The organism is Mesorhizobium argentiipisi (SeqCode), assembly GCF_037179585.1.
GTDB lineage: Bacteria > Pseudomonadota > Alphaproteobacteria > Rhizobiales > Rhizobiaceae > Mesorhizobium > Mesorhizobium argentiipisi.
This window is the reverse complement of the sequence record NZ_JAPYKO010000009.1, coordinates 110556-198494: the sequence shown is the minus strand read 5'-3', so window position 1 is coordinate 198494 and position 87939 is coordinate 110556. Positions and strand designations below refer to the sequence as shown.

Sequence of the window (87939 nt, the reverse complement as noted above, 5' to 3'; positions counted from 1 at the left end):
TCAGGCCCGGTCAATAACGTCACATGGCTCATGCTGTGCTGCTAACTACGCTCGTAAGGACGACCTTAAGAGCGCAGCCTCGCTACCATGCCATGCTCGCGCAAGGCGGCCCTCGCCGGAGGCGTACATCTCAATAAGATTACCTTCCCGTGTAGCCACGGGAAGGCCGCTGGGTCTAGATTGAGCGGCGGCGCTTTTCAGCAGCGGAAGGGTGGTTACTTGCTCGGAGGTGCCGAAGCAGGCATGGGTGGATCACGGCTCTCCAGCTTTGAACTAAAGGTGACGGCTAACTCTGCCCATGCTTGGTTGGAGGCCTAAGAAGTTCCGAAGCCTCGACTTGAAGCACTTCTGCAAGCTGCTCGATGATCCTAGACTAGCATAATATTTGCCCTTCTCGATTTGACTGAGATAGCTCCTGCTGACGTTTGCCTCATACGCAAGGTCATCCTGAGACAGCCCCTTTGCATGCCTCAATCGTCGCAAGTTAGCAGCCAACACGTCCCGCAAATCCATGCGGGAAGCGAACCCAGTGCTCAAAATATACACCTCGATATACTGAACAAAATGCCGCCGTTCGCTTCGGCAAGAAGGCTTTGAAGATGCCAACCAAGGGGTCAATCGGAGGAGTAATTGGATTGGCCGCAACCGGTCAGGGAGGCGGGTTGAATGGCGCTCTGGCGGCAAGCGGCATCGCAAAGCAGACGCCTGACCAAAGGGCGGTAATTGAAGCGGTCATGTTCGCGCTCTGGGCGCAGGGGCATCAAGCACGACCAACAGAGACTAAGACTTTCCTGGCCTTATTCAGCAGGGTAGCCGCCTTGATGGTCGAGGTCCTTGTATTGCCTAGAACGCTGCTCCAGTCTTTGCCTGGAGTCGTGGTGGCGGCGGCGTTTGTCCTTGCGGCGTCCTATGCCTCCAATTGGTCCCTGACTTTCCAATCGCAATCGGGTTTGTTTCTCATCGCCATTTTGGTTTTGTTTAAGGATCAGATCCTCAGACGAGTACGCGAATTTCAACGACATTGGGGATGCAATCTCACTTGGCGGGCTAACCCAACGATACATTGACGGTCACTTCTCAGCCGGTCCCGTTACGGTCTTCGACGATCCCGACGAATTGAAGTTGCATTTGGCCACCTCCCGTCCACTGGGGCCAGGACAGCATCTATAAGAAGTTGAGGCTTTCCAGCATATCGTGGCTCTCCAGATTGATGATTGGCGCTCTCTAATGGCTGCGATTGACGGTTTTTGGAGAGAATTTCCAGCAAATGAGCTCTACTGGCAAAGTCTGAGGAAAACCGCCCTCGACGCGGAGCTATGAACGGCACCGCCTCGGAGGCCGGCAGCCCTCTCCGAAAATCTACCTTCTTTCGCTACGATCCGGTAGGAAACAATCTACAGAAATATCAATGCGTAATCCGACAGAAAATGTCGTCGGATAGCGAAGGACGAAAGATTTGCTGCCAGCGCAAGCGAATGAGATAGGCGGCCTATCAAGGATCGGGTTCCGCTATGGATTGGCTTACCAGCACTGGTGACTTGTTGAAGATCGTCGTGGGCGCAGGCCTTGGCTCCGCGTTTGTCCAGGCGAGTACCGCATATCTGACTGAGCGCTGGACAAGGAAAACAAAAGCCGACTTCCTCGCACTTCGCATCGCTGTGATGCTGGAGACTTTCACTGACCAGTGCGCGCAATTGGTATACGACAACGAATACGCAGAGGAATTCCCTGACGAGCCCTTACCCAATTGGAGCATCACACTCCCGACTTTTGAACCTTGGCCGGACGACATCGACGGGTGGAGATCGCTCGACCAGAACCTCGTTGGCCGTTGCCTAAATTTTCGCAGTGAGCGTGATCGCCAGCAAAGGGTGCTCCGTGATGCTATTGAGTATGTCGAAGACGATGCCGAAAAGCACGTTGCGATCGTCGCTGCAGATATTGGTCTGGCAGCGTGGGGGCTCGCGGAGGCATTAAGGACAGAGCATGGGCTTTTAGCCAGCCAACCCAACCCGGACGCTGCAGAGAGATTGGAGCGTCGCGCAAAATGGGCACAAGATCAGTTCGCAGAGGATCGTGCCCGACAAGAAAAGCTGCTTGGCTGACAAGGCCGTCTTCCCGACTTCTCAACGATCACAAGCGACGCTACGGTCGCTCTTCGCCATTCGACGCCCAGCGTGAAAACTTCAATTGGTCTGCGGGGGGGCAGTATGTCGGGCACCCAGAAGTCGAAAAACCATCATTGGTGGCCTGTGGGGCTGCAAAGTCACTGGGCCAACTATGCCGGTGATGTGTCATGGATCGAACCGAGTGGGAACATAATTTCGAAGCGCACCGCAAACCGGAAGATCGGCTTTAAGATACATGGGCATACGATCCTGCGGGGAAGTGCTTGGGAAAGCAGCTTCGAAGCCGAGTTTGACATCGACAACGAAGTTCACAAAATAATCGCAGCCCTGAAAGCACTTAGACCGTTCGGGTGGACACCCAGGGAATTCTTTTCGCTCATAAAGCTTCGTTTCAAGAAGAATACCACCTTGCGCGATAGGTGTAAGTACTACCATCTAGATGAAACGCTCCATCGGAACCTCCTCCTCCTGATGCACTCGCTGCTTATCCGGAGCCCGGCAAATCGCTCGCGATATGAGAGCTATTCAAGGTTCGTCGGCCGCCCACCCGACGAGGAAGTAGGTAAACTCAACATGATGCAGCGCTACGCGCTTGCAAAGAAATTGTGTCAAACCGGATTAATTTCGAACCAATACTTTGTGCTTCTGCATTCACCTTGGGATCGTTTTATTTTTGGAGATGGCAGTCTGGATTGGATGACCAACGGGCTGGCTGGGAACAGGATTAGCGGGAGAACACTTATCCCGCTGACGCCGCACCTGTGCGTCTATTTCTGCACGCCAATGTCAATGCGGCCAACGCCGAATTGCGCATCATTGCTGGCGGCGCCTTGGATGGTCGACTGGATAAATGATATCACGCAAGTTTATTCGAAGGACAAGTTATTTTTCCTCGGGAAGGCGCCGAAACTGACGGAGGCCTTCAGACAAGCGCAATTTTTGGAGCACAAGAAAAAGAGTGACGACCTGATTGAGATGCTGGACGAAATTGCTGGCTTCGGTAGGGAAACGAGATTTTTCGCGCCTGGCTCCATAGTGCGGCGCCGGCAGTAAACAGTGCTAGCTAGCTGTTCGTCCAATATAGGCGAGTCTGGCAAGATGGGGAGGGATATAAGACGACTCCCACCTATCCGAATGCACATCCATTAACCTCCTCCCGGCTGAGGTATGCATTCGTTTAAACGGCAACTAAATCAGACGTTTAATCACTTGAACTGCGTTCGATTGAACCTATCTTTCTGGCAGTTCTTTGATGTGATTTCCCGACACTGATTACGCGGCAAAATCGCACGACAATCGACAGGAGAATTCCATGGTCCCAATTCTTGGTATTGTGCCGGTGCCTGCAATATCGCAGCGCTCCGTGCTTGTCTGAAAAATGGTTGTTCGGGCGGGCACGGCCCGCATCGAAACCGATGAACTCAGCACTCAATTCTTGACCGCATCCCTGGTGGCCCAACGCTATTCCGTCAGCCTGATGACGCTATGGCGTTGGCTTCGCACCAGTGACTTTCCGAAGCCGCTGTACATAGGCAGAAACCGCTACTGGAGTTTATCCGAGCTTACGGCTTGGGAAGCGTCCCGGCCTCGCGGGAAGTCACTGCTATGAGATCGTCCGTTCGAACTGCGGCTCATCACACCGCTTCCCAGCGGGCAGCAATCGAGCGAGCCCAAGCGCGCTACTCAGACTATCTAGACTTCGGCGGAAATGTTGAAGCAGCGTTGCGCGATCGGTTTCTTAGTTTTGGCCACGCCCCTTCCCCGGAGCATTGGGCCGGTCTTCGCGCAATAATCGAGACGATTGAAGCAATGGCACTTGGGGTTGCGCCTCCAAAGTACTTTCTGTCAGCGCTTCCCACGGGCATGGGCAAGACGACGACTTTAATTGAGGCAACGAAAGAGCTCATTCGAATTGGTCGACGAACGGGCAATCCGGCTGGCATTATCATTTTGACGAATACGCTCGATCAAATCCCGGTGTTGGTAAATGAGATGGGGCTCGCGGACCATCAGTTCGCCGTGCGGGTAGGGAAAAACCGTGAAGAACTTAATGGTTTGGGGGTCGGCGAGGACGCCTATCCGGGAGAAAGACGGCATGAACGCGCACAAGTCTTGTTCACAACCCAGCAGAAGCTTCTTTCTCTGAGAAGCAAGGGTCTCGCTTTCAAGCACATGCGAGGGTTCTATTTCCAAGGGCACCCTCGATCTGTGCGCGTTTGGGATGAAGCCATATTCCCGGCTTGCCAGATTGTGTTGTCGTCGGATGACATCGACCGATTGAAGTCTCCCCTCGCCAAAGCCGGCTACAAGCAGCAAAGAGATGCCCTTGAGGCATTTGTTGCTAAGATGAAAGGCAGTTCGGTCGGCGACGAAATCGCTATTCCAGATTTCAATCTTCCGAACCCAAATGACGACGCAGCGCCATACGACGACAAGGATATGTGGATTGTCGATCAGTTGACGCGCATGTCCGAAGCAACGGCACACCTGAGGCATGACGCCAGCGCTGGCGCGGTCGCACTTCATTACGAGGAAATTTTGCCCAACGACTTTCCGCCACTGCTCGTCTTAGACGCAAGCGGCTCTCTTAGACTTAGTTATAACATGTGGAACCAAGGCCGCCACAACCTGACCATGCTTCCATCTCCGGGCAAAACCTACAGCAATTTGACGATCCGTCATTGGCGTCATGCCGCCGGGAAAACCGCCTACGTTCGCAATGAGACACGATCCCGGTTGGCGGCCGGGGTTGCCGAGGCCGTTGCCGAAGCAGACCCAGCCGCACCGATCCTGATAGTCGTTCGAAAGCCCGCGAAGCCTTACCAGAACATGGAACAGGCAATTCGCAAGGCAGTTGAGAAACGTTTCGACAATGAGAACCGTAAGCCGCCGGCACTAGAGTTCCTGACATGGGGCCGGCACCTAGCCGTCAACGACTACTCCCACGTCAAGCACGTGATTGTGGCAGGACTTTTGCGTTACACGTCATCTCAGGCCGAGGCCATGGCACGCGCTTCGGGTGGCCTGAGCCCCACGCAGCATCTAACCGAATTGGAGATTGACGCATTCCACAGAAGTGAGATCGCACACCATCTTTTCCAGGCGGCCGGACGCGGAGCCATTCGCAAAGCTGTAGACGGTGATGTGCCGATTGGATGTCGACTGGATGTGATCTTTGCGACCAAAGGAAACGGAGCATCGGTCTCAGTCGATGAAGATATATTGCAGAAGGCCTTCCCTGGGGCTCAAATCGTTGACTGGCGTCCGTTGCCCGTCGAGCTGAGCATCAATGAGGCAGCCCTTGTCCGCATTCTGCGGAACATTGCTGAAAAGAGACCTCAGGGTAAAGGCGTGAAGATCAAAGAGCTTGCTGTCGCTGTGGGAATTGCACCTGTCAACGTCTGGCAAGCGCTGGAGCGTCCTCACGTTAAGGCAGCGCTAACTCGGGAGGGAATTTTGCTCGACCGACGGCAAGGCAGACCTATGTCGGTCCGGCGTGCTGAGTCTGCTCGACTGGACCACGAACAACCGAGCGTCCGGCATTCCAAAAACGTTAACGGAAGGCGCCAAATTCGGCGGGCCGCCTAGTCCACTTATTATGGCGTCATGTATAGGCTCTTAACATGAAATCGTAGCAAGTTGCCGACACCGCTCGCGATACTTTCTGGGAGGCGCTGGCCCATACGCCCTGGGGCCCCACTGACCGTCGTGAGCCTCTTCGGCCGCCCGGGGGAAACCTCCCCCGGTTAGGGGTGGCATTCGAACTACTCCGGGGCAAGTTCGGTTTAGCCTTACCGTGTCTTCTCTTTTGGCGCCAAATCCGAGATTTGATGCTCACCAACCCGTTTTCGCATTAAAGTCAATAACCTGGCGGTCCAAATGGTGCGCTGCTAAGGACCGGGGTAAACCAACGGGTAAAACTGGGGTCTCACAGTTGCTATTGCCGAGCCAAAGAGCACTGCCGTATGGAAAAAGTGAAACGCGCCAAGCATTCTGTGATTACATAGTGGCGATGTCAGGGGGGGCGAATATGGATATGGAACTTCACGGGAAAATATTTCTGAACCCAAAATCCGAATATAACAGCCTCTACAAATGGTCCCTGCAAGAAGTAGATGATAACGGCGCTGTCGGCGACCATTACATCCCTTGGGGGTTCAGCCTCTATTTCACAGCGATCGAGCTTAACATAGGCGAGAGAATTGGCGCACAAGATGACGGCGACCCTGACGGTGCCATGACGATGAACGTCGAACGCCGGATCACCGCAACACTGGTTCCGGGTGACGTCCGAGACACCTCGGACCGCCACAAGACCGTGTATTCGATGTTTCGAACTAGTCGCATTATCTCCAATTTTCAACTCTCCATCGAGCCGTTAAACAAAGTGGATCAAAGAAGGAATGGGAAGGTATGGGGGACGGTTAGCTACTCAATCGAAATAGATTTTGAAGATCTGGTCACACCTGACACCGTTGTGTTTTACCTCTATGTCGATATGGACACGTTTGAACGCCTCGAACGAAAGATTTCGGCATTGCAAATCGACGAAGCCGTAGTCCGGGTCGGAAGGGTCGATGGTTTCTATGCTGAATGGTCGCCTGAGATTTCGACGTCCTTCGTCAAGGTTTTGACCCAAGGTACGGAACATGAGGTCGAAATTCCGGAGGGGTGCGACGTCAATCCTCCGCGTCTCGGTACGTTGGGAGAAATCGAGCTTTACCTTAGGCGTGCGAATAATCTTGTCGAACGCGGCCGACCGCCTGTGGAGTAGAGATAACGTGAGGGCCGAAATTCCCGCTAGGCAGACTTTCTCAAGACTGCCACCTTGTCCACCGTGATTGCCAGCATACGGATTGCCCATTGCTCCAAAGCATCCCGCTTTTCGTCCTCATACTCGTACCGGTTATAGATTGCGGCAACGCCGCTCACTTTACCGGTCTTATGGTTTAAGATCGCTTCGGTCACTTCCTGTTTGACGCCAAGCTTTGCGAGCTCCGTTGCACATGTGCGGCGCAAATCGTGCAGGTGCCAGTCAGGCAAGGGCGGTTCGCCGCAATGTTTGTCCAGTGCTTTCTTGCCATTGGAAAAGCCGCTGAAGGGTGTCTTGGCTGTTGTCGTGAACACGTATTCGGACGGGTTCCCGTCTGCGTCCGTGAGCCTTGGCAATGTCTCAATGATTGATTTCGCCAGCGGCGCCAGCGGCACGATATGCGGGTGACCATTCTTCGTACGCGATGCTTCGAGCGTGATGGCGTCGAATTCGTCGGATAGCTCGATCCACTTGAGTTCGGCAATTTCATCGCGGCGCTGTCCTGTCAGCAAGAGCAGCTGCACCATTGGCCCAAACGGATAGCCGCAGTTCTCGGCAGCCCGCCAAACGATCTTGATTTCCTCATGTGCGAGAACACGGGCGCGGCTCTGAGGTTTTGGCGGCGCTTCGGCAAGCTGAATGATGTTCCGGCCGATCGCTCGCGCAACCGGCTTCCAGCGGAAGAACGCGGAAAGTACAGCGAATACGTTGCGCCGGGCGCCAGGCGTCAGCTTGTCCAAGAGCTTTTCAACATCGCGGTAGTCGATCGTCCGAATGTCGGTGATATGGGTCCAGTGCGGCTTGATATTGGTTGCGATAATGCGTTCGTACTCGTCGGCGGTTGAGGCTTTGACCGCCCTCCCCTTGAAGCCGGTTTTCCGAGCGGTCTTGACGAAATCATCGAACCACGCGGCAAGACCTGTCTTGTCGATTTTTTGCATACGGGGATCATTGCCGCGCTTCGCGTCGTTGCGGACACGTTCGGCGATGGTGCGGGCTTGCGTGACGTTCAATGCTTGTGTCGGCGAGATGAGGGTTCCAATTCGGTCGTCGGCGCTGCCCATCTCGTCATAGCGTCCGATGGTCACTTTTGACGCTTTGCCATCGATCTTAGTCCGCACAGCCCAGGACAAGGCGCCACTTGGCTGCATGACGAGATAGAGACCGGCTTGGGCGCTGTCCGGTATCTCTTGCCGGGCAAGCGCCGGCTTCAAGCTGTTTATAAAGGCAGCGGCTTTTTTGAATTGTCCAGGGATCGAATTGGCCATCGGTCTCGCTCCGGGGTAACCTCAGGGGTAAACTGGGGTATGTTATTCCACGTTATCGAGCGTTATGCAAACCGGTGCTCTTACCGAATTAACTGTATGATTTTAATGCAATTCTCACGCTTTTCGTTACGGATCGTTACCCTATGGGGTGCTCTGGCATAAAATTTGTAAACCGAAGGTCGCGGGTTCGATCCCTGCCGGGGGCACCATCCTGTAGCGGAGACGCCCGCAATGCCCTTCGAACAAACGCTGTTCGCGAGCGCACGCGGCTGAGCACGCCTGTTATGATCGCTAGTGGCGTGACGCAGATGCGGGGAAGCAGCCCCGCCAGCAAGATCCGTCGCTCTATATTTCCGGCAGGATGCTATTCCGGCAGGATGCCGCCATGTCGCGAACCCTGATCATCGTTGGTCTCTGTTTGGTTGCCGTAGGTCTGCTATGGCCCTGGGTGGGCCGGATCGGCCTTGGCAGGTTGCCTGGTGATATCGTGATCGAACGGGAGAACTTCAGACTCTACGTTCCCATCACCACGGGAATACTGATCAGCGTCGTGGTCTCGGCGATCCTATGGCTGATCAACCGTTAGCGGCACTTCGGCGGTAGCGTTTTTCGCACTCACACCCCAATCGCCGCCACGAGCACCCTGTTCTGCCGCCGTATCGCCGCGCGCAGCTCCGGTATCTTCGCCTCATCGCGCTTCACGAACTCGATGAACATCATGTTCATGTTGTTGAAGATCAGCTCGCCCACCGCCGGGCCGTCGATGTCCGGGCGCACAAGGCCGAGTTCCTGCAGGCGGACTATCAGCGCGCTGATCTGCTTGGTCAATTCCCGGTCCAGCCCGGTGTAGGCCTGGCCGAAGGGGCTGTCGGGCAGTTGCGTCGAGATCGCCATCGCCTGGCGCCACATCTCCTTGCTCAGATAATTCAGCGAGTGCTCGATATAGATGCCGATCAAAGTGTCCAGCGCGTCGCCGACATTGGCGGGCGGGCTGGCGACCACCCCTCGCCCGGCATTCAGCACCTCGTTGACTTCCATCGACACGATGGCACCGAGGATGTCGCCCTTGTTCTGGTAGTAATTGTAGATGGTGCCGATCGAGACCTCGGCTTGCGCGGCGATCGCCTCGATCTTGGCGCCTTCATAACCGGCCTCGCGAAACAGCGTGGTTGCCGCATCGATGATGCGGCGGTGCCTATCCGCCTTCTGCCGTTCGCGCAATCCGCTCATATCGGCCTCTCTGCCACAAAATCATAATTGACTCAATTTTAGAATTGGTTCAACTTTTCTCCCAACAAGCCAGCAAGGCAGGGAGAACACTCGATGACCGTCAACGCCCGGACTCCGCTTTCCACCCTGAAGTCTAATCTTTCAGCCGCTTGCGCGGCTGCGGCGCTGCTCCTCGCTGCCGGAGGCGCCCAGGCGGCCGATCTCAACGCGCTGATCTGGTGCGACCATTCCGACCCGGCCCTGCTGCAGCCCTTCGAGGAGGCCAACAACGTCAAGGTCAACGTCAAGGAATTCGAGGGCACCGGCGCGGGGCTCGCCATCGTCGACCAGTCGCAACCCGGCGACTGGGACGTGATGGTGATCGATTCCATCGACGTGCCCCGCGGCGTCGAGAAAGGCCTGTTCGAGCCGCTGCCCGAGGACAAATTGCCTTTCGCCGACCTCTTCCCCGAAGTGAAGATGGACAAGTCCACCATTGTCGACGGCAAGCGCTACGGCATCACCGAAAAGTTCGGCTACAACACGATTGGCTTCAACAAGACCAAGGTCGACCCGGCCGACATGCAGTCGCTGGCCTCGCTTACCGGCGACAAATACAAGGGCAAGATCGCGATCTACGACTACTACCTGCCGGTGATCGGCATGGCCGCTCTGGCCATCGGCAAGAAGACCGCCGACCTCACCGAGGCCGACCTGCCGGCGCTCAAGGCCGAACTGCTCAAGGTGAAGGCCAATGCCAAGCTGGTCGGCGAAGTCACGGCCAGCCAGACCGCTCTCGCCACCGGCGAAGTCGACATATTGGTCGGCGGCGGCGAATGGGTGACGGCTGGGCTCGCCAAGGAAAACCCGGCGCTCGACTTCTCGATTCCGAAGGAGGGTGCTGTGCTGTGGTCGCAGTCGCTCACCATGTTCAAGGATTCCAAGAACAAGGACATGGCGCTGAAGTTCATCCAATACATCCTGAGCCCTGAAGGCCAGGCGCGGGTTGCAACCTCTTCCTGCTACTGGGGCATGCCTTCGAACAAGAAGGCGGCGCTGACCGAAGAACAGAAGAAGATCCTGCGCTTCGACGAGCAGCCCGGCTTCCTCGCCCGCGCCCAGCCCTATCCGGCCCCGAACGCCGATCTCGACAAGAAGATGCAGGATATGTGGACCGAGATGCTGCAGGCGCAGTAAACCGTCCGATGGCGTTCGCGGGAAACAATTCGCGTGCCCTGCCCTGGGCGCTGGTCACGCCGGCGCTGGCGTGGACTTGTGCGTTCTTCGTGCTGCCCTTCATCGCCATGGGATTTTCCAGCCTCACGGCGCATGAAGGCGGCGGCTTCACTTTAGCCAATTACAGCCAGTTCTTCACGGACCCGTCCTATTGGCGGGCGATGGTGAACTCGCTGGAGGTGACGGCGATCGTCACCGTCATTTCGATCCTGCTCGCCTATCCCTTTGCCTGGATCCTCGCGGAACAAGTGCCGGAACGCTGGCAGCGGCTGGCGCTGATGCTGGCCGTGCTGCCGTTCTGGACCTCCTATGTCGTGCGCTCCTATTCCTGGCTGCTGGTTTTGGCGCAAAACGGCGTCATCAACCGGGCGCTGACCGGCATCGGCCTGATCGGCGAGCCGCTGCAGCTTGCCAATACGCGTTTCGCCACCGTCACCGGCTTCGTGCATTTCTTCGTGATGCTTCTGACGCTGACCATCTTCGCCAATTTGAAGCAGCTCAGCCCGAGCTATCGCAAGGCGGCAGCCGATCTCGGCGCCGGGCCGCTGCGCACCTTCCTGCATGTCGTGCTGCCGCTGACTTTGCCGGGCATCGTGGTCGGCGCCTTCCTCACCTTCGTGCTTTGCATCGGCGACTACATCACGCCGCAGATCCTCGGCGGCAACAACGAGCTGGTCATGCCGCAGCTCGTCATGATGCAGATCGGCCGCCGCGGCGATTTTCCGCTGGCCTCGGCGCTGTCGATCATCCTCATGGCTGTGGTGACCATCGCCTATCTCGCCTGCGCGCGCTGGCTGAAAATCGAGCGGGCCTGACCATGCGCGCCGCCGTCCGCCTCGCCGCCTGGGTCTACGCCGTCGCGATCTACGGCTTCATCTTCCTGCCGGTGGTCGTGCTGGTGCTGTTCTCGCTGCAGGCGACCTCTTTCCCGATCCCGCCCTTCACCGGCCCGTCGCTGCGCTGGTATCAGGCGGTGCTGTCGGACGCGCGGCTCACCTCGGCGCTCCTCAATTCGCTGCTGGTGGCGGTGCTCTCCTCGCTCGCTTCGGTCACGCTCGGCTTTCTTTCCGCCTGGGGGTTCGCGCGCTTCGTGCTGCCGGACGCGGCCATCCTGCGCGGCCTGATCACGCTGCCGCTCACCGTCAGCTATCTCATCATCGGCATGGGTCTGCTGGTGCTGTTCAACTGGGCCGGCGTGCCGAAATCGCTGCTAGCGGCCGGCATCGGCCATGTCGTGATCAACCTGCCGCTCTGCTTCGCCATCATCTACAGCCAGATGGGCGATCACCAGATCAACATCGAGCGCGCCGCTCGGGACCTCGGCGCCGCCGGGTGGAAGGTGCTGCTCATGATCACCGTGCCGGTGATGGCGCCGGCGATCTTCGCCGGTTTCTTCCTGTCGATGACCTTCTCCTGGGACGAGTTCGTCATCTCCTTCCTGCTCACCCGCTTCCAGACGACGCTGCCCGTGGAGATCTGGAACCTGCTGCGTTCCGGCCTCAACCCCAAGACGAATGCCGTCGGCTCGCTGGTCTTTGCCGTCTCCATCGTCCTGGTGGTGTTTTTCGAATTGACGCTGTTGCGGAGAAAGCCGGCATGAGCGCGCCCCTCGTCGACATCCGCAATGTCTCGCACCGCTTCGGCCAGCTAGCGGTGCTGAAGAACGTCTCGCTCGCCATCGAGCCCGGCAGCTATACGATCCTGCTCGGGCCGTCCGGCTCCGGCAAGACGACGCTGCTTTCGATCCTCGGCGGCTTCGTCACGCCCAGCGAAGGCAAAGTGTTCATCCGCGGCGCGGATTGCACCGCTCTGCCGCCGGCCAAGCGTCCGACGACCACCGTGTTCCAGGACTACGCGCTATTCCCGCATATGAGCGTCGGCGGCAATGTCGGCTTCGGGCTGCGCATGCAGGGCGTCGACGGCGCGACCCGGGCGACCAAGGCGCGCGAGGCGCTCGCTCTCGTCGGGCTGGCGGCCGCCTTCGACAAGAAGCCGCATCAGCTCTCCGGCGGCCAGCGCCAGCGCGTGGCGCTCGCCCGCGCGCTGGTCATTGAGCCGGCGGTGCTTCTGCTCGACGAGCCGCTCGGTGCGCTCGATCTCAAACTGCGCCGGCAGATGCAGGACGAGCTGAAGGCGATCCAGAAGCGCGTCGGCACCGCCTTTATCCACGTCACGCACGACCAGGAGGAAGCGATGGCGTTGGCCGACCATTGCGTGGTGATGAATGACGGCCGTATCGAGGACGAAGGCCTGCCCGAGCGGGTCTATGCGCGGCCGGCGACGCGCTTTTCCGCCACTTTTATGGGCGAGAGCACGATCCTTGCCGGCACCGTCACCGAGGCGAAGAACGGGATCGTCACGGCCATGACGGCGCTCGGGCCGATTTCACTGCCCGGTGCATCGCCTGCCGGCGCCACGGTCGCGCTCGCCATCCGACCCGAGCACATGGTTCTCGGTGATGCGAAGAGCGATGTCGCGCTGGGCATGGCCAAGGTCGGCGATGTCGTCTTCCAGGGCAGCTTCAAGCGCGTTCTTGCCACGTCGGCGCTGGATCCTGCACTGCAATTTATCGCGAAGGCGCCCGCTTCCGCCGCTGTTCAGGCAGGCGACACGATCCCGGTTTCGTGCCAGGCTCAAGACATCATCTTATTGGCGGACTGATCAATGGGCATGCTTCCGGTCATCGAGGCTCCGGACTGGTACGAGACCATCCGCATGAGCGACGACATCACGCTCATTCATGAGCCGTGGATAAAGCCGTTCTTCCGCTGCAACATCTGGCATGTGCGGGGGCGCGACCGCGATCTGTTGTTCGACACCGGCCTCGGCCATTTCAGCCTGAGGCGCCATGTGCCGCTGGTGAGCGAGCGCAAGCTTACTTGCGTGGCCAGCCACACGCATTTCGACCATATCGGCTGCCATCACGAATTTCCGGAGCGCTGCGTGCATTCGGCCGAAGCGGCAATCCTGGCCGATCCGCGCAACGAATGGACGGTGGCGGACCGCTATGCCAATGAGGAGATGTTCGACGGCGCGCCGGAAGGCTGGGACACGGCGCGCTACCGCATCCTGCCCGCGCCGGCCGGCCGGCTGCTCGAACATGGCGACGTCGTCGATCTCGGCGACCGCGCCTTCGAGGTGATCCACACGCCGGGCCACTCGCCTGGCGGCATCGCGCTTTACGAGAAAAGGACCGGTATCCTGCTGTCGGGCGACATCATCTATGACGGGCCGCTGATCGACGATGTCTACCACTCAGACATCTGCGATTATGTCGAGACGCTGCTTGCCATGCGCGAGCTTGACGTCTCGGTCGTGCATGGCGGTCATTTTCCGAGTTTCGGCAAGGCGCGTTACCGGCAACTCATCGACGAATACGTCGCTGGCAAGCGTAAGGCCGGGTGCCACTTGCCGAGGTGAAGAACACCGACGGCGGACGATACGGTCGGCCTTCCGAATGCGAACAGGCTCTTTCGACGCTGCCCTCTTACCGTTTTGGATCCGCCCGATCTTTCTGGAGCGTGATCGTATATTTCGGCGGAGTTCCATTGCGGTTCTTCTTCCAGAACCTCAACCGATCCTTCAACCGCACCACCGTCTTCTTGTAGATAGGCGCCGGCAGCCCGGCGAGATCGTAATAATCCTCAAGGATCGTAGTGCCCAGAAGCGCCTTCTCTTGCGGGTAAAAGGAAAAGTGCGCCGCGATCAGATCGCCGAAAACCTTGCCCGGCCGTCCGAGTTTGACGGGAAGGACGGCGGAAAACCACTCTTCTTCGTCTCCCAGTGGGTGAAAAAGGTCGCCGAGTTCAACGATCTCCGAACCGAAAAAGCCGATCGCGTTGATGGAAAAACGCGACGCCTTGACTTCGCGGTCGGGCACCCGGAAATCGCCCAGCCGGCCGGTGCGCACCGCTTCGATCAGCACCGGATGCATCGCGAGCGGGAAAGTTGGATGAGACCATGAGAATGGGCACATCGCCTGGCAAGTCAGCGGCCCTTCGATCTGAACCGCAGAGAGGTGTTTAATGAATGTGTTGCAGATGGCGTTGTTGATGATGAGCGGCGCATACCACAGGGCCGAACCTCGCTCGGGCAGCACCCGTTCTATGTACTTTTCGAAAAAACCGTCCTCGAGGAACACGATGTCATCGTCCAGCCTCAGATAGAAAGCATCCGGATCGTCGCAGAAACGGAAAAACCGTCCGATGGCGTCGAAACTTCCATTGGCCCCGGGCAACGTCTTGATTTTGATCCGCGAATCGCCGCTCGCCAATTGTCTGAGATAGGCGCGATCCTGCTCGTTGCGGCAGTTGTCCCACAGATGCCATTCGTGCACACGAGAACTCTTCAGGACATAGTGGCTAAGCACGCCAAGATATTTCTCACGTCCGGCCGGGGTAACGACGTTCAGCTTCATGGAGAGCCATCCTGACACGGGACGTTTTGCGCAAATGCCGAACTAGCCCCGTCAGTCGATAACCGGCCGCCGGTCTTGCGGCAAGCGTTCCAAGCGTTCAAACCTTTTGAAGCGAGCAACTTTGGTGTAAGTGCCGCGAAACAGCAAAGCAGCCCATCGAAGCATGAACACCATCAGCAGATCTCCGCAGCCGACCAGCCACCGCAATCTCGTGATCGTCAGAGCCGGCGACCATTCCCTGCATCGTCGTTGGGGCGCGGATGAGCCTGGATGTGACTTCGACCTGATCGTTAGTTATTACGGATCCGATCCATCGGCCTTCAGACTGCCTTACGAAAGACGAGTGGACTGGAAAGGCGGCAAGTTTGACGGCCTTTTCGCGCTGTTCAGTCAGCAACCGGACCTGCTCCAGCGCTATCGGTATTTCTGGCTTCCGGACGATGATCTCGAAGCAGATCGAAGAACAATCGAGGCTATATTTGCGAATATGCGCCGGCTCGACCTCGATGTCGGCCAACCCTCTCTGACGCTCGACAGCTATTTTTCGCATCTGCCGTTCATGCGTTGCGACAGCTTCGAGTTCCGCTTCGTGGACAAGGTCGAGATTATGGCTCCCTGCATCAGAGCCGACGTGCTGATCAAGATGCTGCCGCTCTTCGAACATTCAATGAGCGGCTTCGGCCTTGATTCGATTTGGACGCGCTTGGGGCCGGACAATCGACGCAAGTCCGCCGTGTTCGATGGTTTATCAATTCGTCACACGCGCCCTGTCGGAAGCGCGCTTGCCCGAACGATGTTGGAAAAAGGCCTTACACCCGAGGCGGAATACGTGCAGTTGAAGGCCAGATTTGGCCTGGATGAATTTTATCCGATCTCCTACGAGGCCGTGGACAGAAAAGGGCGCCTTTGGCGATCGAAGACTGCCATAGGCCTGCGCATGATGCTGCATTACGCCCGACGGCTAAATGCATTTAGACAGGTGTATCGACTGAAGAAAACGCTGTGGCGGCATGTTCGCCGACAGCATTTCAAGGCGACCGAACTCTCGACCATCGTGCTCGAGCCGCCTCAGGTTCGGACTGCCGACGGGGCAATGCCATGTTGAATGGCGCCGATCTTCTTGTCGTAGGGGCGGGATTCTACGGCGCAACGCTTGCCGAGCGTGTTGCAACCAGGCTGGGCCGCCGTGTGCTGGTGATCGATCGACGCACGCACATAGGCGGCAACGCCTACACCGAGCCCGACGCTGCCACCGGCGTCGAGATCCATCGCTATGGGCCTCACCTCTTCCATACATCCAACAAAGAGGTCTGGGACTATTTGCACGCCTTCACGCAATTCAACTCCTATCGGCACCGTGCGTTTTCGTCATATCGCGATCAGATCTATTCCTTGCCGATCAACCTTGCGACGATCTGCCAGTTCTTCGGCAAACGGCTCAGCCCGGATCAAGCGCGAGCGCTGATTGCCGAGCAATCGTCCGAACTCGGCGACCGGCAGCCGGCCAATCTCGAGGAGAAAGCTATCTCCCTTATCGGGCGCCCGCTCTATGAGGCGCTCATCAGAGGCTACACTGCCAAGCAATGGCAGACCGACCCGCGCGAGCTTCCGCCGCAGATCATCGCGCGTTTGCCGGTGCGCTATACATTCGAGGACGGCTATTTCAACGATCGATACCAGGGACAGCCGCTCGAAGGCTATACGGCAATCTTCCAGAAGATGCTTGCGCACCCGCTAATCGAGACCAGGCTCGGCGTCGATTTCTTCCAGATCAAAGGATCGCTACCCAAAAATATTCCCATCGCTTACACGGGTGCCATCGACCGGTATTTCGACTACGCCGAAGGAGACCTCGGATGGCGGACAATCGACATCGAGTTCGAACATGTGGACACGCCGGACTATCAAGGCACAGGGATCATGCATTTCGCCGACGAAGCCGTGCCTTACACGCGCATCGTCGAGTTCAGGCATTTCAACCCAGAGCGTGAATTTGAAGGCGACAGGACGCTGATCGGTCGCGAATTCTCGCGTTTTGCTCGCCGCAGCGACGAACCTTACTATCCTATCGACACCCGCGCCGACCAACGTATCTACGAGCGCTACCTGGCGCGCGCACGTCGCGAACAAAACACTCACTTCGGCGGCCGGCTCGGAACATACCGCTATCTCGACATGCACCAGGCAATCGGCGCGGCGCTCAAGGCATTCGAGACCGTCTTCGTGCCGTATCTCGAAGGTCGATCGGAGACCGTGTCGATGAGAGGCCGGCCTTCCTGAGCGAAGTCGGCAGAACTCTTAACAACTAGAGCATGATCCCGAAAAGCGGGAACCGATTTCGGAGAAGATCATGTTCCAACAAAGAATTAGATCAGGATGACGATTCAGCGAAACGTCATTCTGATCTAGGCCGTGGCCGCGGCAGGGGTGGCAATCTGGCTCCGGAACCACTCAAAGGTCCGTCGAATACCTTCCTGATAATCTGTAGCGGCTTCCCAACCTGGAAGAATACGCTTGGCCAATCTCAAGTCAGGGCAACGATTTGTCGGATCTTGAGGAACCGGTTCATGATGGACGATCGAGCTGCCGGGAACCAGGGAGCAGACGAATTTCGCGATATCCAGGACCGAGACCTCGCAATTGTTGCCGATATTGAGCGGGCCACGATGTGAAATATTGTCGCGCCAGAAGAAACGCTCCAATCCGTCGACGATGTCATCGACATAACCCCAGCTGCGCGATTGCAGGCCATCACCATAGACGGTCAGTACTCCAGTCGTCAGCGCCTGGCTTATGAAGTTCGAAATCGCACGCCCGTCATCGATACGTGTGCGGGGTCCGTATACATTGAAGAGCCGGACCACTCTCACGTCGAGACCCTGCGTGCGTTGGGTCTCGAACAACAGCGCTTCCGTGCAACGCTTGCTTTCATCATAGGAGGACCTGGGGCCCGTACAGTCCACTGAACCTCGGTAACTCTCTGGCTGTGGGGAGATCTGCGGATCCCCATATACCTCCGAGGTGGATGAAAAGCAGAAACGGCCGCCGGGCTTGAGCAAACCCAGAAGGTTGAAAGCACCGCCGACATTGGCGCGTATTGTGCGAGCCGGATCGCTCATGTACCAGCACGGCGAAGCGGGCGATGCGAGGTGAATAATCTCGTCGAACCGTTGCGAGGTGGTGAAGACCTCCGCATCCCCGATCTCGAGGCTCAATCGCGGATCGTTAAGATGCGCAAGGTTCTGGGGCGAGCCGGTCCATAAGTTGTCAACCACAACAAGGCAGTCGAGATCCGTGCGCTGCAAGAGACGATCGGCCAGATGCGAGCCTATGAAGCCACTGCCTCCGGCAACCAACACCGCGCGACGATCCTTACGACTTATTCCATGCATCATCACGCCGATTTTGTTTTCGGAGCGCGCTCGCCCCGAGGTTGAATCGAAACGACACATAGAGCCTGGCGAATTGCTAAGCAATCTAGCGAGCGCGTTTTCGCTGCCCGCCGATCTGGCAAGCGTGCGCAACCGACCTGGATAGAAACTTCCCACGCGATTTCACGAAAGATGGAGTCAGCCGCGGCCATCGCGACCGCATGCCGTTCATGCCGCATATTTGGTGAATGATCCCGGCGCGGACCAAAAGCGTTCACGAGAACGGCAAACCGCTCATCCCTTGGTGCAGATGCAATCGCGGACGGAAACCGCTTCGCACGTTTCCCGGAATTGCTTTAAAGCGCCCTCTGCGGGCAAGGCGTTCCCGTGGCGTCGCCGCAGCGAGAAGTCGTCGGCTGCGGCCGCTGGCTCATCTCTTCCGAATGACGCACGAGTTCAGCGAACATCAGCGCGAAACTTCCCATCATCAGGAAGACTATGATCAGACGCGTTACCGGCAATAGACAGGTCTCTCGACTGGCCAGCCCCCGCCAACCCATCCACTGTCGGCTAACATGATCGATCCGGCTTTACGAGTGTTTAAGCCCCGTCTTAACCATAGCGGCCATCACATTCATGTCGCGACTGTCACGAAGCGCGATTGTCGGGGCGGCCGGCGCAGCACCCTTCACAGATGTGGGCGGCGCATGCTACGCCGTCGCCGGCGCGGCCCCGCAGATGGTCGCCCTCCGGGAGCCATGAGCAAAGCCGCCAGCCGTTTCGCCTTCGTCTCTTCCGATACCGACGACGCCCGCGCCGCGCTGGAAAGTCTGTCGGCGCGCTATGGGCAGGTGCCTGTCGCCGAGGCCGAGATTATCATTGCGCTCGGTGGCGACGGCTTTCTTCTGCAGACGCTGCGCGAGACGATGAGCACGGGCAAGAAGGTCTACGGCATGAACCGTGGGACCATCGGCTTCCTGATGAACGAATATCGCGCCGGCGGGCTCGAGGAACGCATCGCCAACGCCGTTGCCGAGACGATACGCCCGCTCGAAATGGTCGCGGTAACTCATGACGGCGACTCCGTTTCGGCGCCTGCGATCAACGAAGTGGCGCTGTGGCGTCAGTCCTACCAGACCGCGAAGATCCGCATCACCGTCGACGGCCAGGTGCGGCTGGAGGAGCTGAACTGCGACGGCGTGATGATTGCGACGCCCGCCGGCTCCACCGCCTACAATCTGTCCGCGCATGGGCCGATCCTGCCGCTCGATGCGCCGCTGCTGGCGCTGACGCCGGTCAGTCCCTTCCGGCCGCGCCGCTGGCGCGGCGCGCTGCTGTCCAACAAGGCGACGGTGCGCTTCGACATACTGGAAGCCGAAAAGCGCCCGGTGAATGCCGCCGCCGACCACACCGAGGTCAAGGCCGTGGCTTCCGTCACCGTGCGGGAATCGCCGACGGCGACGGCAACTTTGCTGTTCGATCCCAACCATTCCTGGAACGAACGTATCCTGGCCGAGCAGTTCCGCTACTGAGCCGGCGCAACGATACTGGTTCGATCAATGCATGCCGCCCAAAAGTGCGCAGCGGTTTGGGAACACGACATGCATCAAGAAAAGATCTAAAGCGCGTAGCCTCAATCCGTTTCGATGCGACGCGCTTTAAGCATCGCAATTAAGGTTACGACTTCACAATTGCCGGATTCCCGGCTGTTTCTGTTGACAAATCGCGGACTTGCGCCTAACTGCAGGCCGATCTTGCAGGCGCGTGGCGCCTGCCGTGACGGACACCGTTGCGATTTCCCGAACCAGCCAAAGACATCAAACACTTGTCATCAGACACCACGATCGCTCAAGAAGCGTTGACGTTCACAGACCTTGGCCTTTCGCCCAAGGTCCTCTCCGCAGTCACCGATGCCGGCTACACCGAGCCGACTCCGATCCAGGCCGGTGCCATCCCGCACGCGCTGCTCGGCAAGGACGTGCTGGGCATTGCCCAGACCGGCACCGGCAAGACCGCTTCTTTCGTGCTGCCGATGCTGACGCGCCTGGAAAAGGGCCGCGCCCGTGCCCGCATGCCACGGACGCTGATCCTCGAACCGACGCGCGAGCTCGCCGCTCAGGTCGAAGAGAATTTCGTCAAGTACGGCAAGAACCACAAGCTCAACATCGCGCTTCTGATCGGCGGCGTCTCCTTCGACGAGCAGGACAAGAAGCTCGAGCGCGGCGCCGATGTACTGATCGCCACGCCCGGCCGCCTGCTCGACCACCGCGAGCGCGGCAAGCTCTTGCTCAACGGCGTCGAAATCCTCGTCATCGATGAAGCCGACCGTATGCTCGACATGGGTTTCATTCCCGATATCGAGCGCATCTGCGAGATGATTCCGTTCACGCGCCAGACGCTGTTCTTTTCGGCGACCATGCCGCCGGAGATCACCAAGCTCACCGAAAAATTCCTGCACGCGCCGGTGCGCGTCGAAGTCTCCAAGGCGGCGTCGGCTGCGACCAACATCGTCCAGCGGCTGGTGAAGTCCGGCACGAAGCCGTGGGAGAAGCGCGAGACGCTGCGCAACCTGATCAAGGCCGAAGACGCCGACCTGAAGAACGCCATCATCTTCTGCAACCGCAAGGTCGAGGTGTCGGAGCTCTTCCGCTCGCTGCTGAAACATGATTTCGACGCAGGCGCCCTGCATGGCGACATGGACCAGCGCGCCCGCATGCAGATGCTTGCCAATTTCCGCGACGGCAAGCTGCGCTACCTCGTTGCCTCCGACGTCGCCGCGCGCGGTCTCGACATTCCCGACGTCAGCCACGTCTTCAACTACGACGTGCCGATTCATGCCGAGGACTATGTCCACCGCATCGGCCGCACCGGCCGGGCCGGACGTTCCGGCAAATCCTTCACCATCGCCACCCGCTCGGACACCAAATATGTCGATGCCATCGAGAGGCTTATCGGCACGAAGATCGAATGGCATGACGGCGACCTGTCGACCGTAACCGAAAGCGAAGGCGAGGAGCAGCCGCGCCGTGGGCGCGGCGCGCCGCGTAGGGCCGGCCGCAAGGACGAGGGCCGCAAGGACCGGCGCGAGCCCAAGAAGGAGCGTCACACCAAGCGCGAGGAGACGCCCGATGGCGCGCGCGAGGAGCAGCCTGTCGCCGAAGTGGCAGACATTGCCGAACGACGCGCCCGCAAGGACGCTATCCGTTCCGAGAACGACCGCAAGGGCTCGGGCAACCGTCACGAGCAGCGCGCCGATACCCGGCCGCAGCGCGACCGCCCCGGCCGCCACCGTCAGGAGGAAGACGACGCGACCGTCGGCTTCGGCGACGACGTGCCGGCCTTCATGCGGATCGTCGCGAAAGTCTGAGCTCCAGCCCGGTCGAAGCAGACCTGAAAACGGCCCCGAGCGGGGCCGTTTCTTTTGCTGTCCTTCGCACGCCCTGCCCTACATCGGCCCCGGCATCATCTTGGTCGGCTTTTCCAGCATTGGAAAATCGGCCTTGGTGCATTTCACGTTCGGGTTCGTCGGGCTGAACATGCCATTCGGATTGTCCCTGAACAGCCACGCATGGAGGTCGTAGTGGACGAACTCCCTCGGAATGAGCGGATAGTGCCCTTCCATTGGCCCCATGAATTTCTGGCCGAACAGCGTCGGCGCCTCCTTGGTGTCCGGCGTCAGCGGCACCAGCCATTCCACGCCGACCAGCTTCAAACCTTTCTTGGTCGGCTCGTAGATCAGGACATTGGGCTTCATCGGGTCGAGCGGCTTGCCGACGCTCGGGACGTTGACGAAATGGATGCCCATGGCGCCCTTCGGATAATACATCGTGCCGTCTATCTTCTCGCCAGCGTAATGGACACAGCCGACAGTCGACAAATAGAGATCGCGGACGGCGGCGGTGTAGTCCTCATATTTGGCCAGCGATTTTTTCAGGGCCTCGATATCTGCCTTGTTGGCATCCTCGGCCCAAGCCGAGGCGGCTCCAAGCCATGCGCCCAAAAGGCCAGTCAAAACGAGGACGCCGCGGCGTCCGAGGCGAGCTGTTCTTGTCATGCATTCCTCCCAGATTTCCTGATCTGGCCGTGCAAGACCGGGGCGGCAGATGCTGATTGCGCGGCCGGTTGACCACCCCATCCCTCTGGAACAGCAGAATGGTAGTCCCTTCCCCGGTTCTGGAAAAGCATCAATTAGCAAATTAGAATAAGCTTATATTCCGATCTGTCTTTGGACTCGCCGAACGAAAACGGCCCCGTGCGGGGCCGTTTTGCTTTGATAGGTTGCGTTATCGAGCGGTTTCTCTCAGGTGAGCGGCGACAGCTGGATTTCGACGCGCCGGTTCTGTTCGCGGCCTTGGGCCGTCGCATTGGATGCGATCGGACGCGTCTTGCCGAATCCGGTGACGGCGAAGCGGCGCTGATCGACGCCCTGGCCGGCAAGATAATTGGCGACGGCAAGAGCGCGTCGCTGCGACAGGTCGAAATTGTGCTGGTCGCTGCCGGTCGAATCGGTATGGCCGAAAACGTCCACCGTGGTCTGGCGGAACTTCTTTAGCACCAGCGCGACCGAATTCAGCACCGGATAGAAGCCGGGCTTCACCGCATCCTGGTCGACATTGAAGGTGATGTCGGACGGCATGTTGAGGATGATCTGGTCGCCGCTGCGGGTGACGCTGACGCCGGTGCCCTGCAACTGACGGCGGAGCTCAGCCTCGTTCTGGTCCATGGTCGCGCCGATCGCGCCGCCGGCGAGAGCGCCGATGCCGGCGCCGATCAAGGCGTTGCGGCGGTCATTGCCGCCGGCGAGCAGACCAAGGCTGGCGCCTGCCAGCGCGCCAAGGCCGGCACCGGCCGCCGTGTTGGAAATCTTCTGGTCGCCGGTATACGGATCGGTGGTGGTGCAGGCGCTCACCAGCACAGCCGTCGCCACGACGACGAGCACGGTCTTCTTCATAAGATTGGTCCCTCTCCAATTCGCGGCCCTTGCGGCCACGCCAAATCAGCCCTTCCGCAGCCTTGTAGCATGAAATGCGGCGAAAAACGGAACGGCTATGCGGCCGCAAAGCTCAGTCGCCGTTCCCGCGTCGCCTCTACCACAAATTCTTGCCGTCGATGACCACCACCTCGACCTTATCCAGGTCGAAATCGTCGAACAGGCGCGAGTTGACGCTGATCTTCGGATTGTCGAAATCCGGCTTCCCGGTCGACCAGTCAGGCGTTTCAGTGAAGGTGCCGCAACCGCAAATGGCGCAGAAACCATGCTTCACGGTCTTCGAGCCCCAGCGATAGAAGGAGACGTTCTCCAGCGGGCTTGTGAGCTTGAATTGCGAGGGCACATAATAGGCCCATAGCGACCCCGCGCTTCGCGCAGAACGAGCATGTGCATTGCGTCACCGTCTGTGGCGCCTCGGCAACCTCGAAGGTTGTCGCCTTGCAGTGGCAGCTTCCCCTGGCGCGCTCGAAGCTTTCTCGCGCCTCGCATTGGCTCGCGAAGGCTAGTGCGTTCCACCGTTTCACGGAAAAACGGTGAAACGCCCTATCTCTTGTTTTACGCAATTCCGGACGGAAGGTTACGGCGAGGCGCCGAACTTAACCGCTCACACTTTTCCTGGAATTGCTCCTAATAAGAGGGCGGCGGCACGAACAGGCAGATGGTCTTGCCGGCGTCGAGCCCGGCCTGATGCGCGCACCAGTGGTATTCGCCGTCGGGTGAATTCTTGATCCGCTTGTCGCTATAGGCCACCACCTCGCCTGTGCCCATTATGACATAGCCTTCAGGCCGCTCGCTGATGGACGACTGAGGCACCTCCTTGCAGTCGAAATTGGCGCAGCAGGCAAAGGGGTATTTCCAGCCTTGCGGCATGGCGGCCGTGGGTTGGGCGTCGTGCGCGATGGCTGGCGGCGCTAGCACCGAGATGGCTCCAACGGCGAAGAGGGAGAACAAAAGTCGGCCGGCCGGTCGAACGGCTTTGGCCGATCTTGATATGGCAGCAGACATCGAAACGTTCCTTTCGAGCATCAAGCGTTTTCGCTTGCCCGTTCCCGGAACGTGTTCTTCCCAGTGGCCGGATCGTCAGTCGCAGTTATGCCGCGTCCGGCCATAAATGCTTCTATCCCACAGCCCGAATGCTGAGCTGATTCCATAGCCAGCGCAAGAAGTGGGCGCGCCGTAGCGGCGCGCCGGGCTTCAAGCTTCGGCGACGGAAAGGTACGCAGACTTGGCTGGCATGAACCAGACGACAGGCCTGCGCCCAGGGTGCCTAAGAACGAAGTTCCGCTGACGGAGGTTCCGGCCTTCAGGCGTCGGCATGTTCACGATATTGCGGCAGATCGTCTGTAATCGTGAACCACGGCGCCTTTGAACCGACGAAGATATGTGCGCTCGGGCGAATGCCTGGATCATCCATCAACGTCCCCATGGCGACATGGACGTAGGCGCCATCACGCACCAATGAATAGAGGAGCGAGCCACATCGGCCGCAATGGGCGTCATGGCCGCTCTCGTCGCCGAAGATCAGCAGCCTGTCGTCGCCGGCGGTGAGACGGAACTTGCCGCGCTCGATGCCGGCGAAGGGTTTGAACGCCGACCCGGTCGTGCGCCGGCAGTTGGAGCAGTGGCAATTGGCGGCGTAAACGAATTCGTCCGCCACTTCATAGCGAACGGCGCCGCAGAAGCATTTCCCGGTAAGTTTGCGCGTCACCAGCTTCCTCCGTCGTGCAGCGCCGGGAATCCTAGTCGAGGTCCGCCACCGCTTCGCCGGCACCGCCCTCGATGCGATGTGAGAGCGAGGCTTCCATGAACTCGTCGAGGTCGCCATCGAGCACGCTCGACGGCGAGGTGCTTTCGACGCCCGTACGCAGGTCCTTCACGAGCTGATAGGGCTGCAGCACGTAAGAGCGGATCTGGTGGCCCCAGCCGATGTCGCTCTTCGACGCTTCCGTGGCGTTGGCGACCGCCTCGCGCTTCTTCAGCTCTTCCTCGTAGAGGCGCGAGCGCAGCATTTCCCAGGCCTTGGCGCGGTTCTTGTGCTGCGAGCGCTCGGCCTGACAGGCGACCGCGATACCGGTCGCCAGATGGGTGATGCGCACCGCCGAGTCGGTGGTGTTGACGTGCTGGCCGCCCGAACCCGATGAACGATAGGTGTCGATGCGCACATCGGATTCGGAAACATTGATCTCGATCGAGTCATCGATGACCGGATAGACCCAGACGCTGGCGAAGGATGTGTGGCGCCGCGCGTTGCTGTCGTAAGGCGAAATGCGCACCAGGCGATGGACGCCGGACTCCGTCTTCAGCCAGCCATAGGCATTGTGGCCCTTGATCAGCACGGTGGCGGACTTGATGCCCGCCTCTTCGCCGTCATGGACTTCCAGCACCTCGACCTTGAAACGACGGCGCTCGGCCCAGCGCGTGTACATGCGCAGGAGCATCGAAGCCCAGTCCTGGCTCTCGGTACCGCCGGCGCCGGCATGGATTTCGAGATAGGTGTCGTTGGCGTCGGCTTCGCCGGAGAGCAGTGTCTCGACCTGGCGAGCCTTGGCCTCGCCCTGCATCGAACGCAGCGCCGCCTCCGCCTCGGCGATGATACCCTCGTCGCCCTCTTCCTCGCCGAGCTCGATCAGGCCGATATTGTCTTCCAGCGCCTGTGTCATTCCCTTAACGGCAGCGATACCATCCTCGAGTTCCTGGCGCTCCCGCATCAGCTTCTGCGCTTCGGTCGGATCATTCCACAGGCTGGAATCCTCGGCACGCGAATTCAGGTAATCAAGCCGCTTTACAGCCTGGTCCCAGTCAAAGATGCCTCCTCAGCAGGGTTATCGCCTGCCTGATCTCGTCGACAATGTTTTGCGTTTCCGCGCGCATGGCTTTTCGTTCGGTCCTGTTCTTTTCGGTCTTTTCGGAATAGGCGCGATACATAGGCACGGCATCGCCGCCTGTAAAGCGAAATGGCCGGCGGTTTCTCGCCGGCCCATTTCAGAAATGCGCGAGGTCAGTAGAGGCCGCCGCCGCCATCCTGGATGGCCTGGTTGGCCTGGGGCGACAGCGCTCCGCCCGAGCCGTTCGAGCCGTCTGCACCCATGCCGATCACCCAATAGCTGTCGGCCGGTCCGGTGCCGGGCTTGAACGCCTCGACGATGGTGTTGGGATCGCCCTCGGCGGCGCGCATGCCGGTCTTGCGGTTGATGGCGATCAGCTTCATGCCGTCCGGGACCTGGAAGTCGGTGTTCGGCTTGCCGTCGAGCGCGACGCGCATGAAATCCTTGAAGATCGGCGCAGCGAGACCACCGCCGGTGGCGCCATGGCCGAGGCCGCGCGGCGTGTCGTAGCCCATATAAAGGCCGACCACGAGGTTGGGCGTGTAGCCGATGAACCAGGCGTCCTTCTCGTCATTGGTCGTGCCGGTCTTGCCTGCGATGTGGCGGCCCAGTTCACCGATGGTGGCGCCGGTGCCGCGCTGCACCACGCCTTCCATCATCGAGGTGATCTGGTAGGCGGTCATCGGATCGAGCACCTGCTCGGAATTGTCGACCAGCTCAGGCTCGGGCTGGTCCTTCCATTCGGTGGCGTTACAGCCTTCGCAGCCGCGCTCGTCCTGCTTGAACACCGTCTTGCCGTAACGGTCCTGGATCCGGTCGATGAGCGAGGGTTTGATCGATTTGCCGCCATTGGCCATGATCGAATAGGCCGACACCATGCGCATGACGGTCGTCTCGCCGGAGCCCAGCGCCATCGGCAGATAGGGCGCCAGATGATCGTAGACGCCGAAGCGCTCGGCATATTCCACGACCAGCTTCATGCCCATGTCGTTGGCAAGCCGCACCGTCATCAGGTTGCGCGATTTCTCGATGCCGGAGCGCAAGGTGGCCGGGCCCGCGACCGTGCCGTCATAGTTCTTCGGCGTCCAGGTGGTGTTGCCGCTCTGGATGGTGATGGGGCCGTCCATGATCACCGAGGCCGGGGTGTAACCATTGTCGAGCGCAGCCGAATAGACGATCGGCTTGAACGAGGAGCCGGGCTGGCGCATCGCCTGGGTTGCGCGGTTGAACTCGGACTGCGCGTAGGAGAAGCCGCCGACCATGGCGAGCACGCGGCCGGTATGCGGATCCATGGCAACGAGGCCGCCCTCCACCTCCGGCACCTGGCGCAGCATGTAGGTGTTGTCGGAGCTTTCGTTCTTCTGCACGTAGATCACGTCGCCGGGCTCCAGCACCTCCGCCGGGGACTTCGCCCTGACGGACTTGCCGTTGACGAAGTGGCGCATGGCGAAGCCCATGTCTTCCTTGCTGACGGTACCCTGGACACGGTCCTTGACGAGGTCGCCGGAAACCTGTCGCGCCGGCTGAAGGCCGATGGCGAGACCAGTCGCCGAACTGTCGAGCACGACGGCCAGCGTCCATTCCGGCACGTCCTCGAGACCCTTCACATTGCCGAGCGGCACGCCCCAGTCGCCGGAGATGTCGATATGCGTCACGGGACCGCGATAACCGCGCAGCATGTCGTATTTGAGCAGACCGTTCTGCATCGCCTTGCGCGCGATGAGCTGGACTTTCGGATCGAGCGTCGTGCGCACCGACAGGCCGCCCTCGTAGAGTGCGTTCTCGCCGTAGCGCGCGATGATCTGGCGGCGGACCTCCTCGGTGAAGTACTCGCCGGCGAACAGGTATGAGCCGTTGCGGCGCGGCGTCACGCCGAGCGGTTCAGCCTTGGCCTTGTCGCCCTCCTCGCGGGTGACGTAGCCGTTCTCGACCATCTGGTCGATGACCCAGTTGCGGCGCTCGAGCGCGCGATCGGCGTGCTTGAAGGGGTGATAGTTGTTCGGGCCCTTCGGCAACGAGGCGAGATAGGCGGCTTCCGCGACTGTCAACTCGTTGACCGACTTGTCGAAATAGGTGAGCGCAGCACCCGCGACGCCGTAGGCGCCGAAGCCGAAGAAGATTTCGTTGAGGTAGAGCTCGAGGATGCGGTCCTTCGAATAGGCCTGCTCGATGCGGAAGGCCAGGATCATCTCCTTGATCTTACGCTCATAGGTCTGATCGGAGGTGAGCAGGAAGTTCTTCGCCACCTGCTGGGTGATTGTCGAAGCGCCGACCTGGCGCCTGCCTGAGCCGAAGTTCTGCAAGTTGACGACAATCGCGCGGCCGAGGCCGGTGATGTCGATGCCGGGGTGGTTGTAAAAGTTCTTGTCCTCGGCCGACATGAAGGCGGCCTTGACGCGGTCAGGGATGGCCTGGATCGGCAGATAGAGACGCCGTTCGCGCGCATATTCGGCCATCAGCGAACCGTCGGAGGCGTGAATGCGCGTCGTCACCGGCGGTTCGTATTTGGCCAAAACCTCGTAGTCGGGCAGGTCCTTCGTCAGATGGCTGATATAAATGGCAAGGCCGGCCGCCACCAGCAGCGCCAGCGTCGTGCCGATGCCGAAGAAATAGCCGATGAGACGAATCATGCCCGCTCCAGTCCGAGGTTCGGGAATTTCCTAAACGAAGCCGACAGTCGCGCAAGCTTCCCGGGGCGGTCCCAATCCGCAATCGAAAAACCCATGTCGCGGCCATGTGGACAAAATACGGCAGCGCGAAATTTGAGGACTCGGTTGCCGAATAATAACGCCTGGTGTTGTTGTCATGCAACGCTGCTTGTGGTTGCAGACGTCCGGCGGTTGCGGGCAGGTGCGGCGGGTCAGCCGCCCGTCGCGGTACCGGCCTTGGCGGCGGCAAAGAGGGCAACCGCGTTGGTTATGCTTTGCGCCGCCTTGCCGCGCCAGTCGGCATTGAGCAGCTGCGCCTCGTCCTTGACGTTGGAAAGATAACCGAGCTCGACCAGGACGGACGGCACGTCGGGAGCCTTGAGCACCCTGAAGCCGGCCGAACGCTGCGGATTGTTGATGAGGCCGACGCTGGTCGACAACTGACCGACGAGGGTGTGGGCGAAGCTCATCGAGAAACTATGGGTTTCGCGGCGGATCAGATCGATCAGGATGTCGGTGACTTCTTTGTTGTCGTCCTCGATCCTCATCCCGGCGAACTGGTCGGAGAGGTTCTCGCGATCGGCGAGCGCCTGGGCCTCCGGGTCGGAGGCCTTGTCCGAGAGCGTGTAGACCGTGGCGCCGCGAAGCCCTTTGACGGAAATCGTGTCGGCATGGATGGAGATCAAAAGATCAGCCTCGTGCTGGCGCGCGATGCGCACGCGTTCGTCCAGCGCCAGATACAGGTCGTTGTCGCGTGTCATGTAGACATCGTATTTGCCGGCCGCGGCCAGCTTGTCGCGCAGTTCCTTGGCAAAGGCGAGCGTGACGTCCTTCTCGACCGTGCCGGCCGAGCTTTCTGCGCCACCATCGACGCCGCCATGGCCCGGATCGATAACCACCGTGAAGCGATGGCCGGGCGCCGAGATAGGTCCGGTGCCGACCCGCTCGCCCTTTTCGGTGGAAACCGTCGAACCGGTTGTCAGCGACTGGTTGGCGAGAGCCGCGTCGAATTCCCGTTCCGAGGCGGCCGACATGTCGACGGCGATGCGATAGCCGCTGCCATCGTCATTCTTGAGCACGTCGAGCTTGTCGACAGCGAAAGGTCCCTTGCCGGTGAGGATCAGGCGCGAACCGTGTCCCTGATCGCCGTAGCGGACGGCACGCACAAGCCCGCGCGGTTTCACATCCTTGGCGCCGAGGGCGAATCGTGTGCGCGGCAGGTCAATGACCAGGCGATTGGGGCCGCGCAGCAGGAACCATTTGACCTCCGGCTCGCGGTCGAAATTCACGACGATGCGCATCTTTGTGGCGTCGCCGGCCATCTTGTAGCCGGTCGCGCCAAGCAGGGTGTCGGCGTGCGCGGCGACGAAACAGGACAGAATGGTCAGCAGCAAGGCGGTCCAGGCCAAGCGCAGGAAGCCCCCGGCGACCCTACCCCTCTTGTCCGCGGTACCCGCCGGTCCCATCTCTTATCCGTCGCTCCCGGTTCGGCGCCTTGCGCCCCGCCTTCCTGCAGAGTGCCCGTCAGGCCACCTATTCAATTAACGATTGGTATTCAGAGAAGGTTAACCAAGCCTTTCATGGACGCGATGAAAGGCACCTTCCCCTGCGGAAGCGCTTTTTGCCGGCATCCGAAATCGGGGTTGCCTTCCATCCCGCCAAATCATAAAAGCGACATTGGATCACTGCAATCCTGGAACCGCTCGCCTCAGCAGTTTCCTGCCAAAGGTCGGATGCAAAGGCGGCTCCGTTATCCTCCCAGGCTCAGGTGGTCGCGACGATTTTCGCAGGCGTGCTCCCGTGGCGGGGGAATCGCTTGCGTGAGGAAAACGGCCGGGTTTGCCCCGCGCCGGCTCTTTGTGAGCAAACAAGCTGGTCCGGCTGAGCCCGGGCTTTGGTTCAAAAGGTTCTGCTGGTGCCGATGGCTTCAAGCGCAATCATGGAAAGGTCCGCATCAAACCGCGCCATAGTGGCTGCGGGCGGCACCGCCATCGCGCTGAAGCGGCGGCTAGCGGACATTCAATTATCCGGCATGCACACAGATACAGGCGCACAGCGGCGGGCATTGCCACGCCGGCTGCGGCCGTCGGCTGCCGGCAGGAAACAAAATAATGCCCAACAAGATGCTGATAGACGCCTCCCACCCGGAGGAAACACGCGTTGTCGTCGTTCGCGGTAACCGCATCGAAGAATTCGACTTTGAATCCCAGGACAAGAAGCAGCTCAAAGGAAACATCTACCTCGCCCGCGTAACCCGGGTCGAACCTTCCCTCCAGGCAGCCTTTGTCGAGTATGGCGGCAACCGTCACGGTTTTCTCGCCTTCAGTGAAATTCATCCCGATTATTACCAGATCCCGGTCGCCGACCGTCAGGCTCTGCTGCGCGCTGAAGCGCAGGAAGCCGAGGACGAAGACGACGAGGAAGCCGAGAGCGGCGAAGAGCAGGCGCGCGATCGCGGCGGTCGCCGCAACAGGCGCCGCGGCGGCAAGAACCGCGAGCGCGGCGAGCACAAGCACGATGCTGAAATCGCGGCTTCCCCGGAGAATGGGGAAAGCCAGGCTGAAACGGCCGGGGCCCACGACACCGCTGCCGAGGTTGCCGGAAGCGAGGATGTCGGCGGCGGGACCGCCAATGCCCAGGCTGAAAATGCCGAAACAGTCTTCGGGGCGGTCGAGGCCGCGTCGGGAACATCTGAAGAACCTGGCGGCGACGCATTAGCAGCCGACGATGACGCCGATGACGAGGACGGCAAGCCGTCCGAAGGCGGCTCCACCTCGATTGCCGCGAGCGTCGAAGCCGACGTGATCTCCGAAGCGGTCCGGCAGACGGATCAGCCCGAGCAGAGCGGCGAAGCCGCTGCCAGCGACAATGATCGCGGCATGCTGGAGGAGGTCTCTTCCTCGCATTCGGACGAGCACGAGGTCGAATCGGTCGGCGCCGAAGACGCGCTCGAGGAGATCCGCAACCGCCGCAAGCCTGTGCGTCGCCAGTACAAGATCCAGGAAGTCATCAAGCGCCGCCAGATCCTTTTGGTGCAGGTGGTCAAGGAAGAGCGCGGCAACAAGGGCGCGGCGCTCACCACGTACCTCTCGCTTGCCGGCCGCTATTCGGTGCTGATGCCGAACACAGCGCGCGGCGGCGGCATCTCGCGCAAGATCACCAACGCGCAAGACCGCAAGCGCCTGAAGGAGGTCGTGGCCGACCTCGAAGTGCCGCAAGGAATGGGCGTAATCCTGCGCACCGCCGGCGAAAGCCGCACAAAGGCCGAGATCAAGCGCGACTACGAATATCTGATGCGGCTTTGGGAGAATGTCCGAAACCTTACGCTGCAATCCACGGCCCCTGCCCTGGTCTATGAGGAAGGCAGCCTGATCAAGCGCTCGGTGCGCGACCTCTACAACAAGGATATCGACGAGATCCTGGTCTCCGGCGAGGACGGTTATCGCGAGGCCAAGGACTTCATGCGCATGCTGATGCCGAGCCACGCCAAGGTGGTTCAGCCCTACCGCGACACCACGCCGATCTTCGTGCGCAACGGCATCGAGGCGCAGCTCGACCGCATGCTTCAGCCGCAGGTGACGTTGAAGAGCGGCGGCTACATCATCATCAACCAGACCGAGGCGCTGGTTTCGATCGACGTCAACTCCGGCCGCTCCACCAAGGAGCATTCGATCGAGGAGACCGCGCTCCACACCAATCTGGAGGCAGCCGAGGAAGTCGCGCGCCAACTCAGGCTGCGCGACCTTGCCGGCCTCATCGTCATCGACTTCATCGACATGGAGGAGAACCGCAACAACCGCTCCGTCGAGAAGCGGCTGAAGGATCACCTCAAGAACGACCGCGCCCGTATCCAGGTCGGCCGCATCTCGCATTTCGGCCTGATGGAAATGTCGCGCCAGCGCATCCGCGCCAGCGTGTTGGAATCGACCATGAAGCCGTGCCCGCACTGCGGCGGTACCGGCCATGTGCGCTCCGATTCCTCCGTGGCGCTGATGGTGGTGCGGGCGATCGAGGAATTCCTGCTCAAGGATTCGCGTAGCCACATCATCGTGCGCACGCCGGCCGCGACCGCGCTCTACGTGCTCAACCACAAGCGCGCCAATCTGGTGGAGCTCGAAGCCCGCTTCGGCCTGACCATCACGATCGAGGCTGACGAAACCCTCGGCACCCAGCACTATGCGATCTTCCGCGGCGCCGTTGCCGAAAAGCCGGAAGGCTTTGTCGAGGTGCGCAGCCTGCCGGCCTATGTCGAGCCGGAAGAGCCCGAGGACGAGATCGTCGTCGAGGAAGAGGAAGAAGAGGTTTCGGCGAAGGCCGAACAGCCGCGCCAGCCGCAGCAGCAGGGCCAGCACCCACAGCACTCCGAGGACGGCGAAGGCCGCAGGCGCCGCAAACGCCGGCGGCGGCGCGGCGGCAGGGACCGCGATCGCGAGCACAATGGTGAAGCCATTGCCGCTCCGGCGCCGGAGGAAGCCGGCGATGCGGCAACGGATGAGGCAGCCCAGGAAGTGACCGCCGGCGGCGAAGCCGTGGCGGCAGCAAGCGATGAAGGCGCCGGCAAGAAGCGCCGGCGCGGCAAGCGCGGGGGAAAACGCAATCGCCGCGAGGACGAGCCTTCGGAGGCGCTTGCCGGCGAGACTGTCGGCGACAGCGAGGACGAAGCGGCGGAGGGTGAGGAAACCGCCGGCGAACCGGTCGTGGCAGCCATGCCCGAGCCTGCCGCTCCCGAGGCGGCCAATGACGACACCGAGGCGGCCGAAAAACCAAAGAAGCCGCGCCGTTCGAGAGCCAAGAAGGCAGCCGAGGAAACCGTGGCCGAGACGGTATCGGAGCCTGTGGCCGAGGCCCAGGTCGCGCCCGCAGCTGTCGAGCCGGAGCCGGCTGCTGCTGCTCCCGCGGCCTCCGAGGCGGAGCCTGCCACCAATGCCCATCCGACGCGGCGCAAGCCACAGTCAGTCGACGCGCCGGTTGTTCCCGTCGTGTCTTCGAACGTGTCCGACGAGGCCAAGGCCGAAGACAAGCCGAAGCGCGCCGGCTGGTGGCAGCGCAAGGGTTTTTTCTAAGCTTTTCAGGTCATTAGATTGATTTTCTAAAAGAATCCCGCGCCGTATCTGGCGCGGGATTTTTCGTATCCGCGCGGGACGGAAAACCGCTGCGTAGTTGCTTTAAGGCGCGAAAATCGACCAGTTCATCAGCCGGGCGAGTTTCTCCAGCGCGAAGGAACCGAGCTGGGAGTTGCCGTTCTCGTTGAGGCCGGGAGACCACACCGCCAGCGAAGCCACTCCTGGCACGATGCCGAGAATGCCGCCGCCGACACCGCTTTTGCCGGGAATGCCGACGCGGAAGGCGAAATCGCCGGAACCGTCATAATGGCCGCAGGTCAGCATCAGCGCGCCGATGCGGCGTGCCCGCTCGGCCGACACGACTGAATGCCCGGTCGCCGGGTTCCTGCCGCCATTGGCCAGAAAGCGACCGGCCATGGCAAGCTGGCGGCAGCTCATGGCAATGGCACAATGGTGGAATAGACACCCAGCGCCAAGTCTGGCTCATGGTGGAGATTGCCGAAAGACTTCATGTAGTTGGCCAGGGCGAAGTTGCGATAGCCGGTGGCCCGTTCGGACGCCGCCACCTCGCGCTCGATGATGATCGTCTCGTCATCGGCGAGGAACTGGATGAAGCGCAGGATTTCGCCGATCGCCTCGCGCGGCTGATGGCCGGCGAGCAGGACGTCGGAGACGACGATGGCGCCGGCATTGATGAACGGATTGCGTGGGATGCCGTTCTCGTGCTCGAGCTGGACGATCGAGTTGAACGGATTGCCGGACGGCTCGCGGCCGACGCGATGCCAGAGCGCATCGCCGACCTTGCCCAACGCCAGCGTGAGGGTGAAGACTTTCGAGACGCTCTGGATCGAAAAATGCTGGTCGGCGTCGCCGGCAAGAATGACGCGGCCGTCATTGGTCACCGCGGCGATGCCGAATTTCGTCGGATCGACCTTGCCGAGCTGGGGGATGTAGGTCGCCACCTCGCCGCGATCGGTGCGCTCCGCCATTTCGGCCGCCACTTCGGCCAGTGCCTGCTCGAGTTCCGGCATCTATTTCAGCCAGCGTTCGATGCGCGCCAGCGCCTCGACCATGTCGTCATGGCTGCCGGCATAGGAAAAGCGCATGGTGCGGTGGCCCTGCAGCGGGTCGAAATCGCGGCCGGGCGTCGCCGCTACATGCGCTTCGGCCAGCATCTTGCGGGCAAAGGCCATGCTGTCATTGGTGTGGCGGGTGACATCGCAGAAAGCATAGAAGGCGCCGTCCATCGGTGCGGCGAGCGCGAAGCCGAGTTCCGGCAGACGCGTCATCAGAAGGTCGCGGTTCCAGGCGTAACGCGCCTTCACCTTTTCGAGCTCCTCCGTCGCCTTGAAGGCCTCGATCGCCGCGATCTGCGACAGTTCCGGCGGCGAGATGTAGAGGCTCTGGGCGACACGCTCGACCGGCCGCACCAGTTCTTCCGGCAACACCATCCAGCCGATGCGCCAGCCGGTCATGCAATAGTATTTCGAGAAGGAATTGATCACGGTGACGCCGGCGCCATGCGCCAGCGCGGTAACATCCGGTCCCGCATAGGCCAGCCGGTGATAGATCTCGTCCGAGATCACGGCGATGCCGAGTTCTTCGGCTGTCTTGACCAGCGCGGCGAGCTCGTCCGCCGGTATGACCGCGCCGGTCGGATTGGCGGGGCTGGCGAACAGCACGCCCTTAAGCGGCTTCTTGCGATGCGCGGCCTTCAGATGCTCGGCGTGAAGGTAGGCATCCGTCCCGAGCTCGATCTCGACGATCTCGATGCCGAGCGCGGCCATGATGTTGCGGTAGGCAGGATAGCCGGGCGCGGCGATGGCGACGCGGTCGCCCGGATCGAACATGGCGAGGAAGGCGAGGTTGAAGGCGGCCGAGGAACCGGTGGTGACGGCAATGCGCGACGACGCGACGTCGATCCCGTAATGCTCGCCATAATGCGCCGCGATCGCCTTGCGCAGGTCGGCCAGGCCCAAGGCGTCGGTATAGCCGATGCGACCATGTCTGAGCGCCGCGGCCGCCGCCTCGCGGACACCGACCGGCGCCGGATCCGACGGCTGGCCGACGGCCATCGACACGACGGGCACGCCGGTGGCCTTCAGCCGGTTGGCTTCGGCCAGGATGTCCATGGCGTGGAAGGGCTCGACTTCCCCCCGGCGCGAAAGCGAAACGACCATTTGACCTCTTCCAATTGCCGTTGTTCGGCGAACTCGGGACGCAGACCCTCGCTGACTTGCCCCTGAACTGCCCTAGTTAAAGGGCAGCGCCGCACAAATGCCCGATTGATATGGGGATCACAAGCGCGCAGGAAGTTGCCGGCGCCGACTTTTCATCTTTCGCCCGCTCGTCTACCAGTGGACCTATGTTGAGCCGACCCCGACCCTCGATTGACAAATCGACCTCCTTCAGCCGAACCGCGCGCGGTTTCGCGACGCTTATGCTTGCCGCCGCCGTTGCCGTGTCGAGCTCGGTCAGCGCCTTCGCGCAGGGCGTGCCGGTGGTGCGCGACGCCGAGATCGAGGCGCTGGTGCGCGACTATGCCCGGCCGATCTTCAAGGCGGCGGGGCTCGCCAATGACGGTATCGACATTGTCCTGGTCAACGACCAGAGCTTCAACGCCTTCGTCACCGGGCGGCGACTGTTCATCAACACCGGCGCGCTGGTGATCGCGGAGACGCCAAACGAGATCATCGGCGTCATCGCGCACGAGGCCGGCCACATCGCCGGTGGGCATCAGCAGAAATTGCGCGACCAGCTTGACCGCGCCAAGACCATGGCCATCATCGCCACGCTGCTCGGCGCGGGCGCCATGGTGGCCGGTGCCACCACCAACAGCCGCGGCCTTGCCGGCGCCGGCATGGGCGTCGCCGCCGGCGGCGGCGAGATGGCGCAGCGCTCGATTCTTGCCTACCAGCGCACCGAAGAGATCACCGCGGACCGTTCGGCGATCACCTATCTCAACGCCACCGGCCAATCCGGCATGGGTATGCTTAAGACCTTCGGCCGCTTTCAGAGTGCGCTGTCGCTCGCCGGCACCCAGGTCGATCCTTACCGGATCAGCCACCCGATGCCGCAGGAGCGCATCGCCAACCTCGAAGCGCTCGTCAAGCAGAGCCCCTTCGTCAACACGATCGACCCGCCGGCGCTGCAGCAGCGGCACGACATGATGCGCATCAAGATCGCCGCTTATATGCAGGGCCAGGCAGCCGTCGTGCGGCTGATGCGCAAGAATCCGACCAGCCTCGCCGCCCGCTACGGCGATGCGCAGCAGACCTATCTCTACGGCAATCCGGGCGCGGCGCTGACCAAGACGGCGGCGCTGATCAAGGAGCAGCCGAAGAACCCCTATTTCCAGGAGTTGCGCGGCGACATCCTGATGAAGATCAACAAGCCGAAGGACGCGGCGGACGCCTATGCCAAGGCGGTCAGCCTCGATCCCGCACGCTCCGGCCTGCTGTTGATCTCCCTCGGCCAGGCGCTGATGGCGGTCGGTACGCCCGATTCGCTCAAGAAGGCGGTTATCCAGCTCAACAATGGCGTCGGGCGGGACAGAGAGAATTCCGATGCCTATCGCTTCCTGGCGCAGGCCTATGGCGAACTCGGTGACGTTCCGGCCGCAGATCTCGCCACCGCCGAGGGCCATTACTATTCGGGCGACTACAAGAACGCGAAGATCTTCGCCATGCGCGCTCAACAGAAATTGAAGCGCGGCGAACCCCGCTGGGTCCGCGCTCAGGATATTATAAACTACACGCCATCGAACAAACTCAAATGAACCTTCCGGACGTTGGCCGCGACCAAGGCGCCGGGACAGGCAAAAGGATAGACAATCATGAACAAGGCAATCCTGCTTGGCAGTGCCGGCGGCCTGGCGGTGGCACTCGGCATGCTGGCCTTCGGCTTCGTCGCGGGAAACCCGCAGGCCGCGAAGGCCGATACCGTGCAAGTCGCGCAGGTCACGTCCTCCACTGATACCAAGGCCTCCGCCGATACCAAGATCGATCGCAAGGAGGTCGAAGGCATCATCCGCGACTACCTCTTGAAGAATCCGGAGGTTCTGCTCGAGGTGCAGGACGCGCTCGAGGCCAAGCAGAAGGAAGAGCAGCGGCTCGCGGCACTCGGCGTCATCAAGAATTCCAAGGACGAAATCTTCAACTCGACCTTCGACGGCGTCGTCGGCAACCCGAAGGGCAAGGTCACGATCGTCGAGTTCTACGATTACAATTGCGGCTTCTGCAAACGCGCCATCGAGGATATGCAGGCGCTGACCAAATCCGATCCGGACCTGCGCTTCGTGCTCAAGGAGTTCCCGATCCTCAGCCCGGATTCGCAGAAGGCCAGCGTCGTCTCCATGGCGTTCCACCTGATGCATCCGGAGAAATACGGTGAATTCCACACCGCGCTGCTCGGCGGCCAGGGCCGCGCCACCGAAGCAACCGCCATCAAGGTGGCGCTTTCGCTTGGCGCCGACGAGGCGGCACTGCGCGAGAAGATGAAGGATCCGCGCATCGCCGAAACGCTGTCGCGCACCTATGATCTTGCGACGAAACTGTCGATCACCGGCACGCCGTCCTATGTGGTCGGCAACGAGGTGGTCTTCGGAGCACTCGGCCAGCAGGTTCTGGCGGAAAAGATCGAAGAGGCCAAGAGCGCGCTGTAAGCGCTTGCGAATGCGAGAGCCGGCCGCTGTGGACAGCGCAAGAACGCACTTGCGCTCTTTTCGCGGGCGGCTATGCCCATTATAGAGGCCAGTGCGCCGGCTCGGGGCCGGCGTAGAACAAGGTCGCCATATTGAAAACGATTTTCATCCTCAACGGTCCCAATCTCAATGCGCTCGGCAAACGCGAGCCGGGGATCTATGGCGGCAAGACGCTTGCCGCCTTAGCCGAGGATTGCAAGGCAGCCGGCGCCGCGCTCGGGCTCGAGATTGATTTTCGCCAGTCCAACCATGAGGGCGATCTGGTCGACTGGATCCAGGAAGCCGGCGACAAGGCGGCAGGAATCGTCATCAATCCCGGCGCCTACAGCCACACTTCGATCGCCATCCACGACGCCATCCGCTCTATTGCGCCGATGCCCGTCGCGGAAGTCCATCTTTCTAATATCCACGCGCGGGAGCCCTTCCGCCACGTCTCCATGGTCGCGCCGGTCGCCGTCGGCATGATCTGCGGGTTCGGGCCGCTCGGCTACACGCTCGCGCTGCAGGCACTGGCGGCACGCCTGTGACCGGCCCCCAAACAGAAGGCTCGAAAATGTCGATAAAAAAGAACGGTGTTGACCAGCAGCTGATCCGCGACCTGGCGGGCATTCTGAACGACACCAATCTGACCGAGATCGAGGTCGAGCTCGGCGACCTCAAGGTGCGTGTCTCGCGCCAGTCGCAGGCAGTCCACGCGGTTGCAGCGCCGCTGCCGGCGCTCGCCGCAGCTCCGGCGGCCACAGCGGCTCAGCCCGCCGCCGCAGCGCCTGCCGATCCGTCGAAGAACGCCGTGCCCTCGCCGATGGTCGGCACGGCCTATCTGGCGCCCTCGCCCGACGCCAAGCCGTTCGTCGAGATCGGCCAGAAGGTGAAGGAGGGCCAGACGCTGCTCATCATCGAAGCGATGAAGACGATGAACCAGATCCCCTCGCCGCGTGCCGGCACGGTGACGGCGATCCTCATCGAGGACGCCCAGCCGGTCGAATACGGAATGCCGCTGGTGGTTCTTGAGTAGAGCCGGGAACAACCAAGAAATGTTCCAGAAGATCCTAATCGCCAATCGCGGCGAAATCGCGCTCCGGGTGCTGCGCGCCTGCAAGGAGCTCGGCATCCAGACGGTGGTCGTCCATTCGACCGCGGATTCCGACGCCATGCATGTGCGGCTTGCCGACGAGAGCGTGTGCATCGGCCCGCCGCCCTCGCGCGAAAGCTATCTCAACATCCACCAGATCGTCGCCGCCTGTGAGATCACCGGCGCGGACGCGGTGCATCCGGGCTACGGCTTCCTGTCGGAGAACGCCAAGTTCGCCGACATCCTCGCCGCCCACAACATCACCTTTATCGGCCCATCAGGCGACCATATCCGCATCATGGGCGACAAGATCGAGGCCAAGCGCACGGCAAAGCGTCTCGGCATCCCGGTCGTGCCCGGATCCGACGGTGCGATCAGCGAAGACAAGGAAGCCAAGCGCGTCGCCGCCGAGATCGGCTATCCGGTGATCATCAAGGCCTCCGCCGGCGGCGGCGGTCGCGGCATGAAGGTGGCGCATACCGAAGCGGACCTCGAAGTCGCGCTGCAGACGGCGAAGTCGGAAGCGGGCGCGGCCTTCGGCGACGATGCGGTCTATATCGAGAAATATCTGCAGAAACCGCGCCATATCGAGGTGCAGGTGTTCGGCGACGGCGCTGGTCGCGGCGTGCATTTCGGCGAGCGCGACTGCTCGCTGCAGCGGCGCCACCAGAAAGTGTGGGAGGAAGCCAACTCGCCGGCGCTCAATGCCGAGGAGCGCTCGCGCATCGGCGACATCTGCGCCAAGGCGATCGCCGATCTCGGCTATTCCGGCGCAGGCACGATCGAGTTCCTCTACGAGAATGGCGAGTTCTATTTCATCGAGATGAACACGCGCCTGCAGGTCGAGCATCCGGTGACCGAAGCGATCACCGGCATCGACCTCGTGCACGAGCAGATCCGCGTCGCCTCCGGCGGCGGGCTGTCGGTCAGGCAGGAAGACATCAAGTTCAATGGCCATGCCATCGAGTGCCGCATCAATGCCGAGGACCCGCGCACCTTCACGCCCTCGCCCGGCACAATCACGCATTTCCATACGCCCGGCGGCCTCGGCATCCGCGTCGATTCCGGCGTCTATTCCGGCTACAAGATCCCGCCCTATTACGACAGCCTGATCGGCAAGCTGATCGTGCACGGCCGCAACCGCGTCGAATGCATGATGCGGCTGCGCCGCGCGCTCGATGAATTCGTCGTCGACGGTATCAAGACGACGCTGCCGCTGTTTCGCGACCTGGTCGGCAATCCCGACATCGCCAATGGCGACTACGACATCCACTGGCTGGAAAAATATCTGGCCAAGGGTGAATAGCACGGGGATGCGATGACCCGCCCCTACGCGCCAGGCTATCGCATTCCGACCGACCTGCTGCTTCGGGCTTACGCTTCCGGCGTCTTCCCGATGGCCGAGAGCGCCAACGACCCGGAAGTGTTCTGGGTGCGGCCGGAAACGCGCGGCATCATTCCGCTGGACGGGTTCCACATACCGCGCAGCTTGAAGAAGACGATCCGCAAACATCCGTTCGAGATCCGCTACGACTTCGATTTCGAAGCGACGATCGACGGCTGCGCCGAAAGGCGCGAGGAGCGCCGCTCGACCTGGATCAACGAGCCGATCCGCGAAGCCTATGTCGAGCTCTATCGCCTGGGCCACTGCCATTCGGTCGAGGCTTGGCGTGAGGACCGGCTGGTCGGCGGCCTCTATGGCGTTTCGCTCGGACGCGTGTTCTTCGGCGAGAGCATGTTCGCCAGGGAGACCGATGCGTCGAAGACCTGTCTCTACTATCTCGTCGAGCGGCTGAAGGCGCGCGGCTTCGCGCTGCTAGACACGCAGTTCACGACTGAGCACTTGAAGCGCTTCGGCGCCGTCGACGTGCCGCGCGGCCAGTATGAGAAGATGCTCGCCGAGGCGCTGAGGGGCGAGGCCGTCTTTTACCCTTGAGTTTGTTCTGCCGCCTCTATCGGCGTTTGCGAATGGAACATCATCTTCCAGCCGTCGGCGCGATGGACGTAGCCGGTGCTGGCGAGCGCCGCATAGGGCTCGCCATTTTCCCGCGTGGCGCGCGCTTCGTAAGTGAGCATGACGATATCGCTGCCCGGCTCGACCATGCCCTTCAGCTTGATCTCGAGGTCGCGCCATCTGTTAGGCTTGGCCGCGCTCTTTGCGAGATCGGCGTTGGTCATCGCCTGCGCCATCTGCGGGAACGCCACCAGGCACTCCACGTCGGCATTGGCTTCATAATAGGCGGAATCGCCAGACCAAAAGCCCTTCTCGATGTCGAGAAGCTCCTGCTTGTTGGCGGTAATCGGCTTCGTGGCGGTCATCGCGGAACCCTCCTCGCCTGTCGCAGATTTGCAACGGCTCAAAGGCGGGCAGGTTCCGAGATCAGTTCGTGTCGGTGGTGTCGTCCCGCTCCGGCGCCGCGTCAGCTGGCTCCGACTCGGCGTCGGCCGGTTGCGCCACAGCCTTGGGCTTGGCGGCCTGGGTCTTCGGCTTGGCCGTGTCGGCCTTGGCCGCCGTCGGCGGCGGCACGTCCGACTTCTGCTTGCAGCCCTTGAGCCAGACGTCATAGACGGCGTGCTCGACGGCGTTGAGGCCTGGGCTTTCGGCAAACATCCAGCCGGTGAAGATGCGGCGGATCTTGCGGTCGAGCGTGATCTCGTCGACCTCGACGAAGGAATCGGTCTTCGGCTGCTCCGTATCCGGCCGCGAATAGCAGACGCGAGGCGTCACCTGCAAAGCGCCGAACTGCACGGTCTCGTCGATATAGACGTCGAAGGTGATGATGCGGCCGGTGATCTTGTCGATGCCGGCGAACTCGGCCACCGGATTGGTAATGCGGTCGGAGGCGGCAGGCGCAGGGGCCGGCGCCTGCGCAGCGGCGAAGGCTGCCGTTGAGGCAAGCAGAATGGACGACGCCGCGACAAGCGCCTTTGAGATATGGCTTGGAATCCTGGGGCGCAATTCCGGACGGAAAACCGCTGCGCACTTTTCCTGGAATTGCTTAGGAGAGCTCATGCAAATACCGGTGGTTGTGCCCGGGTGATTCTTCAACGCCCAAGGCTAGTCGAGGCTGCGCAATCAGCAAGCAGCTAAACGCCAATTGTGGCGACAAAGGACCGAAGCGGTGTCGTGGACGCGGATTACGATCCGGGCGTCCAGGCGTCGTAGTCGCCGGTCACCTGCGGGCGATGCTGGTTGGTCAGGATGGAACCCTGAGGACGATAGGCGCCGGGCGTTCCGGTCAGGTTCGGCCGATGCTCTTTCTGCCACTCGCGAGCCTTGTAGCTCTCGCTCGATGGAGGTGTATCGACGCGATGATGGATCCAGCCATGCCAGCCCGGCGGGATCTTCGAGGCTTCCGAATAATCGCGATAGATGACCCAGCGGCGGGTGCGGCCTTCCGAATCGATGCCGCCTTCATAGTAGACGTTGCCGGCTTCGTCCTCGCCGACCCTCTTGCCGAAGCGCCAAGTGTGGAAGCGGGTGCCGAGCGTCTGGCTGTTCCACCAGGTGAAAAACTGCAGCAGGAAAGTTTTCATCCACATCCTCGCGGCGGCAGCGGCTGCGCCTTTCCCCTGCTTATGGCGTCACGTCAGCGCGAAGGCAAGGGTTTTGCCAAGTACCGAATGCAAATGCTTCGTGCGCTAAATCGATGCAGTTGCCCTGCCGGCGGCAACGCGGCTTGCCAAGCGTTGCCTGTCTTTCTAAAGCTCGGCCCGGCCCGTTTCGGGGGCGCCTTAGGGAGGTGACGATTGAGCCGGGATCCGTCCGCCGACAGCCGGATCAGCGCCGAAGGCATTCGCCGCCGCAAGGGTGGCGTGCCGATCGTCTGCCTCACCGCCTACACCTATCCTGTCGCGCGCCTGCTCGATCCGCATGTCGACCTGCTGCTGGTCGGCGACAGCGTCGCCATGGTCCTGCATGGCCACGCCACCACGCTCGGCGCCTCGCTGGAGATGATGATCGCGCACGGCCAGGCCGTCATGCGCGGCTCGGCCAAGGCCTGCGTGGTGGTCGACATGCCGGCGGGCAGCTACGAGTCCTCGCCGGCGCAGGCCGTGGCGGCGGCGAGGCGGATCGTTGGGGAAACGGGCTGCCAGGCCGTGAAGCTCGAAGGCGGCGTCGACATGGCTTCCCGGATCGCGGCGATCGTCGCCGAAGGGATACCAGTCATGGGCCATATCGGCCTGCAGCCGCAATCGGTGGAGAAGGACGGCGGCTACAAGATCAAAGGCCGGACGGAGGACAATATCGCTGCCCTTTCGCGCGATGCCGAGGCGGTGGAAGAAGCTGGCGCCTTCTCGGTCGTCATCGAGGGCACGATGGAGACCGTGGCCGCGAAGCTTACCCGTCACATTTCCATACCGACCATCGGCATTGGCGCCAGCGCCGACTGCGACGGCCAGATCCTGGTGATCGACGACATGGTCGGCATGACCGTCGACCGCGTGCCGAAATTCGTCAAGGAATATGCCGACTTGCGCGGCGTGATAGCGAATGCGGCGGCACGCTACTCCGCCGAGGTGCGCAGCCGCGCCTTTCCCAGCCCCGAACACGTCTTCACGACGGCTTCCGGCAAGGACAAGACATGAACGCGCCAATCGTCGTCGACAGCGTCACAGCCCTTCGGGCGCAGGTCCGGGACTGGCGACAGGCCGGCCTCAAGGTCGCTATGGTGCCGACCATGGGCGCGCTGCATGACGGCCATATCTCACTAGTCAGGATCGCGCTCGAACGGGCCGAACGCTGCGTCGTCTCGATCTTCGTCAATCCGGCGCAGTTCGCGCCGACGGAAGATCTCGACAAGTACCCGCGCCAGCTGACGCGCGATCTCGACCGGTTGCAGGACGCCGGTGCGCATCTCGCCTTCACGCCAGGCGTGAGCGAAATGTACCCTGCCGGATTCGCCACCAAGATCTCGGTCGGCGGCCCCTCCCGCGGCCTGGAAACCGACTTCAGGCCGAGCTTCTTCGACGGGGTCGCGACCGTTGTGGCCAAGCTCTTCCTGCAGGCGGCGCCCGATTGCGCCGTGTTCGGCGAGAAAGACTACCAGCAGCTCTGCGTCGTCAGGCAGCTCTCCCGCGACCTCGACCTGCCCGTCAAGATCGTGGGCGCGCCGACGGTGCGCGACGCCCATGGCCTCGCCATGTCGTCGCGCAATGCCTATCTCGGCGCGACCGAGCTCGAAATCGCGCGCAAGCTCAACGTTATCCTGCGCGGCACGGCGGCAGCGCTTTCAGCCGGCACGGATGAAGCCGGCGCCACCGAAGATGCCGCACAGGCGCTCGTCTCAGCCGGCTTCCAAAAGGTCGACTATGTCGCTGCCCGCGCGAGCGTCACGCTCGGACCCTGGCAGCGGGGCCGGGACGGCCGCCTGCTCGCCGCGGCTTGGCTCGGCACGACCCGGCTGATCGACAATGTGGAAATTCCCTTCGCCTGAGCGGTCCTGCCGATCGGCGGGCATGCAATGATGCAACCGCGCCACAACCGGGCGAAGTGCCGAGTCCACCCGCTTCACGCTTCCGACCTAGCGGAGCCGCTTCTCCATGATGAGGGCGGGCAATCCCGAGTTGCCGCCGCAATCGGCGGTTCTGCCTGCCGGGCGGAACCCATTCGCCTCGTAGAAGGCGATCGCCGCGGCATTTGCTTCTTCGACTTCGAGGCGCAGCGTATCCATCTCCGGAAAACTGGCTTCGACTTCATCGAGCAGGGACTGGCCGATCCCCTGGCGCTGGCAGGTCGGATGCACATAGAGCTGGCTCAAAAGGACGATCTTCGGGTCGGTGGTGGCGGCGGCGAACGCCATGCCGCCGAGCCGCTTGCCGTCGTCAGCCACCAGGAACTCGGAATTCGGGCGCGTCAGCCGCGCCTTGAGCGAGGCGATCGAATGCCAGTCATCCGTGATTTCAGTTACCCGCTTGGCGCCATAGAGGGCGTCGTAAGTGGCATGCCAAGTCTCGACCAGCAACGCACGGGCGGCTGCGAGATCGCGTTCGCTCGCCGTGCGCACGAACATCGCTAGCCCTCGATGCCGAGCTTGGCCTTGACGAGGTCGTTCACCGCTTGCGGGTTGGCCTTGCCGCCGGTCGCCTTCATCACCTGGCCGACGAACCAGCCGGCCATGGTCGGCTTGGCGCGCGCCTGCTCGGCCTTGTCCGGGTTGGCGGTGATAACCTCGTCGACCGCCTTCTCGATGGCGCCGGTGTCGGTGACCTGCTTCATGCCGCGGCTCTCGACGAGCTGGCGCGGATCGCCGCCCTCGTTCCAGACGATCTCGAACAGGTCCTTGGCAATCTTGCCGGAAATGGTGCCTTCCTTGATCAGGTCGAGAACAGCGCCGAGCTGCTCGGGCGAAACCGGAGCATTTTCAATATCCTTGCCGGCCTTGTTCAGCTGGCCCAGGAGATCGTTGATGACCCAGTTGGCGGCGAGCTTGCCGTCGCGGCCTGCCGCCACCTTTTCGAAATAGTCGGCGATCGGCTTTTCCGAAACCAGCACCGAGGCGTCATAGGCCGAAAGGCCGAGCACATCGACCAGCCGCGCCTTCTTGTCGTCGGGCAGTTCCGGCAGGTCCTTGGCGAGCGCGTCGACATAGGCCTGGTCGAACTCCAGCGGCAGAAGGTCGGGATCCGGGAAATAGCGATAGTCATGCGCTTCTTCCTTGGAGCGCATCGAACGCGTCTCGCCCTTGGCCGGATCGAACAGTCGCGTCTCCTGATCGATCTTGCCGCCGTCTTCCAGAATGGCGATCTGCCGGCGCGCCTCGTATTCGATGGCCTGGCCGATGAAGCGGATCGAGTTCATGTTCTTAATCTCGCAGCGCGTGCCAAACTCGCCGCCCGGACGGCGGACCGAGACGTTGACGTCGGCGCGCAGCGAGCCTTCGTCCATGTTGCCATCGCAAGTGCCGAGATAACGCATGATCGAGCGCAGCTTGGTGACATAGGCCTTGGCTTCGTCGGCCGAGCGGATATCGGGCTTGGAGACAATCTCCATCAGAGCCACGCCGGAGCGGTTGAGATCGACATAGGACATGGTCGGGTGCTGGTCGTGCATCGACTTGCCGGCATCCTGTTCCAGATGCAGGCGCTCGATGCCAACCTCGATATCCTCGAACTCGCCCTGGCGGTCGGGGCCGACGGAGACAATCACCTTGCCTTCGCCGACGATCGGCTGCTTGTACTGCGAGATCTGGTAGCCCTGCGGCAGGTCCGGATAGAAATAGTTCTTCCGGTCGAAGACCGACTTGTGGTTGATCGCGGCCTTCAGACCGAGCCCGGTGCGGATCGCCTGCTTGACGCATTCCTCGTTGATGACCGGCAGCATGCCGGGCATCGCCGCGTCGACAAGGCTGACATTGGCATTGGGCGCCGCGCCGAACGAGGTCGAGGCGCCAGAGAAGAGCTTGGCCTCCGAGATCACTTGCGCATGCACCTCCAGCCCGATGACGATCTCCCAGTCGCCGGTGGCGCCGGGGATCAGACGTTTTGCGTCGGGGATGCGGGTATCGATAATGCTCATGGAGGCCTGCGGATTGGAAACGTGAGTTTCACGTCAAAAATGAAAGTCACTCGCTAGTCCAAACCGCCCGGCGAGACAAGCCTTAAGCCTTCCGCGGGCCTTTCCCGCCACCTCCCGGGGCATTTCGCGCAACGAACAGCGCATCCTGCATCTGCTCGCGCAAGGCGGGCGCATCGAAACCGAAAAGAACGAGAGCAGGAAGATCGCCTCGGTCCAGTGCCTGACCCGCGACGGCTAGCGTTGTCCGGGGCTTCGAGCTGGAGCTCTTTCGGAAGTTGAGGCGCAAGAAAGCGGTTTCCTCGACGGATGGCGGTCCTTACCGCATTACCCGACGGGGGCTCCAGCTCGTCCGGGCCGAACTCGACAATCGATAGAACGTGCCACACGCCGCCGGCTGGAAACAGCCGGCGGCTTCCTCGCCCGCCTGCTCAGGCCGTGGCGATGTAGGCCCTGATCTCCTCGGCCTCGCGCTCGACATCCTCGATGCGGCGCTTGACCACGTCGCCGATGGAGACGATGCCGTCGAGCAGGCCGTTTTTCTCCACCGGCAGATGGCGGAAGCGGCCTCTCGTCATGATCTCCATCACCTCGTTGACGGTGTGGTTTTCGTTGCAGATCTTGACCTTCGGAGTCATTGCCGAGCGCACGGGGATGTCGAGCGCGGCGGCACCCTCCTTGGCCACGACCCTGACGATATCGCGCTCCGAGAGGATGCCGACGATCTTTCGGTCGCCATTGGTGATGACGAGCGCGCCGACCCTGTGCTCGGCCAGCATGCGAATGGCCTCGCTGAGTTTCTCATTGGGCCCGAGCGTGAACACGTCATGGCCTTTGCTTTCAAGAATTGCCTTAACCGTCATGGCGTCCTCCACAGCCTTTGACGCCGGCTCCCCCGCCCCAACCGGCTTCTGAGCCCCGGCGCCCTTAGGAAGACACTGGGTGCTTAGGCAACATCGTGCGCCGTCATTGGTTACATTTCAAGTGCGCCTAAGGACTAGGCAGCAGCCAGCGGGCGGTCGAAGAAACGCAGTCCGAAAAAGCCGGCAACGAAGCCGCCGATATGCGCTTCCCAAGCGATCTGGCCTTCTATTCCCGGCGCGAAGCCGAGCAGGCCCGTGGCGAGATTTATGACCATCCAGACTCCCAGAAAGGTCATGACGCCGCGCGAGCGCAATACCGCCGCGATCGGCAAGGGCTCGCCGACGAAAGCCGCCCTGCCTGATGAACGGTCGACGCGAAAACCATAACGCGCCGCCGCCCCCATCATGCCGGAGATCGCGCCCGACGCACCGACCAGCGGCACCTCGCCAAGCGGATGCAGCGCCCAGAAGAGTGCCACCGAAGCGAGGCTCGTTACCGCGAAGAACAACGCGAAGCGCAGCGTGCCAAATCGATTGGCCAAAGGCGAACCAAAAGCGGCAAGCCAGATCATGTTGATCAACAGATGCGCCACGCCGCCATGCAGGAAGGCATAGGTGAACGGGCTGGAAAAAGCATAGAAATCAAGGTCATATCGACCAGAATAGCGAATGGGGACGAAGGCCGCTCTCACGAGCAGGGCAAAATCCTGGTCGTCGGTCAGCAGATAGACACGCACAAGGTGGACAGCCACACAGATGCCGATCACCGCCAGGACTGCGGGCGGCAGGTTGAAGACGGGTTCGCGGCCCGGCGGCTCGGAAGCCTCTTCCGGCAGCGGTTCGTTTTCGGTGGGGCTTACGGGCTCGCTCATGCACCCTTGCAGGTTAGGGACTCGGGATTTCGACGAGCATGTAGATCACGCCCTTTCGAATCACAAACGGCTATTCGCCACAGCGCACACGCAGAAAAAAGCGCGAATCAGAACAGGGACGAATCAAAAAGAAGGCCGTCCAGGAGTTCCCTGAACGGCCGGTCGAGCCCCCTGCTCCCCATAAACTCGTGACTGAAGTGCTGCCGATCGCTGCGAGAACGACCGTTTTGGAGTGGTTTTGGTGTGCCACAGGCCTCGGTGGCACGCAATGTAAACCGTTTGTTAACCTTAACGACCCCGAGGCGTGAACAAACGTTAACGATACTGGCACGCATCCTGCTCCGCACCGCATGAAGGTCATCGGAGGGCGCCCTGTCTGTTCGCCGATGGGACATCAAAAGACAGGTTGTGCGGAGCAGGATGGACATGAACGAAAAAGGATCGATCGCGCTGTTCCAATATTGGAACCGGTTGCGTGATGGCCGCCTCGCTCCGAAGCGATCGGAGGTGGAGCCGGCGGATATCAAGTCGCTTCTGGCCGACACCTTCATCCTCGAGCGCGATACGCGTGGCGAAGCGGTGTTCCGGCTGGCCGGCACAAGGCTCTGCGCCTATTACGGCCGGGAGCTCAAGGGCTTCTCCTTCCCTTCGCTCTGGCGCGAGAAGGACCAGCGGCTGATGTCGCGGCTGATGCAAGGCGTTTTCGACCAGAAGTCGGTCCTGCTCATGACCTATGAGGGGTTCAGCCGGAACGGCCGCTCCAATAAATTCGAGCTCCTGTCGCTGCCGCTGGATGGTGGCGCCGAGAACCAGCGTTGCCTCGGCATCATCAGTACCGCCGACAAGCCGTTCTGGCTTGGCGCCGATCCGATCGCCGACGCGCTAATCGATACGATCCGGGTGATAGATCCCGACAAGGAGCCAATGTTCCTGAAGAACCGTCCGGCGATTGACGTCCCCTCGCTCGTTCCGGCCGAATTCGAACCTCCGGAGACCATTTCGGCGCTCGGTCGCGTGCGCCGCATCCGCCATCTCGTCGTCCTCGACGGCGGGCGTCACGAATGAACTTGGCCGGTAGGGATTTATCCTTCCCTCGCGGCTAATTTTTGCGCCTCCCGGAAGCCTCCCGGGCCCAGGCTTTTGCGGCCGACTTTTCCCGTTTGTTAACTTGCTTTGCTGTAGCTTTTCGGGCGAAATTCCTCGCATCGTCGCGCGGAATGCCAACGGGGTGTAGGCAGTCATGAGGTCAGCGGCGGTAGAATATGCGCCGTCACGAGCTGAGCGGCGCAATTTCCAGCGTGTCCGCGTCAAGATTTACGGACGTTTCATGCTGGAAGACCGTACCGAACATCCATGCCAGGTGATCGATATGTCGCCCGGCAACGTGGCATTGCGCACGGAACGTATCGGCAAGCCGGGCGAGAAGGTCATCGCCTATATCGACCATATCGGGCGTGTCGAAGGCATTGTGACGCGCACGTCGCAGGACGGTTTCGCCATGACCGTGATCGCCTCGGACCGCAAGAAGGACAAGCTTGCCGCACAGCTCACCTGGCTTGCCAACAAGCATGAGCTCGACCTGCCGGAGGACCGCCGCCACGAGCGCGTGGCGCCGCGCAATCCGATGAGCGTTCTGCAGCTTACCGACGGGCGCCAGTATCAGTGTCGCATCATCGACCTGTCGCTCTCGGGCGCTGCGATTGAGATCGACGTCAAGCCGGCCATCGGTGTCCAGGTCATGCTCGGCACGATGCGCGGCCAAGTGGTGCGCCATTTCGAGGACGGTGTCGCCATCGAGTTCGCGGTCATCCAGCGTCCGGAAACGCTCGACCAGGAATTCAACGCGCCGCGGTCCTGACCTAAGCCCGCCAGCAGCGAAGCGAACCGGCCCTTGCGGCCGGTTTTTTGTCGCCTTTTTGGGCTGCCGGACGCAGCTGTCGAGCGCCGTGAAGTCCTAATGAAGCCCAGAAAATCTGAATAATTCAAAATCGCGATAGTTCAAATTTTATGTTTATTCTATCGGCGTTTTACTCAATGTCTACTTCGCGTTTTTGCGTCAAATAAATCCCATCGTGGCACAGTCTTCTCAAACGGGGAGACTACCACAATGAAAATGACGAGGGGCAAGCTGTTGCTCTTGGCAATAGCGATGCAGCTTCCCGCGTGGGGCACGGCAAGCGCAGCACCGGCTTTCATGCACACGGGTGGCCGCACCACCCAGCCGGTCGGCCACTACGATTTCTGCCAGCGCATTCCGGCCGAATGCAACCAGCGGACGCCGAAAGGTCCGCCGGTCGAGCTGACGCGTAAGCTGTGGGCGACGATCGTCAACGTCAACAATTCGGTCAACATCCGCGTCAAGCCGCGCACCGATATGGAGATCTACGGTGTGGAGGAATACTGGGCCTATCCCGACAACGGCTATGGCGACTGCGAGGACTATGGACTAGAGAAGCGCCGCGAGCTGATGGCCGTCGGCGTCCCGGCCGGTGACCTGTTGATGACGGTGGTGCGCCAGCCGAACGGCGAGGGCCATGCGGTGCTGACGGTGCGCACCAGCCTCGGCGAATTCATCCTCGACAATCTCGAGCCGAAAGTGCTCGCCTGGAACGACACGGTCTACACTTACCTCAAGCGTCAATCGACCGAGAATTCGGGCGTTTGGGTGACGATCAACGACGGCCGCGAGGAGGCGGTCGCCAGCGTCCGTTAAGGCGCCAAACAGATCGGGTGCGTCGCGGTAGACGCAGCGGCGTGCCCAAGGAGAAAGCCCGGTCGAGTCCCCACCCTCCCCGTCCCCAACGACCGGGTTTTAGGAGCCGGCCCCTGTCCCCGGGGCCGGCTCCGCCATTTCGGGTCGCGCCCACACCGGCTGCAACCGATCGGCGCCGCATTGCTGAGATGCCATAACCGCCACCCTTCCGCGCCGAGGCGGATGGGAGCATTATAGCGCGTTCGTTGCGGATGAAGGCGATGCTGGAAGTCCCTGAGGATCGCGGCGCCCGACACTGGCTTTTCAAGACTATCGACGACGCCTTCAAGACGGGTGACTTCGAAGGGCTTGGCAAGGCTTTGGGCGGCTCGGAGCGCTGGTTCGACGAGAGGATGCCGTTCGAGCTCGGCCTTGGCCATCCGCTGGAATACGCGATCTACTGGAGCCCGGCCACGTTCATCACCGCGCTTCTCGATGCCGGGTCGAATCCGAATTACGAAGATCCTGCCGGGTTTCCCTCGATCATTGCAGCGCTGTCGACAGAAAGGCCTGACCGGCTGGACGTCGTCCGTATCCTGCTCGAGTATGGCGCCGACCCCGATATGCGCGGCGTGAACGACTGGACGCCGCTGCATTATGCGGTGTCCCGGCGGGACGCCGAAGCTATCCGTCTCCTGCTCCTGTCAGGCGCGGACCCGTCGCTGAGGGCCCGCATCGACGACTATGAGACAGCCCTGGAAGGCGCCGAGCAGGCCGGCTTCGAAGCCGGCGTCTTTCTGTTGCGTGAGGCGCTGAACAGCCGCCCGATGTAATGACGCGCGGCCGCGGGCCGCCGCCGTCACACCGCCTTGAGCTTTGCCATGAACCGTTTGGCATTGGCCACATAGTGGGCGGCCGAGGCGCGCAGGCGCTCGATCACCGCTTCGTCCAGCGCCCTTATCACCTTGCCGGGCGAGCCGACGATCAGCGAATTGTCCGGGAAAATCTTGTTTTCCGTCACCAGGGCGCCGGCGCCGACCAGCGAATTGTTGCCGATCCTGGCGCCGTTCAGCACGATGGCACCCATGCCGATCAGGCTGTTGTCGCCGACCGTGCAGCCATGCAGCAGCGCCCTATGGCCGATCGTACAGCCTTGGCCGATGGTCAGCGGAAAGCCCGGATCGGTGTGCATGATCGTATGCTCCTGCACATTGGTATCGGCGCCGATCGTAATGGGCTCACCATCGCCGCGGATGGCGACGCCGAACCAAAAGCCGACATTGCGGCCGATCCGGATATTGCCGATCAGCGTGGCGTCCGGCGCAATCCAGTTCGTATCGGCATCCTCGAACTCAGGCGCTTTCCCATCGATCGCATAAACCGGCATTGTTCGTCTCCGAATCGTCTCAACCAGCGAATTCGAAGGACCCTAAGTTCTCGCTCGCCCAGGATGCAATGGCGATGAGCACGACGCCGAGCGCCAGCGCCCAGGCGATGGCCGTGCAGCCGCAAGACAACAGCGCCATCGTGCCGATGCGCCCTTCGCGCCGGGCGGCCAGGGCCTCGTTGGTGAGCATGAACGGCCCGGCGCAGGCCGTTGCCGCGAGCGAGCGCAGGATATGGACCGGCGAAATATAGGGTTCGGCAAAGGCCAGACGCCGGCCGGATAGCAGTTCCATGGCCGATCCGGCCAGTCCGCAAGCCGTGACGCCAACCGCAAACGCGTAAAGAACAAGCACAACGGGATCCATGTTTACCAACCATTTACCATGAAAACGCACAGTCGTGCCAACGCGCTGCAAGAGCTATGCCGCGCCGGCTGTGCCGCCGAAGGACAGGTGGGCGTATCGGGGAAGAGCGAATGAGAGACGCAACGGCTGCCGAGAGCCCGGACTTCGAGGTCGTCGATTCGACCCTGATGAAGCGGGTCTTCTACATCTTCGCGGCACTGGCGCTACTTTCGGTAGCGATCAGCGTCGGTGGCAAATGGCTTGGACGGTCAATCGCCATGGCCGGCTATACGGATGACACGACGGTGCGCCAGATCGTCATGGGCAACAATCTGATCAGCGTGCCGGCAAACTTCATCCGCTTCGATCAGGCCAGGCGCGACGGCATCGCCTCGCGGCTCGACCTCTATCTGCGCTATCCCGAGATGGACGGCTACAGCTCGGCCGCGCGCGACGACTTCAACCATACGACGACCAGGAAGATCATCTTCCTGTCGTTCGAGCCGCGGATGATGTCGCGCGACATGAGCGGCCGTTTCGCGCCGATCTACAGCTCCCTGATCGAAAAGCCGGGCACGCCAGGTCCGGGCGGCACGACGGTTTACGCTTTCACGGAAAAATCAGGCTATCTCAACGAGGTGCTGGCCGTCGCCGAACGTCCCGGCAAGGATCCGTTCGTCGCCCGCTGCTTGAGCGGTCCGAGCGCGGAGCAATCGCTGGCGCCCTGCGAGCGCGACATCCAGGTCGGCGACGATCTCAGCCTCACCTATCGTTTTCCCCGCGAGTTGCTGGCGAACTGGCCGGCACTCGACGCGGCCATCGCGGCCAAAGTGGCGAGTATTCTGAAGACTGGCCACTGACGCTGGCGGCTAGCCGAATATCCAACCAGATCATTTCTGCGCGCAGCCAGCGCTTCAAACCGGCAATCTGGCTCAACGGTTCGATGTCACGGGCGCCAAGATACGGTCTGGCATCGGGCTGACAAGGCGCGCTAATGGTCAGGCATGACCGATTTGAAGCCTTCCTATCTTGAGTTTGATCTCGCCAGCCGCCATCTGCGCCTCGACCCGCACGAGCCGGCCTTCGTGCAAGACCCTTACGAGGCCTACGCCTTTCTGCACGGCACTGCCAACGCCTTCTTCTGGGAAGACTACGGCTTCTGGTGCTTTGGCGGCTTCGACGACGTCAACCGTCTGCTGCGCGACCGCCGTTTCGGCCGCCAGAATCCGGCGGGGATTCCCGACAGCCGGGGCGTCGGGGACGACCGCTCGCACCTCGTCGCCTTCGACGCGATCGAGGCCAATTCCATGCTGGAGCTCGAGCCGCCGGTGCATACCCGGCTCAGAACACTGGTCAACCGCGCCTTCGTCTCGCGCCAGGTCGAGCGGCTCAGGCCGCGGATCGAGGCATTGGCCAACGAACTGGTCGACCGCTTCGAGCCAAACGGCGTCGACCTTCTGCCCGCCTACGCCTCGCCCTTGCCGATCACCATCATCGCCGAGATGCTCGGCGTTCCGGTTGAGATAGGGCCGCAACTGCTCGACTGGTCGCATCGGATGGTCGCCATGTACATGCATGGCCGCACGCGCGAGACCGAGGAGACGGCGAACCGCGCCGCCCGCGATTTTTCCGACTTCCTGCGGGACTATATTGCGGAGCGGCGCAAGAAACCTGGCGACGATCTGCTGTCGCTCTTGATCGAGGCCCAGGAGAACGGCCAGAAGCTTTCGGAAGACGAGCTGGTTTCCTCGGCCATCCTGCTTCTCAATGCCGGTCATGAAGCGACCGTGCACCAGACCGGCAATGCGCTGCGCTCGATCCTCGCGCAAGGCGGCGATCCGCGGCGTTTCTTCGAGACGCCTGAGAAAAACGTCGCGGCGGTCGAGGAGTGCCTGCGCTACAACGCGCCGCTGCATATGTTTCTGCGCTATGCCTATGAGGAGATGGAGGTTTCGCCAGGCATCCTGGTCAAACCTGGAGAGATGGTCGCGCTGCTGCTCGGCATGGCGAACCACGATCCGTTGGCTTTTGCCGGACCTGACACCTTCAATCCGGCCCGCACGGACCAGAAGAATGTTTCCTTCGGCGCCGGCATCCATTTCTGCATCGGCGCGCCGCTGGCCAGGCTGGAGTTGCAGGTGTCGCTGAAGACGCTGTTCGATCGGCTGCCCAACTTGCGCTTAGCGGAGACACCGCGCTTCCGCGACACTTACCATTTTCACGGGCTGGAACGGGTTGCCGTTACCTTTTGACCGGCGAACGATCCGCCTCGAACAGCTGAAATTATCGTTCGGAACTCAGACATGAAATTCGCCTACCTGCAGGAGCCGCCTTTTTGCTTCACCGATGGCGCGGGCAAGCTCGGCGGCTGCGACGCCGTGCTCGCCGAGAAGGTTTGCCAGATGCTTGACCTGGAGAACTTCTCGCCGATCGAGGCGGAATTCGCCGAACTGCTCCCCGGTTTGGTCGACGGCCGCTGGGACATGACGACCGGCCTGTTCATCTCCGAGGAGCGCGGCAAGCTCGTGGACTTCACGCGGCCGATCTGGTCACTGCCGGACGGGTTGATGGTCGCCAAAGGCAATCCACTGGAGCTGAACGGCTATCGCTCCGTCGCCCAACATCCTTCCGCTGTGCTCGCAGTGATATCGGGCCAGATCCAGCACCAGACCGGACTGCAGAACGGCGTTCCGCCCCAACGGATAAGGATATTCGCCACGCAGGCCGAAGCAGCCGAAGCCGTTGCGGCAGGCCATGTCGACGCCTATGCCAGCGTCGCCATGGCGCATCGCGGCTATGTCAACGGACGGGCTGGCGCACCGCTTGCGTTCATCGATGTCCCAGCCTCTGAAAAGCAGCCTGCGGCAGGCGCTTTCGCCCTCGCCAAGGGCAACGACGCGCTGCGCCGGCGTGTCGATCAATGTCTCGGCGATCTGCTTGGAAGTGCCTGGCACCGGGAGATCATGAGCCAATACGGCTTTTCCGACGACGATGTCGACCGGCTGCTCTGATTGCTGGAAGCATTCAAAGCCGGATCACATATTCCTTGCGCGTCGTCTCCAGCACTTCCCAGGTGCCCTTGAATCCGGGCCGCAGCACGAAACTGTCGCCGGCCCGCACGGTGCGCGCCTCGCCGCCATCTTCGGCGATCACTGAGACGCCGGACAGGATGTGGCAGAACTCCCATTCGTCATAGACGATGCGCCATTTGCCCGGCGTCGCTTCCCAGATGCCGGTATAGAGGCCGCCGTCACGCTCCTCGACGTTCCAGGTGCGGAATTTCGGATCGCCCGACAGCACGCGATCCGGGGCCGGCGCGCCGGCCTCCGGTTCGACGCTTTCGACATTGACCGCAAGAAAGGCCGACATATCAGACCTTGCCGAGCGCCTGTTCGAGATCGGCGACGATGTCGTTGACGTCCTCGATGCCGATCGACAGCCGCACCGTATCCGGCCCGGCGCCGGCCTTGACCTTCTGCTCGTCGGAAAGCTGGCGGTGCGTGGTCGAGGCCGGATGGATGACCAGCGATTTGGTGTCGCCGACATTGGCGAGATGCGAGAAGAGCTCGAGAGCCTCGACGAATTTGACGCCGGCCTCATAGCCGCCCTTGAGGCCGAAGGTGAAGACCGCGCCCGCGCCGTGCGGCGAATATTTCTTCTGCAGCGCATTATTCTTGTCGCCAGGAAGGCCGGGATAATTCACCCAGGCGACCTTGGGATGGTTGGAGAGCCAGCCCGCGACGCTCGCGGCGTTGTCGCAGTGGCGCTGCATCCTGAGCGGCAGCGTTTCCAGGCCGGTCAAAAGCAGGAAGGCGTTGAAGGGCGAGATCGCGGCGCCGATGTCGCGCAGGCCAAGCACGCGCGCGGCAATCGCGAAGGCGAAGTTGCCGAAGGTTTCGTGCAGGACGATACCGCCATATTCGGGACGGGGCTCCGACAGCATCGGATATTTGCCCGACTTCGACCAGTCGAAGGTGCCGCCATCGATGATGCCGCCGCCGATCGAATTGCCGTGGCCGCCGATGAACTTGGTCAGCGAATGCACGACGATGTCGGCACCGTGCTCGATCGGCCGCACCAGATAGGGCGAGGCCAACGTGTTGTCGACGATCAGCGGCAGACCGTGCTTGCGGGCGATGTCGCCGATCTTCTCGATGTCGACGAAGACGCCGCCGGGATTGGCAAGGCTCTCGATGAAGATCGCCTTGGTCCTGTCGTCGATCTGGCTCTCGAACGTCGAGGTATCGATCGGATCAGCCCAGCGCACCTCCCAGCCGAAATTCTTGAAGGCATGGCCGAACTGGTTGATCGATCCGCCATAGAGCTTGTTGGCGGCGATGAAATTATCGCCGGGCTGCATCAGATTGTGGAAGACCAGCACCTGGGCGGCATGGCCAGAGGCGACGGCAAGCGCGGCGGTACCGCCATCCAGCGCGGCAAGACGCTCCTCGAGCACCGCCTGCGTCGGATTCATGATGCGGGTGTAGATATTGCCGAAGGCCTTCAGCCCGAACAGCGAGGCGGCATGGTCGGCATCGTCGAAGACATAGGACGTGGTCTGATAGATCGGCGTAGCGCGGGCGCCGGTTGCCGGGTCGGGCCTGGCGCCGGCATGAACGGCTAAAGTGTTGAAACCGGGCGTACGGGCCATCGAAACCTACCTCTCCTGATCTTTTCCTGATCTTTCGAAAATCGCCGGGCATTCTTGGCCAAGCGCGGCTGGGAATGCAAAGAAGAAAATACCTTTCGGGACGCGATTTGCGACGAACGCCGGGAAAAATCCAATTCTTCCCGGATAATTTTTTCACGCCTGGCCAGCGGCCTATTTCTGCCGCACGCCGAAGCTCTGGAAGCTCTGCCTCATCAAAGGCTTCTTCGACGACAGCACGCCGGAGTTGACGCCGGTCCAGCCGATCTCGCCCGACAGCTTGCCATATTCGATCTTGGGACAGCGGTTCATCACCACCTTGATGCCGGCGGCCTCGGCCTGGGCAGCGGCCTCGTCGTGACGCACGCCAAGCTGCATCCAGACGACCTTGGGCAGCGGATCGAGCTTCAGCACTTGGTCGACGATGCCGGGCACGGCCGTCGAGCCTCGAAAAATATCGACCATATCGACCGGATGCGGCAGATCCGCCAGGCTGGCATAGACCGTCTGTCCGAGGATCTGCTTGCCGGCGTGACCGGGATTGATCGGCAGCACCGAAAAGCCTTTGGCCAAGAGGTATTTCAGCACGAAATAGCTTGGCCGCACGTCGTTGGGCGAGGCGCCGACCATGGCGATCGTCTTCACTGAGTTGAGGATACCGGCAATGTAGGCGTTGTCGTAGTTATCGTGATTCATAGTTCGTCCTCATACAGCGCTTCGGCGAGAAAGGCAGCCGGATCGCTGCAGAAGTCGCGCATCATGCGAAAATGATCGGTGTCCTGAAAATCGATCGGGTCGAGGCCGAAGCGGCTGATGCGAAAGAGCCTTGCATTCGGGCAAGCCATCAGAAGCGGCGAGTGCGTGGCCATGATCACCTGTGCGGTGCCCGACTGCTCCATGCGTTGAAGCAGTTTCAGCAATTCGATCTGGCGCGTCGGCGACAGCGCGCTTTCGGGCTCGTCGAGAATGTAGATGCCTTGCCGACGGCAGCGCTCCTCGAAGAAGCGGATGAAGCCTTCGCCATGCGACCAGGACAAAAAATCAGGCGGCGCCGCCCCGACATCCAGCGCGGCTTGGTCGAGATAGCGCGACACGGAGTAGAAGGATTCGGCGCGAAAGAACCAGCCAGCGGTGACTTTGGGAAGCCAGTGGGCACGAAGCGTGGTGCCGAGTGCAGCACCGCTCTTGTCGACGGCACGCGAATGGTCGACCGGCATGTAACCTTTTCCGCCGCCGGCCTCGTCATAGCCGGCAAGCGCTCCGATGGCTTCCAACAACGTCGACTTGCCGGTGCCGTTCTCACCGACGATGATGGTGATGGCCGAGGCGAATTCGAACTCGAATTCGCGGTCGCGGAAAATCGGCAGGCTCCAGGGATATTGGTCCCAGTCGGCAACGCGCGACGGCTCAAGCAGGATGCGCTTGAGATAGGGCGCTTTGAGCCGTGTCAGTTGCTTGCGGGCAGCCACGTCGAACCTTCAGCGATAGAAAAGCGCGGCATATGGAAGAACTATTCGTCGGTCCATTCCGGCTTGCGCTTGCCGATGAAGGCGCCGATGCCTTCCTCGGCGTCGCGCGCCAGCATGTTTTCGACCATCACGCGGCCGCTATAGGCATAAGCGTCGGCCAGCCCCATTTCGGCTTGCGCGTAGAAGGCTTCCTTGCCGGTTTTGACGACCACAGACGATTTCGAAGCAATGGTTTGCGCGTACTTGTTGACAACCTGATTCAGATATTCACGTGGCACGATGCGGTTGACCAGCCCGAACTCCTTGGCGGTGGCGGCGTCGATCGTCTCGCCGGTGAGCAGCATTTCCATGGCCTGCTTGCGCGAGACGTTGCGCGACAGCGCCACCATCGGCGTCGAGCAGAACAGGCCGATATTTACGCCAGGTGTGCAGAAACTCGCCTCATGCGAGGCAATGGCCAGGTCACAGCTCGCGACAAGCTGCAGGCCGGCGGCCGTTGCCAGGCCGTCGACCTCGGCGATCACCGGTTTCGGGTGGCGCACGATGGTCTGCATCAATTTCGCGCAGGCGGCGAAGGTCTTTTCGAAGAAGGCCCTGCCGCGATCCGGTTCGGCGCGGTGCGCCGTCATTTCCTTGAGGTCGTGGCCGGCACAGAACACTTTTCCCGACGCCGCCAGGATGATGACGCGCACGGATTTGTCGGTCCTCACGCGATCGAACTCGGCCTGCAACGCCGCCATCGTCGCCAGCGACAGCGCATTGGCCGGCGGGCTGGCGAGCGTGAGGCGCAGGACGCCCTTATCCTGGCTGACAAGAACGGGGCCGTCGCCGACGGCGGGCTTGATGGCAACGACTTCAGCCATTTTTAAACCTCTCGATCAGCGCTCGCGGCTTATGGAGCAACAGAACTATCACGCTGCCGGTTGAAGAACAGTCGCGGGGCGTGTTTTCTTCGTCGCACCGTTGGTCCAGGCATATCGCCCGGAGCTTGCCATTTATATAGGACGCCGCCATGCCCGCCCAAAGCGATCTGAAGCCAATGCTCAACGCGGCGGAAGTCAATGCGCTGATGGCAAGCGTCTATCCGCAACTCAACGACAATTTCATCTCCTATGAGGCGATCGACGTGTTTCCGGGCGGCTGCATGGTGCGGCTCAACGCCGACGAGCGGCATCTGCGCCCCGGCGGCACGGTATCCGGTCCGGCGCTGTTCACGCTGGCCGACATCGGCGGCTATGTCTGCGTGCTCAGCCATGCCGGGCCGGACGCGCTTTCGGTGACGGTCAACCTCGACATCAATTTCATGCGCAAGGCCGAAGCCGGTCCGATCGACGGCCATTGCCGCATCCTGAAGCTCGGCAAGAGCCTGATGGTGTTCGATATCGACATTGTCGCCGGCCCGGACGGACACACCGTCGCGCACGCCACCGGCACCTATTCGATCCCGAGGAAGCGCCAGGATGATGCGGTAAAATAGTACCACCTCCTCAGACCATTGTTTTTGCTGTATTTATTCCCGAGAACTCATTTGCCATTACCTTGACGCGCCAAGCGCCCTCGCCTATAAGCCCTCCCGAAGCAGCGGCCCGAAAAGGCCGCCGTTTTGTTATTGGCGGGGCGGCTCCGGTCCTCCCTTCAATCCAAGCAACAAAAAACGCCTTCTCCTGTCCCTCCTGGACGGGAAAGGTCAACCTGAGAGCAAAACCATGGCTACCTTTTCGCAGAAGCCTGCGGATGTGGTGAAGAAGTGGGTGCTGATCGACGCCGAAGGTCTCGTCGTCGGTCGTCTGGCCACCGTCATCGCCAACCATCTGCGCGGCAAGCACAAGCCCACCTTCACCCCGCATGTCGATGATGGCGACAACGTCATCGTCATCAATGCCGACAAGGTGGTGTTCACCGGCAAAAAGTACACCGACAAGGTCTATTACTGGCACACCGGTCATCCCGGCGGCATCAAGGAGCGCACCGCGCGCCAGCTGCTCGAGGGCCGTTTCCCCGAGCGCGTCGTCGAGAAGGCCGTCGAGCGCATGATCCCGCGCGGCCCGCTTGGCCGTCGCCAGATGAAGAATCTCCGCGTCTATGCTGGCGCCGAGCATCCGCACACCGCCCAGCAGCCCGTCACGCTCGACGTGGCCAAGCTGAACTCCAAGAACAAGAGGGCCTCGTAATGGCTGAGCTTTCCTCGCTCGCAGAACTCGGCACAGTCGCCGCGCAGCCGGCCGCGCCCGTGCATGTCCAGAAGCTCGACAAGTCGGGCCGCGCCTATGCCACCGGCAAGCGCAAGAACGCCATCGCGCGTGTCTGGGTGAAGCCGGGCTCCGGCAAGATTACCGTCAACGACAAGGAATTCGCGACCTATTTCGCGCGTCCGGTGCTGCAGATGATCCTCAACCAGCCGATCGTCGCGGCCAACCGCGCCGGCCAGTACGACATCGTCGCCACCGTCATCGGCGGCGGCCTCTCCGGCCAGGCCGGTGCAGTGCGTCACGGCATCTCCAAGGCGCTGACCTACTATGAGCCGGGCCTGCGCTCGGTGCTCAAGAAGGGCGGCTTCCTGACCCGCGACAGCCGCGTGGTCGAGCGCAAGAAGTACGGCAAGGCGAAGGCCCGCCGCTCGTTCCAGTTCTCGAAGCGCTAAGCTGCGAAGTCCAAGCATTTCGAAAGGCCGCCTCCGGGCGGCCTTTCTTGTTTTCATCACCAGTGCCCGGCCGGCGTTTTGATATAGTCGATGAAGGCGCGCAGCGGCGCCGGCACCAAGCGCCGGCCAGGATAATAAAGAAACGGCCCCGAGAAGCTTTGCCACCACGGCTCGAGCACAGGTTCCAGGACGCCGCTGTCGAAATACGGGCGTACCCAGTCCTCGAAGAGCCAAAGAATGCCGACGCCGGCGATCGCCGCATCGATGGCGAGATCGACGCCGCCGCCGATGCTGACGACCAATGGCCCCGTGGTATCGACCCGCACCACTTCGCCGTCGCGCTCGAATTCCCAGGGCGTCATGACCCCGCTCGGAAAGCGACCGCGCACGCACGCGTGCCCAAGCAGGTCACGCGGGTGTTGCGGCCGACCGTGCCGGTCAAGGTAGGACGGCGCGGCGGAGGTCGTGAAGCGCTGCGCGCGCGGCCCGATCGGCACCGCCATCATGTCCTGCTCCAGCCGCTCGTCATAGCGGATGCCCGCATCGCAGCTGGCCGCCAGCAGATCGACAAAGTTTTCCTCCGCGATCACCTCCAGGCGAATGGCGGGATAGGCCGCGAGAAATCCCGGAACGATTTTGGGCAGCACCAGCCGCGAGGCGCTTATCGGCACGTTGAGACGCAAGATTCCGGCGGGCCGGTCGCGAAAGCCGTTCACCACATCGAGCGCGGCCTCCACCTCACCCAGCGCGGGGCCAAGACGCGCCAGCAGGCTGGCACCTGCCTCGGTCAGGGCGACACTGCGCGTGGTACGATTGAAGAGCCTAACACCGAGTTGGGTTTCCAGACGGCGGACGGCTTCGCTGAGCACTGAGGCGCTGCCTGCAGTCACGCGGGCCGCTTCGCGAAAGCCGCCGGCGCGTGCGACGGCCATAAATGCCTGGAGATCGTTGAGATCAGCCGCCATTGTTCTTAGTTCCGCACAGGTCGTGCCGGTTATACCCGGTTATCAGGACAGCAACCATCCCTTATCTCCCTCGCCGACAGCGAAGGAGAGCAACAATGTCCAGTGTAGACAAATCCGGTACCTATAAACTCGGCGACCGCTCGGTGCATCGCCTCGGCTATGGCGCCATGCAGCTTGCGGGGAAAGGTGTGTTCGGTCCGCCGAAGGACCATGACGCGGCTATCTCCGTGCTGCGCGAAGCGGCGGCAAATCGGGTCAATCACATCGATACCAGCGATTTCTACGGGCCGCACGTCACGAACCTACTGATCCGGGAGGCGCTGGCGCCCTATTCCGACGATCTCGTCATCGTCACCAAGATCGGCGCACGCCGCGGCAGCGACGCCTCCTGGCTGCCGGCCTACTCGCCCAAGGAGCTCACGCAAGCCGTGCACGACAATCTGGGCAATCTCGGACTCGACGCGATAGAAGTGGTCAATTTGCGCATCATGTTCGACACCCATGGCCCCGCCGAAGGCTCGATCGAAGCGCCGCTGACGGCGCTGGCCGAACTGCAGCGCAAGGGCCTGGTGCGCCATATCGGCTTGAGCAACGTGACCCGCGCGCAGATCGCGGAAGGCCGAAAGATCTGCGACATCGTCTGCGTGCAGAACCAGTACAACCTCGCGCACCGGAACGACGACGCGCTGATCGATGAACTGGCGCGCGACGGCATCGCCTATGTGCCGTTCTTCCCGCTTGGCGGCTTCAGCCCGTTGCAGTCGTCGACGCTGTCGGGCGTGGCGGAACGGCTTGGCGCGACGCCGATGCAAGTTGCGCTGGCTTGGCTGCTGCAGCGCTCGCCGAACATCCTCTTGATCCCGGGCACGTCATCGGTCGGGCATTTGCGCGAGAATCTGGCGGCCGCGGAGCTGGAGCTGTCGGGGGATGCGCTGCGGGAGCTGGAGGGCGTGGCGAAAGCGGCGTGAGGCCGGCGCCGTCACCCCGCCCGCGCCTACGGCGCGACCTCCCCATCAAGAGGAGGTAGGGCGCCGAGCCATACGTTCGAAGATCCGCTTAATCTCATCGACTTCGCAGGCGTCCAGCGAAGAGGAGTTCGCACGACGCTCTACCTCCCCTCGACGGGGAGGTCGGCGCGAAGCGCCGGGTGGGGTGAAGCGCCAACGCCAGCTAATTGATGCTCGCCGTATGCGCCGGCTCAGCATGCTTGCTCTCCGTCGCATAGGGCACGCGATAACCATTAGCCGCCAGCCACGCGATCGCGGCTTTCGGCTCGTCGGTCTGGATGATGGTGGCGCCGTGGTCGACCCAGAAACCCCAAGCTTCGCGCGGCAGGCCGGCGGCGACGGCTAGCTCGTCGCCGCGCCCGCCGGCAAGAAAGCCGCCCGGCTTGTTGACGATCGCATAGGTGTCGGCCCAAACGTGCCAGTCGCCGCGGGCCGCTTCCGCCCGCATGTGGTTGCCGAACAGCGGCCCGCCGGTCGGCGTCAGCGTCTCGGCGCCGTTGCGCCAGGTGATCAATTCTATGGCGCGCGGCGCAAACGCCTTGTCGACCTCGCCGGCGAAGGCGGCGTCATGCACGGCGTCGTCGGCGAGGATCGGCATGAACTGGAAGCCGCCGCCGGCCTTGGCAAGTGCTGCGCTCGCGGCATCGATGCGCTGCCGGTTCCACAAGTTCTCCTTGACGATCACCTGGTCGGCCATGCCGAGATCGCGCGCCTCCGCGATCATGCCCGGCAGGTCGCTCACCTCGAGCTTGTTGTCGAGATGGATCAGGATCCTGTCCCTGGTCGTAAGCAGCATCTCGCGCAACGTCGACACCGTCTCGTTGGTGACGGCGCCCGTGCCCTCGATGACCAGCCGGCATTTCTTCAACTCGGCAAGCGTGTAGCTCGCCACTTCGCCCTTGCAGGTGGTCGTTCTGTCGAGCCAGCTGTCATGCATGATGACGAACGCGCCGTCTTTCGCGCGCCTCACATCGACTTCGACGATCTCGGCGCCGATGGCGATCGAGCCTTCGACCGCGGCCAGCGAATTCTCGGCGTAGAGCGTCTTGCCGGCCTGCATGCTGCCGGCGCGGTGCGCGGCGATCATCACATGATCGCGCCATTGGTTGGCGTGCTCGAAGCGGTCGAGTATCTGGCTGGCCCGGCTTTCACCGGCTAAGCTTTGCCCGGCAACGGTGGCAAAGGCGGCGGACAAGGCAAGGCTCAGCCAGAGTGTTCGCATCGGGGAATCGCTCCGTTCCGGGTTGGGACCCGGTTAAGCGATGCCCATGACAGGGCAGTGAACGAAGCCGGCTAGTGTTTTGTGTTTGACGCAATTCCGGACGGAAGGGCTACGGCGAAGCCGCCGAGGCTAACCGCTTCACACTTTTCCTGGAATTGCTCGGGTCAAATCCGCTTGGCGAGGCGCCGGGACCAGGCCAGCGCCGGCATTTCGACGAAGCGCCAGGTGAAGCAGGACGCGGCGATGACGGCGATCAACATAGCGATCAAAGCCGCGGAGCCGATCCAGGGCGCGCCGGTGCCGAAGCCGGTCGCATGGTCGCTGCGCAGCATCAGATCACCGACGACGCCGAGCCCGAGCTTGCGTTCGATCAGGCTGCCGACATTGATCATGCGCGCCTGGACGAAGATGTGGACCATGTAGATCGAATAGGAGAGCGAGCCGAGCAGCAGCATCGGCCGGCTGCGCAAAGCCACGCTGACCCACCCGCCCTCATGCGCAAAAAGATAAAGCGCCAGAGCGAAGACGACTGGCGCCGCAATGCCGGCGTCATTCGTTCCCGCCACCGAAACGAACAGCGCGATCACGACGATCATCGCCAGCTCGGCCAGCGTCCAGGCGAGGCGCCCGGCCCCGCCGCTCAGCGCCTGTCGCGCCTCTGCAATGGAATCGTGCTGAAACCAGGCAAGCAGCGCGCCGAGCGAGAAGCCGTAAAGACAGCGGATGAAGCCGAAATCGAAGGACACGTCCATATGACGCGTCGAGACCGCGAGCAGGAAAAGCGGCGCCGTAACGGCGGCGGCGGCGAACCATATCCAGGCGCGCTGGCCCGTGGCGAAGACGACGGCGGCAAAGAGCAGGTAGGTGAAGAACTCGGCCGAAATGCTCCAGCTCGGCGCATTCCAGCTCAGATGATCCTCAACCCCCATGCCTTGCAGAAGGAAGAGGTTGGCGACGAGGGTTTTCAGGTCGAAACCGGCAGTGAAGGGCGCGGGACCCGTTCCGTGCAGGGCCGGCAGGACGAGCCGCAGCGCCTCGAAGCCGGCAAATGCGGCAAGCATCAGGAGATGCAACGGATAGATGCGGCCGAAGCGCACCAGGGCGAACCGGGCAAGGTCGTCCTGCTCGTTCAGCCGGCTGCCATAGGCGCTGGCAATGACGAAGCCGGAGAGCACGAAGAAGAAATCGACGAACAGATAGGAGCCGCCGACAAAGGCGCTTTGCGAAATCATCGAGGTGGTCGGAAAGTGGAACAGCGCCATCAGCAGCGCGCAGATGCCGCGCCAGGAATCCAGCACCAGGAAGCGCTCGCCGGCCATCGTGCTGACACGGGTCGCCGCGGGTGCGGGCGCAAGGTTAAGCAAGGCGGTCTCAGCCATAATGATACAAATCCTGTGTTGCCGTGGCACTCGCCGAGCGCCGCTTCCTTTCCGCATGCTGTGACTGGCATGTTGCGTGCCGGTTCTGTAGTTGTGGCTGTCCGATGAAACCGAGGACCCGCAATGGCGAATAAAGAGATCGACCACGCCTTCACCGCCCGTTCGAAAACGGGGGCGGCACTTGAGCCAGCCTATTCCGGTGCGCTGTCGTTCATGCGGCGCAAATACACCAAGGACGTGAAGGGGGCGGACGCAGTCGTGTGGGGCATTCCTTTTGACGCCGCAGTGACCAACCGGCCGGGCGCCCGCTTCGGGCCGCAGGCGATCCGCCGCGCCTCGGCGATCCTCGAGAACGATCCGCAATACCCTTTCTCCCGCGACCTGTTCGAACCGCTCGCGGTGGTCGACTATGGCGATTGCCTGCTTGACAGCGGCAACCATCAGAAGACCCCCGGCGCGATCGAGCGCGAGGCGGCCAAGATCCTGAGATCGGGCGCTTTCCTTTTGACGCTCGGCGGCGATCATTTCGTCACCTGGCCGCTGCTCAAGGCGCATGCCGCGATCCACGGGCCGTTGGCGCTCGTTCAGTTCGACGCGCATCAGGATACCTGGCCGGATGACGGCAAGCGCATCGATCATGGCTCCTTCGTCGCCCGTGCAGTGAAGGAGGGCATCATCGACCCGGATCGCTCGATTCAGATCGGCATCCGCACGCATGCGCCGGACACGTTCGGCATCAAGATCCTCTACGGCCATGAGGTCGAGGAGATGCGGGCTTCGGATATCGCCTACGCGATCGTCGACCGGACTGGCGGCAGAAAGACCTATCTCACCTTCGACATCGACTGCCTCGACCCAGCCTTCGCGCCAGGGACGGGCACGCCGGTTGCCGGCGGTCCATCATCTGCCAAGATGCTCTCGACGCTGCGCCAGCTCGGCCAGGTCGATATCGTCGGCGCCGACGTCGTCGAGGTTGCGCCTGCCTACGACCATGCCGATATTACGGCGATCGCCGGATCGATGATCGCCATGCACTATCTGGGCCTCGTGGCCGAACGAAAGGTGCGGCTCGAGGATCTGAACAACGGCACCCATGCCGTGCTACAAAGCGCGCACGGCATATAGGCCTGAGCTCGCAAGGAATTTGGCAACCGATGAAACCGAAAATCTTCATTGACGGCGAGCATGGCACGACAGGCCTGCAGATCAGGGCGCTGCTTGCCGATCGCGGCGACCTGGAGATCATCTCCATTCCCGCCGATCGCCGCAAGGAAGCCGCGGCCAGAGCTGAATTCCTCAATGCCGCCGATGTCGCGATCCTTTGCCTGCCGGATGCGGCGGCCAAGGAAAGCGTGTCGCTGATTGCGAACGATACGACAAAGGTCATCGACGCCTCGACCGCGCATCGGGTGGCTGAAGGTTGGGAATATGGCTTCGCTGAAATGGACAAGGACCAGGCGAAGAAGATCGCCAGTGCGAAACGCATCGCCAATCCGGGCTGCTGGCCACAAGGGCCGATAGCGACCCTGCGACCGCTGGTTGCGGCCGGCCTGCTGCCTGCCGACTTCCCGGTCACCGTCAACGGCATCTCCGGTTATTCCGGCGGCGGCCGGCCGATGATCGAGGATTATGTCAGCAAGGGCGAGGACGCGCCCGAGTTCCTGCCCTACGGGCTGACGCTGCAGCACAAGCATGTGCCGGAGCTCCGCACCTATGCAAAGCTGTCGCACGACCCGATCATGCAGCCGGCAGTGGGCAATTTCGCGCAGGGCATGATCACCGTGGTGCCGCTGCAGCTCGGCGGTCTCGAGCGCGTTCCGACCGGCGCCGAGCTTCACGCGGCGATTGCCGACCACTATGCGTCGATCGATGGCGGCGTGGTCGAGGTCGCGCCCTATACACATGTGGAGCGCATGCCGGAGATCGACCCCGAGGTCTATAACGGCACCAACCGGATGAAGGTCTATGTGTTCGCCAATGACGAGAGGGCGCAGGCACTGCTGATGGCCGTCTACGACAATCTCGGCAAGGGCGCGTCCGGGGCCGCGGTGCAGAACCTGGACCTGATGCTCGGCATCAAGCACTGAGTAATGCAAGCGTTTCCCGAGCGCTGGAAGGTCAGCGCTCCCGAACTCATTCGGACAGTCGCCACGCGCCATTCTCGACCATGCAATCGCCTATGGCTGCCTGTCAGCCGCTTCGCATCGCGAGGACAAGAATGCGATCGACGAGAACCGCGAACTGGCCATCGCCGATGCCGTTCGAAAGGTCGGCCTCAGCTTCTGACGCTCACCTCCGTCGGCAACGGATAAGCGCCCTTGGTGCCGCGCCAATGCGCGGCGGCGAAGCCGAGCAACACAAGCGCGATCGCCTGATGCGTCAACGCCATGTGCAGCGGCACCTGCATCAGCAGCGTGCCGATGCCAATCGAGGCCTGGACGACCACCAGCGCGAACAGAAGCGTGGCCCGGCGGGCATGGGTGGTGCCGGGCTGGCGCCTCCACGTCGCGATCATATGCCAGAGCGCCACGACAAAGATCGTGTAGGCGCCTAGCCGGTGGACGAACTGCACCGTCTTCGGATTTTCAAAGAAGTTTAGCCAGGCGGGCTTCAGGAGAAGCAGATCGGAGGGGATCACCTTTCCATCCATCAGCGGCCATGTGTTGTAGGAAAGGCCCGCGTGCAGCCCGGCGACCAGCCCGCCGAGATAGATCTGGATCAGCGCCAAAAGCACGATGAAGCCGGCGAGCCGCTGCGTCGGCCGGTCGGCGGCGGGCTCCGAATGCGGCGCAAGACCCCGCGCGACCACCATGGTGGCGGTGAAGATCAGCGCGGCGAGCGTCAGATGCGTCGCCAGCCTGTATTGGCTGACCGAGATACGGTCGGCCAGGCCCGAAGCCACCATCCACCAGCCGATGGCGCCTTGCAGTCCGCCGAGCAGAAGGATGCCGAGGAGCTTCAGCCCCAGGCCGCGTTCGATGCGGCGCGTCACCCAGAAGAACAGCAGCGGCAAGGCAAAGACGACGCCGACGCTGCGCGCCAGGATGCGGTGCGCCCACTCCCACCAGAAGATCGACTTGAAGTCCTCGACGCTCATGCCCTTGTTGATCTCGGTATATTGCGGGATCTGCTGATAGCGCTGGAACTCTTCCTGCCATTCGGCGTCGTTGAGCGGCGGGATGACGCCGTGTATCGGCTGCCACTCAGTGATCGACAGCCCGGAGCCGGTGAGACGCGTGGAACCGCCGACCAGCACCAGCGCGACCAGCACGAGCAGCACGACGTAGAGCCAGCCGCGCACCAAAGCGCGGTTGTGGAGGTCGCGGTCGCGTGCGGCACAGGGGGCTGTGGCGGTGATGGCAGCCATTTCGCTTTCCCGGCGGTTGAAACGCGCGATTGGTGGACCAAGGCCGCTCAACTGGCAAGACTGGACAGCGCGGCACGCCGTCGCGCCGGGCCGCGACGGTTGCGCGCTCTCGTCATTCGGCCTAAGCGGGGCGGGTCAACGGAACCGCGACATGCCCATTCGCCTGAAAAAGCTGATCGGAACCATATTGCTTGTGGCGCTGGTCGTCATCTATGCGCTGATCGCCTCCGCCGTCGCGGTCACCAGGCTCGCCGAATACGGGCCCACGGCGCATCTCCTGTTCTTCCTGCTCAGCGGCTTTCTCTGGGTTCTGCCGGCCATGGCCATCATCAAATGGCTGATCATCGAGCCGCGCCCGAAGGGCTGACCCTCACAGGCGTCACGTCATGGTACCGACCAAGGCGCAGAGCGAGGCAGACTTCAGATCGTCACCACCATCTTGCCGGCATTGGCCAGCGGCGTCGTAATGCCGGACAGCATCGTGCGGAAATGCGCAAGGCTCTGATAGCGGCCGTTGACGGAGATGCGCGGCAGCGCGTGCAGGAAACCGGCATGCTCGGCACGCAGCACACCGTGCCGCGTGGTCACCGCCGAGGCATAGCCTGCGTCGCGGGCAAAGCCCACTTCGCGGCAACTGACGGCGCTGGGATAGCCGTAAGGGTAAGCCAGATGACGCGGCTCCTCGCCGAGCTTTTCCTTGAGGATGCGACGGACGTCACCGATCTCATGGCGCGCATCGGGTTCGGACAGCCGCTTCAAGTTCCGATGATTGACGGTATGCGCGCCGATGGTCACCAGCGAATGGGCGGCCATGGTGCGAAGCTCATCCCAGCTCATCAAGGTGCACGGGCGGCCTGTGCTGAATTCATAGCCGTTCGAACGGGCGAGTTCACGCAGTGTAGCGCCCTGCTCTTCCTCGGGGACTTCCGACGTTAGCCAGGCGTTCAGCCGCGCGACGGCCTGGATCTTTCGACCTTGTGTCGAGCAATCGATTACCGTCGGCTTGCCCGCCATCATCAGCGTCAGGCGCGAACTGGTGTCGACGATGTCCTCGATCACGTCCCACCAGAGATCGACGGCGCCGTCGATCAGGCCGGGGGCGACGTAAATGGTAATCGGCGCTCCGTGCTGTTCCAGGACCGGAAGCGCCTCAGTCATGTTGTCGCGATAGGCGTCGTCGGCAGTGATTGTCGCGAACTGGCCGCCTTTGCCACCCACCTTGATGCGTTCGATCGCTTCATCAAGGGAAACAAAGGCATAACCGCGCCCCTTCATGTCCGCGATCAGCCTGTCGAGGAAGGCGGGAGCGATGTTCAGGTGCCGATTGAAGCTGTTTGGCTTCTCCGGTGCCGCGGTGACGCGGTGCAGCATCAGGATAGCGCCGATGCCGCCGACGAACGGCCGCGCCAACGGCGCGAGACCGGAGTAGCGGGCAAGGTTCAGCGCCAGTTTCCGGATTGCCTCGCCCCCGTCGATCATTCCTTCACCTTTTGCGCCTAGGCTTATTCAAGCACGACAGTCGCCTATGCGAACCCCAGGTTGCAACCAATACGTCTTAAGGATTGAGGGATGGTTGACGCCACCGCTTCATTTGACGGCAACCGGGTCGCGGCCAACGAGATTTCCGCGCGCCCGGTGCGAGCCGACCAGGACCGGTGGACTGCGACCGCAAGCGACGACACCGGCGTTGCCGACTATGTTCAATTCTGCGCCTCGGCGCTGTTCGCGCCGGCGCAAAGCGCATCCTGGGTCAGCAACTGGGCGGCCGCGACCGGCGCCGACATGGTTGTCGCGACGCTGTCCTACGATGGCCGCCCGGCGCTATCTTTGGCGCTGGAAGTTGTGCGACGCGGCCCATTCAAGGTTGCCCGTTTCGCCGGCGGTCGACATGCCAACGGCAATTTCGCCACTGCTGACCCGCGGCTCCTCCCCGCTATCGACAACCCTGCGATCCGCGCGATGTTCAAGGCAATCGCCCGAACGCGGCCGGATATCGACCTGATCTCACTGGAAAGGCTGCTGCCCGACCTCGATGGCGTCGCTAACCCGCTCGCCGCGCTGCCCGGTTTCCCAAGTCCGAACCTCGCTCTCGCGGTCGATCTCGACGGCGGGTTCGACGCGCTGCTGTCACGCGCGAGCGGCAAGCGCAAGCGCAAGAAGCACCGCTCGCAGACGCGCAAGTTCGAGGCTGTCGGCGCCTTCCGCCGCATCGAGGCCCGCACCCGCGAGGAGGTTGACAGGCTGCTCGATGCCTTCTTCGAGATGAAGGAAGCGCGTTTCGCCAAGATGGGCATCGCCAATGTCTTCGGCGACAGGCAAGTACGCGACTTTTTCCGGGCGCTGTTCGCCGATGCGCTGGCCGAGGAAAAGCCGCCCTTCCTGCTGCACGGCCTCGATGTGGCGGGCAAGCTGCGCGCGGTGACCGGCTCCAGCCGGTCCGGCAAGCGGCTGATCTGCGAGTTCGGCGCCATTGCCGAAGACGATCTATCCTTCACCAGCCCGGGCGACTTCCTGTTCTTCGACAACATCCAGCAAGCCTGCGAGCTTGGCTTCGATGTGTATGACTTCTCGGTCGGCGACGAGCCTTACAAGCGGCTCTGGTGCGACATCGAGGTCCAGCATTTCGAGGTGCTTGCGCCGCTGACGCTGAAGGGCCGGGCGCTGGCGACAGGGCTGCGGCAAGGCGCGCGGGCGAAGGCCTTCATCAAGAATAACCCGACGATCTGGAAACTGACCAAGATGCTGCGCCGCAAGGCTGCCGGACAGCCAGCGCCCGCTCCCGCCGAGGACGATAATTGATCGTCGCGCTTTAAACCGATTGCGCTGCTTCAGCACTGTCGCGCTTTCGCCTTACTCAGGCGGCCGACCGCCTGCCCGGCACCGGCGTTCCGGGCGGTTCATGGCCGATCGGCGTCACCAGCATGAGATTCGGGTAGCCGTTCTCAATCAGCTTCACCGCTGCCTGGGTCACCTGGTCGTCGGCTTCCAGCATCGACAGGAAGACTTCGGTGCCGTCGCCGACCAGGCGGCTGATGCCCTGCGCATCGGCCGGGCCGCATTCGACCACGACGAGGTCGTAGGCCGTGGTCAGCGATTGCATGATGATGGGCAGCCGGTCGGCGGCGCGCATGGCGCGGACCGGATCGGCGGTGCCGACCGGAATGACATGCGCATCCGAATAGAGATCGGGATGGATGACGTCACTGAACTGCGCTTCGGAAGCGAGCAGATTGGTGATGCCCGGGAACAGGCTCGAGTCCAGCATCGGCCGCGACGCCGCGCCCGACGCGGTCAGATCGAGCAGCAACACGCGCAGGCCGGCGTCGGATACTTCGCGGGCCACGAGCACGGCGGACGCGGCCGCTTCGTCGCCTTCCGGCGACACGAAGATCGCACGCGCGGCGCCTGAGGCGATCAGCTTCTCCGCAGCCTTTTCGACATCCATCTCGCCGAGCCTGGATTGCCTTGGTTCAGGCATCGGTTCGCCCGGCTCGGAGGTCTCCATGGCGGCTGCGCGATCCTCCGCCTGCTCGCTCTCTGCCGGTCTCGGGAGCTCCGCTTCGGCGATCGAATGTCCTGCCGCGGTGTCCCCGTAAGGCGCGAAAGCCCGACCCTCATCATGTGCCTCGGCGACCATGGGTTCCACCCTGGCCGCAGGCATCGCCACCTGCTCGATATCGGTGAAACGGGCTCCCGCGGCCGGACGCATGGCGCGACCCGAGAACAGCTCGCCAAGCAGCGTGCCGATCGCCATCAGCAGCAGCGAAGCGGCGGCGGCAGCACCGGTGATCGGCCCTATCTTCGGGAAATAGGGCTGGGACGGCACCTGGGCTCGCGCGATCAGATTCGCCGCGACGGGCGAGTATCTGCGATCCTTGCGCGAGGCCACCGCATTGTAACTCGCCATATAAGATTCAAGCTGTTGGCGCTGGACGTTCGCGTCGCGCTGCAAGGCGTCCAACTGCACCTGCTGCTCGCCGGCTCGCGCCGAGGCGGCTTTCAGAGTGTTAACGTCCGCGATCAGCTGATCCTCGCGGGCCTTGGCCGTCTGGGCCTGGGCCGACAGCCCCCGGATGATCTTTTGCGCCTCGTTGCGAATCTGGCCGTCGAGGTCGGCAAGCTGCGACTTCAGCGCGCGGATGCGCGGATGGTTATCGAGCAAGGTCGTGGAAAGATCGGCAATGTTGGCCCGCAGCTCCACCTGGCGCTCGCGCAGGCGCTGGATCAGATCCGAGGACAGGACTTCCGGCACGCTGTCCAGCGAACCGCCATTCTGCAGCGCTCGACGCACGCTCTCGGCGCTCGCCTCGGCGGCCGCGCGGCTGGCGCGCACGCGCGACAACTCGCTCGACAGTTCGGCGAGCTGCTGAGTCGGAAGCACCGCATTGTTGCCGCCCATCAGAAGGTCGGACTGGGCCCGGAAGGCCGCGACCTTGGCCTCGGCGTCCTTCACCTTGTTCTGCAGGTCGGCGATTTCCGGCGCGAGGAAGTCGGTGGCTGCGGCGTTCGATTCGAGCTTGGCGTCGCTCTTCGAGGCGATATAGGCGTCGGCAATGCCATTCGCGATCGCCGCGGCAAGCTTGGGATCCTTCGAGGCGAACTCGATGGCGATCGCACGCGTCTTTTCGACTGCATAGACATTGAGCTTGTCGTGCATGGCATTCAGCACGCGCTCTTCCGGCGGAATATCGACGGGATCGCTTTTCAAGCCGACAAGGACGAGCACGCGACCGAGCGCCGACATCTTCAGCGTTTCATCGAACTCCGGCAGCTTGTCCAGATTGAGCTTGGTCGCCACCTGCTTGAGGATGTCGGGCGAGGAAATGATCTGGACCTGGGTGGCCACGCCCTGTTCATCGAGAATCGGCTTCTCGTCGTCGTTGGTGCCCGGCGGCCGGGTGTATTCCGATTCGCGCGAGCCAATCTCCAGCTTGGCTGTCGCCTTATAATAAGGCGTCGCGAGCCAGGCCAAGGCGAAGGCGAGCCCGGTGACCACGAGGGTCACGAGGACAATGCGCAGCCAGTTTCGCGCCAGGCTGGCGAAAAGCTGCCTCAGATCGACATCGACATCTGCGGCCGCGGACTGAACGGACATGCATCCTGCTCCGAACTTTGAGTCGAGGATGGACCGTAAACAACTATGGTAACTCACCGGTTAAGATCAGAATGCATGCTTATTAGAGGGCACTCAAAGAAGATTGCTCGAAAGCAATAGAACAATTGGCTATTTACCGGTCAACGCGACTCCGGACCAGCTCCTTTACCGCCCATTAACCCTAACAGGACGATAACGGTCGCACTTTCCTGGGGTTGTGCCGCGGCTTGCGGCAAGAGCGATGAAGGTTCCTGGCCGGTCATGAAAAGCACTGCTTCCCTCTTTCGCGCTTTGCTTGCCCTGTCGCTGCTCACCGGTTGCTCGAGCTACCGCCCGACGCCGGCCGCCTTTCACGAGGTGCTCGACCAGCCCTATCGGCTCGGCGCCGGCGATCGCGTCCGTGTCACAGTGTTCGAGCAGGACGGATTGACCAACACTTACAGCGTCGACCAGTCCGGCTATCTCTCCTTCCCGCTGGTCGGCGCGGTGCCGGCGCGCGGCCACACCGCGCAGCAGTTGGAAAAGGAGATCGCCGACAAGCTGCGCCAGGGCTATTTGCGCGATCCTGACGTTTCGGTTGAAATAGACCGCTACCGGCCGATCTTCGTCATGGGCGAAGTGGGCGCTGCCGGCCAGTATTCCTATGTGCCGGGACTCACGGTGCAAAAGGCGGTCGCCATTGCCGGCGGTTTCACGCCGCGCGCCAATCAAGAGAGTGTCGACATCACCCGCGACATCAACGGCAAGGTGATGACCGGACGGGTGCTGACATCCGATCCGCTCCTGCCCGGCGACACCGTCTACGTCCGCGAACGCCTGTTCTGAAAAATCCGTCGTGGCGGTGACTCTCAGGATCGTCCACTGCTTTCGCTCACCTGTCGGAGGAATCTTCCGGCATGTGCGCGACCTGACCGAGGCGCAGGTCGCCGCCGGCCATGCGGTGGGAATCGTCTGCGACTCGACCACCGGCGGCGACTATGAGGAGCGGCTGTTCGAGGCGATGAAGGACAGCCTCGCGCTCGGCATCCATCGCACGCCGATGCAGCGCCATGTCGGGCCGGGCGACCTCGCCTCGGCCTGGCGCACCTATCGAATCATCAAGGAATTGCGGCCGGACGTGCTGCACGGGCACGGCGCCAAGGGTGGCGCCTATGCCCGGCTGTTCGGCTCACTGTTGCGGGTATCAAGGTTTCGCGTTGCCCGCCTCTATTCGCCGCATGGCGGCTCTCTCCACTATGACGAAACGACGGCGACGGGGAAGGTGTTCTTCGGTCTGGAGCGCTTCATGGCGCGCTTCACCGACTGCCTGCTGTTCGTTTCCGATTATGAGCGCAGCACCTATCGCCGCAAGGTCGGCGAGCCGCCCATACCCAACACGCTTGTCTATAACGGCCTGCGCGCCGCCGAATTCGAACCGGTGGCGACGGCGGCGAATGCCGCCGATTTTCTATACATCGGCATGATGCGCGATCTGAAAGGTCCGGATATCTTCATCGATGCTCTGGCTTTGGCCGGCAGCGCGTTGGGCCGTTCGTTGAGCGCCGTAATGGTCGGCGACGGCGACGACCTGCCGCGCTACCATGCGCAAGTGGAGCGACTCGGCCTGAAGAGCCACGTGCGCTTCATGCCGCCCATGCCGGCGAGACAAGCTTTCGCTCTGGCCGAGTTGGTCGTGGTGCCATCCCGCGCGGAGGCGATGCCCTATATCGTGCTCGAGGCTTTGGCCGCCGGCATGCCGATGATCGCGACCGCGGTGGGCGGCATTCCGGAAATCTTCGGCGAAGACTCCCCTGCCCTTATCCGGCCGGATCCCTCGCAGCTTGCGGGCAAAATGGAAACAGTGCTCGGCGACCGCGACGCATACCGGAAGGCCATGCCGCAGACAGATGAGCTCAAAGCTCGGTTCGGAGCCGACGTGATGGCGGCCGAGATCGAGAAGGCCTATTTCGCCGCGCTGAACAAGTAGGTACGCGGCCGGCTCAACCGCTTTCAAAACCACCGGTTGTTTCAAGGCTTTCTTAGCTCTCTTTTGCTATGCAGTTGCGCGAAGCTCGCGGACAGTTCCCATGAATGAGATCGACCCCGCGCACCGCTTTTCCATGGATGCGGTGCGCAACTACGATGCTCCCGCCGATGGCGAAAAGCCTGGCGGCATCAACGATGTGGCGCGCCAGGTCGCCTCGCAATACCGGCGCGATACCATGTCGCCGATCATGGTTAGCGGCGTGCTGCGCATGGTCGAGTTCGCGGTGCTCTTCCTGTCGGGGCTCGGCGTCTATTTCTGTTATGTCGGCTTCTTCAGCTATCTAGCGTGGCAATATCCACTGGCTATCGCGGCGACGTCTTTCCTGGCCGTGGTGCTGCTCGACGTCACCGACAGCTACCAAATCGCGGCGCTGATGCGCCCGCTCGCCAATTTCGGCCGGGTGCTGCTTGTCTGGGCCGGCAGCTTCGCGCTGATGGCGCTCACCGCCTTCGCCATCAAGGCGTCGGAAGACTATTCACGCCTGCTGTTCGGCACGTGGTTCGTGGTTGGCTTCGTGCTGATCTTCGGCCTGAGACTCATGATGGCCGGCCTAATCCGACGCTGGGCGCGCGACGGCCGCATGGAACGCCGCGCGCTCATCGTTGGCGGCGGCAAGGCGGCCGAGCAGCTGATCCGCTCGGTCGAGAAGCAGCCTTACAACGACATCCGCATCTGCGGCATCTTCGACGACCGCAACGACAAGCGCTCGCCGCCGATCGTCGCCGGCTATCCGAAGCTGGGCACGATCTCGGAGCTCATCGAATTCGCCCGCATCGCGCGCATCGACATGCTGATCGTGTCGCTGCCGCTGACCGCCGAATCGCGCGTGTTGCAGCTTCTGAAGAAGCTCTGGGTGCTGCCGGTCGACATCCGGCTCTCGGCGCATTCGAACGCGCTGCAGTTCAGGCCACGCGCCTATTCCTATATCGGCTCGGTGCCGATGCTCGACATCTTCGACAAGCCGATCAACGACTGGGATTCGGTCGCCAAGCGCGCCTTCGATATCGTCTTCTCACTTGTCGGCATTATTCTCTTTTCGCCGGTGATGCTCGCCACCGCGATCGCCATCAAGCTCGACAGCAAGGGTCCCGTGCTGTTCAAGCAGAAGCGGCACGGCTTCAATAACGAGATCATCGAGGTCTACAAGTTTCGCTCGATGTTTACCGACCGCTCCGACCCGACCGCCAAGCAGACGGTGACCAAGAACGATCCGCGCGTCACGCGCGTCGGACGCTTCATCCGCAAGACGTCGATCGACGAGCTGCCGCAGTTCTTCAACTCGCTGTTCGGTTCGCTGTCGCTGGTCGGGCCGCGCCCGCATGCCATCGCCGCGCAGTCGCACAACCTGCTCTACAACGAGGTGGTCGACGGCTACTTCGCCCGCCACAAGGTCAAGCCCGGCGTCACCGGCTGGGCGCAGATCAACGGCTGGCGCGGCGAGATGGACACCAATGAAAAGATCCGCATGCGCACCGAATACGACCTCTATTACATCGAGAACTGGTCGATGCTGTTCGACCTGCGCATCCTGTTCCTGACGCCAATCCGCCTGCTCAACACGGAAAACGCCTATTGAGCGCCGTCGTCCATGAGTTGCAGCTGCGGGCGGTCAACCAGTTGCGGCCGCAGGCTGTCGACAAATTGCAGCCGCAGGCTGTCAATCAGTTGCCGCCTTCGGTGGTCAACGCGAAGTTGATTTCGCTAATCGCGTCGGCGGCGATCGGCATCGGCATCCTGCTCTCCGGCTTCGTCATCAGCGAGCCCGCGCCTTACGAGATCTATATGGCCGGGCTGATCGCGGTCTGGGCGCTGTTCGGGCTTCGGATCTCGCGCGCGATCGTGCCTTTGCTGGTGCTTCTGGTGGCGATGAACATCGGCGGCATGATCGCCATGACGCAGATGGCGGACCTCGCCAACACGCCGCTCTATCTCGCCGTCTCGCTGTTTTTGGCGTTCAGCGCGGTGTTCTTCGCTTCGGTGACCTCGGTCCAGCCGAGCCTCTACCGACTGATCTTCATCGCCTATGTCGTTTCGGCGGTGGCCACGTCGCTGCTCGGCATCGCCGGTTATTTCCATGCGTTTCCGGGCGCGGAAATGTTCACCAAATACGACCGCGCCGCCGGCGCCTTCCAGGACCCGAACGTGTTCGGCCCATTCCTGGTGCTGCCCGGAACCTACCTGCTCTATCTGCTCCTGACCGGCCCGGTGTCGCGGATGCCGCTTCTGGCGGTGCCGCTGCTCATCATCACCGCCGGCATCTTCTTCTCCTTCTCGCGCGGCGCCTGGGGGATGTTCGCCGTGTCCGCGGTGCTGCTCACCGCGTGCCTCTTCCTGCAGAGCGCCAGCGGCAAGTTCCGGCTGCGCGTGGTCGTGATGACGATCGCGGCCATGGCGCTGCTGGTCATCGCCTTCATCGTCATCCTGCAGTTGCCCGGCGTGTCGGACATGTTCACGCAGCGCGCGCAACTCGAGCAGAGTTACGACTCGGCGCGGCTCGGCCGCTTCGCCCGCTATTCGATCGGCTTTCAACTGGCGATGGAGCACCCGTTCGGCATCGGTCCGCTGGTCTTCGGCACGATCTATGGCGAGGACACGCACGACATCTGGCTGAAGGCGCTGATGGACTATGGCTGGCTCGGCTTCGTCTCGTTCCTGACGCTGACGCTATGGACGATCGGGACCGGCTTCCGCATTCTTCTGCGCGACCGGCCGTGGCAGCCCTATCTGCTTTGCGCCTATGTCGCCTATCTCGGCAATATCGGGCTCGGCACCTTCATTGACATCGACCACTGGCGCCACCTCTACCTGCTGCTCGGCCTGGTCTGGGGCGCGATCGCGCTGGAGTACCGGCACCAGCGGGAATTGCGGCTGGCGAGACCTGAATCCCTCCTTGCAATTCACCTGCGCGATAGGCACCGAATTCGGTTGACCCGCACCGCCTTATCACGATACATCGCCACCCGGTCCGGAGTGTAGCGCAGCCCGGTAGCGCACTTGACTGGGGGTCAAGGGGTCGTCGGTTCGAATCCGGCCACTCCGACCATTTAAATCCTTGAAATCCCCAGCCTATTTGCCAAAGTGCCTTTGGCCCCTCTCGCAAATTCCGAACATAAGGCGTTCAAATCGCCCGTTCCGGATGGCGCTGCCCTCAGGATCGCAGCAGGCAGGCCCAGCTGCCGCCGACGAGGTTCAAGGCCGGGATTCGGCGGCCTCGTTGTCTGCTGCGACAGCCAACCCGATGACATGTGCACGAGGAATACATCAATGAGGTACGCGGCCTCGTCTCGTGAAATCGGCAACATGTCCGCGGTGATTTCATTGTCGATATAACCCTCGGCATCCCAAAGGGTGCGAGTTAGCTCCTCGTTGGCCGGCTCGATCCGTTCAATGACACGTTCGAACGCGGCGTTGGCGGCTTTAATAAGCACAATTCGGTCGGCCCCCGCGACCGGCTGGGACGCAATTACGGCATGGGAATCCATGACGAACGTTTCCTTTTGGAGTGGCGGTCTCTTGCTTCAGTATTTTCGGTCGCAAGGCGCCACCTTGTGCTCACATGCGCAGCCGCAGGATACGCGGGAATTCGGCGGATGCCTGGGTCGCCTCCGTCGTTCGAATTTCCGCGGCTCCTGCTTTGCTCGTTCGTTCGCTGCAGCGAGCGCGCGCCGCGGCGGGGCATATATAACTCACATGGGGGTGTGCCCATGGCTACACGGGCTATTCTATGGATCAAGAAGGCGTCGCAGGTGCGTCAAGAAGGTTAGGATCGGGAACGTTACCCTAATGGGCGGGGGCCCTTTCGAGCCGCTGGGCGACCCAAGCGGAGAATGGCTGGTTTGGGAGGCTGTGCGAGAGAACGTGGCCGAGTTCGACGGCTATGTCTTCCATGGCCTAACACCGAGAGAGGCGATAAGATTCTCGACGCTGTTGAACGATATGACAAGGCTTTCGACTAGCAAGGGTTCACGATCCCGACCTGCACAGCAGGCGTGAGATGCTTCTTTAGGAAGCGAGGACCGTGCCCCACCCCTTATCGCCTAGCGGGTTACATGTCGTTCTGCTAATATAAGAAGCGCATGCCGCTCGCCGCGCGGCGGCTGGGAGGGATCCAAGTGCGAAGCCGCTGGACCATTCTTGCTGTCTTGTTCGTCGCTCGCGCCGCCTTCGCCTTTCAGTTTGGCAGCGTAGGGGCTGTAGCGCCACAGCTTGGCCAAAGCCTCGGCGCGAGCTTGGCTGACATCGGGATCCTTATCGGAATCTACTTTGCGCCGGGCGTCCTGCTCGCCTTCCCCGGCGGCGCCATCGGACGCCGCTACGGCGACAAGGCGACGGTCCTCGCCGCAATCCTGGCGATGCTGGCTGGCGAATTGCTGATGACTGCGTCGGCGTCATGGAGCGTGCAAATCGCAGGCCGGCTGATTGCCGGCACTGGCGGCATTCTCCTGAGCGTTCTGATGACCAAGATGGTCGCCGACTGGTTTGCCGGTCGCGAAATCGCAACCGCGATGGCCATTTTCGTCAACTCGTGGCCGGTGGGCATCGCCATCTCGCTCATGCTCCTGCCATGGATCGCAACAAGGTTCGGGCTTCATCTCGTCAATCTTGCCGTCGCAGGGTGGATCCTGATTGGCCTCGTCCTCATGGCTTTTTTCTACCGCGCGCCGGAGGCGGCCGTCTCCGTTGACGGCGAACCAGGCAGTGTGACCTCGGAAACGGTCCATGCGGTGATTGCCGCCAGCTCGATCTGGTGTCTCTACAATGTCGGTTTGGTGATGATCTTCAGTTTCGGCCCAACGATGCTCGTCGAGCGAGGCTGGTCCATGGCTGCAGCTGGATCAACGATCAGCATCGTGCTGTGGCTCACGGCGATTTCGGTTCCCTTCGGAGGCTTCCTCGCTGATCTGACCAAGCGCGGCGAAGCTATCATTGTCGTAGGCTGCATTGGCTTTGCGCTGTTGACGGTTCTCCTGTCGCGAAGCGGCCAGGTGCTTCCGGTCGTCATGGCCATCGGGACCGTTTGCGGCCTGCCCGCCGGTGCGATCATGAGCCTTCCTGCGCGCGTGCTCGAGCCAAAGACGCGGGCGATCGGAATGGGAATATTCTATACGACCTTCTATGCCGGGAGCCCGGTTGGATCGGCGATCGGCGGAAAGCTTTCCACGTCGCTCGGCTCCGCCAGCGCGGCGCTGGATTTCGGGGCCGTCGCGCTCCTGGTTTGCCCGGTCATTCTGTTGCTCTTCCGCCGTGTCGTTGCTGGCCGGAATCGGCCTACTGCCCTTCCATCAACGTAAAACGCGCAAGCAAAACTATTCCTCTCCACTGTGGAGAAGCTAGTAACCAGAGACTGGAACACGGGAGGTTGAAATGACTTTCAATCATTGTCTGCTGGTCGTTGTTTTCATGTCGCTCTGCCTCGGATCGGCCCAGGCCCAGTCTGCGAAAGAAGCCATTGAAGCCGCTAATGCAGAGTTCGTGAAGGCCTACAACAGTAAGGATGCGGCCGGAGTCGCGTCGAAGTACGCGGACGATGCGGCCGCATTCCCGCCAGATATGGCGCGAGTCGACGGTCGCCAGAATATCCAAAAACTGTGGCAGGGCGCGATCGATATGGGCATATCGGATCTCGCGCTCACCACGCTTGAGGTCCAGGAAAGCGGAGATCTTGCATATGAGTCCGGGGCTTTCTCCCTCAAGGCACCGGGTAAGGATTCGAAGCTGGTGGAAACCACCGGGAAGTATGTGGTGGTCTGGAAGAAGGGACAAGACGGCGACTGGAAGCTCTACCGGGATATATGGAACTCCGATTCCGCGAAATGAAGTTTAGCATGGCTGCCCAAGCAGGTCACTTGCCGGAGGAGAACATGGCGAAACTCACCGTTGATCAATACTTGGTGGCGGCGGCTGCGCGACTTGCCCATCTGACGCAGACGTATGCGATCATTTTTTTCGCCAATATCGCGACTATGTTCGCGATATTGGCGTACGGACCATCAGCGGGACTAGCCGCCAGGTTCGCGCTCGCGACGATTGTGGTCGCGATCACGGTTTATGGGGTCTTGGCAGCCAAGGCCGCCATGGATGACTTAAAGGCAATGCTGGACGATGCAGTCGAGGACTTCTCAGCCAGCCGCTTCGGCGCTCACCTGAAGCAGATACCCACGACGCTGTTCATCGGAGCAAGCGTCACCCTCGTTCTTGCGATGGGGGTGACGCAGCTATGGGCGATCATTTCGGCCTGACGGGGCTGATCTCGAGCCGAAGACGCGCTCGATCGGAATGCAGATTGAGGGAGGCGGTGGAAGTGAAGCAACTCGACTTCTTCTATTTCTTCGGGAGCGGCTACTCATATCTGTCGGTGATGCGCATTGGCGCCATGGCGAAGCAGTCGGGCGTTGCCGTTCGATGGCGCCCCTTCAATGTCCGCACCGTCATGGCCGAGAACAATGTTGCCCTCCGCACCCAGACGGCAAAGGTAAAGTACATGTGGCGCGATGTGGAGCGGCGTGCGGCAACGCACGGCGTGCCATATGTTGGGCCCCCGACCTGGCCGACTGATCCGAACCTTCTGGCCAATCGCACCGCCATGGTGGCGGCCGAAGAGGGCTGGTGCGAGGCCTACACCGTGGCAAGCTTCAGGGCCTGGTACCTGGAAGGCATGGCACTGGGCGATCGCGGCCATCTGGAGCATGTGCTGCCTCCCCTGGGGCAAGATGTCGATGATGTGATTGCCAAGGCCGACGAGCCCAGCGCCCATGAGCGTCTCGAGGCTGAAACGGATGCGGCCCGCAACTATGGCATTTTCGGCGCTCCAGCATTCGTCGTGGAGGGCGAAACTTTCTGGGGCGACGACAGGCTCGAAGAGGCGCTGGCTTGGGCCATCGGCCGACATAAGCTGCAAACATCACTATATTACCCGGCTGTCTGACGAGACGGACAGCCGGACAGACCCCGGGCCAAATCGTAACCTGGCTTGCTCCTGCCGGTCCGCCGCTCCCTCCGCGAAGGGCGGCGCGAACCGTGCGTGGTGCGTTTATGCCGGCCGCCTAAGCCCCATGTGCGGCGAGGATGCGCCGCGCGCTTTCCTCGTCGGTGATCAGGATGGTCGGCGCAATCAGGTTCATGGCGCCGAGCAGCGCCTCGGTCTTTTCCGCGCCACCGGAGGTGAGAATGCGGATCGGGGCCTTGCGCAGGCGGTCGACATCCACCGACATCACATGGCTGTTGACGGGATGGTCGACCAGATCGCCGTTGCGGTCGTAGAAATGAAACAGAAGGTCGCCGACGGCGCCGCGCGCCAGCAGGGCCTCGCGGTCTGCTTCCTTGAGGAAGCCGCCGCGCGAGAAGGTGGTGGCCGAAGCGATGCCGCCGACGCTGAGCAGCACGGCATCCAGCGCGTCGGCCATCTCGAAGATCTCCTGCAGGCCGCAGCGTTCGACCAGCGCGATCTTGGTCTCGACGCTGTCGACGACGGCCGGCGTCGGCATCAGATAGCCGTCGCCCTGGAATATCTGGGCAAAGCGCCAGGCGAATTCTGCCGGATTGACCCGCCGCGCGACGCCGACGCCGCCAAGCAGCGAGATCACGCTGAAATCGGTGAGCGATTTGGCGCTGATGAAGGGCAAGGTGTTGAACAACGTCACGCCCCAACCGACGCCGACCCGCATGCCGGATTTCATCGCGTCGGACAGGAACATGCCGGTCTTGGCGGCGATCGCCGGGATCGGATCGGCATTGGGGTCGGTGAGCGGCGCCACCAGCGCCTGCTGCAGGCCGAAAGTCCGTTCCAACGCGCGCTCCAGCCGCACGATCTCCAGAAGCTCGCTCTCGATGGTGATCTTCACCTCGTTGCGCGCCCTCGCCTCGGCCAGCATGCGCACGATGGTGACGCGGCCAACGCCGAGCACATCGGCGATCTCGTTTTGCGTCATCTGTTCGACGAAATACATCCATGCGGCGCGGATCCTGAGGCGGTCGGTCCGGCTTTCGCTGACGACCTGCTCGGATGCCTCGGCCGCCGCCCTGCCGTTTTCTGATTCGCCCTGCCGTCGCCTGCCCAAGTTCCCCTCCAACTCCGGCGATGACACCGCCCTCGCCGATTCTGCATGCTGGTTAAATATCGTCTATTGATCTACCAATCGAGACGAACAATCTAGAGAGGGCGACTGGCGCCCCAAGCCGTGAGCGGCTTCAGCATTTCGAGGCGATTGGCGATGCTGCGACAAATCTCCGAGGATGTCCGCGCCAACCTGAAGGATCGGCTTCGGGAACTGCGGGACGCGATCCGCCAAAACCGCCACGACAGCGCCGGCGAAACCCCGCGCGACATCGCCGCCAATTTGCCGCCCTTTCCGGGCCGCAGCCTGCTCGGCCATGCCGCGAGCGCCGTCGACGAGGCGCTGACGATCGCCGAATCCTTCGTTCCGCATTTCCGGCCGCTCAAGGTCGACGGCACGACTGTGAAAAGCCTGCGGGCCTATTTCCCGCACGGCGATGAAGACCGGCAGATCAGCGGCGAGCGTCAGTTCAGGCGTGACATGTATTATCTGACCCGCGCGGTTCTCGCTGGCTACGGCATCGACAATCCCCGCGTTCACGAGGCGAGTTTTTCCGCCGTTCATGTCGCGATGCGCAAACGCCACGCGGATCTTCTGGCTGGCGCGACGGCGGAAACGGCCTCCACGGATCAGGTTGCGGCGGCCTGCGCGGCTCTCCTCGTCGAATGCCTCAATCACCGTCCGGTTCAGCCTGGCGAGACCGGGACAGGCCCGGCGATAGCCGGCGACCGGTCTCTCGACATCAGGTGCCTTGCGCCCGTGGTGCTTGCCTGCGGACTGGCGACCAAGGCGGACGGCGGCACGCCCGAGCCCGACATTCTCGAGATCGCGGTGCTGGCGGCCCAAGTGCGGGAGGACCGCATCCGGCAGGCTTGCGTCCAGGCCAATGCCGTCCAGGAACTGACACCGGTACTCGCCACCCTGCTCGCGCATCTGACGTAACCGCCGCGAGGGATCCGCTATCGCTCGGCCGCCATGGCCGCAATCGTCTTCTTGGCGCGCTGGATCGAGGCCGGGCTCATGCTGAGCTCGGTCAGGCCCATCCCGATGAAGGTCGGGATCAGGTCCGGACGGCCGGCGGCCTCGCCGCACATGCCCACCATGATGCCGGCGGCGACACCGGCCTTGGCCGTCAGCTCGATCGCCGACATCACCGCCGGATTGGTGACGTCATTGAGCTTGGCGACGGTCGGATTGAGACGGTCGGCGGCCATGATGTACTGGGTCAGGTCGTTGGTGCCGATCGAAAAGAACGCCACCTCCTTCGCCAATGCGGGCGCGATCAGCACGGCGGCGGGCGTCTCGATCATCACGCCGAGCTCGAAGCTTGCATACGGCACGCCTTCCGCCTTCAATTCAGCCGCGCACTCGTCGACCAGCGCGCGGGTGCGCGTGACCTCGCCAATCTCCGAGACCATCGGCAGCATCACCTTGATGTTGCCGTGGACGGCGGCCCTGAGCAGCGCCCGCAACTGGCGCTTGAAGATGTCGGGCCGGTCCAGGCACATACGGATGCCGCGCCAACCGAGGAAGGGGTTTTCTTCGTCCGGGAACTCGATGCCCGCGATCGGCTTGTCGCCGCCGATGTCGAGCGTGCGCACGATGACCGGATGCGGCGCGAAGGCCTTGGCCAGCGCGCTGTAGGTTTCGGCCTGCATCTCTTCCGACGGCAGATGCATGTGGCGCATGAAGAGCAGTTCGGTGCGGAACAGGCCGACGCCCATGGCACCTGCTTCCTGCGCCGCCTCGATCTCCTCCAGCGAGCCGATATTGGCCGCGACCTCGATCACCGTGCCGTCGGCGCGGGTCGGGGTCACGTTCTTGAATACTTTTAGCCCGGCGCGCTCCTGCGCCGCTGCCTCGACACGCCGGGTAAAATCTGCGCGCGCGGCCTCGTCCGGATCGACGATCACATGCCCGGCACTGCCGTCGATCGCCACCTCCCTGACGGTGCGCAGTTCGTTGATCTTGTCGCCGAGCCCCAGCACCGCCGGGATACCGTGCGAGCGCGCAATGATGGCGATATGCGAGGTGGCGCCGCCATGGCCGCAGACCACGCCGCCGATGCGCTTCAGCGGCGCGCGCGCCAGATCCCAGGCGCCGATATCGTCGGCAATGAGGATCGCGCCTTGCGGTATGGTTTCCAGGCTGACCTCGTCCTGGCCGAGCAGCGCCAGGCAGATCTGCCGGCCGACGGCATGGACGTCGTCGGCCCGGGCATTGAGATAATGGTCGTCGACCGCGCTGAAATCGGCGGCGATGGTGGCCGCGGCCGCGATGACCGCCGAGACCGCATCGTCACCGCCTTTGATCAGCCTTTCGACCTCGCCGGTCAGGCTGTCGTCAGCGGCGATGTCGCGCAGGGCCGCGACGATGCCACGGTCGCCGGCGGAGAGATTGCTCTCGGCAAGCGTGCGGTCCATGCGGGATTGGACGCTGGCGACGGCATCGCGGAAGCGCTTGAGCTCGCCTTCGATCTCATCGGCCTGCAGGCGTTTGCCCGGTCCCTCGATCTCCGGCGGGAAATGGGCAAAGGCCGGCCCGATCGCCACGCCCTCGCTTGCGGCGACGCCCTGGAGCTTGGGTGTCCCATCCGTCGCCGCGGCAGCCGCCGGCGTCGCCTCCGGGGCAGGCGCGGCTGCTTCCAAAC

The 87939-nt window shown here is 62.0% G+C and carries 84 protein-coding genes, 1 tRNA gene and 3 pseudogenes (1 of these 88 cut by a window edge); 50 read left to right on the top strand and 38 right to left on the bottom strand.

The annotated features are described in order from the left end of the window. Positions 1 to 273: 273 nt before the first annotated feature. Entirely contained in the window at positions 274 to 513 is a 240-nt protein-coding gene (locus O7A05_RS15440; RefSeq protein WP_337093927.1) for a helix-turn-helix transcriptional regulator, read from the bottom strand. 122 nt (positions 514 to 635) lie between these two features. On the opposite strand from O7A05_RS15440, the gene O7A05_RS15435 reads away from it, so the two are divergent. The 5 genes from O7A05_RS15435 to O7A05_RS15415 all read left to right on the top strand — a co-directional run bounded on the left by O7A05_RS15435 (position 636) and on the right by O7A05_RS15415 (position 6903). Further along, positions 636 to 1067 (top strand): hypothetical protein, encoded by a 432-nt coding sequence (locus tag O7A05_RS15435; protein WP_337093921.1) that lies wholly within the window; start codon positions 636 to 638, stop codon positions 1065 to 1067. A gap of 444 nt (positions 1068 to 1511) precedes the next feature. Next, positions 1512 to 2105 carry a hypothetical protein gene (locus tag O7A05_RS15430; RefSeq protein WP_337093920.1) on the top strand — a complete coding sequence of 198 codons (594 nt, stop codon included), beginning with the start codon at positions 1512 to 1514 and terminating at the stop codon, positions 2103 to 2105. A 105-nt stretch (positions 2106 to 2210) separates the two neighbouring features. Further along, positions 2211 to 3182, top strand: coding sequence for a hypothetical protein (locus tag O7A05_RS15425; RefSeq protein ID WP_337093919.1), 972 nt, complete (start codon positions 2211 to 2213; stop codon positions 3180 to 3182). A gap of 756 nt (positions 3183 to 3938) precedes the next feature. Beyond that, a complete protein-coding gene (locus O7A05_RS15420; protein WP_337093918.1) occupies positions 3939 to 5717 on the top strand; it encodes a hypothetical protein in 1779 nt (592 codons plus the stop codon). 442 nt (positions 5718 to 6159) lie between these two features. After that, positions 6160 to 6903, top strand: coding sequence for a hypothetical protein (locus O7A05_RS15415; protein WP_337093917.1), 744 nt, complete (start codon positions 6160 to 6162; stop codon positions 6901 to 6903). Between the two features lie 26 nt (positions 6904 to 6929). Here the strand turns inward: O7A05_RS15415 and O7A05_RS15410 are convergent, their stop codons facing one another. After that, positions 6930 to 8210: a tyrosine-type recombinase/integrase gene (locus O7A05_RS15410; protein ID WP_337093916.1), complete on the bottom strand. Its 1281-nt coding sequence runs from the start codon at positions 8208 to 8210 to the stop codon at positions 6930 to 6932. A 385-nt stretch (positions 8211 to 8595) separates the two neighbouring features. Between O7A05_RS15410 and O7A05_RS15405 the strand changes: the two genes are divergently transcribed. Then, on the top strand, positions 8596 to 8796 hold the full coding sequence (locus O7A05_RS15405) for a DUF2905 domain-containing protein (RefSeq protein WP_095767588.1): 201 nt from the start codon (positions 8596 to 8598) through the stop codon (positions 8794 to 8796). 29 nt (positions 8797 to 8825) lie between these two features. Here the strand turns inward: O7A05_RS15405 and O7A05_RS15400 are convergent, their stop codons facing one another. Beyond that, positions 8826 to 9440, bottom strand: coding sequence for a TetR/AcrR family transcriptional regulator (locus tag O7A05_RS15400; RefSeq protein ID WP_337093915.1), 615 nt, complete (start codon positions 9438 to 9440; stop codon positions 8826 to 8828). 93 nt (positions 9441 to 9533) lie between these two features. Between O7A05_RS15400 and O7A05_RS15395 the strand changes: the two genes are divergently transcribed. Genes O7A05_RS15395 through O7A05_RS15375 form a run of 5 tightly spaced genes read left to right on the top strand, consistent with a single transcriptional unit; the run spans position 9534 to position 14075 of the window. Continuing rightward, complete coding sequence (locus O7A05_RS15395; RefSeq protein WP_337093914.1) at positions 9534 to 10616, top strand: polyamine ABC transporter substrate-binding protein; 1083 nt, start codon at positions 9534 to 9536, stop codon at positions 10614 to 10616. An 8-nt stretch (positions 10617 to 10624) separates the two neighbouring features. Further along, positions 10625 to 11470 (top strand): ABC transporter permease, encoded by an 846-nt coding sequence (locus tag O7A05_RS15390; RefSeq protein ID WP_337093913.1) that lies wholly within the window; start codon positions 10625 to 10627, stop codon positions 11468 to 11470. A 2-nt stretch (positions 11471 to 11472) separates the two neighbouring features. Then, positions 11473 to 12255, top strand: a complete 783-nt coding sequence (locus O7A05_RS15385; RefSeq protein ID WP_337093912.1) for an ABC transporter permease — start codon at positions 11473 to 11475, stop codon at positions 12253 to 12255. Then, on the top strand, positions 12252 to 13316 hold the full coding sequence (locus O7A05_RS15380; protein ID WP_337093911.1) for an ABC transporter ATP-binding protein: 1065 nt from the start codon (positions 12252 to 12254) through the stop codon (positions 13314 to 13316). Before O7A05_RS15385 ends, O7A05_RS15380 begins: the two co-directional genes overlap by 4 nt. A 3-nt stretch (positions 13317 to 13319) precedes the next feature. After that, positions 13320 to 14075, top strand: coding sequence for an MBL fold metallo-hydrolase (locus O7A05_RS15375; RefSeq protein ID WP_337093910.1), 756 nt, complete (start codon positions 13320 to 13322; stop codon positions 14073 to 14075). 67 nt (positions 14076 to 14142) lie between these two features. Here O7A05_RS15375 and O7A05_RS15370 read toward each other — a convergent pair whose 3' ends face one another. After that, positions 14143 to 15072 carry a hypothetical protein gene (locus O7A05_RS15370; RefSeq protein ID WP_337093909.1) on the bottom strand — a complete coding sequence of 310 codons (930 nt, stop codon included), beginning with the start codon at positions 15070 to 15072 and terminating at the stop codon, positions 14143 to 14145. A 163-nt stretch (positions 15073 to 15235) separates the two neighbouring features. On the opposite strand from O7A05_RS15370, the gene O7A05_RS15365 reads away from it, so the two are divergent. Then, the gene (locus tag O7A05_RS15365) at positions 15236 to 16177 is read left to right on the top strand and encodes a hypothetical protein (protein ID WP_337093908.1); all 942 of its coding nucleotides are present in this window, start codon (positions 15236 to 15238) and stop codon (positions 16175 to 16177) included. Then, on the top strand, positions 16171 to 17352 hold the full coding sequence (gene glf, locus O7A05_RS15360; protein WP_337093907.1) for a UDP-galactopyranose mutase: 1182 nt from the start codon (positions 16171 to 16173) through the stop codon (positions 17350 to 17352). Before O7A05_RS15365 ends, glf begins: the two co-directional genes overlap by 7 nt. 125 nt (positions 17353 to 17477) lie before the next feature. On the opposite strand, the gene O7A05_RS15355 is transcribed toward glf, so the two are convergent. Continuing rightward, a complete protein-coding gene (locus O7A05_RS15355) occupies positions 17478 to 18464 on the bottom strand; it encodes an NAD-dependent epimerase/dehydratase family protein (protein ID WP_337093926.1) in 987 nt (328 codons plus the stop codon). Positions 18465 to 19201: 737 nt separating this feature from the next. Here O7A05_RS15355 and O7A05_RS15350 point away from each other — a divergent pair. Then, a complete protein-coding gene (locus tag O7A05_RS15350; protein ID WP_337093906.1) occupies positions 19202 to 19975 on the top strand; it encodes an NAD kinase in 774 nt (257 codons plus the stop codon). A gap of 293 nt (positions 19976 to 20268) precedes the next feature. After that, positions 20269 to 21810, top strand: a complete 1542-nt coding sequence (locus O7A05_RS15345) for a DEAD/DEAH box helicase (protein ID WP_337093905.1) — start codon at positions 20269 to 20271, stop codon at positions 21808 to 21810. A gap of 78 nt (positions 21811 to 21888) precedes the next feature. Here O7A05_RS15345 and O7A05_RS15340 read toward each other — a convergent pair whose 3' ends face one another. From O7A05_RS15340 to O7A05_RS15305, 8 genes and pseudogenes are all read right to left on the bottom strand, one after another. Continuing rightward, a complete protein-coding gene (locus O7A05_RS15340) occupies positions 21889 to 22497 on the bottom strand; it encodes a hypothetical protein (protein WP_337093904.1) in 609 nt (202 codons plus the stop codon). 246 nt (positions 22498 to 22743) lie between these two features. Continuing rightward, the gene (locus O7A05_RS15335; RefSeq protein ID WP_112129995.1) at positions 22744 to 23394 is read right to left on the bottom strand and encodes a YiaD family glycine zipper/OmpA-like lipoprotein; all 651 of its coding nucleotides are present in this window, start codon (positions 23392 to 23394) and stop codon (positions 22744 to 22746) included. Between the two features lie 136 nt (positions 23395 to 23530). Continuing rightward, positions 23531 to 23957: pseudogene (locus O7A05_RS15330) on the bottom strand (GFA family protein). A 103-nt stretch (positions 23958 to 24060) separates the two neighbouring features. After that, positions 24061 to 24438 (bottom strand): hypothetical protein, encoded by a 378-nt coding sequence (locus O7A05_RS15325; RefSeq protein WP_337093903.1) that lies wholly within the window; start codon positions 24436 to 24438, stop codon positions 24061 to 24063. A 298-nt stretch (positions 24439 to 24736) separates the two neighbouring features. Then, positions 24737 to 25141 (bottom strand): GFA family protein, encoded by a 405-nt coding sequence (locus O7A05_RS15320; RefSeq protein WP_337093902.1) that lies wholly within the window; start codon positions 25139 to 25141, stop codon positions 24737 to 24739. 31 nt (positions 25142 to 25172) lie between these two features. Next, positions 25173 to 26304, bottom strand: a protein-coding gene (gene prfB, locus O7A05_RS15315) for a peptide chain release factor 2 (protein WP_224582285.1) whose coding sequence is annotated in 2 segments (ribosomal slippage) — positions 25173 to 26237 and positions 26239 to 26304 — 1131 coding nt in all. Because the reading frame shifts where the segments join, the coding sequence is not laid out codon by codon here. Between the two features lie 127 nt (positions 26305 to 26431). Next, positions 26432 to 28888 carry a penicillin-binding protein 1A gene (locus tag O7A05_RS15310; protein WP_337093901.1) on the bottom strand — a complete coding sequence of 819 codons (2457 nt, stop codon included), beginning with the start codon at positions 28886 to 28888 and terminating at the stop codon, positions 26432 to 26434. A gap of 230 nt (positions 28889 to 29118) precedes the next feature. Next, complete coding sequence (locus O7A05_RS15305; RefSeq protein ID WP_337093900.1) at positions 29119 to 30372, bottom strand: N-acetylmuramoyl-L-alanine amidase; 1254 nt, start codon at positions 30370 to 30372, stop codon at positions 29119 to 29121. Positions 30373 to 31017: 645 nt separating this feature from the next. Between O7A05_RS15305 and O7A05_RS15300 the strand changes: the two genes are divergently transcribed. Next, a complete protein-coding gene (locus O7A05_RS15300; RefSeq protein ID WP_337093899.1) occupies positions 31018 to 33969 on the top strand; it encodes an Rne/Rng family ribonuclease in 2952 nt (983 codons plus the stop codon). A 102-nt stretch (positions 33970 to 34071) separates the two neighbouring features. On the opposite strand, the pseudogene O7A05_RS15295 reads toward O7A05_RS15300, so the two are convergent. Further along, positions 34072 to 35000: pseudogene (locus tag O7A05_RS15295) on the bottom strand (glutaminase). After that, positions 35001 to 36149: a pyridoxal phosphate-dependent aminotransferase gene (locus O7A05_RS15290; RefSeq protein ID WP_337093898.1), complete on the bottom strand. Its 1149-nt coding sequence runs from the start codon at positions 36147 to 36149 to the stop codon at positions 35001 to 35003. 185 nt (positions 36150 to 36334) lie between these two features. Between O7A05_RS15290 and O7A05_RS15285 the strand changes: the two genes are divergently transcribed. The 6 genes from O7A05_RS15285 (at position 36335) to aat (ending at position 41679) form a co-directional block, all read left to right on the top strand. Continuing rightward, positions 36335 to 37747, top strand: a complete 1413-nt coding sequence (locus O7A05_RS15285) for a M48 family metalloprotease (RefSeq protein ID WP_337093897.1) — start codon at positions 36335 to 36337, stop codon at positions 37745 to 37747. Between the two features lie 57 nt (positions 37748 to 37804). Continuing rightward, positions 37805 to 38632, top strand: coding sequence for a DsbA family protein (locus O7A05_RS15280; RefSeq protein ID WP_337093896.1), 828 nt, complete (start codon positions 37805 to 37807; stop codon positions 38630 to 38632). 131 nt (positions 38633 to 38763) lie between these two features. After that, a complete protein-coding gene (gene aroQ / locus O7A05_RS15275) occupies positions 38764 to 39198 on the top strand; it encodes a type II 3-dehydroquinate dehydratase (protein ID WP_337093895.1) in 435 nt (144 codons plus the stop codon). Between the two features lie 26 nt (positions 39199 to 39224). Next, positions 39225 to 39686 carry an acetyl-CoA carboxylase biotin carboxyl carrier protein gene (accB, locus tag O7A05_RS15270; RefSeq protein WP_337093894.1) on the top strand — a complete coding sequence of 154 codons (462 nt, stop codon included), beginning with the start codon at positions 39225 to 39227 and terminating at the stop codon, positions 39684 to 39686. A 19-nt stretch (positions 39687 to 39705) separates the two neighbouring features. Next, on the top strand, positions 39706 to 41049 hold the full coding sequence (gene accC, locus O7A05_RS15265; protein ID WP_140755702.1) for an acetyl-CoA carboxylase biotin carboxylase subunit: 1344 nt from the start codon (positions 39706 to 39708) through the stop codon (positions 41047 to 41049). 12 nt (positions 41050 to 41061) lie between these two features. After that, complete coding sequence (gene aat, locus O7A05_RS15260; RefSeq protein WP_337093893.1) at positions 41062 to 41679, top strand: leucyl/phenylalanyl-tRNA--protein transferase; 618 nt, start codon at positions 41062 to 41064, stop codon at positions 41677 to 41679. On the opposite strand, the gene O7A05_RS15255 is transcribed toward aat, so the two are convergent. The 3 genes from O7A05_RS15255 to O7A05_RS15245 form a co-directional block, all read right to left on the bottom strand. Beyond that, positions 41670 to 42062 carry a hypothetical protein gene (locus O7A05_RS15255; RefSeq protein WP_337093892.1) on the bottom strand — a complete coding sequence of 131 codons (393 nt, stop codon included), beginning with the start codon at positions 42060 to 42062 and terminating at the stop codon, positions 41670 to 41672. The two genes, aat and O7A05_RS15255, sit on opposite strands and share 10 nt — an antisense overlap. A gap of 61 nt (positions 42063 to 42123) precedes the next feature. After that, on the bottom strand, positions 42124 to 42756 hold the full coding sequence (locus O7A05_RS15250; protein ID WP_337093891.1) for a DUF2155 domain-containing protein: 633 nt from the start codon (positions 42754 to 42756) through the stop codon (positions 42124 to 42126). A gap of 125 nt (positions 42757 to 42881) precedes the next feature. Continuing rightward, complete coding sequence (locus O7A05_RS15245; RefSeq protein ID WP_140678429.1) at positions 42882 to 43280, bottom strand: NADH:ubiquinone oxidoreductase subunit NDUFA12; 399 nt, start codon at positions 43278 to 43280, stop codon at positions 42882 to 42884. 213 nt (positions 43281 to 43493) lie between these two features. Here O7A05_RS15245 and panB point away from each other — a divergent pair, with 213 nt between their 5' ends. After that, positions 43494 to 44333 (top strand): 3-methyl-2-oxobutanoate hydroxymethyltransferase, encoded by an 840-nt coding sequence (gene panB / locus O7A05_RS15240; protein WP_337093889.1) that lies wholly within the window; start codon positions 43494 to 43496, stop codon positions 44331 to 44333. After that, complete coding sequence (gene panC, locus O7A05_RS15235; RefSeq protein ID WP_337093888.1) at positions 44330 to 45181, top strand: pantoate--beta-alanine ligase; 852 nt, start codon at positions 44330 to 44332, stop codon at positions 45179 to 45181. The genes panB and panC overlap by 4 nt, the downstream gene beginning before the upstream one ends. Before the next feature lie 87 nt (positions 45182 to 45268). Here panC and O7A05_RS15230 read toward each other — a convergent pair whose 3' ends face one another. Both O7A05_RS15230 and gatB read right to left on the bottom strand, forming a co-directional pair. Beyond that, positions 45269 to 45757: a GNAT family N-acetyltransferase gene (locus tag O7A05_RS15230; RefSeq protein ID WP_337093887.1), complete on the bottom strand. Its 489-nt coding sequence runs from the start codon at positions 45755 to 45757 to the stop codon at positions 45269 to 45271. Positions 45758 to 45759: 2 nt separating this feature from the next. Then, positions 45760 to 47262: an Asp-tRNA(Asn)/Glu-tRNA(Gln) amidotransferase subunit GatB gene (gatB, locus tag O7A05_RS15225; RefSeq protein ID WP_337093886.1), complete on the bottom strand. Its 1503-nt coding sequence runs from the start codon at positions 47260 to 47262 to the stop codon at positions 45760 to 45762. 121 nt (positions 47263 to 47383) lie between these two features. Here gatB and O7A05_RS15220 point away from each other — a divergent pair. Continuing rightward, positions 47384 to 47636: pseudogene (locus O7A05_RS15220) on the top strand (YjhX family toxin). Between the two features lie 54 nt (positions 47637 to 47690). Here O7A05_RS15220 and O7A05_RS15215 read toward each other — a convergent pair. Next, on the bottom strand, positions 47691 to 48122 hold the full coding sequence (locus O7A05_RS15215) for a CBS domain-containing protein (protein WP_337093885.1): 432 nt from the start codon (positions 48120 to 48122) through the stop codon (positions 47691 to 47693). A gap of 134 nt (positions 48123 to 48256) precedes the next feature. Beyond that, the gene (locus tag O7A05_RS15210) at positions 48257 to 48994 is read right to left on the bottom strand and encodes a rhomboid family intramembrane serine protease (RefSeq protein ID WP_337093884.1); all 738 of its coding nucleotides are present in this window, start codon (positions 48992 to 48994) and stop codon (positions 48257 to 48259) included. 426 nt (positions 48995 to 49420) lie between these two features. On the opposite strand from O7A05_RS15210, the gene O7A05_RS15205 reads away from it, so the two are divergent. The 4 genes from O7A05_RS15205 to O7A05_RS15190 all read left to right on the top strand — a co-directional run bounded on the left by O7A05_RS15205 (position 49421) and on the right by O7A05_RS15190 (position 52519). Beyond that, positions 49421 to 50059 carry a PAS domain-containing protein gene (locus tag O7A05_RS15205; protein WP_337093883.1) on the top strand — a complete coding sequence of 213 codons (639 nt, stop codon included), beginning with the start codon at positions 49421 to 49423 and terminating at the stop codon, positions 50057 to 50059. A gap of 175 nt (positions 50060 to 50234) precedes the next feature. Then, a complete protein-coding gene (locus tag O7A05_RS15200; protein ID WP_337093882.1) occupies positions 50235 to 50852 on the top strand; it encodes a PilZ domain-containing protein in 618 nt (205 codons plus the stop codon). Between the two features lie 249 nt (positions 50853 to 51101). Next, positions 51102 to 51707 (top strand): transglutaminase-like cysteine peptidase, encoded by a 606-nt coding sequence (locus O7A05_RS15195; RefSeq protein ID WP_337093881.1) that lies wholly within the window; start codon positions 51102 to 51104, stop codon positions 51705 to 51707. A gap of 260 nt (positions 51708 to 51967) precedes the next feature. Next, positions 51968 to 52519, top strand: a complete 552-nt coding sequence (locus O7A05_RS15190) for an ankyrin repeat domain-containing protein (RefSeq protein WP_337093880.1) — start codon at positions 51968 to 51970, stop codon at positions 52517 to 52519. A gap of 26 nt (positions 52520 to 52545) precedes the next feature. Here the strand turns inward: O7A05_RS15190 and O7A05_RS15185 are convergent, their stop codons facing one another. Beyond that, entirely contained in the window at positions 52546 to 53073 is a 528-nt protein-coding gene (locus O7A05_RS15185) for a gamma carbonic anhydrase family protein (RefSeq protein ID WP_337093879.1), read from the bottom strand. A 19-nt stretch (positions 53074 to 53092) separates the two neighbouring features. Beyond that, complete coding sequence (locus O7A05_RS15180) at positions 53093 to 53437, bottom strand: DUF6949 family protein (protein WP_337093925.1); 345 nt, start codon at positions 53435 to 53437, stop codon at positions 53093 to 53095. Positions 53438 to 53547: 110 nt separating this feature from the next. On the opposite strand from O7A05_RS15180, the gene O7A05_RS15175 reads away from it, so the two are divergent. The 3 genes from O7A05_RS15175 (at position 53548) to O7A05_RS15165 (ending at position 56427) form a co-directional block, all read left to right on the top strand. Continuing rightward, the gene (locus O7A05_RS15175) at positions 53548 to 54276 is read left to right on the top strand and encodes a hypothetical protein (RefSeq protein ID WP_337093878.1); all 729 of its coding nucleotides are present in this window, start codon (positions 53548 to 53550) and stop codon (positions 54274 to 54276) included. A 144-nt stretch (positions 54277 to 54420) separates the two neighbouring features. Further along, positions 54421 to 55668 (top strand): cytochrome P450, encoded by a 1248-nt coding sequence (locus O7A05_RS15170; RefSeq protein WP_337093877.1) that lies wholly within the window; start codon positions 54421 to 54423, stop codon positions 55666 to 55668. 51 nt (positions 55669 to 55719) lie between these two features. Continuing rightward, entirely contained in the window at positions 55720 to 56427 is a 708-nt protein-coding gene (locus O7A05_RS15165; protein ID WP_337093876.1) for a transporter substrate-binding domain-containing protein, read from the top strand. A gap of 13 nt (positions 56428 to 56440) precedes the next feature. On the opposite strand, the gene O7A05_RS15160 is transcribed toward O7A05_RS15165, so the two are convergent. The 5 genes from O7A05_RS15160 to O7A05_RS15140 form a co-directional block, all read right to left on the bottom strand. Next, the gene (locus O7A05_RS15160) at positions 56441 to 56785 is read right to left on the bottom strand and encodes a cupin domain-containing protein (protein ID WP_337093875.1); all 345 of its coding nucleotides are present in this window, start codon (positions 56783 to 56785) and stop codon (positions 56441 to 56443) included. Position 56786: 1 nt separating this feature from the next. Next, positions 56787 to 58067 (bottom strand): O-acetylhomoserine aminocarboxypropyltransferase, encoded by a 1281-nt coding sequence (locus O7A05_RS15155; protein ID WP_337093874.1) that lies wholly within the window; start codon positions 58065 to 58067, stop codon positions 56787 to 56789. A gap of 171 nt (positions 58068 to 58238) precedes the next feature. After that, positions 58239 to 58760: a CoA-binding protein gene (locus tag O7A05_RS15150; RefSeq protein ID WP_337093873.1), complete on the bottom strand. Its 522-nt coding sequence runs from the start codon at positions 58758 to 58760 to the stop codon at positions 58239 to 58241. Beyond that, positions 58757 to 59533 (bottom strand): AAA family ATPase, encoded by a 777-nt coding sequence (locus tag O7A05_RS15145; protein ID WP_337093872.1) that lies wholly within the window; start codon positions 59531 to 59533, stop codon positions 58757 to 58759. The genes O7A05_RS15150 and O7A05_RS15145 overlap by 4 nt, the downstream gene beginning before the upstream one ends. A 41-nt stretch (positions 59534 to 59574) precedes the next feature. Beyond that, the gene (locus O7A05_RS15140) at positions 59575 to 60396 is read right to left on the bottom strand and encodes an enoyl-CoA hydratase (protein WP_337093871.1); all 822 of its coding nucleotides are present in this window, start codon (positions 60394 to 60396) and stop codon (positions 59575 to 59577) included. A gap of 149 nt (positions 60397 to 60545) precedes the next feature. Here O7A05_RS15140 and O7A05_RS15135 point away from each other — a divergent pair, with 149 nt between their 5' ends. From O7A05_RS15135 to rpsI, 3 genes are all read left to right on the top strand, one after another. Next, positions 60546 to 61010: a PaaI family thioesterase gene (locus O7A05_RS15135; protein WP_337093870.1), complete on the top strand. Its 465-nt coding sequence runs from the start codon at positions 60546 to 60548 to the stop codon at positions 61008 to 61010. Between the two features lie 229 nt (positions 61011 to 61239). Then, the gene (rplM, locus tag O7A05_RS15130; RefSeq protein WP_040983169.1) at positions 61240 to 61704 is read left to right on the top strand and encodes a 50S ribosomal protein L13; all 465 of its coding nucleotides are present in this window, start codon (positions 61240 to 61242) and stop codon (positions 61702 to 61704) included. Continuing rightward, complete coding sequence (gene rpsI / locus O7A05_RS15125; protein WP_040999876.1) at positions 61704 to 62174, top strand: 30S ribosomal protein S9; 471 nt, start codon at positions 61704 to 61706, stop codon at positions 62172 to 62174. Before rplM ends, rpsI begins: the two co-directional genes overlap by 1 nt. Positions 62175 to 62230: 56 nt before the next feature. On the opposite strand, the gene O7A05_RS15120 is transcribed toward rpsI, so the two are convergent. Further along, entirely contained in the window at positions 62231 to 63139 is a 909-nt protein-coding gene (locus O7A05_RS15120) for a LysR family transcriptional regulator (RefSeq protein ID WP_337093869.1), read from the bottom strand. 95 nt (positions 63140 to 63234) lie between these two features. On the opposite strand from O7A05_RS15120, the gene O7A05_RS15115 reads away from it, so the two are divergent. Beyond that, positions 63235 to 64107 carry an aldo/keto reductase family oxidoreductase gene (locus tag O7A05_RS15115; RefSeq protein ID WP_337093868.1) on the top strand — a complete coding sequence of 291 codons (873 nt, stop codon included), beginning with the start codon at positions 63235 to 63237 and terminating at the stop codon, positions 64105 to 64107. 202 nt (positions 64108 to 64309) lie between these two features. Here O7A05_RS15115 and O7A05_RS15110 read toward each other — a convergent pair whose 3' ends face one another. Together O7A05_RS15110 and O7A05_RS15105 are read right to left on the bottom strand one after the other, a co-directional pair. Next, positions 64310 to 65368 carry a glycerophosphodiester phosphodiesterase family protein gene (locus O7A05_RS15110; protein ID WP_337093867.1) on the bottom strand — a complete coding sequence of 353 codons (1059 nt, stop codon included), beginning with the start codon at positions 65366 to 65368 and terminating at the stop codon, positions 64310 to 64312. Between the two features lie 164 nt (positions 65369 to 65532). Further along, positions 65533 to 66747, bottom strand: a complete 1215-nt coding sequence (locus O7A05_RS15105; protein WP_337093866.1) for an acyltransferase family protein — start codon at positions 66745 to 66747, stop codon at positions 65533 to 65535. Between the two features lie 123 nt (positions 66748 to 66870). Between O7A05_RS15105 and speB the strand changes: the two genes are divergently transcribed. Beyond that, on the top strand, positions 66871 to 67872 hold the full coding sequence (gene speB / locus O7A05_RS15100; RefSeq protein WP_224582213.1) for an agmatinase: 1002 nt from the start codon (positions 66871 to 66873) through the stop codon (positions 67870 to 67872). A 29-nt stretch (positions 67873 to 67901) separates the two neighbouring features. Continuing rightward, the gene (gene argC, locus O7A05_RS15095) at positions 67902 to 68834 is read left to right on the top strand and encodes an N-acetyl-gamma-glutamyl-phosphate reductase (protein ID WP_337093865.1); all 933 of its coding nucleotides are present in this window, start codon (positions 67902 to 67904) and stop codon (positions 68832 to 68834) included. 188 nt (positions 68835 to 69022) lie between these two features. Here the strand turns inward: argC and O7A05_RS15085 are convergent, their stop codons facing one another. Next, on the bottom strand, positions 69023 to 70114 hold the full coding sequence (locus tag O7A05_RS15085) for a COX15/CtaA family protein (RefSeq protein WP_337093864.1): 1092 nt from the start codon (positions 70112 to 70114) through the stop codon (positions 69023 to 69025). Between the two features lie 151 nt (positions 70115 to 70265). Here O7A05_RS15085 and O7A05_RS15080 point away from each other — a divergent pair, with 151 nt between their 5' ends. After that, positions 70266 to 70481, top strand: coding sequence for a DUF2842 domain-containing protein (locus tag O7A05_RS15080; protein WP_040999884.1), 216 nt, complete (start codon positions 70266 to 70268; stop codon positions 70479 to 70481). 53 nt (positions 70482 to 70534) lie between these two features. Here O7A05_RS15080 and O7A05_RS15075 read toward each other — a convergent pair whose 3' ends face one another. Then, on the bottom strand, positions 70535 to 71593 hold the full coding sequence (locus O7A05_RS15075; protein WP_337093863.1) for a polysaccharide deacetylase family protein: 1059 nt from the start codon (positions 71591 to 71593) through the stop codon (positions 70535 to 70537). A gap of 90 nt (positions 71594 to 71683) precedes the next feature. Between O7A05_RS15075 and O7A05_RS15070 the strand changes: the two genes are divergently transcribed. Next, positions 71684 to 72913, top strand: a complete 1230-nt coding sequence (locus tag O7A05_RS15070; protein ID WP_337093862.1) for a GNAT family N-acetyltransferase — start codon at positions 71684 to 71686, stop codon at positions 72911 to 72913. A 55-nt stretch (positions 72914 to 72968) separates the two neighbouring features. Here O7A05_RS15070 and O7A05_RS15065 read toward each other — a convergent pair whose 3' ends face one another. Then, entirely contained in the window at positions 72969 to 75209 is a 2241-nt protein-coding gene (locus tag O7A05_RS15065; RefSeq protein WP_337093861.1) for a GumC family protein, read from the bottom strand. Between the two features lie 261 nt (positions 75210 to 75470). Between O7A05_RS15065 and O7A05_RS15060 the strand changes: the two genes are divergently transcribed. The 5 genes from O7A05_RS15060 (at position 75471) to O7A05_RS15040 (ending at position 80278) form a co-directional block, all read left to right on the top strand. Beyond that, a complete protein-coding gene (locus tag O7A05_RS15060; protein ID WP_040983193.1) occupies positions 75471 to 76034 on the top strand; it encodes a polysaccharide biosynthesis/export family protein in 564 nt (187 codons plus the stop codon). Between the two features lie 10 nt (positions 76035 to 76044). Next, complete coding sequence (locus O7A05_RS15055; RefSeq protein WP_337093860.1) at positions 76045 to 77175, top strand: glycosyltransferase; 1131 nt, start codon at positions 76045 to 76047, stop codon at positions 77173 to 77175. A 100-nt stretch (positions 77176 to 77275) separates the two neighbouring features. After that, entirely contained in the window at positions 77276 to 78811 is a 1536-nt protein-coding gene (locus O7A05_RS15050; RefSeq protein ID WP_337093859.1) for an undecaprenyl-phosphate glucose phosphotransferase, read from the top strand. A 143-nt stretch (positions 78812 to 78954) separates the two neighbouring features. Next, the gene (locus tag O7A05_RS15045; protein WP_337093924.1) at positions 78955 to 80211 is read left to right on the top strand and encodes an O-antigen ligase family protein; all 1257 of its coding nucleotides are present in this window, start codon (positions 78955 to 78957) and stop codon (positions 80209 to 80211) included. Then, positions 80202 to 80278: transfer RNA gene (locus tag O7A05_RS15040), tRNA-Pro, on the top strand. Before O7A05_RS15045 ends, O7A05_RS15040 begins: the two co-directional genes overlap by 10 nt. 1 nt (position 80279) lies before the next feature. Here O7A05_RS15040 and O7A05_RS15035 read toward each other — a convergent pair. Then, a complete protein-coding gene (locus tag O7A05_RS15035; protein ID WP_337093858.1) occupies positions 80280 to 80717 on the bottom strand; it encodes a hypothetical protein in 438 nt (145 codons plus the stop codon). A 594-nt stretch (positions 80718 to 81311) separates the two neighbouring features. On the opposite strand from O7A05_RS15035, the gene O7A05_RS15030 reads away from it, so the two are divergent. The 4 genes from O7A05_RS15030 to O7A05_RS15015 all read left to right on the top strand — a co-directional run bounded on the left by O7A05_RS15030 (position 81312) and on the right by O7A05_RS15015 (position 84160). After that, positions 81312 to 82526, top strand: coding sequence for an MFS transporter (locus O7A05_RS15030; RefSeq protein WP_337093857.1), 1215 nt, complete (start codon positions 81312 to 81314; stop codon positions 82524 to 82526). A 73-nt stretch (positions 82527 to 82599) separates the two neighbouring features. Next, positions 82600 to 83052 carry a YybH family protein gene (locus O7A05_RS15025; RefSeq protein WP_337093856.1) on the top strand — a complete coding sequence of 151 codons (453 nt, stop codon included), beginning with the start codon at positions 82600 to 82602 and terminating at the stop codon, positions 83050 to 83052. A gap of 44 nt (positions 83053 to 83096) precedes the next feature. Next, positions 83097 to 83474 (top strand): hypothetical protein, encoded by a 378-nt coding sequence (locus O7A05_RS15020; RefSeq protein ID WP_337093855.1) that lies wholly within the window; start codon positions 83097 to 83099, stop codon positions 83472 to 83474. Beyond that, positions 83453 to 84160 (top strand): 2-hydroxychromene-2-carboxylate isomerase, encoded by a 708-nt coding sequence (locus tag O7A05_RS15015; RefSeq protein ID WP_337093854.1) that lies wholly within the window; start codon positions 83453 to 83455, stop codon positions 84158 to 84160. Before O7A05_RS15020 ends, O7A05_RS15015 begins: the two co-directional genes overlap by 22 nt. A gap of 118 nt (positions 84161 to 84278) precedes the next feature. Here the strand turns inward: O7A05_RS15015 and O7A05_RS15010 are convergent, their stop codons facing one another. Further along, positions 84279 to 85292, bottom strand: a complete 1014-nt coding sequence (locus O7A05_RS15010) for a sugar-binding transcriptional regulator (protein WP_337093853.1) — start codon at positions 85290 to 85292, stop codon at positions 84279 to 84281. 153 nt (positions 85293 to 85445) lie between these two features. On the opposite strand from O7A05_RS15010, the gene O7A05_RS15005 reads away from it, so the two are divergent. Further along, positions 85446 to 86231, top strand: coding sequence for a hypothetical protein (locus tag O7A05_RS15005; protein ID WP_337093852.1), 786 nt, complete (start codon positions 85446 to 85448; stop codon positions 86229 to 86231). 17 nt (positions 86232 to 86248) lie between these two features. Here O7A05_RS15005 and ptsP read toward each other — a convergent pair whose 3' ends face one another. Beyond that, positions 86249 to 87939 carry the 3' portion of a phosphoenolpyruvate--protein phosphotransferase gene (gene ptsP, locus O7A05_RS15000; RefSeq protein ID WP_337093851.1) on the bottom strand. The gene runs 289 nt beyond the window's last position, so the window shows 1691 of its 1980 coding nt (coding positions 290-1980); its start codon lies off the right edge, out of view; it ends in the stop codon at positions 86249 to 86251.

What these genes read in the sequence shown, in the direction of transcription:
- O7A05_RS15380 (WP_337093911.1), top strand. Translation starts at nt 12,252, where the DNA reads ATGAGCGCGCCCCTCGTCGACATCCGCAATGTCTCGCACCGCTTCGGC.
- O7A05_RS15340 (WP_337093904.1), bottom strand. Translation starts at nt 22,497, where the DNA reads ATGACAAGAACAGCTCGCCTCGGACGCCGCGGCGTCCTCGTTTTGACT.
- O7A05_RS15035 (WP_337093858.1), bottom strand. Translation starts at nt 80,717, where the DNA reads ATGGATTCCCATGCCGTAATTGCGTCCCAGCCGGTCGCGGGGGCCGAC.
- rpsI (WP_040999876.1), top strand. Translation starts at nt 61,704, where the DNA reads ATGGCTGAGCTTTCCTCGCTCGCAGAACTCGGCACAGTCGCCGCGCAG.
- speB (WP_224582213.1), top strand. Translation starts at nt 66,871, where the DNA reads ATGGCGAATAAAGAGATCGACCACGCCTTCACCGCCCGTTCGAAAACG.
- panC (WP_337093888.1), top strand. Translation starts at nt 44,330, where the DNA reads ATGAACGCGCCAATCGTCGTCGACAGCGTCACAGCCCTTCGGGCGCAG.
- O7A05_RS15175 (WP_337093878.1), top strand. Translation starts at nt 53,548, where the DNA reads ATGAGAGACGCAACGGCTGCCGAGAGCCCGGACTTCGAGGTCGTCGAT.
- O7A05_RS15025 (WP_337093856.1), top strand. Translation starts at nt 82,600, where the DNA reads ATGACTTTCAATCATTGTCTGCTGGTCGTTGTTTTCATGTCGCTCTGC.
- O7A05_RS15030 (WP_337093857.1), top strand. Translation starts at nt 81,312, where the DNA reads ATGCCGCTCGCCGCGCGGCGGCTGGGAGGGATCCAAGTGCGAAGCCGC.
- O7A05_RS15245 (WP_140678429.1), bottom strand. Translation starts at nt 43,280, where the DNA reads ATGAAAACTTTCCTGCTGCAGTTTTTCACCTGGTGGAACAGCCAGACG.
- O7A05_RS15110 (WP_337093867.1), bottom strand. Translation starts at nt 65,368, where the DNA reads ATGCGAACACTCTGGCTGAGCCTTGCCTTGTCCGCCGCCTTTGCCACC.
- O7A05_RS15350 (WP_337093906.1), top strand. Translation starts at nt 19,202, where the DNA reads ATGAGCAAAGCCGCCAGCCGTTTCGCCTTCGTCTCTTCCGATACCGAC.
- O7A05_RS15165 (WP_337093876.1), top strand. Translation starts at nt 55,720, where the DNA reads ATGAAATTCGCCTACCTGCAGGAGCCGCCTTTTTGCTTCACCGATGGC.
- O7A05_RS15230 (WP_337093887.1), bottom strand. Translation starts at nt 45,757, where the DNA reads ATGTTCGTGCGCACGGCGAGCGAACGCGATCTCGCAGCCGCCCGTGCG.
- O7A05_RS15305 (WP_337093900.1), bottom strand. Translation starts at nt 30,372, where the DNA reads ATGGGACCGGCGGGTACCGCGGACAAGAGGGGTAGGGTCGCCGGGGGC.
- O7A05_RS15195 (WP_337093881.1), top strand. Translation starts at nt 51,102, where the DNA reads ATGAAAATGACGAGGGGCAAGCTGTTGCTCTTGGCAATAGCGATGCAG.
- O7A05_RS15070 (WP_337093862.1), top strand. Translation starts at nt 71,684, where the DNA reads ATGGTTGACGCCACCGCTTCATTTGACGGCAACCGGGTCGCGGCCAAC.
- O7A05_RS15020 (WP_337093855.1), top strand. Translation starts at nt 83,097, where the DNA reads ATGGCGAAACTCACCGTTGATCAATACTTGGTGGCGGCGGCTGCGCGA.
- O7A05_RS15200 (WP_337093882.1), top strand. Translation starts at nt 50,235, where the DNA reads ATGAGGTCAGCGGCGGTAGAATATGCGCCGTCACGAGCTGAGCGGCGC.
- O7A05_RS15180 (WP_337093925.1), bottom strand. Translation starts at nt 53,437, where the DNA reads ATGGATCCCGTTGTGCTTGTTCTTTACGCGTTTGCGGTTGGCGTCACG.
- O7A05_RS15205 (WP_337093883.1), top strand. Translation starts at nt 49,421, where the DNA reads ATGAACGAAAAAGGATCGATCGCGCTGTTCCAATATTGGAACCGGTTG.
- argC (WP_337093865.1), top strand. Translation starts at nt 67,902, where the DNA reads ATGAAACCGAAAATCTTCATTGACGGCGAGCATGGCACGACAGGCCTG.
- O7A05_RS15250 (WP_337093891.1), bottom strand. Translation starts at nt 42,756, where the DNA reads ATGAGCTCTCCTAAGCAATTCCAGGAAAAGTGCGCAGCGGTTTTCCGT.
- accB (WP_337093894.1), top strand. Translation starts at nt 39,225, where the DNA reads ATGTCGATAAAAAAGAACGGTGTTGACCAGCAGCTGATCCGCGACCTG.
- O7A05_RS15405 (WP_095767588.1), top strand. Translation starts at nt 8,596, where the DNA reads ATGTCGCGAACCCTGATCATCGTTGGTCTCTGTTTGGTTGCCGTAGGT.
- O7A05_RS15155 (WP_337093874.1), bottom strand. Translation starts at nt 58,067, where the DNA reads ATGGCCCGTACGCCCGGTTTCAACACTTTAGCCGTTCATGCCGGCGCC.
- O7A05_RS15395 (WP_337093914.1), top strand. Translation starts at nt 9,534, where the DNA reads ATGACCGTCAACGCCCGGACTCCGCTTTCCACCCTGAAGTCTAATCTT.
- O7A05_RS15120 (WP_337093869.1), bottom strand. Translation starts at nt 63,139, where the DNA reads ATGGCGGCTGATCTCAACGATCTCCAGGCATTTATGGCCGTCGCACGC.
- O7A05_RS15075 (WP_337093863.1), bottom strand. Translation starts at nt 71,593, where the DNA reads ATGATCGACGGGGGCGAGGCAATCCGGAAACTGGCGCTGAACCTTGCC.
- O7A05_RS15060 (WP_040983193.1), top strand. Translation starts at nt 75,471, where the DNA reads ATGAAAAGCACTGCTTCCCTCTTTCGCGCTTTGCTTGCCCTGTCGCTG.
- O7A05_RS15355 (WP_337093926.1), bottom strand. Translation starts at nt 18,464, where the DNA reads ATGCATGGAATAAGTCGTAAGGATCGTCGCGCGGTGTTGGTTGCCGGA.
- O7A05_RS15285 (WP_337093897.1), top strand. Translation starts at nt 36,335, where the DNA reads ATGTTGAGCCGACCCCGACCCTCGATTGACAAATCGACCTCCTTCAGC.
- O7A05_RS15115 (WP_337093868.1), top strand. Translation starts at nt 63,235, where the DNA reads ATGTCCAGTGTAGACAAATCCGGTACCTATAAACTCGGCGACCGCTCG.
- O7A05_RS15370 (WP_337093909.1), bottom strand. Translation starts at nt 15,072, where the DNA reads ATGAAGCTGAACGTCGTTACCCCGGCCGGACGTGAGAAATATCTTGGC.
- gatB (WP_337093886.1), bottom strand. Translation starts at nt 47,262, where the DNA reads ATGAGCATTATCGATACCCGCATCCCCGACGCAAAACGTCTGATCCCC.
- glf (WP_337093907.1), top strand. Translation starts at nt 16,171, where the DNA reads ATGTTGAATGGCGCCGATCTTCTTGTCGTAGGGGCGGGATTCTACGGC.
- O7A05_RS15255 (WP_337093892.1), bottom strand. Translation starts at nt 42,062, where the DNA reads ATGACCGCCACGAAGCCGATTACCGCCAACAAGCAGGAGCTTCTCGAC.
- O7A05_RS15335 (WP_112129995.1), bottom strand. Translation starts at nt 23,394, where the DNA reads ATGAAGAAGACCGTGCTCGTCGTCGTGGCGACGGCTGTGCTGGTGAGC.
- O7A05_RS15140 (WP_337093871.1), bottom strand. Translation starts at nt 60,396, where the DNA reads ATGGCTGAAGTCGTTGCCATCAAGCCCGCCGTCGGCGACGGCCCCGTT.
- O7A05_RS15105 (WP_337093866.1), bottom strand. Translation starts at nt 66,747, where the DNA reads ATGGCTGAGACCGCCTTGCTTAACCTTGCGCCCGCACCCGCGGCGACC.
- O7A05_RS15420 (WP_337093918.1), top strand. Translation starts at nt 3,939, where the DNA reads ATGGCACTTGGGGTTGCGCCTCCAAAGTACTTTCTGTCAGCGCTTCCC.
- O7A05_RS15005 (WP_337093852.1), top strand. Translation starts at nt 85,446, where the DNA reads ATGCTGCGACAAATCTCCGAGGATGTCCGCGCCAACCTGAAGGATCGG.
- O7A05_RS15085 (WP_337093864.1), bottom strand. Translation starts at nt 70,114, where the DNA reads ATGGCTGCCATCACCGCCACAGCCCCCTGTGCCGCACGCGACCGCGAC.
- aat (WP_337093893.1), top strand. Translation starts at nt 41,062, where the DNA reads ATGACCCGCCCCTACGCGCCAGGCTATCGCATTCCGACCGACCTGCTG.
- O7A05_RS15365 (WP_337093908.1), top strand. Translation starts at nt 15,236, where the DNA reads ATGAACACCATCAGCAGATCTCCGCAGCCGACCAGCCACCGCAATCTC.
- O7A05_RS15050 (WP_337093859.1), top strand. Translation starts at nt 77,276, where the DNA reads ATGAATGAGATCGACCCCGCGCACCGCTTTTCCATGGATGCGGTGCGC.
- O7A05_RS15410 (WP_337093916.1), bottom strand. Translation starts at nt 8,210, where the DNA reads ATGGCCAATTCGATCCCTGGACAATTCAAAAAAGCCGCTGCCTTTATA.
- rplM (WP_040983169.1), top strand. Translation starts at nt 61,240, where the DNA reads ATGGCTACCTTTTCGCAGAAGCCTGCGGATGTGGTGAAGAAGTGGGTG.
- accC (WP_140755702.1), top strand. Translation starts at nt 39,706, where the DNA reads ATGTTCCAGAAGATCCTAATCGCCAATCGCGGCGAAATCGCGCTCCGG.
- O7A05_RS15310 (WP_337093901.1), bottom strand. Translation starts at nt 28,888, where the DNA reads ATGATTCGTCTCATCGGCTATTTCTTCGGCATCGGCACGACGCTGGCG.
- O7A05_RS15425 (WP_337093919.1), top strand. Translation starts at nt 2,211, where the DNA reads ATGTCGGGCACCCAGAAGTCGAAAAACCATCATTGGTGGCCTGTGGGG.
- O7A05_RS15065 (WP_337093861.1), bottom strand. Translation starts at nt 75,209, where the DNA reads ATGTCCGTTCAGTCCGCGGCCGCAGATGTCGATGTCGATCTGAGGCAG.
- O7A05_RS15170 (WP_337093877.1), top strand. Translation starts at nt 54,421, where the DNA reads ATGACCGATTTGAAGCCTTCCTATCTTGAGTTTGATCTCGCCAGCCGC.
- O7A05_RS15185 (WP_337093879.1), bottom strand. Translation starts at nt 53,073, where the DNA reads ATGCCGGTTTATGCGATCGATGGGAAAGCGCCTGAGTTCGAGGATGCC.
- O7A05_RS15215 (WP_337093885.1), bottom strand. Translation starts at nt 48,122, where the DNA reads ATGACGGTTAAGGCAATTCTTGAAAGCAAAGGCCATGACGTGTTCACG.
- O7A05_RS15300 (WP_337093899.1), top strand. Translation starts at nt 31,018, where the DNA reads ATGCCCAACAAGATGCTGATAGACGCCTCCCACCCGGAGGAAACACGC.
- O7A05_RS15290 (WP_337093898.1), bottom strand. Translation starts at nt 36,149, where the DNA reads ATGGTCGTTTCGCTTTCGCGCCGGGGGGAAGTCGAGCCCTTCCACGCC.
- O7A05_RS15385 (WP_337093912.1), top strand. Translation starts at nt 11,473, where the DNA reads ATGCGCGCCGCCGTCCGCCTCGCCGCCTGGGTCTACGCCGTCGCGATC.
- O7A05_RS15160 (WP_337093875.1), bottom strand. Translation starts at nt 56,785, where the DNA reads ATGTCGGCCTTTCTTGCGGTCAATGTCGAAAGCGTCGAACCGGAGGCC.
- O7A05_RS15375 (WP_337093910.1), top strand. Translation starts at nt 13,320, where the DNA reads ATGGGCATGCTTCCGGTCATCGAGGCTCCGGACTGGTACGAGACCATC.
- O7A05_RS15430 (WP_337093920.1), top strand. Translation starts at nt 1,512, where the DNA reads ATGGATTGGCTTACCAGCACTGGTGACTTGTTGAAGATCGTCGTGGGC.
- O7A05_RS15210 (WP_337093884.1), bottom strand. Translation starts at nt 48,994, where the DNA reads ATGAGCGAGCCCGTAAGCCCCACCGAAAACGAACCGCTGCCGGAAGAG.
- O7A05_RS15280 (WP_337093896.1), top strand. Translation starts at nt 37,805, where the DNA reads ATGAACAAGGCAATCCTGCTTGGCAGTGCCGGCGGCCTGGCGGTGGCA.
- O7A05_RS15325 (WP_337093903.1), bottom strand. Translation starts at nt 24,438, where the DNA reads ATGTCTGCTGCCATATCAAGATCGGCCAAAGCCGTTCGACCGGCCGGC.
- O7A05_RS15415 (WP_337093917.1), top strand. Translation starts at nt 6,160, where the DNA reads ATGGATATGGAACTTCACGGGAAAATATTTCTGAACCCAAAATCCGAA.
- O7A05_RS15190 (WP_337093880.1), top strand. Translation starts at nt 51,968, where the DNA reads ATGCTGGAAGTCCCTGAGGATCGCGGCGCCCGACACTGGCTTTTCAAG.
- O7A05_RS15440 (WP_337093927.1), bottom strand. Translation starts at nt 513, where the DNA reads ATGGATTTGCGGGACGTGTTGGCTGCTAACTTGCGACGATTGAGGCAT.
- O7A05_RS15400 (WP_337093915.1), bottom strand. Translation starts at nt 9,440, where the DNA reads ATGAGCGGATTGCGCGAACGGCAGAAGGCGGATAGGCACCGCCGCATC.
- O7A05_RS15015 (WP_337093854.1), top strand. Translation starts at nt 83,453, where the DNA reads ATGGGCGATCATTTCGGCCTGACGGGGCTGATCTCGAGCCGAAGACGC.
- O7A05_RS15150 (WP_337093873.1), bottom strand. Translation starts at nt 58,760, where the DNA reads ATGAATCACGATAACTACGACAACGCCTACATTGCCGGTATCCTCAAC.
- O7A05_RS15080 (WP_040999884.1), top strand. Translation starts at nt 70,266, where the DNA reads ATGCCCATTCGCCTGAAAAAGCTGATCGGAACCATATTGCTTGTGGCG.
- O7A05_RS15135 (WP_337093870.1), top strand. Translation starts at nt 60,546, where the DNA reads ATGCCCGCCCAAAGCGATCTGAAGCCAATGCTCAACGCGGCGGAAGTC.
- O7A05_RS15390 (WP_337093913.1), top strand. Translation starts at nt 10,625, where the DNA reads ATGGCGTTCGCGGGAAACAATTCGCGTGCCCTGCCCTGGGCGCTGGTC.